Raw genomic sequence first — 115,343 nt, forward strand, 5'->3', positions numbered from 1 at the left:
CCTCAACCGTGCGCTCCATCTTGACCAATGAGAAATATAAAGGCGACGCCCTGCTCCAGAAAACGTTCACCGCTGACTTCCTAACCAAACGAATCGAAGTAAACGAGGGCGAAGTCCCGCAATACTACGTCACCGGAAACCACGAGCCGATTATTGATGCGCCCGTCTGGGATCAGGTTCAATACGAGTTGGCCACCCGCCACGCAACCAACAGCTCCAAAATCGGCCTATTTGCCAGCCGACTCAAATGCGCAGATTGCGGATCCTGGTACGGACGCAAAACCTGGGCATCCAACACTAAATACAAGCACACGATCTGGCGGTGCAACCAAAAATACGACCATCCCCGTCCCTGCCAGACCGCTACCTTGCGTGATGAGCAAATCCAGACCGCGTTCCTCGCCGCGCTAAACCAGCTGGCTGAACAATATCGCGGACAAAGCCACCTACCACAGGTCATCGACGCCATGTTTAATACAGACCAGCTCGAAGCGGAGTCCAAGCGCCTAGACGAGAAAATCCGCGCTCTTGCCAGCGAGATTGAATCATTGGTTGCAGAAAATCAGCGGGTAGCGCAAGACCAGGACCAATACCTCGCCCGCTACACCCAGCTAGAAGCGCGATACCAGAAAACCCTGGGCCGCAAACAAGCCATCGAGGCCGAGATTGCTGCCAAGAGTGCCAAGGCCACTGCGATCAAAACCGCCTACACCCAGTTGGCCGACAAGCCCATCCAGCATTTTCAACCATCCCAGTGGACAGCACTTATCGACCATGCCGTTATCGGAGCCAACGAGATCCAGTTCGTCTTCAGAATCGGCACTGAAATCACCGTGCCTATTGCTAGCAGGCTGCCAGTTTCTTCCACTTCCTGATTTTGGTGCGAAACGTCGTAAATGGCGCGACGGTGTTGATATGCACCCATTTCCACACCGGCCACGCCGACGGGGTGGAAGAAGCCCACGCACGCTGACCCGAACTAAACAATTCTGATTCGGTTAGACCGCCCACCATTTTGACTATCTCACCAAGCAGGATCTTGAACCTGTCGATCAAATCCTCAGTAGATACCTGCTCCCAGCGTTGGTAGAACGATTCATACAATCCGCCCAGTTGATTCCACTTAAAACCAGGTGCCGGAGTCACCACGTCAAGACCGGCTTGTTCGTCACGTTCCCAGCCGAGCAGTAATTCCATCCAGCCAAGCTGGTAGGCGATCATCTGCCGGGGCGTGCGGTCAACACCGTCAACCAGCCGGTCCCAACCATCGCCAGGAACGCCTACGAACTCGCCGATAAAAAGTTCGCCACGCTTAGTAATCTCTGCGGCTAGTTCATCGCCGGACGCATACGATCTCACCACACACCTCCTCGTGAAACGGCCTTAGGTTTAACGCTTCGTTAGCGCGTTAAACCCTGAATACGCATTTTACTAGGGCAAACAAGATACCCGCTAACGCAAAACCCAAACCCGCTAACGCAAGCGATTTTTCACACCCCCCTAAGCGATACTCGCTAACGCAAAAGGGTACTTATCAAATCCGACGTCTAAGTGGAGCCGGCGACGAGAATCGAACTCGCACTCTCAGCTTGGGAAGCTGATGTTCTACCACTAAACTACGCCGGCAGTTCCAGCACCAGCAGCGCGATGATTAATCGCACCGGGGCTAGATGAGCTGGAGACGAGACTTGAACTCGCAACCTACGGTTTACAAGACCGTTGCGCTACCGATTGCGCCACTCCAGCACTTGCCCACTTTTCTACCCGCGTACCCCTAGAGCCTTCTAGAGTTTTCTAGCGCCTTCTAGCGCCTTCTAGGGTCTCATAGGGCCACCGCGGACAATGGACTTTCCCAGCCTAGCAAGCCGCACCTCCGAACAGTAAAACTCGCCCCTGCTGCCCCATCCCACCTGGGGGAACGGGTACTTGTGAAAACCCCTTTACCCCGATGTACGGTGTGGGAGTGCCTAGTTTCATGTCGAGAGCATTGAGGAAGAGCTCTGACCTGCTGTTTTCCGGCAACAGAGCGACAATCGATGCTATCCGCCTAGCACCGCCGCCATCCCCTTTGGCGCCGGTGGATCTTTCCGACCCTGTAAAGATCCACGCAGTGATGGACCTCGCCAGCCGTATCGGCGACCAACTCCTCACCGCGGGCACTAGCAACTCGGATACGAAGGCCCAGATCCGAAGCGTTATGAGCGCCTACGGCCTGAACAACACGCACGTCGACATCACGTTGAACACGATCCACATCTACTCGCGCTTCAACGAAAACACGCCGCCGACAAATATGTTCCGCGTCGTGCGGCAGCTATCAACCGACTTCTCCCGAATCACGGAGGTCGACCGGCTGATCCGTTCGATCGTCGCGGGCGCCACCCCGCTAGAGATGGCGCAGAAGATCCTCTTCGACATTGAGACTTCCCTGCTGCCCTATCGCAACCGCTACGCTCTGGCGAGCTGGGGCGGGTTCGCCGCCGCCGTTGCGCTGCTTCTCGGCGGTGGTTGGGCCGTGGCGGTGGTTGCGGGTATCACCACGATCTTCACGATGTTCGCCAACGCCTGGTTGGCCTCGAAGTCTCTGCCGTTGTTCTTCCAGAACGTCCTTGGCGGCTTCGCTGCAGTGATCCCGGCGGCAGTGACCTATTCGATTGCCGATCGAATAGATTTCTACCTTCCGCCCTCGCTGATTATCGGTTCCTCAATCGTCGCGTTGCTGGCGGGGTTGACGCTGGTGCAGGCGCTGCAAGACGGCATCACTGGCGCCCCGGTGACCTCTGCGGCGCGCTTCTACGAGACCTTGCTACAGACCGGCGGCATCATCACCGGCATCGCGGCGGGTATTCAAACCATGGCCGTTATGGGCATCACGCTGCCACCGTTGGATACCTCGCACACCTCCGGTGTGTTGGGGTCCGTCACGGTCCAGATCATCTCCGGCGCTGTCGCTACCGGTTTCTTCTGTAGCGCCTGTTTCTGCGAGCGGCGCGCCACGGTGGTCGCCAGCCTGACCGCCCTGATCGCCTCTGTCGCCCTGTTCGGCGTAACGAATCTGCTGAACTGGCCTGGCACCTTCGGTGTTTCTCTGGCCGCCCTCGTCGTCGGCCTCGCCGGTGGTCTGCTCTCCCGTCGTTACATGATCCCACCGCAGATCACGGCCGCTGCGGGCATTACCCCCTTCCTGCCGGGTCTGGCGCTATACCGTGGCATGAGCTCGGTGCTGAACGATCAGTTCGTCATCGGCATGTCCAACCTTGGTCTTGCTCTCACCACCGCCACCGCTCTGGCCGCCGGCGTGGTACTCGGCGAGTGGATTGCACGCCGTATTCGTCGCCCGCGGATCCTGCACCGTTACAAGCAACTACGACGCCCCCACGTGGGTTCGCGCCGTTCGTCCCAGCCGAAGCCTCGGATGGGTACCGACGGCCGAGTTCGCCAGCCCCTGCACTGGCGTAGGCGCAGAAGGAACGTGTCGAAGAGTATGTGGCAGTTGGATAGCAAGATGCGGGCGTCCGAAAGCGAGCTACAGCAACAAGAAGACCACCCGGCAGGAACGGGCGAACAGTAAATCGCGTAAAATATCTAAAGTTGAGACTTAAGTTCCGTACGTCGACTGTGTAGAAATGGGGTCAGGCTCGTGCCTCCGAAGGTCACCGACAACCGTTCCGCCAACAATGAATCCCTGCATGCGGTGGAAGCAGAAACCGCGCAGGCAGCGCAGCGCATCGTCGCGACCTACTCCGAGGACTTCCTCGATGCCGCGACGCTGATGTGCATGCTGGGCGTGGAGCCGGAAGGACTGATCCACCGCCGAGTGGTCGCTGAGCTGGAGGAAGCTGAGCAGGAAGCAAAGAAGTCCACCCGCAAGACCACCAAGAAGGCTGCCAAGAAGTCGGCGAAGAAGAGCACCAAGAAGTCGACGGCAAAGAAGACGACGAAGAAGGCCGCTAAGAAGGCAGCCAAGAAAACGACCAAGAAGGCGGCCAAGAAGACCACTAAAAAGGCGGCAAAGAAGGCTACCAAGGCTAGCGATTAAACCGCCTACCTGCACCGACACGGGTGATACACATGCAGTCCGATTTTCTGGTTGTTGCCAATCGCCTTCCCGTCGACCGCAACGTCGATGGCTCCACCGGGGAGGTCACTTGGGTACCTTCCCCGGGCGGGCTAGTCACAGCGCTGAAGCCGGTGTTGGAATCGAATCGTGGCGCGTGGATCGGCTGGCCAGGGGCGACGGATGAGGTCGCAGCCGAGGACATGCCCGCACCGGAGGACGCCGGCATCCACATGGTTCCGGTGAACCTGGATGCGCAGGATTTCGCGCAGTTTTACGAGGGCTTTTCCAACGCCACCCTGTGGCCCCTGTACCACGACCTGATCGTGCATCCCACCTACGATAAGCGCTGGTGGGAGCGTTACCAGCAAGTCAACCAGCGCTTCGCCCAGGCAGCGGCGGACGTCGCGGCCAAGTATGCGACCGTGTGGGTGCAGGACTACCAATTGCACCTGGTTCCCGGCCAGCTGCGCGATCTGCGCGACGATGTCTGCATCGGTTTCTTCCTGCACATCCCCTTCCCCGCTCCGGAGCTTTTCCGTCAACTGCCGTGGCGCCGCCAGGTGCTGGAGGGCACGTTGGGCGCGGACGTGGTGGGCTTTCACACGCAGGATTCCGCGCGGAACTTTATGGAAGCGCTGCGGGCGATGGATTACTCGGTGCAGATCATGGACGATTCCGAATCTGCGAACTACCTGCGCGGCGCCCGGCTGCCCGAGGGCGCGCACGTGGTCGGTACCGTCGCCCTGGAATCGGGACGGCAGGTCAAGGTCGGCGTGTTCCCCATTTCTATTGACTCTGCCAAGGTCAACGCCCAAGCGAACCAGCCAACAGTGCTGGCCCAGGCTAGTGACCTGCGCGCCCGTCTAGGTAACCCGAAGGTGCTGATCGCAGGCGTGGATCGGCTGGACTACACCAAGGGCATCCAGCACCGACTAGAGGCCATTGAGTTCCTGTTGGACTCCGGCCGGCTGACCCCGGAAGACGTAGCTATGGTGCAGGTCGCCACCCCGTCGCGCGAACGCCTGGATGATTACCAGCGCACCCGCCAGCAGGTGGAGGCCATTGTCTCCCGCATCAACGGCAACCACGGCAGCCTGGGGCGCTCGCTGATCCACTACCTGCACTCCGGCCTGCCCTTCGAGCAAATCGTGGCACTATACGCCGCGGCGGACGTCATGCTGATTACCCCTTTGAAGGACGGTATGAACCTGGTGGCCAAGGAGTATGTGGCTTGCCACTCGGACGGTTCGGGCGCGCTGGTGCTCTCGGAATTCGCAGGCGCGGCCACCCAGCTGGTGCAGGCGTACCTATGCAACCCGCACGACGTGGAATCGATCGCCGATGCTCTGCAGCTGGCCATCGAGGACGACCCGGTCAACAAGGTTCGTCGCATGCGCCAGATGTGGGATCACCTGCAGGAACACGATGTGAACCGTTGGGCCAATGCCTTCCTGCAGCAACTTCGGGAGGTCGAATAATGCGCCGTACCACCAGCACTCCCCGCCGCGCTACCGTCCTCGCGCTGGCTCTCAGCGCCACCGCCCTGGCCGGCCTGACTTCCTGTTCGGACACGGAAGCACCCCTCGGCAGTTCCCAGTGGCAGATCTCCGCCATCTACGACACGCAGGCTCGCGGTGGCGTGCTGCCGGATTCCCAGCAGGGCCGTAGCTTCCTGATTTTCGGCGAGGATTCGCTGAACGGCACCAGTGGCTGCATGCACATGACCGGCAACGTGGAGTGGAAGGACGAGGGCATGCGTATCAGCGGCTTTTCCAGCTCCCGCATCGACGGCGCCCAGTGCCTGCCCGGCGACGAGGATACGGCCGACCGTTTGAAGGCCGTCCTCAACGACCAGGACCTCACCTACACCCGCCCCGCCGAAAACTCGCTGAAACTGCAGCAGTCCGCGCCGAAGGACAAGCAGGATTGGCAGTCCGTCCCTGCGGTCGAGTTCATTAGCGGTCCGAAGGAGGGCTAAGCCATGGATGGTTCGTTGCTGCCTTTTCTTTCGGACGCCGACCTCTCCGGCCTCGCCGCCACCCCAGACTTACTGGTAGCGATGGATTTTGACGGCACCCTAGCACACTTTTCGGACGAGCCAGAGGGAGTGCACGCCGTCCCCGGCGCGATAGAGGCCCTGGAGGGGCTGGCGCAGCTGCCTAACACTGTGGCGATGGTGATTTCGGGGCGCAATCTGGAACAGCTGTCGAAGGCTACGATGCTGCCCACGCACGGGCCGGTGCGCCTGGTCGGCAGCCACGGCGCGGAACCTGCCGACGGCGGCGCGACGGAATTGAGCCCAGTTCAGCGGGCCTGGCTTAACGAACTGCGAGCCCATGCGGAGGAGATCGCCACCGAACACGATGGCGCGTGGGTGGAAATCAAGCCCCTGGCGGTGGGGCTGCATACCCGCTTGGTGCCGAACAAGGAACTGGCCGGGCGGCTGAACCAGCGCTTGGCGGACGTCGCCACCACCAGCGATCTGTCCCAGGTGACGTGGGGTAAGGACATCCTGGAGGTCGCGGTGGATAAGACCACCAAGGGCTCCTATATTGAGGACTTCCGTCGCGCCTACGCGCGCGAACACGGCCGGGAGCTGCGGGTGCTCTTCGCCGGGGACGATACGACGGACGAGACGGCGCTCTCTACGCTGCACTACTCCTCCGACATGGCACCAGCCGTTGGAGCCACCGACCCCCACCTCGTAGCACCCGCTGCGAATACCCCAGACATCGGCATCCGCGTCGGCGGCGGGGAGACCTCCGCTACCCACCGTTTGGATACCCCGGAGGATGTCCGGGACTTCCTGCAGGATCTACTGCGGCGGCGCGACGGACGTTCCGCGGATTAGCTCAGTTTCCAGCAGCACGGTGGGCGTCTCCGCCCGGTGCGCGGGCTTGGCCGGGTTGTCATTCAACCGCTGCTCGATGAGTTCAGCGAGCATGTTGCCGCTCTCCAGGCCCTTGTCTTTGCTGGGTTGGCGGACGGTGGTGATGTGGGCGTCAATAGCTTCGGGAATACCGTCGAACCCCGTCACAGAGAGCTGACCTGGCACGTCGATTCCCTGCTCCGCTGCGTAACGCACCACACCGAGCGCCTGCGAGTCGGTGGTGCAGGCAACGGCGGTGAGCTCCGGGTGGGTGGAAAGTAACTCCTGGGCGGCGTCGAAGGCGGTCTGGGGGTTGTTGATGTGCCGTTCGACGATGGGGGCTTGCTCGATCCCGGCTTCCTCCAGCACGTCCAGGATTCCCAGCAGTCGCGAGCGCTGCACGTGCATGTGCGCGCCCTCGATGCGTTCGGCGGACACAGGCCCGTTGTTCGGCGTGCGATCCAGGCGGATGCACAGCACGCCGATGCGCTTGTGACCTGCGTCGACGAGGGTGCGGATGGCGGGCTTGATGGCCTCGCGGTCGTCAATTCCCACGAAAGGATCGCCGGCGCCGGCGGGTTGGTCACACACCACGGTCGGCAGTCCGCGGTTACGCACGGCGGCGAGGTACGGGTCGTCGCCCGCCACCGAGTAGACGATGAAGCCGTCGACGCTGGCCTGGTTCACCAGCTGTGCGGGGCGATCGGCGCTGGGGTTATCGTCCACGCCCGCGGGGATCAACAGCATGGAGGCATCCATCGCCCCACAGCTCACCGACACGCCAGAGACGAACTCCAGCGACGCCTGATCTTCGAACGCGTACGGCAGCTCCTCGGTCAGCAGCACGCCGATCGCCCCCGCTCGGCGCGTGCGCAGCGAACGCGCCATCGGGTCTGGCCCGGGGTAGCCGAGTTTCGCCGCGACGTGCAGGATCTTGTCCCGCAACTCGGGCGAAAGCTGATCCGGGCGGTTGTATGCGTTCGAAACTGTGGTGCGCGAAACGCCCAGTTCGGCCGCGATGGAGGCCAAGGTGCCGCGCCGTGCTGGTCTATTCATTCTTCTAAGGGTAGCCCTCAGCCCTTCTTTCTTGGGGGTTGACGCCCCCTCCCCCCGGCACTGCCCAGATCCCCGTATCTGGCTCAAGATTAATGTTGACGAGCTTTTTCGTGCCCATTAGCCTCGGAAGAATGAAGAAAATGGTTGCCAATTTCGGAGCAGTTTTGAGTATCGCAACGCTGGCGCTGGGCGTAACCGCCTGCGCGGGCGGATCCGGAGATTCCGCCGCGGATGGCGACAAGATCAAGCTGGTCGCCTCTACATCCATCTGGGGCAGCATTGCCAAAGACATCACCGAGGGGCGCGATGACGTTGAGGTGACCACCATCCTCAGCAGCAAGGACGACGACCCGCACGAGTACGAGGCCACCGCCCGCGACATCGCGGCGGTCAAAGACGCGGACATCGTAGTCGCCAACGGCGCGGGCTACGATAACTGGCTGACCGACAACGTGGAAGAGGGCACCCCGCTGGTGACGGCGCAGCCGCTGGCCGAGGGGCACGATCACGGCCACGAGGGGCACGATCACGGCCACGACGCCACCAACCCGCACGTTTGGTTCGACCTGGACGTGGTTTCCGAGTTCGAAAAGAAGCTCTCCGCCGAGCTGCACAAGCTGAACTCTGACATCCCCGAGTCCGACGACGACGTCACCAAGAAGACCGACGAGCTGAAGCAGCGCGTGGAGAAGCTGAAGGGCAAGAACGTCATCCTCACCGAATCGGTCGCCGCCGAGCTGATCGAGGATTCCAACCTGAAGGACATCACCCCGGAGGGCTTCGCCCACGCGGTGAACAGCGAGTCCGAGCCTTCCGCCGCTGACCTGGCCGCGACCCGCCAGCTGATCAAGGACAAGAAGGCCGACATCCTCATCACCAACGAGCAGTCGGAAACCCCGGCAGCTTCCCAGCTGACCGAGGCCGCCAAGGAGGCGGGCATCAAGGTCGTCAACGTCAACGAAACCCCTGATGAGGGCCAGGACTACTTCGAGTACGCCGACGCCCTGATCAAGCAGCTGGAGGACGCAACCAAGTAATGGTTCTCGCTCTCCGCAACGCGGCAGTCGAACCCCTCTGGCGCGACCTCGACCTCGAGGTCGCGCCGGGGGAGTTTTTGGCTATTTTGGGTCCCAACGGGGTGGGCAAGTCCACCCTTCTGAACGCTGCCCTCGGCACCCGCAAACTCAGCCGCGGCAGCATCGACGTAACGGACAAGCTGGGCTACATCCCACAGCAAAGGATGTTTGAACAATCCATCCCGTTGCGCGCAAGAGATCTGGTTGGCCTCGCTCTCGCAGCGGGCGTCATAAAGAACAGACGACCAAAGAAAGCACAGGTCGACGCGGCGCTGGAAGAGGTAGGCGCGACCGGCCTAGCCAATCGGCGGGTCGGCGAGCTGTCCGGTGGGCAGCAACAGCTAATCCGGCAGGCGCAGGCGATGGCGCAGGACCCGGAGCTGCTGCTGTGTGACGAGCCGCTGCTTTCCCTGGATCTACGCGCGCAGAAGCAGACCGTGGAGCTGCTGGATCGCAGGCGGCGGGAACACAACACTGCGATCGTGTTCGTCACCCACGGCATCAACCCGATCCTTAACGTGACCGACCGGGTGCTGTACCTCGCGCCACACGGCCACACGATTGGCACGGTCGCGGAGGTCATGAACAGCGAGACACTCTCCCGTCTATACCGGACGGACGTGCAGGTTGTGAACGTAGACGGAAAGCTGGTGGTCGTATGAGCAGCCAATTCCACACCGGCGACTGGTGGGAGGACACCCTCGCGCTACTCTCGGTGGACTTCGTACAGCACGCGCTGCTGGCGGCGCTGCTGCTGGGCATTGTCTCCGGCGCGATTGCGCCACTGATCGTGATGCGGAAGATGAGCTTCGCCGCGCACTCCACCGGCGAGCTGGCCCTGATGGGCGCTGCGGCCGCGTTGCTGTTCGGCTTTAGTGTGAGCTGGGGTGCGCTGATCGGCGCAGTGCTGGCCGCCGTGGCGCTGACGGCGCTGGGGCAAAGGGAGCAGGACGCCATCGTGGCGGTGGTCTTGAGCTTCGGCATGGGCCTTTCCGTACTGTTTATCTACCTGTACCCCGGTAGGTCGTCGGCGGCGTTTAGCCTGCTGACCGGCCAGATCGTGGGCGTGAGCTCTGCCTCGCTGGGCATCCTGGCGGTGCTGGCTGCGCTGGTAGTGGCGACGATGGCGCTGCTATGGCGGCCACTGCTGTTCGCCACGGTGGATCTGGTGCTGGCCGCAGCGTCAGGCGTGAAAGTGCGTGTGTTGGCGCTGGTGTTCGCCGCGCTGATCGGCGTGGTGGCCAGCCAGGGAGTGCAGATCGTCGGCGCCCTGCTGCTGATCGCACTGCTGATTACGCCGGGCGCGGCGGCGGTGAAGGTGACCAGCAACCCGGTGCTGGCCGTGGTGCTGTCGGGGACATTCTCCGTGGTGTCGGCGGTCGGCGGACTGGTGGCATCGCTGGCGCCGGGGCTGCCTGTGTCGGTGTTCGTGACCACCTTGAGCTTCGTGATCTACCTGGTCTGCCGCGGGATCGCCTGGATGCGTTCCCGGCACGTCCAGGCGGATGCGGTGCGGGCGCGGGAGTACTCCGCGACCGGCGAATCAATGTCTAAGCAGACCAGCAACGAGGCAGCTGGGCACGCCCACCACGCATAGAGCGACCGGGCGCGTAAAGCAGATAAAAATATAGCCACCTCCCCCGGAAGAGGGACAGCCGTCGGTTGGCTCGTTAAGGTAGCACTTGTGATTACCGAGACGACAGCCAATCCACAACCCACCAACCCCTGGATCGTCCCCACCACCACCGGCCTGGTCAAGGGCCATGCGGAAACCGGGGTAACCGCCTTCCGTGGAATCCCCTACGCCGAAAAACCCATCGGCGCCCGCCGCTTCCGCCGCGCTGAACCCATCGCGCCGTGGGAGGGCGTGTTCAACGCCGCTACCTCCGGTGACGCGTGTTCCCAGTACCGCCCGGCGCGTAAGTCAGCGGGCAACTGGGAAGGCACCGAGGACTGCCTGTGGCTGAACGTCGTCGTCCCCCGCCCCGCGCACTCCGCTGGCACCGATGCGCCAGCCATCGACCCGGAGGCCAACCGCCCGGTCGTGGTCTACTTCCACGGCGGGTCAAACATCCACGGCTCTGCGAACAAACCCCTGCTGTCCGGCGAGTACTTCGCCCAGGCCGTCGACTGTGTGTACGTGGCGGTGAACTACCGCGTGGGCATCTTCGGCCAGCTGGCCCTGGGCGAGGGCACTCACACGCCAGACGACATGGATACCAACCCAGGCCACTCCGACCTACTGACGGCCCTGCGTTGGATCCACGACAACGCCCGCGCCTTCGGCGGCGACCCGGACCGCATAACCATCATGGGCGAATCCAGCGGTGGCTCCATGGTCACCGGCCTGCTGGCCACCCCGTCCGCAGCGGGGCTGTTCAGCGCGGCCATCGCACAGTCCCCCGCCCCGATGATCGTCCACACCCGCGCGAATGCGAAGTATTGGACGGACTTCGCCGCCCGCTGGCTGCATCGCATGCGCGCGGAAGAGTCCCTGCCGCTGGATCAGCGCACCCCGGTTCGCCAGGCACCGCCGGAACTCAGCGACGAGGAGCTTGCAGCCGCCACCGAAGACCTGCTGACCGCCGAGCACGCAATCCTCGGCCGTCTCTCGGACGAGATGGTGCGTTTCCACGCAGACAACCCGATCTCCAAGGCCGGCCCGTTCGCTCCGGTTATCGACGGCGACCTGTTGCCGGAGCACCCGCTTTCCCCCGGCGCGATGATGGACGTGCCACTGCTGATCGGCACGAACCGCAACGAGTACGACATGATGCACCTGGAGCCGAAGCGTAGCTCCATGCAGTACACGCGCACGCGCACGTTCGCCCACGCGATTTCCGGCTCCGCCGCCCACGCCACCAACATCCTGGAGCAACACTATGGTGGCCCGAAGTCCCGCAAGTTGAAGGGGCGCTTCTTCGGCGACGCGCTGTTCACCGGCCCCTCCTGGTACCTAGCGCAGAATCACCCGAGCGACCGGGCGTGGGTCTACCGCCTGGACACCACCACCCCGTTCCTGCGCTATTCCGGCATGGGCGCGATGCACGCCCTGGATCTGCCAATCCTCTTCCAGCGCTACGACCAGGACAAAGGCCGCATTGCCGTGCTACTCGGCGGCCGCGACGAGATGCGCGCCACCACCGTCGCCATGCAGTCGCGGTGGAGGCAGTTCGTGCACTCTCACGACCCAGGTTTTGATCCCTATTCGCTGGGCTTCGCCACCCAGGTTTTCGACGCCCACTTCCCCACCGGCGAGGAAACCATCTACGACCCACAACCCGAGCTGCGGGAAGCCTGGGCGCAAGTCCAGTGGGATAAGCAGGAGGAAATGTTCGACGAGGACTAGCGCTCGACTAGAACTGGGATTGGCTACGGCTGGGACGAAGGGGCGTCACTTAACAGCGCGACGCTGACGGGCGAACTCGCTGAGCACCACGCCCGCAGCGACCGACGCATTAAGGGACTCGACCCACTTGGCCATCGGGATCGACATGATCGTGTCGCAGGTGTCCGCCACCAGGCGGGACAGACCCTTGCCCTCAGAGCCGACGACGATGACGGTCGGGGTGGTGCCGTCGTAGGTGTCGAGGGTGTGGTCGCCACCAGCATCCAGGCCCACGACCTGGTAACCAGCCTGCTGGAACTGCTTCAGAGAGCGCACCATGTTAGTGGCCTTCGCGACCGGCAGGCGGGCGGCCGTGCCCGCGGAGGTGCGCCAAGCGACGGCGGTAACGGAGGCGCTGCGGCGCTCCGGGATGATCACACCGTGACCCCCGAATGCAGCGACGGAGCGGATGACCGCACCGAGATTACGCGGGTCAGTGATGTTATCCAGCGCGACGACTAGGCCGGGCTGGGGTGCGGAGGCGGTCCGCTCGATCAGGTCCTCAACCTGCGTGTACTGGAACGGCGGGATCTGCAGGCCAATGCCCTGGTGCATTCCGTTGCCCGTCATACGGTCCAGCTCGGCACGGGAAACCTCCAGCACGGAGATACCGCGGTCGGCGCAGGTGTGGACGGCCTCGGCGAGGCGCTCGTCATTCTTGGTGCCCTCTGCAACGTACAGCGCGGTGGCGGGAACCTTGGCGTGTAGGCACTCGATCACCGGGTTGCGGCCGACCACCAGCTCCACCTGGTTATCGTCCTTTGCGAAGCGGTCGTGTGCGCCAGAGGCCCGGCGCTTGGCGGCCTGCTTGCGCTTGTAGGCGGCGTGATAGACGCGGTCCTCCGCCTTCGGCGTGGCCCCCTTACCACGCAGGCTGCGGCGCCCCTGACCGCCGGAGCCCTTGGTTGCGCCCTTCTTGTTCTTCTTGCGCACGCCTCCGCTGCGCTGGGTGTTGCCCGCCACTGTGATTGCCCCTCTTACCTGGTCGACTACGTGCGTTTGTGTATGTTACTTCCCGGCACGCAAAACTGGAACCAGGCTCACGAGAACGTGGACAGCAAAGCACCCCACCTGCTGTGAATTTGTTGCTTCCATTACCAATCTTGCCGGCAGCAGCTGAAACGAGCAATAGTTCTTCGCAGATGGGGTGGTACGATGCTTTCCTTCTAGGCAGTGATGCCGAAGTTCTTCAAAACTCCTCGCCAATCCACGGGCCCGAAGGCCAGTGCCCCCACCCCAATCACTGCCACAATGGCGGCGATCACACCGGCCGCGATGCCAAGGGACGAGCTTTTGGAACTGCCACTAGAAGAACCGGAGAACCCACTTGCGCTTCCCTGCAGTTCCTGCGGGGTTACATCTTCTATCTGCTTGCCATCGTCATAGTCCAGCAGCAGGTCAACGTCCGCGCCCTCCAGCTGCTCGCCCTCATTGTAGCGGAGTAGAGATCTCTGCAATCCGATACCGGCCGTTGTGGGACGGTTCTGGGCAACGAGATCCTTACCCGGATCAATCGGGGCTTCCAGGAGGAAGGTCACGATTACTTCATCGTCGCCGCGCTTGTCTAGCTGCGTAGGATCGTTCGCCGTGTTACCGGAAAGGGAGTAGTCCCCAATAAGCGATACCGCCTGACCTGTGACATTCAACTTCAAGTCGAAGTAAGAGACATCCAAAGCTGGCCCGCCGTTCTTACCAAGACCTTTGTATGCGGTCACATGTGCGCTGCCATCCAGGGCAATCGTGCCATTCCCCTGCGGGTCCAGCTTTGTTTCTTGGGTATTTACTGGGAACACAAACTGGTTTCCCTTAAACTCCGCGCCTCCATCGCCGATGACGGTTCCCCTGGCGATCGGCCCCTGCACATGCTTAAGGAAAGAGGTTTTGATCGGCCAGGCAAAAGCACCGTCTCCTAACACTGGGGCGGACACTTCCTCTGCCTGTGCTACAGGAACCGCCATGCCGCTTAAAACGACAGAACTCACCAGGACACTGGCCGCACAATGGCGGGATGTGAATCGGGACATAAGTGTCTCCTTTCGAGGGATGGAAAACAAAAAGATAGGTTCACGCGCAGACTCTGTATAGATCTGCGAACAACGCGGAGTTCATACCAAAAGCGGTGTTAGCTTCCCCGATCAGTTCAGTGCGCTGCCTTGCGGTGAGAGGCAGGTTATCGAGGCGCTGGCGATAATTGGTTCGGTAAGGAGGGATCTTGCCGATGGCGGAGAAGTCATAGAACTTCAATGCCTCAGGAGCGACATTGTAGAGGTCTGCTACACGTACAGCGATGACCTGACCGCCGGAAATATCCCCGAGGTAGCGGACATAGTGATGAGCGATCACTCGTACAACGTCTTGTTCTCCGAAAGAGTCGAGGCGATCTACATACCGCCGGGTGGCGGGCAGTAGTTCAAGTTGTTCGCGCCAATCGGAGCCGAGGCAATACGTCAGATCGTGTTCCAACGCAGCGCAACGTTGTAGGCGCGGATCGGCAATAGCCGACCCGATGGGAGTGCCGGAGACTCTTTCTACAGCGTTCTCTAGAGCGCTGTAGACAAACCAGAGTTGTCCCGAAAGCGCATACACCGCTTGAGCGTCAAGCTCGCCTTTGAAAAGGGTGCTCATGAACTCGGATCCTTCTGCGCGCCCGTGCGCCTCCGCAGTGGCATTGCGCAGTGCCTGAGAGATCGGCTCGGCTGTGTTAAAGCTTGTGTTTGAAAGTGTGGAGGTCGAAGCCATCACGTTATTCCTTTCGAAAGAGTTTCAAGATCCGCGTGGAATCTGGAATTTGTCGCTGAACGAGAAAAGGGAACTCGTTATTAGCGCAAGTTGTGGTGGCGTAGGAATTCATCAATCTTCTTGTGAATGCCATCGAGAGCGCCAGACACGTTGATCGCGTGGCCAATGATCGCCAGCATGCCTAGGATTCCGACCGTGCCAAGAATGTAGTTCCACACCTTTCCGAACTTGCCCAGCGAACCTTGGCCTTGCCCCTGGTCATCCGGGTTGTCTGGGTTGCTCGGGTTGTCCGGGTTGCTGGGGTTGTCCGGGTTGTCTGGGTTGCTCGGGTTGTCTGGGTTGCTCGGGTTGTCCGGGTTGTCTGGGTTGCTCGGGTTGTCTGGGTTGTCTGGGTTGCTCGGGTTGTCTGGGTTGCTCGGGTTGTCCGGGTTGTCTGGGTTGCTCGGGTTGTCTGGGTTGCTCGGGTTGTCCGGGCCGGAACCACCTTCATCATCCGGATTCGGCTCCCCTGGCGTTGCACATTTCTTCTCGGTGGTCAGAGAAACATTGATGTCATCCAGCTCTGGCTTGTAGTCCGCCGAGTAAATGCCCATGAATAGGACGTCTACACCCTCCACAATGCTCTTGTCCCCATCCGTTCCTGGCTTAGGAACGTAGGTCATGCTGCTTGCATCAAGCGTGACAGTGTCCCCGTCAACCTTCCAGTTTCCGTGCCCCTTCGAGAACACGTCCCTGCCGGAAACCTTGTTCTCTTCGATACGGTCCTCAGGCGTATACTCAGTCATGTGCTTGCCAGGCACGTAGTATCCCTCATAGCTGGCGCCGCCCTGAATACTAGCCCCCTCGGCCGTGATGTAAGGGGACTTGAAGTTCGAGTACAAAGCACCATGATGGCCTTCAAAAACGACATCGGACGGCTTGGTGCCGATCTCTGCCTTGGTTACGTTGCCCTCGGAATCGACCTCAATGCTAGATACACTTGGGTCTACCTGGAATTGGAATTGGAAGTCCTTGGACTTCTTGTTGGCAGGATCAGATTCCTTAACCTCACCCTTCGTTTCCCAGCTTCCCTGAGCGATTCTCCCCAGGATGTAGCTGCGGAAGCTCTCCTTCAATCCCCAGTTGAAGGTACCGCCAGTGATAACAGTTTTGCATTCAGGTTTAGCCTGAGACGCGCCCTCCTGTGCCGATGCAACGGGTACGGAAAGTGCAGCAGTGCCCAGGGCGAAGGACATCATAGTGCCGAGCATGGCATTTCGAGTTGACTTAATAGACATGAGAATTACTCCTGATGAATGGATCCTAGGGACTTAGCCCTAGTGAATGGGAGGGTGGATTGATATGCGGAAAGCAGTTGAGCTACTGCAGCAGGCGGATCCCTTCGCCGCGGACGGACAGAGATGTCATTATCCGCACTGCGGACAACTTCGATGGGCCAGTCATAAACGCTGGAGAGGATCTCGTCGGTATAGACCGAATCAACCGATCCATCGGCGGCAATTCGCCCATTGGATAGACAGACGATGTGATCGCAATACGCCGCAGCTGCATCGAGGTCATGCAACACAATCACCACCGCAGTTCCAACTCTGTGAGCGATCTGCTGCATCAAGCTCAAGACTTGTTCCTGATGACGGATATCCATCGCCGCGGTCGGCTCGTCTAACAACACCACCGGTGTTTGCTGGGCCAATACCCGGGACAATGCAACCCGAGCACGTTCGCCACCGGAAAGAGTGACGATGTCACGAACTGCCAACGTAGTGGAACCGGTGGCGTCCAGAGCAGCGTCAACAATGAGCTCATCCACACTGCTATCGACTGTCCCTCGCCACGGTCGCCGTCCCATCGCCACAACATCTCGAACAAGAAACTCAAACGCGACTTGGACATCTTGAAGCAACACCGCACGGCGCCGCGCCATCGTCCTTGCATCAGCCCGAGAGGGGTCTAATCCGGCGACGGAAACCACACCCTGAGTAGGTTTAATATCCCCAGACAGCGCGGCAAGCAGCGTCGACTTACCAGCACCATTCGGCCCAATGAGCCCTGTGACCTCACCGGCACGAGCGACAAAACTAATGTCACTGAGCAACCGCTTGGGGCCAACGTCGACGGTAAGGCCAGATACCTCAATGGCCCTATCGCCAATAGCCATACTGTTTGTAGTCGCATCGCTACCGTGAGCACTCATGCATGAATCCCCTTTCGCATCATTCGGCGCAGCAGAACGAAGAAAGTCGGGCCGCCGACAAGGGCAGTGAAGATGCCAATAGGCAAATCTGCGAATTCAATCAATGTGCGGGCAGCCACATCGGCCAGACCAATCAAGACCGCCCCGCCAAGCGCAGAAGCAGGGATGAGGAGATAATTCTCCGGCCCCATGACCGTTCGCAATAGGTGCGGGATAATCAGCCCTACGAAGCCGATGAGCCCAGCAAAGGCAACTGCGCCTGCAGTGAGTACGGTCGCAGCGATGATCGCAATCACTCGCAATTGACTTACATTGATCCCTGTGTGACCAGCGGCTTTCTCACCCAAAGCAAGTACGTCTAGTGCCCCACCCATCCGTAGGGCTACGGCAATTCCAACCATCGTGATCGGCAAAACCACCCAAACGTGCTTCCACTGGGCACCATTTAGGGATCCCATCTGCCAAAAGATGATCTCTTCCCGACTGGCGGTCGGAGCCAAATAGACCATGAAGGAGATAATTGCTCCACACACGGCATTAACCGCGATACCTGTGAGAACCAGATTGATAACCACAACTCGGCCTTGGCTTCGAGCTAGCTGGTAAATCAGGCCAGCGGCAACCAATGCGGAAAGAAAGGCGAAGAATGGAACGGTGAACGTGCCGAAGAAAGCAAGGTTAAAGACGATTGCCAACGCCGCACCAACCCCGGCTCCCGAGGTCACGCCGATAATCGATGGCTCGGCCAGTGGGTTGGCAAACACCGCCTGCATCAATGTTCCAGCCACACCCAAGCATGCACCGACTAGGAACCCCAGCAGGATGCGCGGCAAGCGAATATCCCACACTACGCTGGAGGCCAGACCTGAATGATGGTCTTTCCCCAGCAAGATTGAACCTAAATCCTGCAGTGGCACGTAGTACTGTCCAAGCACGATCGATAGCACCGCAGCAACAAGCATAAGCACCACAAGTGCACCGAAAATCCCTACCCGTCGGCGCGTTCGCGCCCGGAGAAACTCGTTCGTGTTAACCGTGTGGGTCATATAACGCCTTCGCTGTCCGCAAAAGTGTTTGCCCAGTCATAGGACCGAACGCCAGCGATTGACCATCTGGAATCGTGATTACGCGCCGCTTCTGCCCTGCTGTGGTTTGGGCTATGCCGGGGCGTTTGAGCAGACCTTCGATCCCTCCGGTGGATTCCAACCCGCCGGTCATCATGATGAACGCATCTGGGTTTAACCTAGCTAGCGACTCCGCATTGGCTGGTTCGATGTAGGAAAGGTTGTTCTCCGTCCCCACGTCAACCGCACCAACGCCCTCGATCAGGTCTTTGGCTCCGGTCCCTTCGCCCATAATAAAGAACACTCCACCATTTCCACGAGCATAAAGGAATGCCACCCGCATCGGTGTAGAGGGCACCATCTTCTTGATGGTCTCTTTATCCAGATCTATTTCCTCGACTGTGCGATCTGCAAGCTTTTCCGCATCCTCCGGGAGCCCCACGACAGCACCGAGCGTGGTGATGTCCTCGGCCACCGAATCGATCGTGCGGGTCGGTTCCATGACCACGGTGGTCACGCCCGCCTGACGAATCTGATCGATAGCGTCCCGTGGACCGATGGAGTGGTCCACGATGACGATATCCGGCTCCAACGACAACACGGCTTCCACGTTGATGTTGTGCCCACCCTGAGTGACCACTGGCCTGTCGGCCAAGATGTTTTCAGTAGAAGAGACCGTGCGGCCTACAATCCGGTCGGCAAGCCCCAGGCCAGTAAGGGTTTTAGTGTAAGTGCCATACAGGTCTAGAGCCAGAATCCGATCTAGCTTATTAACCTTGACATCGTGGCCGTCTGCGTCGGTCAGCTCCACCGGCAGCTTCGGGGATGGATTCTTGGTCACAGGCTCCACATCCGTGAAGTCCTTGACCTCCGAAACTCCCTCAAAGCTACGGGGGTCCTGCAGATCAGCGGCATTCTTGATGTCGTTTCGCAGAGCAGCATCAGCTTCGGATTCATAGGCGCCCTTAACGCCACACGCAGCGAGGCTGGCCGTGCAGATAAACAACACACAGGTGCGGAACGCTAACCGCACAGTTCGATTAGGAACAATGGACATTAAAACGTGCTTTCTAACTGAACAGTGTTTTGCCACCTAGTAGGCGGATTAAGACGGATTACTTACAACCAGTCGACCGATGCTTCCACCTGCGACGATGACTCCTACGATCAATCCGAGAAGGTAAGAAGTCGGATTCTCATCCTGGCCCTCAGCCGCAACAGGCTTAACCTTGAATTTGCTCGATCCGTTTTCGTACCCAGCCGATGAAGAATCGCCGTCGACGCCATTGCCGAAACCGTCCTTATTGCCGGCGAGCTTCGCGGCGGCAGCATTGTGCGCGGCAGAAGAACCACCGCCCGATCCACCCGCATTCGATCCAGATGCTGAAGTACCGCCCACTGCGTCGCAGTCACCCTGGCCACCTAGCTGGGCGCTGAAAGATATCGGCGCTAGCTGGGTTCCCGGATCGTAGAATTCAGCGAAAGCTACGGAACCATCCTGGGTCAGCGATACACTCGCCTCTCCGCTTACTGAGTTTTCCGAGACATCAAGGGAACTAAAGCTCAGGTCTCCCAGCACTGTGCGCCCGAAGTCTCGTTTCTCGCCTTCCATGTTTGAAGAACGAACATCGGCAACAAGCCTTCCTGTTCCACCGTTGAACTGGATCTCCGGATTAGCAATGTTCAGGTCGAGAATTCCGTTGTGACCGGTGAATTGCATCGCGCCACCATAGGAAATCGTTCCCTGCTGCGAAGATGTATCGACGTTGCCACCGTTGCCGGTGAACTGATACTTGCCACCGCTGTATCCGACCCCGCTCAAATCCCACTTGCCCTTAGCGATAGAGCCGGTGATGTACGACTGGAAGGATTCTTTCAGAGCCCACGATGCCTTGGCGCTTTCGACTGCCTTGACCGACGCGCAGTGCAGATCTCCACCGCCACCAGCTGCTCCGCCTGCAGCGACACCGCCACGGGTTGTTCCGCCTCCGCTGGAGGCCGACCCGCCGCCTGTTCCGCCGTTTCGCGCACCACTGTTTCCGGATCCAAGCGATGCTCCACCAGAGGCCGATCCGCCACCAGAACCGGAGTTGGAGTTGGAGCTCGTTCCGGAGGTGGAGCTAGTTCCGGAGTCGCTTCCGCTAGAAGATCCGTTCTTACCGCGCCCGCGATTGACGAAAGATTCATACTCGTCCAAGAAGGCTTGGGAGTTACCCATGAAAGTGGTCAGGGCGTTCATCGTGTCGTTCGTCTCAGACAGAATTCCCATAGCTTCCTTGTTAAAGCCGGTGAAGTTGCCATCGATCGTGGTCAGCGTGCGCTTTTCGCCCGATCCCGAGCCACTGCCCGAATCTGATCCACAGCTGCCGTCCAAAGCAACTGAGCCACTGGTTGGATCCATCGAGGTTCCCGCCTTGTAAGCGAGAAACAGCCGACTGCCACCTTGAGTAAGCGTCGTAGAACCAGAAAGGTTTACGCTCCCTGAGCCGGGGTTCACCGGGGTAGACAGGTTCACCTTGGCGATGACTTCATCGTCGCCAGTGATTTTGGCTCCCCGTTTGCTCTTATCGACCATGTCCGACTCATAGGAGACATAGTCCACCAGGATCTCGGCGGTTTTTCCTTTTGCGCGTACCTTCCAATCGGAGAGCGTCATATCTAGCAGGTCATCGCCGCCATAGTTGTGACCGTTGAAACGGAGAACTCCGTTTAGCGGAACGGTCACCGTATCGCCGTTTACCTGGGGCTTTTGGGGACTGAACTGGAAGGTGCCATTCGGGCCGGTCTTATCGCCGGTAAAGCCGATACCGTCGCCACCCCATCCGCCTTTAGCAACAGGGCCTTGGATATAGGCACGGTAGCTCTGCTTGATACCCCAATTGAATTCACAGGTTCCCGCCGCTGAGGCAACGGGAGTAGCGACCGTGGTAAATGCTACGGGAGCGAAGGCAAGTACGGAGGTGGCGGCCACGGCCGTGGATGTACGACCGAACGACCGTCGCACCGAGCCTCGACGTGATCCAAACAGTGAAAGGTGCATGCTGATCCTACTCAGAACTGAAACATCAAAAGACTTACGCAGCCTTACCTTCTACCCAGGATTTACCACTAACTTAGGATAGTGTTACCCTAATTAGGTAAGGCTCAACTTAACTGAAAGTATCATGACGTCAGCCTAAGAGACAGAAGCATCTTGTGTTTAGCTTCGTCTCCCACCCCCACCTCTCACCCCCGAGAAAGGACACGAAGGATGACCGCATACACCCCGGCCCCTCTGGCCAACCTCTACCCTGAAGTAGACCCCCACCAGGCAATTCCGCTTTCCGCGACCGAACGCTTTGCCCTAACCGTATCGATCGGCGTGATGGCATACGGCGCAGTAGTCGGCGACTTTATTATCGCCGGAGTCGGGCTGGCACTAGTCGCCATCGCATGCGTCGTATGTTCTCAGAAAACGCAGCGCCGAATCCGCTCCCAAGCCCGCGGCCGCTTCCCCAGCGAGGACTGGGTCGAATACAGAACCGCAAACAGGTTGAATCTGAACCTCTTCCTCCCCCTATGTATCGGCTCCATCGGCGCCCTGATCGTGGCCGGTTTTTGGTACATCCCGCCGGAGCACGCAACACTGGGCGGCATCATCATTGCCATCGTTTCTGCCGCCACCATTTGGTTCTTGCCAGGCCTGAACCCCATGTGGTCGAAAGACGAAGAATACTTCGTACCCGAAGAAATATATGACGACGAGGTCGAGCTTCCAGGATCAGAGTTACAGCCCGACGAGTACGTCTATGGAACTACCCCTTCAGCGACCACTTCGCGCCATCGGCTGTATCCGTAACCTCAATGCCGGCCTCGGCCAGGCGGTCGCGTACCTCGTCGGCGGTGGCCCAGTCCTTGGCCGCGCGGGCTTCGGCTCGGCGCTCCAGCTCGGCCTTGACCAGCACATCCAGGGCTCCCATCGCCACATCGGAGCCACCGGCGGCGGCCTTGGTGGATTCGAGCCAGGTATCGCTCAGCGGATCCACGCCCAGCACGGCAGCCATCGCGCGAACCTGTCCGGCGATCTGCTTGACCTGCTGCTTTACCTCGTCCGTGGGCTTAGCCTCCAGTAGCTTGTTGCCCTCGCGAACAATATCGTGGATCACGGCCAACGACTGCGGTACGGCCAGGTCGTCATCCATCTTCTCCGCGAACCGCGCCGGCACTTCGCCGACCGGCAGCGCCTGCGGGTCCACGGCGGTCTCTCCGGTGACGAACTCGATGGCGCGCACCAGGAACTTCTCGATGCGGCGGTAGCCCGCAGCGGCCTCGCCCAGCGCAGCCTCGGAGTACTCCAGCATCGAACGGTAGTGCGCGCTGCCCAGGTAGTAGCGCAGCTCAACCGGACGCACCAGCTTCAGCACATTCGGGATAGAAAGCACGTTGCCCAGGGACTTCGACATCTTCTCACCGGACATCGTCACCCAGCCGTTGTGCATCCAGTAGCGCGCGAACCCATCCCCCGCTGCCGTCGCCTGCGCGGCCTCGTTCTCGTGGTGCGGGAACTGCAGGTCCAACCCACCGCAGTGAATGTCGAACTCACTGCCCAGGTAGGTCGTGGCCATCGCGGAGCACTCGATGTGCCAACCCGGGCGGCCACGGCCCCACGGAGTATCCCAGGCCGGCTCGCCCGGCTTGGCTGCCTTCCACATGGTGAAGTCGCGCGGGTCGCGCTTGCCGGTACCCGCGGATTCACCCTGATCCATCTCATCCAGCTTCTGGCCGGACAGGAAACCGTAGTTATCGATCGTCGCGGGTTGCGCGTACACGTTGCCGTCTGCGGCGTAGCCGTGGCCGTTGTCGATGATGCGCTGCATGTACTCGATCATCTGCGGCACGTGCCCTGTGGCGCGGGGCTCGATGGAAGGTGGGGTGACGCCCAACTGGTCATAAGCCCAGTTAAACGCGCGCTCGTGCGTGGCAGCCCACTCCCACCACGGGCGGTTGTTCTCCGCGGCCTTGGTCAGGATCTTGTCGTCAATGTCGGTGACGTTCCTTACGAAAGCGACGTCCAACCCCTTGGCCTCTAGCCAGTTGCGCAGAATGTCAAAAGCAACTCCGCTACGCACATGTCCGATGTGCGGGATCGACTGCACGGTCGCTCCGCACAGATAGATCGAGGCATGGCCTTCACGGATAGGCTCAAAGTCGCGGAGCTGGCGGGCGGCAGTGTCGTAGATTCGCAAAGTCACACCACACAGTATAGGCATGCGCATCCGGCCTCTTTCCCCTGCGTGTCAGTATCGTGGAAGGCATGCACACTCAAAGCACCACGAGATTCGCCACCATCCGCCTCAACAACCGGGATGCGTGGCAGCCCATCGCCGTCACCTCCTTTTCCGCCGAAGGCGGCGAGGGCAAACTCCTTGCCGAATTCCCTTACAAGGCGCCGATCAGCAGCACGGAGCTGGATTCCCTCCCTACCGTTACCTTCACCGCCGACCAGCTGGGGCCGGTCGTGCCGAACCCCGGAAAGATTTTCTGTGTAGGCCTCAATTACCGGGAACACATCGCAGAGATGGCTCACCCGATCCCGGACCACCCCACCCTGTTCGTGAAGTACGCCTCCGCCTTGGCGGGCCCGTTCGACGAAGTCGTTGTTCCCCCAGAGCTCTCCGCGCAGGCGGACTACGAGGGCGAGCTTGCTGTCATTATGGGCGAGTCCGGCCAGATCGCGGGCTACGCCGTGATGAATGATTTCTCTCAGCGCGACTGGCAGTACCGCACCCAGCAGTGGCTGCAGGGCAAGAACCTGGACCGCTCCAGCGGATTCGGCCCATGGATGGTTCCCGCCGAACACTTCGATCCGATTGCGGAAGGGGCTGTCTTACGCACCTGGGTCAACGGCGAACTCCGCCAGGAACACAGCGTTGCCGACTTGGTGTTTAAGCCACAGGATCTGGTGGATTACATCAGCAATTTCGCCTCGTTGGCACCTGGTGACGTCATCGTGACGGGCACACCAGAGGGCGTCGGCCATGGCATGACCCCACCGCAGTACCTGGCCGATGGCGACGAGGTGCGCATCGCTATCGACGGCATCGGGGAAATCTGCAACCGCATTAACTGCTGAGCTGAGCCAAACGCGGCTCGGCCTTCTTGATGGCGCTCCGCACTGCCGCGAAAAGTAACAGGCAGATGGGAAGCGCAATCACAATCACACTGATCCTGGGCGACCAGAACAATGGCAGGTATTTGCTTGGCAATACCGATATGAGCAGGCACTGGGCTGCGGTTAGCAGAAGCAGTCCATAGAAGCTCTTTCGCAGGTCTGCCACCAAGCATGCGCCGAAAATCACCGACAGTGCAATAAGCGTGTACTGCAACATCCCTGGGTTGCCCAGGACCGCGACAACGCCGCATTCGCCCAAGCAAATCCCAAGGAAAAGCCAGTCGCAGGCCGCCCACGTGCGGCCAGTTAGTTCTTCCAGCTGGGAAAGCCGGTTATCCCAGAACATCACCGCAGAGCTAACGATAGCGATGGAGAACACGAAGTTAAACGGAACGACTCCGGACGAACTCCACGAAGCCCAGGGAATGGGGATCGTGGTCGTGCCGAACAGGACGGCGCCCACGAGGGCGAACACCTGAAGTATCACCGCGTAGGTCGCGGAATGACCGCGCCAATAGATTTGTGCTCGATGCTGGGCAGACACTATCCCTCCCAACACTCGGAGTTCGCCCGATCCAGGATGAACTTCACGTCCACTCCCTCATTCGTGCCATGCACCCCGCGCCATTGTCCGGAAGGCGTCAGGGTCGCTCGTTCCAGTTCTTCTTCCGTCAGATCGGGAAGAGACTCCGCTACGGATACGGGTTCCTGCGGAGTTCCCCAACACGATGGAGCCCCCTTAAGTGCAGGTTCGTTGCTGAGGAGTTCGACCAGGAGCGCGTGTTTTACTTCCTGTTGCTGATTCGAGTGGGCGAGCCAGATGTCGCCGTCCCGTTGCGGTTCGGCGTCAATCAACCTATAAGTATTGACGCCCAAAGATTCCCACACCTTGCGGTTTGCATCTACCTGCTCAGATGGGGTTTCGCGCCAGTAACACACCGCTCCCTCGCAGATCATATGCTCTTGGGGGCGGGGCACCGCGGAACCATAGTTTCCGTCTTGGGCGATTCCGTAGCCTAATCCACAGCTCACGCCGAGTAGAACAATGGCGGCCACGCGAAGTGGCCACGCGGACAGCCCCGGAAGCCAATTTCCATGAAAAGCCGCGGTCAACAGCAACGAGCAAACGCATATAGCCCCCAGCACCAGCGCCGAAGCCTTCCACAGAATCGGGTCCACGCTCTGTGATACTTGGCAACAAGAGCTGAACGGTTGCCCGAACATTTGTCGCCACGCCACGTTTGAGAGCGACACTGGGTAAGCGACCAGGATATAAGGAAGAAGCAAGCCGACAGCGATCGCCACAATTGCTGGTAGGTACAGCCCTAAAGTTGCCCCCAAGCTCAGCCATGCCACGCCGTGAAGAACAATAAAGACCAACCCCGTTGCAAGGGACTGTGCGGACTCTACGTAGCCGATATCCGCCAGCTGCACTGCGAGGTACGCCAACACCACTGCCACCGCGAGCAATAGCGGAAGCGCCAAGGATCTGAGCCAGACTTTAAAAACATCCTGCACAGAGCCGCGGGACTTAAAAAAGGAACGGAAGCGTGCCATCTCTTTAGCACCGATAAAGCCCAGGATTGGCCCCAGCGAATAGTAGATGGCCAAGCTGTTGGAGACTGCGTTGTCCTGCGTAGGCACCGGGTTGGCGTTGAGTGCAATGCTCAGCAAACCAAGTGCTGCAGCTGCGAGCACCAAAGCAACGTTGATCGCATTAATCCTCGACATGGCCACCGGTCCTGGAAAATGCCTCCGCAAGGTTTCTCACAGTGTCGGAATAGCGATGTGACTCCCCCGGCTCTAGCGAACCGCGCCCAACTCGCAGAAAATCGCTCATTGGCCCCTGGAACTCAACCTTTCCTTCATGCAACACGAGTACATGCTCGAACGGCTTCTCCACTTCCAAGGGCTGATGACTAGAAACCCAAAGGCCAACGCCCGCTTCCGCAATGGATCGATAGAGCCCTTGCAGATCCCGCTTCGCCAGTGGGTCGAGTGCGGCGCTGGGTTCATCCAGCAGAATGTGCTCCGCGTTAGAGTTCAGGGCTGTTGCAATTTGCACGCGAGCCTGCTGCCCACCGGACAGCTTGCTGCATTGCTTATGTGCGTGTTCCTTCAAACCTACGAATTCAATCCAATAGGCCGCGGTCCTCTTGCTCTCCGCCCAACCGGCACCATTAAGCCAGGCGACGTAGGAAACATAGTCGACAACGCGCGCACCATTGATGTTTTCGAAATGCTGCGGGACGTACACCGCTCTGCCCAACTTCGGTACAGCGCCTTCAGACGGTTTTAACTGGCCGGCAAGCAACTTCATAAGCGTAGTTTTACCGGCACCGTTGACACCCAGTATGACTGTTGGGCTAGTGGGAACCTCAAGCGAGTGGACCTCGACCCCTTCATCAGAGCGCGGGTAGCTAAAAGAAAACGAGTAGCTTTTCGACAAGAAAGTTCCAAACCTTTAATGCGCAGGGGTTCTGTTTGATGGAACAAACCTACGAGGGTGCGAAAGGATTGTCAATAACTAGTTCTGCGCCTGCCACACAACCGCCGTCGCCACGGCCGCCACGCCCTCGCCACGGCCGGTGAAGCCCATGTGATCGGTCGTGGTCGCAGAGACGGAGACCGGCGCGCCGATCAGCTCTCCCATCACCTTCTCGGCCTCCTCACGCCGGGTGCCCATCTTCGGGCGGTTCCCCACCATCTGCACCGCCGCGTTGCCGATCACGAACCCCTTAGATTCCAACAGCTCGCGGCACTCGCGCAGTAGGCGTTCGCCGGAGACGTTGTCGTATTCCTTACGCCCCACCCCGACGAAACTGCCCAGGTCACCGAGCCCGGCGGCGGAGAGAAGCGCATCCACTACCGCGTGCGCCACCACGTCGCCATCGGAGTGGCCTTCGCAGCCATCCTGCCCCTCCCACAGCAGGCAAGCCATCCAGCAGTCCTTGCCTGGCTGCACCTGGTGAGCATCCGTCGCAATGCCAACGCGGGGAATGATGTGTGGGGTATTCATGCGGTCTGCCTCTCGCCTCTGGTTACGTCCTACTTGTCTGCTGCAGGCTTTCTAACTTTCGCTGCCATTCAGAATCATCTGTGCCACGCGGTAGTCCTGGGGCGTGGTGATCTTCATAGCCAACGGGTCGGCATCCACCGCCACCACCGGGAATCCTGCCATCTCCATCAGTGAGGCATCGTCCGTCACCAGCGGCAACGGCGAAGCACCCACCCGATCCACCGCGTGCGCGGAGCTGATTTCCGTCGTGCGCAGGTACTGCTCGTTAGCCTCGATCAGCTTCTCCAGGTCAAATACCTGTGGCGTGGCAGCTGCCCGCAGGCTGGCGCGGTCGGGGGTTTGCTCCACGACTGTCTGCCCTGCGCGCGGGCCGGAGGTGGGGGCGTCAATAACTTTAATAGTGTCCACTACCGGCAACACCGGGATCGCCCCGTACCAGGAACCATCTGCGACACCACGGCGGGCGCGGTCGACGACCTCGGCGATCATGGCGGGTGGGGTAAGGCAGCGGGCGGCGTCGTGGACGGCGACGAAGCGCCCCTCGGTGGCCTCGCCCGCAGCGCTTAGCCGTCGCTGGATCGCAACCAGGCCCGCGTACACGGAGTCGAATCGCTCGCCGCCGCCAAGCTCCACGCTGACGGTCATGGGTGCCCATTCCGCGGCGTTGATGGGATCGCCGACGATGCGCTCGGCGTGGTCGCGCATGTTCTCACTGACCAGCACAATCGCTTGATCGATGCTTTGGGACGCCGCCAGGCCGTCCAGCGACCGTTCCAGCAACGACCGACCGTTGAGCTCGACGAAAGCCTTCGGGGTATCAAAGCCCAGACGGGTACCACTACCGGCGGCGGCGACGAGTGCGTAGACGTTCGCTGTCACGGCGCTGGCCTGGATTAGTCCTCGCCGTCCAGCTCGTCGTCCAGGTCGATGGAGCCACCGGACTTAGAATCCTCATCCACACCTGCGGCACGAGCCGCGGCGGCAGCCTCGCGGTGGCGCTCGATGGCGGCCTGCATGTCGGCCAGCAGCGCGTCGGTCTTGTTATCGTCCACGCCTTCAGCCAGGGCGAGCTCGCCCACGAGGATCTGGCGGGCCTTGGCCAGCATGCGCTTCTCACCCGCGGACAGGCCACGGTCCTGGTCGCGGCGCCACAAGTCGCGCACAACCTCGGCAACCTTATTCACGTCGCCACTGGTCAGGCGCTCCTGGTTCGCCTTGTAGCGGCGGGACCAGTTGCCAGCCTCTTCCACATCGGTCTCCCGCAGCACGGAGAAAACCTTGCGCAGGCCTTCTTCACCCACCACGTCACGCACGCCGACCTTCTCGGCGTTTGCGGCCGGCACGCGGACGGAAAGGTCGCCCTGGTTGATGCGCAGCACCAGGTAATCGACGGTTTCCCCCTTGAATTCCCGTTGCTCGATGCCCTCGATGACAGCGGCGCCGTGGTGCGGGTAAACGACCGTATCTCCGACTGCGAACTCCATAAGTGTTCCTCTAACGTCCTTCCGAAAGGCTGGGGCGGGATGTGATAGGCACTGGGAAAAACAAGTGCGCAAATACCCGATAGATTCTACCGCAATCGCCCGCACTACCCGCATTTGGGGCATAAAATCCCCAGCAAGCACGCACTAGGGGGCACTAATTACTACTAAAGGCCTCCTTGGCTAGGTGTACTAGGGGGCTACAGGCTAGGCTGGACACAGACGTTTTTATTCAACTGCTTTAAGACATGCCTCAGATGGAGGAACGCATCGTGAAGACCCTCAAGGCCCAGCCGCTAAAGACGACCTTTGCCCGTGGTGCGCTGGCGCTGGTCGCTGCAGGTTCCGCGCTCGCACTGTCCGCGTGTGGCGCAGGTCAGATTTCCCAGACTTCCAGCCAGGTGGCCGCCGTCAACGGTGCGCACGGCAACGCTGGCCACGCTGACGTCCAGGACGTGTCCGTGGTCGTTGGCCCGGATAACACCCTGGCACTGAAGTTCACTGTCACCAACGAGGACGAAAAGGGCAAGGCCGTCAAGGTTGAGTCCGTGAAGGTTGATGGCAAGGAGGTCTCCGGCCTGGATAAGAAGGAGATCCCGGCGGGTGGCTCCCTAGTTGCTGACGGCAAGTTTGCTCTGAAGGACGTAGAGACCAAGGGCCAGAGCCAGCTGCAGTACGCTGAAACCTCCGTCAAGGGTCTGAAGGACGTTTACGTCGGCGGCCACAAGAAGGTCACCTTCAAGCTGAACGTCGGCACCGTTGAGCTGAACGCTCCGGTAACCGCATACGTTCCGGAATCTGGCCAGCTGCACCGCGACGAGGATGGCAGCCTGACCAACAAGTAGGTCACCTAGGCGGGTCGCCCAAGCCAGGACCCGCCACAAAATCGAACATACGCCGTCGCCGGACATTGGTCGTCCGGGGCGGCGTTTATTGTTGTGCACATGGCAAGTAAGTCGAGCAAAGCAAGCCGGGTTTTCGTATGTGCCTCCTGCGATCACCAGCTGTCCAAGTGGATGGGGCGCTGCCCACAGTGCGGGGAGTGGGGGTCTCTGGAAGAACGGGACACGCGCGCCCTCGGGGCGCTGGGGATCGCCGGTGTAGCTGGTGGAACGGGTGGTTCTGGGCGCCGCGGGCGCAGGGGCGGAGGATTGGTGCCGGGGGCCAGCGCCCAGCCGGTGACCAAGGTGGACCCGACCATCGCCAAGCACCGACCGACAGGTATCGGGGAACTGGATCGGGTGCTGGGCGGCGGCATCGTGCCAGGCAGCGCTGTGCTGCTTGCGGGCGAACCGGGTGTGGGTAAATCCACCCTGCTGCTGGAGGTCGCCGCCGCGTGGGCAAAGAAAGGCCACACAGTACTGATCCTCACGGCGGAGGAATCCGTCGGACAGGTACGCCATCGCGCGGAACGCACCGGCGCGCTGCACGACAACCTCTACCTGGCCAGCGAAAATGACCTGGAAAACGGCCTGGCACAGGTAGATGCCCTCAACCCGGAGCTGATCATTGTGGATTCCCTGCAGACCATGCAGGCCACCGGGGTGGAGGGCGTGGCCGGCGGCGTGGCCCAAACTCGTGCGGTCACCAGCACGCTAACGACCCTGGCCAAGATGTCTGGCACGCCCGTCATCGCCGTGGGCCACGTGACAAAGGAGGGTACGGTCGCAGGCCCTCGCACCATCGAACACCTGGTGGATGTGGTGCTGAACTTCGAGGGCGACAAGCACTCCTCCATGCGTTTCCTGCGGGGCATCAAGAATCGCTTCGGCGCGACGGATGAGGTCGGCTGCTTCGAACAAACCGCCCACGGAATCCAGGAGGTTGCTGATCCTAGCGGGCTCTTCCTGCACCACCGGACCGAATCCGTAACTGGTACCGCGGTGACTGTGGTGATGGACGGCCGTCGAGCGATGGTTGGAGAGCTACAAACCCTGGCTCTCAACAGCGAATTTAAGAACCCTAAGCGATACATGACGGGCATGGATGCCTCGCGCGTATCGATGGTGCTGGCGGTGCTTTCGGAACGCTGCGGCCTACCCCTAGCGGATAAGGAGGTCTACGCTGCGACGGTGGGTGGGATGAAGATCCTGGAGCCCTCGGCGGATCTAGCCACGGGACTCGCTCTAGCTTCCACTGCTAAGCGCACGCCGCTCCCCCTCGGGCTGGTGGCTTTGGGTGAAGTCGGTTTGGGTGGCGAGGTGCGCCGCATTCCGCAACTCACCCAAAGGCTGGCAGAGGCCAGCCGTTTGGGCTTCCACACCGCGCTGGTGCCGAAGAACTGCCACTACGAGGCGCCGAAGGGGATGAAGGTGAAGGAGGTTTCCACGCTCTGCCAGGCCGTCAATTACTGCCTGGCCTCCGCCTAGCTACGGCGAGGCTAAACGAGAGCTACTGCAGGTTAAACGAGGCCGGCTGGGACGTATTGTCACCCACGTGGGTGTACAGCAGGTAGCTGCCCGGATCGACGGGCTGGCGAGCCTCACACTGGCCCGGCGCGGAGGTCGTGCGGGACCAACCGGCCAGTTCGTAGTTCACTGCCTCGCCAGCCTTGATCTTTACGTCCCCGGTCACCTCCGGCGCATTGCAGTCGATATCGCCCCACACGCGCTGGTAGTTGCCCATCGTGAACACTTCGAACTTCAGCGGAGCATCATCAAGGTTGATGTCGCAATCCGCGCCAGTCGGGTTCTCAATCCTGGCGTAGAAGTTCGGCTGCTGATCCGCGTTGAACGTCGTCGCCCCTGGCCGAGCGGTGACCTTCAAGTCGGCCAGGGAGCAAGAATCCTTCTTCTTGTCCTCTGACGCCTTCGCCTCCGACTCCTTACTTTCGGACGCCTTCGCCTCCGATTCACTAGGATCCGCACCCTTCGGCGGCTCTGGCGGGCTAGACATGTCCTGCTGTTCGGAAGTAGTCGTGGCAGATTCGGTAGCGGCCGTGTTCTCGGATTCCCCTCCCCCGCTGACCAGGCTGATCAAACCCCAGATCACGCCGATCACAGCGACCAGAATCACCACCGCGGCAATGCGGCGACGGATATACACTTCGCGTGGCAACGGGCGCCTGTTGTCTTCCTCAGTCACACAACCAATGCTAAATGCTGCCCACCCGCACACGGCGGATAGACACGGGTTGACCGCCTAAAATAGCCCACGAAATGGCTAGTAGATGCGCTGCGCACCCTCAACATCTAGCCCGTAACTGACCAGTGGCTCGGCCAGCCCATCGGACAGGCGGTAGCGCAGTCCAACCACGGCGCAACGCTTGTCCGCCAGGCGCGCCTGGATCTCCGGCGAACGATCCACGATGTGGTCGGCGATCTCTGCAACGTGGTTGCGTTCGAAGGCGTCACTACTTTCCATCCCGCGCTTCTTCGCCGACAGCAACGAGGGCGTAACCTTCTCCACCAACACGCGCTGGAAGCCGGATGGCATGTCCCCGCCGTGCAGCGCCCGGGAGGCCGCGGCGACCGCGCCGCACTTCTCGTGCCCCAGCACAACCACCAGCGGCACCTCCAGGGAATCAACCGCGAACTCCAGGGAGGCCAGCACGGACAGGTCGGTGATCTCCCCGGCAGTGCGGATCACGAACACATCGCCCAACCCCTGGTCAAAGAGAATCTCCACCGGCGCCCGAGAATCGGAGCACGCCAGCACCACTGCCTGTGGCTTCTGCCCTTCCTGCAGGGTGATGCGACGGCTGAGGTCCTGGTGCGGGTGGTCAGATTCACCGCGCATGAATCTGGCGTTGCCCTCGCGCAGGCTGTCCCATGCCTCCTGCGGGGTTTTGTGATGGCTCGAAGTCATGCATCCATTGTGCACCGCGCTACAGTGATTCGTGCAATGAACTCCCCACACGCTGACTCCTCGGACTCGGCAGCCGAGCTGCCCGCCAAGCTGAACAACTGGTACGCCCGGCACGCTCGCGACCTGCCGTGGCGCCACCCGGATACGAGCCCGTGGGCGATCCTGCTCAGCGAAGTGATGAGCCAGCAGACCCCAGTCGCCCGCGTGATCCCCCTTTGGACGGCCTGGCTGGAACGCTGGCCCACCCCGGCTGATCTGGCGCAGGCCCCGAAATCCGAGATCCTAAGAATGTGGGCCAACCTGGGCTATCCCCGGCGCGCTCTACGTCTGAAGGAGTGCGCGGTCGCCTGTGTGGAACGCCATGGCGGTCAGGTTCCCAGCGACATCGCCGACCTCGAAGCCCTGCCGGGGATCGGCCACTACACCGCCCGCGCCGTCGCCGCTTTTGCGTTCGGTCAGGCCGTGCCGGTCGTGGATACGAACGTCCGCCGCGTCTACCGGCGCCTTGTCGACGGCCACTACCTGCAAGGTCCCGCCCGTGCGCGCGACTTGGCGGATGTGGCATCGTTGCTGCCCCACCTGGATCCGGACCCTCGTTTGGTTCGACGCCACCTCCCCCGCCCGCCGCACTCTCAGCCCACCGACCAGCCCACCGGCCAGCCCACCGACTCGACCGCCACCGCAGATGCCGCAGAAGCCACTGATGCCGCGAATCTGATGTGCGCGGCGCTGATGGAACTCGGCGCCCTGGTGTGCACCGCGAAGAGCCCGGCGTGCGACCGCTGCCCCGTGGTGGACGACTGCGCGTGGGTGAAAGCGGGCAAGCCGCAGCCCACCGAGGAGGAAGCGGCAGCCGCTGCCCGGCGCGTGCAGAAATTCGAGGGAACCGATCGCCAGGTACGCGGAAAGATTATGGAACTATTGCGAAAAACGGGGGACGGTGGCGTCACAAAGAAAGAAATAGACCTGCTGTGGTCCGGGCAGGAACAGCGCGAGCGAGCCCTGCAATCGCTACTTAACGACGGGCTTGTGGCCCGTGACGAGGGGAAATACCACCTGCCGCACTAAGCAGCGCTACGCAAGCGGTTTTGTGCGGCTTAGGTTTCACGAGTAGATGTGCATTAGAGTGATGTGAGTTACCCAAATCACAATAGGAATGTTTTATGTCGACTCCTACCTCCTCGACTGGCAAGCGTCCGAACACGACAACCACCGTGGCGGCCGTAGGCCTGATGCTGTTTTCCATGTTCTTCGGCGCCGGCAACCTCATCTTCCCGCCCATGCTCGGTGTGGAATCCGGTGACAACTTCTCCCCCGCCATGATCGGCTTCCTCCTAACCGGAGTGCTCATGCCGGTGCTGACGGTCATCGCCATCGCAATCTCCGGTACCGGCGTGCGCGACCTGGCTTCCCGCGCCGGTGCGCTTTTCGGAATCATCTTCGCCATCGTCGCCTACCTGTCCATCGGCGCACTGTACGCCGTGCCCCGCGCCGCAGCCATCGGCTACGAACTGGGCATCGAGTCCACCTTCAACCTGACCGGCGGCTGGTGGCGCCTGGCGGGCACGTTCGCCTTCTTCCTGGTGTGCTACCTGCTGACACTCTGGCCCGGCAAGGTCGTGGACACCCTAGGCAAGGCCCTCACCCCAGTACTGCTGATCTTGCTGGCCGTGCTGGCCATCGTCGGCCTGCAGAAGCTGAACGATCCCAGCATCCCGGCGACGGAGGAGTACTCCTCCAACCCGTTGGTCAGCGGCATCTCTCAGGGCTACTTCACGATGGACTCCATCGGCGCGCTGGCGTTCGCGCTGATCGTCGTGAGCGCCTTTAGCCAGAAGGGCGAAACCGATCACAAGCGGATCGTCAAGCTCTCCGGCATTGCCGCCTTCACCGCCGGCTTCTTCCTGATGCTGGTTTACTTGGGCCTGGGTCTGGTCGGCGCTCGCATGCCGGATAAGGAAAGCTACAGCGATGGCGCTGCACTCCTAAGCTCCGCTGCACACCTGACCATGGGCAACACCGGTGAGATCGTGTTCTCGCTGATCGTTCTGCTGGCCTGCATCACCACCGTCGTTGGTCTAACCGCGGCGACGTCCACGTTCTTCCACGAGCTGGTTCCGCAGATCAGCTACCGCTGGTGGGCGACGATCCTGACGCTCGTCGGCCTGGCGATCGCCAACCTGGGGCTGGAGAAAATCCTGAGCGTATCCGGCCCGGTCATCGGTCTTATCTACCCGCCGGCGATCATACTGATCACGCTGTCCTACGTGCACCTACTGTTCCGCCAGTACAAGCTCGTGTTTTCGTACCGCATCGGGGTGGCCGTAGCCTTCGTGTTCTCCTTCGTCGACTTCCTGGCTTCGCTGAACGTTCCGGTCGAGTCGGTACAGAATGCGCTGAGCTGGATTCCGCTGATGGACGCCGGCATGGGATGGCTGCTGCCGACCGCTGTCTTTACCATCATTGGCCTAGCCATCGACCTGAGCCGCAAGGTGCCCAATGACGAGGACGAGGAAGTGGACCTCGAGGCTCTGGATCCGTTCACAGCCAATGTGGACGAAGAAGCCCCAGTTTCTCAGTCCTAACTAGCGATATCTAACACTTTTCCGGGGGAATACGTTTAGGATTTTCCTATGACGTTTCCCGTTAAGAGTTTCCACCGCTTTCGCTTCACCCGTTTCACCCGTTCCCTAGCCGCGACCTGTGCAGTTCTTCTGCCCGCGGCCGCCGTATCCGCCACGCCTGTGGCTGTAGCCGCCCCATCCCAGGGCGGCTTTTATGGTTCCGTGGAAGGTTCGCTATCCAGGGCCGCAGCCACGGGCAGTGGCAAGTCCGCCGTCGGCTCCCTGCCTAACCACGATCCGGACGGGTTCTACTCCTCCCTGCCGCTGCAGGTGAAGGGCAAGCCAGGGGAAATCTTGAAGACCGCCCGCAGCAACTTCGCACTTGGCATCCCCTTCGTCGACTGGACCAACAGTGAAGCCCAGCGCGTGGCTTATGTTTCCACCAACTCTCGCGGTGAAACCGTCCCCGTCACCGGCACCGTCCTGGTGCCCCGAGCCCCCTACACCGGCGGCGGCGAGCGTCCTTTGCTGGTCGTTGCGCCGGGCACCCAGGGCAGCGGCGATGCGTGCGCCCCGGGCAAGCTGCTGCCACTGGGGCTGGAATACGAGGCCGCCCCTGTCGCCGCCGCGCTCTCCCGCGGTTGGGCGGTGGCGCTGACGGACCTGAACGGTTTGGGCACCCCGGCCCAGCACACCTACATGAATCGCGTAGATCAGGGCAACGCCACCCTGGACATGGCTCGCGCAGCCAAGAACATGCAGCGGGTGCCGAAGTCCGCGCCGGTAGCGCTGTGGGGTTACTCGCAGGGCGGTGGATCTTCCGCCGCAGCACTCGAGCTGGCCTCGACCTACGCCCCCGAGATCAACCTGAAGACGGGCTACGCCGGCGGCGTGCCGGCCGATCTGGCCATGACTTCCACCGCCATCGACAACGGCCCACTGGCCGCTGCTTTGGGCTACACACTGAATGGCTTCCTGATCTCTAACCCAGAGATCCGCGATGCCGTCGAGTCGCGCATGAATGCCAAGGGCAAGGAATACTTGCGCAAGACCGCCAGCGAGTGCCTCCCCGAATCACTGGCGCGCCACGCCTACACCGATACGCGCACCCTGACAACGTCCGGCGAATCGCTCACGGAACTGTTGCGGCAGGAGCCTTTTAAGAAGCTTGTTGACGCCCAACGCATCGGCAACCGCCCACCCCAGGTCCCTGTGTACGTGGGGCATGGCACGAATGATGACACGATCCCCGTGGAGCAGAGCCGTCGCATGGCCCGCCAGTGGGCCGAGGGTGGCACGAAGGTGCACTACGTGGAGCACAACATCCCCCACACCGTTCCGCTGGGCGATCACATGCTGCCGATGTTTACGCACCTGCTGCCGGCGCTGGACTGGCTGGATAGTGTGCTCCACGGCCGCCCAGTGCCGTTCAACAAGGCTTAGTTAGCCTTTCTGGTTCCAATCGTCGCTGGAGTCTGCGGCGTCAAAATCCTTATCCTCCGGAACGGAGGATTCGGCGGCGACAGACACAGCCTCCTGGGCCTCGTCGGCGGCCGCGTCGTCAATGCCGACCTCCGGCAGCGGCTTGGGCTTGGTGCCGAAGACGAACTTCGCATCCTCACCCTTGGACTCGCCGTCCCAGTTCTCGACGTCGACGGTGACGATTTCGCCAGCGCCGATCTCGCCAAACAGGATCTTCTCGGACAGGTGATCCTCGATCTCCCGCTGGATGGTGCGGCGCAGCGGACGGGCACCCAGCACTGGGTCGAATCCGCGCTTGGCCAGCAGGGACTTCGCCTGCTCGGTCAGCTCCAGATCCATGTCCTTCGCCTGCAGTGCGGTACGTACGCGGCCCAGCAGCAGGTCCACCATCTGGACGATCTGCTCGCGGGTCAGCTGGTGGAAGACCACGATGTCGTCGATGCGGTTCAGGAACTCCGGGCGGAAGTGCTTCTTCAGCTCGTCGTCGACCTTCTGCTTCATCCGCTCGTACTGGGTTTCCTCGTCGGCCTCGCCGGAGCTGCTGAAGCCCATGCCCACAGCCTTCGAGATGTCTCTGGTGCCCAGGTTCGAGGTGAAGATCAGGACGGTGTTCTTGAAGTCCACCATGCGGCCCTGGCCGTCGGTCAGGCGACCGTCTTCCAGCACCTGCAGCAGGGTGTTGTAGATCTCGGTGTGGGCCTTCTCGATCTCGTCGAACAGCACCACAGAGAACGGCTTGCGGCGGACCTTCTCGGTCAGCTGGCCGCCCTCGTCGTAGCCGACGTATCCCGGAGGGGCACCGAACAGGCGGGATGCCGTGAACTTGTCGTGGAATTCGCCCATGTCGATCTGGATCAGCGCATCGTCGTCGCCGAACAGGAACTCGGCCAGCGCCTTCGACAGCTCGGTCTTACCCACGCCGGACGGGCCGGCGAAGATGAACGAACCGGACGGGCGCTTCGGGTCCTTCAGCCCAGCGCGGGTGCGGCGGATGGCGCGGGAGACAGCCTTGACGGCATCGTCCTGGCCGATGATGCGCTTGTGCAGCTCGTCTTCCATGTGTAGCAGGCGGGTGGATTCTTCCTCGGTGAGCTTGAACACGGGAATGCCGGTCCAGGTGCCCATGACCTCGGCGATCTGCTCCTCGCCGACCTCGGCGACTTCGTCCAGCTCGCCTGCGCGCCAGGCCTTTTCCTTCTCCGCGCGCTCTTCGCCCAGCTTGCGCTCGTCGTCGCGCAGGGCTGCTGCCTTCTCGAAGTCCTGGTCGTCGATGGCGGCTTCCTTCTTGCGGCGTACCTCGGCGATCTTGTCGTCGACATCCTGGATGGACTTCGGGGCGGTCATGCGCTTGATGCGCATGCGGGCGCCGGCCTCGTCGATCAGGTCCACGGCCTTATCCGGCAGGAAGCGGTCGTTGATGTAGCGATCAGCCAACTGGGCGGCGGCCTTCAGGGCACCGTCGGTAATGGATACGCGGTGGTGCGCCTCGTAGCGGTCGCGCAATCCCTTCAGGATTTCCACGGTCAGCTCGACGGAAGGCTCCGGCACCTGTACCGGCTGGAAGCGGCGCTCCAGAGCCGCGTCCTTCTCGATGTGCTTGCGGTACTCGTCTAGGGTGGTCGCACCGATGGTCTGCAGCTCGCCGCGAGCCAGCTTCGGCTTCAGGATGCTGGCAGCGTCGATCGCGCCCTCGGCGGCACCCGCACCGACCAGCGTGTGGATCTCGTCGATGAACAGGATGATGTCACCGCGCTGGTTGATCTCCTTCAGCACCTTCTTCAGGCGCTCCTCGAAGTCACCGCGGTAGCGGGAGCCCGCCACCAGGGAACCCAGGTCCAGGGAGTACAGCTGCTTATCCTTCAGCGTCTCCGGCACCTTTCCGTTGACAATGTCCAGCGCCAGGCCTTCCACCACAGCGGTTTTACCCACACCGGGCTCGCCGATAAGCACCGGGTTGTTCTTAGTGCGGCGGGACAGGACCTGCATGACGCGCTCGATTTCATTCTCGCGCCCCACAACCGGATCCAGCTTGCCATCCTTAGCGGCCTGGGTGAGGTTACGGCCGAACTGATCTAGCACCAGGGAGTTGGACTTCTGGCCAGGGCGGTTCGGTACACCTTCACCGGTGCTGCCCACGCCAGCAGCAGCGGGCTCGCCGCCGCCTTCTTCCTCGTTACCCTCGTAGCCGCTGAGCAGCTGGATCACCTGCTGGCGCACGCGGGACAGGTCAGCGCCGAGCTTGACCAGCACTTGCGCTGCCACGCCCTCACCCTCGCGGATGAGGCCCAGCAGGATGTGCTCGGTGCCGATGTACTTGTGGCCTAGCTGCAGCGCCTCGCGCAATGCGAGCTCCAGGACCTTCTTGGCCCGCGGGGTGAAGGGAATGTAGCCGCTCGGCGGGTGACCGCCGGTGCCGATGATGTCCTTGACTTCGGTACGCACGGCGTCCAGGGAGATACCCATGGATTCCAGGGCCTTCGCTGCTACGCCTTCGCCCTCCTGAATCAGGCCGAGCAGGATGTGCTCTGTGCCGATGTAGTTGTGATTCAGCGCGCGGGCTTCTTCCTGCGCCAACACAACGACGCGACGCGCGCGATCCGTGAACCTCTCGAACATGGTGTGCTCCCTTTACAAAAGATGTGGCTAGTTTCCAAAGACTTAGCTTGTGTATTCGCCAATGCTGCCCACCTTAGCCGTGAGTGCGGGCAACTCATATCGCCTTCCACACAACACTGCGTTATCGCCGCCTTATTCCGACGCCCCTTCGACCCCAAATACCCCCATATCAGCAGGTCAACAACTATTCGTGGCGGAATTTTCGACGCTGTACGCCGTCAGCGAACGCCCTTTCTGGCACGCATATAGACCGGCCATCTTTGCATAGTTATTTTTTTCAAACCGAGAACTTTTTGCTTTGCGAACATTACAGTGATGTACACCACTAAAAAGATATAAACCGCTCAAGTCGAGGCGCCACTCCGGGTTAGTTCCCCGGGCACTACCGATAGGCGCAGACCCAAACGCCAACCCAACCCAAACGCCGACCCAAGGAGAGTTACCCAGAAATGAACGCAGCTGCAGCCGCCCAGCTAACGAAGCCCTCCCTCACTGAACAGATCGGAACCGCAGGCACGCTCCTAAAGGGCACTCTGCCACTGTTCAAGTCCGGCGTTCTGGGCTCAATGAGTCCGATCGCCGCGTCCAAGGCATTAAAAGGCGTTATCCAGTGGAGCTTCCTCCCCGCCGGCCTGCTGGCCATCGGCGCTGCACGCGACCCCTACCACACCGCCATCATCGATGACGCTGGGTCGATGACCTACCAAGAGCTGCACGAACAATCCTCCACCCTGGCGCAAGCCCTGTTCCGCACCGGCGTCCGCGAACGCGATCGTATTGGCGTGCTGTGCCGCAACCACCGCGGCTTCATCCTTACCCTCTGCGCACACGGTCGGTTGGGTACAGACATTGTGCTGCTGAACACTGGGGCGTCCGCAAAACAGACCCAAGCCGTGCTACAGGAACAAAAGATCGACATCCTGTTTATCGACGAAGAGTTCCTGCCGCTACTACCGAAGGACTTCGACGCCTGCCCCGTGATCATCGCCTGGGAAGACGGCGACACGCTGGGGCTTTCCCGCGAGGCCGAGGCTGCGCTGAAGAAGCCTTCCAATATTCAGGACGCAATCGATAGCGGCGACTACGCCACCCGCAACGAAGACTGGAGCACCCTGCACGAGGTAGTGCGGACTACCCCGGAGAACCTGTCCATTCCCAGCCGCCCACGCCAAGGCCGCACCATCATCCTCACCTCCGGCACCACCGGCACACCGAAGGGCGCGCGCCGACCGGAACCGAAGACGTACATGCCGGCGTCGTCGATCATGAGCCGCATCCCGATGCGCCACCACCGCCCCTCCTTCCTCTCCGCGCCGATGTTCCACACCTGGGGATTCGCGCAGATTCAGCTGGCGCTCGCGCTGCGCAACACCATGATTATGCAGCGACGATTCTCCCCCGAAGGGGCCGTGAAGCTGATCGAGAAGAACCGCCCGTACACCATCGCTATGGTGCCGACGATGCTGCGCCGCATGCTGGAAGTCGTCCCGGAAGGATTCAACCCCGGCACGAAGATCATTGCCACCTCCGGCGAGGCGCTGCCGCCGAAGGTTGTGCGCGAGACGCAGGAGAAGTTCGGCGACGTGCTGTACAACCTGTACGGGTCGACGGAGGTCAGCTGGGCTTCCATTGCCACCCCGGAGGAGCTGCGCAAGCACATCAACACGGCAGGTAAGCCGCCTATGGCGACGACGCTGAAGATTCTGGACGAGGATGGCAAGGAGCTGCCGGACGGCGAGATTGGACGCATCTTCGTGAAGAACGACATGCTGTTCGAGGGCTACACACGCCCCGGCTCTGACAAGGAAATCATCGATGGCATGGTCGCTACCGGCGACCTGGGATACTACAACGAGGACGGGCTGCTGTTCATCTCTGGCCGCAGCGACGACATGATCGTTTCCGGTGGCGAGAACGTCTTCCCGCAGGAGACCGAGGACGTGGTGAACTCCATGGACTTCGTTGCCGAGTCCGCTGTGCGAGGCGTGGAGGATCCGGAGTTCGGCCAGGCACTGTGCGCGTGGGTCGTGCCGGAGGGCAAGAGCGCAGCCGAACTGACCGACGCCGAGAAGGCGGAATTCGAGGAGCAGGCGAAGCTTCAGGTCAAGGCTCACTTGGCTCGCCACAGTGTGCCGCGTTACTTCGTATACCTGGACAAGCTGCCCCGCAACGCGGTGGGCAAGGTGGTTCCGCGCGAGCTTCCGCAGCCCTAGTTGGGGTGAATGAGGCTGGCGCTTCGGCGGCCTGAGGGGCTGGAGCTTCGGCGGCCTGAGAGGCTGAGCCCAGCTCTCACTAAGCCCCACATGTCGTTAGAACGGGAATCTGTTACTGAACTCAATTTTCGACTAAGCAAAACCGCAGGTCAGAGCTTCGCGTAAAAAGTGGACGAGGTAGCACATGTGCAGAATTCCCGATCTAGCGACATTTGCCTTACACCACCCCCCCTTAGATCTAGAGCGCTCGCCCCATCAGTCCCCCACTTGCACACCCACACCACTTACAAGCGCCAGACGACACTAACCACCCCCTCCCGTTTCACCCTGCACTCTCCCAAAGACTGTAAATGTCGGAAAAGTTGCAAAACACTATTGGGGATGATTGTTACTAAAACAAAAGCCCTGGTCAGCGAATCGCACACCAAGGGTCAGGAATAGTAAGTCTGCAGTTTTGCAACTTTTCCGACATTTAGCATCACGTAAAGCCGGCAAGGGCTGTGGGCGTCATAAAACATGAATCACGAGAACAACACCAACCGAAACAACTTCCTCAAACAACAGCAAGGGTGACTGGCCGCAGCCAGTGCCCCACGGCGTGCGCAATAATGATTGGCATGAGCCAGATCAGCAGCACCAATAGCAACCCCAACAGCAACCCCAACCAACCCCTCCGTCCGCGCGTGCTGTCCATCGCCGGTACGGATCCGACGGGCGGGGCGGGCGCGCAGGCGGACCTGAAGTCCATCATGGCGGCGGGTGGCTACGGCATGTCCGTCATTACCGCGCTGGTCGCGCAGAATACGCAGGGTGTGCGCGAGATCCACACTCCCCCGCTGGATTTCCTCCGCGCGCAGCTCGATTCCGTCTTCGACGACGTCACCGTTGATGCTGTGAAGATCGGCATGCTCGGCGACACCCAGACCATCCAGACCGTCCGCGATTACCTGCAGAACCACCAGGTCACGACGGTGCTGGACCCGGTGGCGGTGGCTTCCTCGGGCGATCGGCTGCTCACCGCGGACGCCGAGGACGCACTGCGGGACTTCGCTGCCGCTTCTTCGGTAGTGACGCCGAACCTCCCCGAGCTCGCACTCCTGACTAAGACTGACATTGCCAGCAGCGAGCAAGATGCCGTGGACATCGCCGCGAAGTGGGCGCGGGAAACCGACACCACCGTGATCGTGAAGCTGGGGCACCTGGCTGGGCCGGAGGCCGGAAACATTGCCGTGTCCCCGAACGGGCAGACGCACAAGGTCAGCTCCCCGCGCGTGGAAACAAAAAACACCCACGGCACGGGGTGTTCTTTGTCTTCCGCACTGGCCACCAGACTGGGCGCGGGAGATTCGCTAGAGAATGCGTTGGAATGGTCCACAAAATGGCTCAACGAGGCCATCGCCAATGCCGACAAGTTGCTAGTCGGTCAAGGCCATGGCCCCGTTGATCACTCGGTGCGCCTGTTCTAGGCAGGCGCTAGTGGGCTCTTACTTGAGCTCCTTGGAGGAAAGTCCCAGCTCACGGCGGGCGACGACCAGCTGCTGGATCTGCTGGGTGCCCTCAAAGATGTCCAGGATCTTGGAGTCGCGAGCCCACTTCTCCAGCAGGTCGCGCTCGGAGTAGCCGTAGGCACCGGCCATCTCGACTGCACGCAGGGTCAGGTCGGTGGCCATGCGGCCTGCCTTCGCCTTGCACTCGGAGGCTTCCTTGCTGTTCGGCTGCTTGTTGTCAGCCATCCAGCCTGCGCGCAGGGTCATCAGGTATGCAGCTTCCCAGTCGCTCTCCAGGCGAATGTACTCGCTGGCGGCTGCGGGCTGGTTCCACGCGGGGGCGTCATAATCGATCTCTACACCTGCGTCGGTGAGGATCTCGCGCAGCTTCTCCAGGGAAGCGCGGGCAACACCAACGGCCATGGCGGCAACCATCGGGCGGGTGTTGTCGAAGGTGGCCATCACGCCGCCGAAGCCCTTCTTGGTGTCCACCTCCGGGGAGCCCAGCAGGTTCTCCTTCGGGATGCGGACGTTGTCCAGGATGAAGTGCGCGGTGTCGGAGGAGCGGATACCCAGCTTGTGCTCCAGGCGGACCAGCTCGAAGCCCGGGGTGTCGCGCGGAACGACGAAGGACTTGATGGCCGCGCGGCCTGCGGACTTGTCGACGGATGCCCAGACGACAACGTGGGTGCAGCGCTCGCCGGCGGTGACGAAGATCTTCTCACCGTTCAGGACGTACTCGTCGCCATCCAGCTTGGCGGTGGCGGCAACTGCTGCAGAGTCAGAGCCGAACTGCGGCTCGGTGATGGCCATGGCGGCCCAGATCTTGCCGAAGCGCTCGAGCTGCTCGTCGTCGGCGACGGCAGCTACGGCTGCGTTGCCTAGACCCTGGTAGGGGATGGACAGGGTGAGTCCGACGTCGCCCCAGCAGGTCTCGATGACGTTGAGGATGGAGGCCATGTTGCCGCCATTCTTGACGCCCTCAGCCTTCTTCTTTTCATCGCCGCGGCCACCGGAGGCACCAGCCATTGCCTGGCCGGCGTCTGCCATTCCCTCGACCAGGCTAGCCATGGTGTCCAGCTCAACGGGGCGCTCGTGCTCCGCGAGGTCGTACTTGCGGGAGATGGGGCGGAAGATTTCGGCGGCGGCCTGGTGCGCTTGGTTCTGGCCCGCCTTCAAACGCTTGGGGAGTTCCAGATTAATCATGATGTGGTTCCTTCAAGTTCCTTGTGCTTATTCGATATCGATTCGAATGTGTGGCGGGGGTTAAACGACGACTACGCCTTCGGCGATGCCGACGGCGCGCATGTCGCGGTACCAGCGCTCGACCGGGTGCTCCTTGGTGAAGCCGTGGCCACCGAGCAGCTGCACGCCGTCGAGACCCATGACCATGCCCTTGTCGGATGCGTAGCGGCGGGCAAGGCCAGCCTCACGGTTGAAGGACAGGCCCTGGTCCAGGCGGGATACGCCGCGCAGCAGGATCAGGCGCAGGCCGTCGAGCTCAATGCGCAGGTTGGCGACCATGAAGGCCACTGCCTGGCGGTGGGAGATCGGCTCGCCGAAAGCTTCGCGCTCGTTGACGTACTTCTTGGTGTACTCCAGGATGGCCTCACCGGTGCCGGCTGCCAGTGCAGCCCAGCCCAGGCGGGAGCGGCGGATGATCTCCGCGTAGTTTTCCTTGCGCTCGTCAGCCGGCAGATCCTTGCCACCCAGCAGCTGGCTGGCCGGAACGCGGACGTCCTTCAGCAGGACTCGACCCAGGGCGGCGCCACGCAGACCCATGGACGGGTCAGCCTCGACAACCAGGCCCTCGGTGTCGGACTCGACGATGACGAAGGTGTTCTCGCCGTCCAGGTTCACGGCGATGACGAACAGCTCGGCTTTGCCGGCGTTCGGAACCATTGTCTTCACACCGTTGATCACGATGTCGTCGCCCTCGCGGACGGCGGTGGTCTGCAGGGTGAAGGGGTCGAACAGCGGGCGGGACTCAGAGACGACCACGGCGGCGGCCGGGACGGACTCGCCTGCGAACTCCGGCAGGTAGGTCTTCTGCTGGGAGTCGTCACCGTAGTTAGTGATGACGTTGGCCACGCCGGCCGGTGCCAGGATGGCGACGGCCTGGCCCATGTCGCCGTATGCCAGAGCCTCGGCGATCAGAGCGTTGGTGGTGGCGCCGGAGGCGGAGGCAATGCCTTCGTACTCTTCCGGCAGGTTGATCAGAGCAACGCCCAGCTCAGCGGCAGCCTCCAGCAGACCTTCGGCCGGCTCGGATGCTTCGTTCTGGTCGTGGCCGGTGGGGCGCAGGCGCTCTTCTGCGAACTCGCGCACAGCAGCGACGATCATTTCCTGATCCTCGGTCGGGGTCAGGTCGAACGGCGCCTTGCCCGGTGCCGGGGTTTCGGTCGGGATCGGCTGGTTGTTCTCGTCGGTGGTCTGGTTTGCCAGACGTACCGGCTTGCCGGAGCCCTTGATCTTCTTGAACTGGCGGTTCACGGCACCCAGGGTGCGCATGCCGGTCTTGGTGGACTGGTAGGCAACGCGGTCCACCTTCTTGCTCAGACCGTACTTCTCTGCCAGGTCGGAGCCGGTGAACTTCGTCAAGACTCCCATGACGGTACCGATTGCGTCTCGCTTGATGTTGTTCAGGCCAGGAGTCGAATCGGCACGCTTGCTTCGGTCGCTCATTTCGTGCGGCCACCTTTCACTGGTTGTCAGCGCAAATTACATATCTGCATGTGCGGATAATTATGTACGTAGCATAAACCAGGATAATGGCGCGCATCACATTTTGAGACAAAACATTGGGGAAATTACACCCACACGGGCGAGCTGCACCCACGCTGCCCTACGCTCCTCCAGCGGCGGCGCCTCCCCCACTGGCGGTCCTCCACCGGCGGCGCCTCCCCCGCCGGCGGTCCCCCACCGGCGGCGCCCCGAAGGCTACGCCCCGGCGCGGCTGCCGCCTCCTCCCCCTGAGATTGCGAACTAGTTGTCGCGCTCCGGCTTCACAATCGGGAACAGCACGGTCTCGCGGATGCCCAGGCCGGTCAGAGCCATCAGCAGTCGATCGATTCCCATGCCGGTTCCTGCCGTCGGCGGCATACCCTGCTCCATGGCTGCCAGGAAATCTTCGTCCAGACGCATTGCCTCGTCGTCACCATTGGCGGCCAGGCGTGCCTGATCCTCGAAACGCTCGCGCTGAATAACCGGATCCACCAGCTCGGAGTAGCCGGTAGCCAGCTCGAAGCCGCGGACGTACAGGTCCCACTTCTCCGTCACACCTGGCTTGCTGCGGTGCTGGCGGGTCAGCGGGGAGGTCTCGACCGGGAAGTTACGCACGAAGATGGGGCCTTCCAGCTGGCCCTCGCACAGGACCTCCCAGATTTCCTCCACCAGCTTGCCGTGGCCCCAGCCACCCTTGGCGGGAACGTCCAGGCCAATAACCTTGGCGATCTCCTTCAGTTCCTCAACGGTGGAGTCGATCGTCACCTCCGGCTGGCCGGGGTACTTGCGCGCAAGTGCCTCGTTCAGCGAGGGGTACATCTCGATTTCCTTCCACTCCCCGCCGAAGTCGAACTCGGTGCCGTCGGCCAGGCGCACCTTGCCGGTACCCTCCAGGTCGGTGCCCTTGGTCAGCTGGTCCACGATGTATTGGATGGACTCGCGGGTGGTACGCGCGCAGTCGTCGTAGTCGCCCCATGCTGCATAGGTCTCCAGCATCGCAAACTCCGGGGAGTGGGACTTGTCCACGCCCTCGTTGCGGAAGTTGCGGTTGATCTCGAAGACGCGGTCGATGCCACCGACCACAGCGCGCTTCAGGAACAGCTCCGGCGCAATGCGCAGGTACAGGTCGATATCCAGGGCGTTGGAGTGGGTCACGAACGGACGGGCCGCCGCGCCACCGTGCAGGGTCTGCAGCATCGGGGTCTCGATCTCTACGAAGCCCTCGCCCTCCATGTAGTCACGCAGCGCGCGGATGACCTTCACGCGGGTCATCGCGTTCTTGCGGGCTTCCTCGCGCACGATCAGGTCGTTGTAGCGCTGGCGCACGCGGGTCTCTTCGTTCATCTCAGCGAAAGCCACCGGCAGCGGACGCAGAGACTTTGCTGCCATGACCCACTCGCTGGCCATCACGGACAGCTCGCCGCGACGGGAGGCGATCACGCGACCCGTCACGCCGATAAAGTCGCCGAGGTCCACGTCGGCCTTCCACGCAGCCAGCGCGTCCTCCCCTACCTCCGCCAGGGAAAGCATGGCCTGCAGCTGCGTGCCGTCGCCGTCCTGCAGCGTGGCGAAGCACAGCTTTCCGGTGTTACGCATGAAGATCAGGCGCCCGGTAATGCTGACGACGTCTTGGGTTTCTTCGCCTGCGGCGAGGTAAGTGACGCCCTCTGTTTCAACCGGCTGCGCCTCAGCTTCACCGTCATCCTTCTTCACGGCCCACTGTGCGCGTACCTCGGCCAGGGAGTGGGTGCGTGGCACCTCTACCGGGTAGGCGTCCTTGCCGGATTCGAGGATGCGCTGCCGCTTTTCGCGGCGGATGCGTAGCTGTTCGGGCAGGTCTTGTGCGGGGGTATTTGCTGCGTCAGTCACGCTTACAAAGCCTAGCGCATGGAACGGACAGGTAATCGATTGAGGCGTGCGAGACGCTCGAGGGTGTTAGCTTTAGGGAACATACGACGACCAATACACGAAGTACACCGGACGAAGACACGAAGACTACGGAAGCACTCAAACATGTTTAGTTCACGCCCCGCTACTTTCACCCATAAGTACGCCCGCGCCACAGCTGCCTGCTTGGCAGCGGGCTCTTTGGTTTTCGCATCCAGCTGCTCCGCTTTTCAGCGCCCGGAAGGCGCCAGCGAAGAGGTTTCCTACGGGGGCAAGAAGGAAAACTCCGGCTCCAATAACAGTTTCTCCGACGTCTCCCCAGAGATCAGCGACGACAAGCTGCGGGAAATCTTCGCGGACGGCAAGTTCAGCGACTGCAAACTCGACCAAGCTTTCTTTGACAGCGCGTACGTGGATGGCGCGAAGATGCAGCCGCTGGACTCTGCTGACGTGTACGTCAATTCAGAAACCTGCTCCGGCTATATAAAGCCGCAAATCAGTGGCGATCAGCCCGATGAGCTCAAAGAAACTTCGATCTACACTGCACTGTCCGCCACCAAGAATGGCTCCAATCTCGACGATCTTCCCAATGGGGATGCTGAACGAAAGGAGCTATCCGACGATGGTCTTCAAGGATGGAAATCTGCCGAGGTAGTAAATGCGTGCATGCTTTCCGGCCCGGAGGGAACACCGTTGGAATATGCAGAGGTTATCTCCATGTCCGGTTGTGACCCGGTCAAGCCGCTGTTGCGCTCGCTGACTAACTTGGCAAACCGTTATCAGGAACTCGAGGGCAAGGAAGCGAACATCGGTGGCTCTAACGGCCCACTGGAAATCGGCGATCGCGTAGAGATCGACCTCGTTGATGGCGGCTACCTCGAATCCCGCGACAAGGCCAAGCCTAAGGAAGAGTCGGTCACTGAAAAGGTGGGCGTCGGTAAGACAAAGATGAAGCTGATGAGCCTTGAGATTCTTACCGACAATCCGCAGGATTACGGCAAGGTTTGTGCCGAAGTGGAGTATGACTACGAAGACGAGTCGCCACTGTTCCCTCCGACCGAGATAGGTCTACAGTCCCCTGACGGCGATTACCAGCTGATGAAGGTTGCTGGTAATACGGTGACTCCTTTGTCTGATGGTAAGGGCAGCCAGCGTTTCTGCTCGGAGGTTGGGTTGCGTTATAGCAACAGCGACTTCGTGATTATCGGATCGGAGACACTCACGGCAACGGAAAAGTCCCTTGAGGAAGAGGGAATGCCGCTGTGGCGCTTCCACGTGAAGCGCAACGACGAGGGAGAATTCGAGTTCAACTAGCCTTCCGGGTGGCGCGGGTTCTTGAGCCCCGAGCCGTCCGGCACGTGAGCCGGATCGCCGCCGAGCTCCACCTGCTTGTTGTTCTCGTCCACAAAGACGACACGCGAGGTGTAGTTCTTCAGGTCTTCCTCGCTGTACTGGGCGTAGCCGATGATGATCACCAGGTCGCCGGGGCTAATCAGGCGCGCGGCAGCGCCGTTGATGCCGATCACTCCGGTGCCCCGGTCACCGGTGATGGCGTAGGTCGTCAGGCGGTTGCCGTTATCTATATCGACGATATCGATCTGCTCGCCCTCGAGGATGTCGGCAGCTTCCATCAGATCAGCGTCGATGGTGCACGAGCCGACGTAGTGCAGGTCGGCCTGGGTGACCGTCGCACGGTGGATCTTTGATTTCAGCATGGTTCGCAACACGGGTGAACACCTTACTCGGGGCTAACCAAATATGCTATTTAGCTGTTCTTTTGTGCCCGGTCACCGCGCACCGATACGGCGCCCGGGCGACGCTCAAGCAGCGCCCAAGCGCTACTGGAGCGAGCGCTTAAGCGTTCCGGTGCGCGCCGTCGCTCGGCAGTGCCACCACGAACTCGGGCTCGTTGAAGCCCTTCTCCGCGAAAGCCTCAGCCACCGCTGTGGCCGTCGCCTCCACCTGATCCTCACGCAGCAGCGCAATCGCGGAGCCGCCGAAACCACCACCGGTCATGCGCGCACCTAGCGCGCCCTGGGCCATCGCAACATCCACCGCGGTATCCAGCTCCGGAACGGTGACCTCGTAGTCATCCCGCAGGGAGGCGTGGCTGCCCTGCATCGAACGCCCGAAAGCCTCCATGTCACCGGCGCTGACCTGCTTAATCGCCTCGGCCGTGCGGGCGATCTCGCTCACCACGTGGCGCACGCGGGCGGCCACCTCTACCGGATCCACGTCGTTGGCCTTGGCCCATCCCACGGAGGCATCCTCGGCCTCCTCGGCGAAGCGCAGGCTGCTGACCCCCAGGTCGGCTGTCACTCCGTCGATCACCGCGCGTCGCGCAGCATACTGCCCGTCGTTCAGCTGGTGCGGAGCGTTCGTGTTCATTATGAGGATCGCCAGCCCCCGCCCCGCGATGTCGAAGGGCACCTGGGTGGCGCTGTCCTCGGCGAAGTCGATGGCCAGCGCGTGGCCGGCCTGGCCAAACAGCGAAATACGCTGGTCGAGGCCGCCCGTTGAGGCGCCGACGACCTCGTTCTCTGCCCTTATGGACGCCCCCATGAGCCCGTTGCGGACCGCATCATCAAGGGTCGCGCCGCCGTATAGGTCAAAGGCCGCCAGAGCCGCCGAGCATTCCAGAGCCGCGGAGCTGGACAACCCCGCGCCGACGGGAACGTCGGATTCGATGGCGAGGTTCAGGCCACCGGCGGGCATCAGCCCGGCCTCGGTTGCCGCCCAAATCGCGCCGACGGCGTAGCCCGCCCAGTTGGCGGGATTGCCGGGACCAACCTCGGCGACGGGGATCTCGAAGTGGACGATCTCCACGGGGTCGCCGAAGCGGGAGGCCACGCGATACACGCCGTCGTCGTTCTTGGCAGCAGCCACGTAGGTGCGCTGGGACAGTGCGAAGGGCAGGCTAATGCCATCGGCATAGTCGACGTGCTCGCCGATGAGGTTCACGCGCCCCGGCGCGGACCACACGCCTGCGGGTTCATAGCCGTAGACCTGCTGGAATAGGGAACGCGCATCGGCAGCACCCTGCTCCTCGGAGCGGGTCTGCAGCCACCGCGGAGTACCAGCGTTCTGTGCTGCGTTGGTTTGGCTAGTTGGCATTGTCGGCGACCTCCCGGAAGCGCTCGGCGATTCGTTCTGGGGTGGTATCGGAGATCCAGGCCTCCTGGCCCGACTCGCTACCGGCCAGGAACTTCATGCGCCCCGGAGAGCGCATCATCGAATACAGCTGCAAGTACAAGCGACCGTCCTCGCGCCCCTCCCCCACCGGCGCCTGGTTCCAGGCCGCAATATAGGGGGTGCGTTCCACCCCGTCGAAAAAGCGGTCCATTCGGCCCAGCAGATCCAGGTAGAAGCGGGTCAGCTCATCCTTCTCTTCGTCGGATAGCGCCGCGAAGTCCGGCACCGCCCGGTTGGCCATGAGGATGACCTCCACCGGCCACTTGGCTGCAGCCGGCACATAGGCTGTGAAGTGCTCGCCGGCCAAGAGTATGCGGGTGCCGGATTCTTTTTCGGCGGACAAGGTGGCGTCAAAAAGATCCTGACCAGTGCTTTCCCTAAACGCCCGAGCGCGCGCGGCTACCTCAGCGGCACGCGGCGGGAGGAAGGGATAGGAGTAAATCTGGCCGTGCGGGTGCTGCAAGGTCACGCCGATCTCCTTGCCGCGGTTTTCGAAGGGGAACACATAGCGGATGCCTTCGATGGCGGAAAGTTCAGCGGTGCGGTGGGCCCAGGCCTCGACGACAGTGCGGGCGCGCTCGTATGGCAGATCCCTAAACGAGGCGTCCACGTCCGGAGTGAAGCAGACAACCTCGCAGCGGCCGATGGCGGGCCTGCGGGGGAACAGTTCCTGGCCGTCGACGTGGGCAGCGAAATCTTCCGGCACTTCCATGTGCACTGACAGGGAGGGGAAGCGGTTTTCGAAGACCACGACGTCGTAATCGTCGGCGGGCACCTCGGTGGGCAGCTCGCCAGGCCTGGTAGGCGCCAGCGGGTTTTCGTTGGCCGGAGGCATGAACGTGCGGTTCATGCGGTGCGCGGCGTAGACATACCACTGGCCGGTCAGAGGGTCCTGCCGCATCTCGGATTCCGTGGTGGCCTGCGGCAGGTCGCGGGAATCGTGCAGCTCGCGCTGCTTCTCGCCACGGACATAAGCCGGCTCGTCGTCGAAGTACAGCAGCTCGCGGCCGTCGGCCAGCGTGGTTCGGGTTACTTTGACATCGTGCTGCACGGCGTAAATCACTTCCTTTAGTAGGGCGCCCTAGGACGCGTGAAGTAAAGCGCCCGCCTCCTTTAAGGAAAAGGGGCGGGCTCTAGCATGTAGTTCTCGAGTGTGTGTTACTCAGCTTGAACGTCTTGTGCGGCAGATTCGTCGATCTTGATGGGATCCAGTTTGGTCCACAGCAAGAAGACCGCCGCCACGGCGACCATGGCAAGCCCGCACACCAGGTTATACGTTTCATTCTTCGGCTCGCCGGTGGTCACATCCATACCCGGATCAAGCAGGAAGTAGCTGATCAAGAGCACTAGTCCGTACAGGCCCATGAGGGCGCCGATGACGTTGCGGATGTCGAAAGCGCCGGCCATGTGGGAACGCTTGGAGGTCTTAGAGACCTTTGCTTCGGTGTTGTTAGCCATTGTGTCCGTTCACTCCTTTCTGGAATCTTAACTGCGCTTAGGCGAACACGATGTTGAGGACAGTCACCAGAACCAGGCACAGAATGCCCAGCGGGACGGTGCGGCGGTACCACGGCAGGGTGGCCTCTGCGGCGTCCGTGAGGTTCTCCTTCGGGGTGACGGACTTGACGAAGCCCACCAGCTCCTCGTCCGGCTTTGGCTTAGTGACCAAGGAAACCAGGACGGAGACCACAATGTCCGTGACGAAGGCCAGGGAGGCAGCGACGAAGGCCGTGCCCTGTCCCGGCAGGTTGAAGAAGCCAGCGTCGGTGCTGCCGAAGGTCGCTACAACCCAGTAGGCAATCGCGACACCCGTACCGGAAACCAGGCCGACCCAACCTGCGGTGGGCGTCATACGCTTCCAGAACATACCCAAGATGAAGGTGGCGAACAGCGGCGCGTTGAAGAAGCCGAACAGCGTCTGCAGGTAGTCCATGACATTGCCGAAGTTGGAGGCCAACAGAGCGGTGAACACGGCAATGACGGTGGCGCCGACGGTGGCCACGCGGCCGACCTTCAGGTAGTACTCGTCGTCGCGATCCTTAACAATGTAGGACTGCCAGATGTCGAAGGAAAACACGGTGTTGAACGCCGAGATGTTCGCCGCCATACCGGCCATGAACGCAGCCAGGAGACCAGCGATAGCCACGCCCAACAGGCCGTTCGGCAGCAGATCGCGCATCAGGTACAGGATCGCATCATTCGGTTCCGCCGAACCATCCATGATCGGGGTGACCGTCGCACCGGCGACCATGCCAGGGATGACCACCAGGAAGGGGATGAACATCTTCGGGAATGCACCGATGATCGGGGTCTTACGCGCGGCGGACAGCGAGTCGGCTGCCATGGAGCGCTGCACCTCCACGAAGTTGGTGGTCCAGTAGCCGAAGGACAGCACGAAGCCCAGGCCGAAGACCAAGCCAATCGCCGAGACGATCGGGTTTTCGAAGCCCGAGATCTCGGTGCCCGGCCACGTGTGGAAGTGCGAGGAATCCGCAACCTTTTCCTGCAGGCCAGACCAACCGCCGACCTGGTGCAGGCCGATCATGGTCAGCGGCAGCAGGGCAGCAATAATCACGAAGAACTGCAGCACCTCGTTGTAGATGGCGGCGGACAGGCCACCCAAGGTGATGTAGGACAGCACGATCGCTGCGGCGACAACCAGGGTGACCCACAGCGGCCAGCCCAGCAGGGAGTTAACGACCTTAGCCAGCAGCAGCAGGTTCACGCCGGCGATCAGCAGCTGGGCGACGGCGAAGGAAATGCCGTTGACCAGGTGCGCACCGTTGCCGAAGCGGCGCTGCATGAACTCCGGCACGGAACGCACCTTGGAGCCGTAGTAGAAGGGCATCATCACGATGCCGAGGAAGACCATGGCCGGGATCGCGCCGATCCAGAAGTAGTGCATGGTCTCGAATCCGTACTGCACGCCGTTGGCCGAGTGGCCCACGATTTCAACGGCGCCCAGGTTGGCGGAGATGAAGGCCAGGCCCGTCACCCACGCGGGTAGGGAGCGGCCGGAGAGGAAGAAGTCAATTGAGCTGGACACCTTGGACTTAGCTGCCCAACCGATGCCTAGGACGAAAGCGAAGTATAGCGCGACCAGCGCGTAATCTACCCAGCTCGCGTCCAAACGTAGTCCTTCAGCTGTCATAGCTGTGAACCTCCAGGAACGTCGCGTCCCCGTCCCTGGCACCAATCATCGTTATTCTCAACTACCGGCGACGAGAACTATTGGATATTTTATACATTCCCGATTCTAACGCCGATAGGTGTGCTAAAGGAAATCTTTTTCACACGACGCAAAAGAAATCCCGCATTCGAAGCTGTACTGCTCGCCCGCATCCAGGCGAATAAGGTTTTTACCGGAGCGTAGAGCGTCCGGCGGGCACGTCATCGGCTCGACGGCTAGGGCTCGGCCCACGCCGGGGTAGCCCTCGCGGCGAGCCGGGTCGGCAGTGAACACCTGGAACCACTCAAAGCCCTCCCCCGCCCATAGGCGCACGCCCTCGCCGTCCGGGTTGATCAGGCGTGCGTCGGCATAACCGTCGGCAGCGTCAGAAGCCTTAATTGCCGAGCCAAGGCAGCCGAACGACCTATGGCCCTCCGGCATCGGGCCGAAGCAGTGGTCCAGCCACACCCCGGCCATCCGCTGGCCGGTTTCCAGATCCGGGAGCACCCAGCAAGCCGGAATCTCCGGGCCGGCGGGCAGGTTACGCACCGAGTCCAGCGGCAGGTTGGCATCGGCGGAAAGGTGTAGCACACAATCGTCCAGCGGAGCTCCCAGGGCGCTCAGGTATGGGTGCCACCCCAGTCCGAAGGGGCAGGAAGCATCGCCCGTGTTGCGGACGGCGAAGGTGGCGCGCAGCCCCTCATTCGCGTCAAGAGCCCACGTCACCCGCATGTACAGCGGCCACGGCCACCCCTGGCGCAGGCCAGTAGACAGCTCCAGGGCCACGAAGTCCTCGCCCTGGTCGGCGACGTGCCAGGCCATCTGACCCACGAATCCGTGGATCGCCGTAGCACGGGCCGGCTCCGTAATGTCCAACCGGTGCAGCACGCCGTCGTGGGCGAAGACCCCGTCGGCGGTGCGGTTCGGCCACGGCGCCAGGACGATGCCGGAGGACAATGGCGGGTAGGCACCCTCTGGGTAGGAAACCACCAGGGGCTTGCCGGAGTATTCCAGACTGCGCAGTCCACCGCCGAAGGTGGAGATGCTGGCGCGATACTCCCCCGCGGAGAGCTCCACGAAGGGGTGAGAGTGGCGCTTCAGGGTGTCTAGTTCGTCGCTCATTGTTCTACTCACCTGAGTTTTCGGGGGCTGCGCTGCCCTCACCGCCGTTGGCGCCTGCGCTGCCCTCATCCAGCCCCTTGAAGCCGGTGCCCAGCGGCACGCCCACGTTGTCGATCAGGCGCGTGGTCCCCACGCGCGCCGCCACCAGCAGACGCGCCTCGCCGTCCTCCGGGCAGTCGGAAAGGTCCGTACCGCGCAGCTCAAGATAGTCGACGTCCACGCCGGAGGCGGCGTCCAGAATAGATCCGGCGGTCTGCAGAACCGCCGCAGGGCCCTGCTCGGCGACGAAGGCACCGGCGGTCAGGGCGGCGGACAGGGTGAGGGCGAGCTCGCGCTCCTCCTCGGACAGGTAAACGTTGCGGGAGGACTTCGCCAGGCCGTCGGCCTCGCGCACGATCGGCACACCGTGGACCTGCACCTCCATGTTCAAGTCCGTAACCATCTGCTGGATCAGCAACAGCTGCTGGTAATCCTTTTCGCCGAAGAAGGCATGGTCGCAATGAGTGATGGTGAAAAGCTTGTTCACGACCGTCAGTACGCCCGCGAAGTGGGTCGGGCGGTGGGCGCCTTCCAGGATGCGGCCGGCCTCGCCCGGGTGGATCGTCGTGCGCGGACCGTTGGGGTACATCTCGCGCGGGCTGGGGGCGAAGACGGCGTCCACGCCCGCGGCCTTCAGCTTTTCCACGTCCGCATCCAGAGTGCGCGGGTAGGCATCCAGATCCTCGCCTTCCGCGAACTGCAGAGGGTTCACGAAGATACTGACCACGACCAGCGCGCCCGGGATCTGCTGCGCGGCCTGCACCAGCGACAGGTGACCTTCGTGCAGCGCGCCCATCGTGGGCACCAGCACCACGGGACGACCCGCTTTACGCATCGCGCGGGTCAGCTGCCCGATCGCCTTGATTTCGGTGAAAACCTCTGCCTGGCCAGGTGTGAACGTCATGGTTCTTACTCTAGATCTAGCAGCCTTTCGACCTCAATAGCCCCTGCCTTTAGCGCGGTGCGGCGGGCCATCGCCGTGTAGGCGGCATCGCTGGACTGGCCGTGGCCGGTGGCTTCTTCGGCCGAGTCTCCTAGCTCCCGCAGCGCGGCCAGGTGGCGCATCACTGCGGCCGCATCGTCCCGAGCAACGGGTCCGGTGAGCCCATCCATACGCTTGTCCAGCGCATTATCCACCGCGGCGTGGGCGATGCGGCGCAACAGCAGGGCACTGTCGGGGCTCTCCCCCGGCGCGTCGACCACGCGGTCAAGGATCTCCTGCGCATCTGTCAGCAAAGTCACCAGGTGGTTCGCCGCATGCGCCATGGCTGCGTGATAGGCCGCCCGGTGATGTTCCGGGATGGCCACGGGCACTCCGCCCAGGCTGGCCACCAGCGTCTGCGCCACCACGTCACCGGCCTCGGAATCGCTGGTCACGCCCCATGCGCATCCATCCAGCCGTTCGCTGTCTGCCGGCGTTCCTGTGAAGGTCATCGCTGGGTGCAGCGCCAGTGGTAGCGCGCCGGTATCGGTAATCGGCTGCAGAATATCGCAGCCGAACGCACCGGATACGTGCGCGACGATCTGCCCATCGCGCGTGTGCTGCGCCACCTTCTCGATCACATCGGGCAGCTTCGGATCCGGCACCGCCAGCACAACCAGCGCGGCCTGTGCGGTGCTGCTCAGGCTGGTCTGTGGGATGTTCGGGATTCTTTTTGACGCCAACTTTTCCGAACGTGCCGAATGCACGTACACGCCATGTACGTGATGGCCGGCGCGTCCGAAGGCCTCTGCAAGGGCCACCCCCACTGCCCCGGCAGAGATAATGCCGACGGACAGGCGCGGTTGTTGGATATCCATCCCCATTATGCGTAGGTGTCTCTGGGTAGTCGCTTTGAAAGAGCTCTTTAGGAAGGGGGTTACTTCTGGAAACGCTTCATCAGCTCGGCGACGGTGAGGCCGTCTTCCTTTTCATCGGCGCGACGGCGACCGTGGGGCGCCTCCGGCTCCCCGGCCTGCGGATCCTGACCCGCTGCCTGGGAAGCCGGGTTGGCGGTGTGGGTGCGGCCGGAGCGCACAGCCTCGGCGCTGGGCATCTGCGCGCGGCGCTTCTGGGCGGGGGCAGGCTGGGGGCTCTGTGACTCGGTGTTCTTGGCCGCTGCTCCATTGGTTCCAGCGTGCTTGGCGTCTGCATGCTTAGCCTCATTCATGGCCGTGGTATCCACAACCAGCGGCAGCTGGGAGGTTTCCTCGGAATCCTGGCCACCCCACTTCACCGCAGCGAAAGTGCCGGTGTTGAACTTCGGCTTGTTGCGGTGCTGCCCCTGGCGCGACTGTGCCTGCTGAGCCTGCTGTGCCTGTTGAGCCTGCTGTGCCTGTTGAGCCTGCTGGGCGCGCTGAGCCTGCTGTGCCTGCTGAGCCTGCTGCGCGCGAGCGTTCTGCCCGGCGCGCGCTGCCTCCTGAGTGCGCACACCCTGCTGGCTACCGTGACCACTGCCCTGCCCCAACTCGTGCACGCGCTCGGCGGTTGCGCGCACGGCGCGCTGCTCGCCTTCGTCGAAGCTCTGGCCGGTCAGCGCCGCCAGCTGCTGGCGCATGTGCGCCAACTCCGCACGTAGCTCGTCCAGGTGCTTATCGCGCTGATCCTGCGCCTGCTTCGCCTCGGCAGCGTACTTCGCCTTTGCATCCGCCTCGCGCTTGTCCAGCTGTGCGCGCTCGTGCTCCAGTTGGGACTGGTAGTAGCTCTCCTGGTTCTCCGCCTGCTCGCGTGCGAGCTTCAGCGCACCCGAGTAACGCAGAACCAGCACTACGCCGAAGAACGCCGCCCACAGTGCAGCGATCACCGCGACCTTCAGCCAGCCATCGGAATCCATGAAAAGCATCAGCACGCTAGCCAAAAGAGCCAGCACCACCAGGCCAAACATCAGGAAGCGGGAGAACCCGGAGGGTTCGTTCGCAGCAACCGGCGAGCCGTTAAAGTCCGCCCCCTGGCCTTCGTATCGATCCTCATAACCCTGGGCATCCATGTCCTGATGCCCATCGAAAGGCTGCGACTGCGGCTGGTGAGACTGCTGTGGCTTAGGAGACTGCTGGAAGCTCATGATCAACACACTACCCAACGTCAAGGCCATTAGCTGTGAATGGCGCATCCGGCGGTGGCGCTTCGCAACTGCGCTCCAGCCAGATTCCCGCCACCACGGCGGCCAAAGACCCTAAAACGCCAGAGATCACGCCCGGCAGATCAGCCTCTGCGGCCATAAGGCGCCCCGCGTTCGGCACGATGTACAACCCCGCCCCGGCGAACAGCCCGAGGAACACCGCACCAGCCCACGCAGTGGCCTGCCCCAACGCCAGCCACTGGGTTACCGTCGTCGGCTGAATCTGCGAGCGATCCATCCCCACCCCGTTGTCGCCAATCCGCTTGCGAATCACCCATCCGGCTGCCGCGCACACGATGGCGAACAGCCACAGCAGGACCGAACCGGTGGTCTTGATCGGGGGCATGCTGCCGTAGAAACTCAGCACACTCACCCACCCGATGAGGGCGCACACAACCGCTGCCGCAGCGATCGCCGAAATCTTCGTGCGCTTCAGCGGGCTCATTGGTTGCCTTCCTATCCTTCGTCCCTATCCTTCGCCAGCCGGGACGATGGCTTTCCGCTCCGCCGGATCGACCTCGTCCAGCCATTCCATGATGCCTCGTCCGCCCAAGGTACACCAGGGTTCGCGAGCCAACTGCAGGTCGCTCAGGGGCACCAACACAAATGCCCGCTCGTGAGCGTAGGGGTGCGGAATGACCAGCTCAAACCCCCACTTGCCCTGGGATTGGAGGGGCTGGGACTGGGCGTCAAAACCAAAAAGAATATCGACATCGACCGTCCGCGGGCCCCACCGGACCTCGCGCACCCGACCAGCCACGGCCTCGGCAAATTGGCAGTGGTGCAGCAGCGCCAGTGGGTCCAGCGACGTGCGCACAGCCACGACGGAATTGCGGAACTCCTGCTGCTCGACCCCACCCCACGGCGGGGTCGCGAAGATCCGCGACTTCTCCACGATCTCGATAGCCGGGTGCATGGCCAGCAGCTCGTAGGCGCGCTCGATCTGCGCGGTGGGGCTGCCGACGTCGCCCGGCATGTTCGATCCAATCCCGAGGAATACGGTGATCATCGCTTGGACCTCCTAGCCACCACGCGCACGTCGGCGAACGGGTGGGCGATCGGCGCTTCCGGCTTGTGCACTGTCACCTCGACGGCGTAGACCCCGCCGAGCTCTGCGATCTCGTCGGCGATGCGAGAGGCCAGCGTTTCGATCAGGTCGTGGCTCTGTGGCTGGCTCTGCTGGCCATGCGCACCCTGCGTGCCCTGTGCACCCTTGCCTTCGACGGCGTTGACCGCAATGTCGGCCAACTGCACGTAGTTAATCGTGTCTTCCAGCGCATCGGAATCGGCGGCGGCCCGGAAATCCGTCCACACCACCATGTCTACGATGAACTTCTGGCCTGCGTCTTTCTCCTGCGAAAACACGCCGTGGTGGCCGAATGCCTCCACGCCGATGAGCTCGATGCGGTCAGCCACGTCGTGCCCTCCAATGCTCGTCGATGTCGGGGCCGCGTCCGGTGGCCATTGCGTATGCCACGTCGACGGCAGCCCGTGTCGGAGCTACCTTATGCACCCGCACCGCCCAGGCGCCAACTGCCGCTGCCAGCGCGGAGGTAGCGGCCGTCGCATCGTCCGCCGATTCCGGGGTTCCGGGCTGGCCGTCGCTGGCCGGACGCAGCGCAGTCAGAAAGCGTTTGCGCGACGTGCCGATCAGCACCGGATACCCCATCTGCACCAGCCGTTCGGTCGCGCCAAGCAGCTGCCAGTTTTCCTGCGGGGTCTTCGCAAAACCGATGCCGGGGTCTAGGTAGATCTGTTTCTTCTGGACGCCTACCGCCTCCGCCGCCTCGATCCGCTGCTCTAGCCAGCGGATGACGTGGCCGACGATATCCTCACCGTGGTCGTGGTAGCCCTCGGCACCGGCGAACTCAGCGGCTTTTCCCTTGTTCCAATGCATGAGGATGATCGGCAGTCCGGATTCCGCAGCCAGCGGGAGCATGTCGGGGTCTGCCAGACCGCCGGAGACGTCGTTGAGATAAGTGACGCCCGCTTTCCACGCGGCCCGCGCCGTCGAAGCCCGCATCGTGTCGATGCTGGTGGCGATTCCCCGACGGGATAGCTCCTCGATGACTGGGGTGACGCGGGCGGCTTCAACGGCCGGATCCACGCGGGTCGCACCCGGGCGGGTGGATTCTCCGCCGACGTCGATGATGTCCGCACCGTCGGCGATCATGGCCTCCGCGTGGGCCAGCGCGGCTTCGGTGCTGGGGTAGGCTCCGCCGTCAGAGAAGGAATCCTCGGTGACGTTGAGGATGCCCATGACCAGCGTCCGCTGTGGCCCGGTGAGCTGTGCGTCCGTCACGGCCGGATCAGCGCCATCGCTTCTGCGCGAGAGGCCGAGTTCTTCTGGAAGCCACCGCGTACCGCTGAAGTCACCGTGTTGGCGCCGGGCTTGCGAATGCCGCGCATGGCCATGCACAGGTGCTCGGCTTCCAACACGACAATCACGGCAGAGGGATCCAGCTTCTCCACCAGCGCGTCGGCGACCTGGGAGGTCAGGCGCTCTTGAACCTGCGGACGCTTCGCCAGCCCGTCGATCAGTCGCGCCAGCTTGGACAGACCGGTGACCTTGCCGGACTCGCCTGGGATGTAGCCGATGTGCGCTTTGCCGAAGAAGGGCACCAGGTGGTGCTCGCACATGGAGTAGAAGGTGATGTCGCGGACGAGCACCAGCTCCCGGTGATCCTCGCTAAACGTCTTGTTCAGCACTTCGGTGGGGTCTTCGTACAGCCCGGAACAGGTTTCGCGGTAGGCGCGCGCTACGCGAGCCGGAGTTTCCTTCAGCCCCTCGCGGTCGGGATCCTCCCCGATGGCGAGAAGCAGTTCACGAATGGCCGCCTCTGCCCGCTCCTGGTCGAAGGAACCGGAGTCGAGCGGCTGCTGTGGGGTGTTCACTAAAAGTCTTCCTGCCTGTGCTGGCCGCCCGACTCGTTGTCGCTACGACCGCTCTTGTCTTGCTTCCAGTCTTGCTGCCAGTCCTTCTCCCAGGGGAAGGACTGTTTCGGCATCTCGCCGCGCTCGTAGCGGACCGGTGCTTGCTCTTGCGGAGCCTGCTGGCCCTGCTGATCCTGCTGGCCCTGCTGGCCCTGCTGGCCCTGCTGGCCCTGCGCCTGCTGCTTGGCCTGCTGGTAATCCGGCTTCTCATGATCGGGCAGCTGGAAGCCACGCTCCTCCTCCGGAGGCACCGGGTGACCCGGCTGTGCCTGCGGATCCGGCTGGCTGTGTCGACCAGTCTGCGGGAACTGCTGCTGTCCCTGCTGCAGGCGCTCGGCCTGGCGCTGTTCGTTCTGCGCCTTGCGCTTTTCCATACGTGCACGACGAGCGGCGGAGAAGAAGTTGGTCCTCTCCGGTGGCTCCTCGCCGCGCTCGCGGGCCAGCTCCACGGGAGTCTTCACAGGCTCGCGGTGATCGCACGGGCGATCCAGATCCTGCATCGGGAAGATATCCGATACCTCGCGGGTCTCGATGCCCTCGAAGATGGCCTCCAGATCCGGGCGCCGCAGAGTCTCCTTCTCCAGCAGCTTCGAGGCCAGGGTGTCCAGGTAATCGCGGTTCTCGCGCAATACCTCGTACGCCACCTGCTGGGCCTTGTTCATCAGCATGCGCACCTGATCATCGATCTGGTTCGCAACGTTTTGGGAAGGCTGGTTTCCGCCCTGGCCACCTCGGCCGACGAACGGGTCACCTTCGTCTTGGCCGTACTTCACGGCGCCCACGACGGGGCTCATGCCGTACTCCACCACCATCGCGCGCGCGATGTTCGTGGCCATCTCGATGTCAGCCGAAGCACCCGTGGTCGGGTTGCCGAACACCAGCTCCTCGGCGGCACGGCCACCCATGGCGAACACCAGTCGGGCGAACAGCTCGGAGCGGTTGTACATGCCCTTGTCGTCCTCGGGCGCGGTCATGGCGTGGCCGCCGGTGCGGCCGCGCGCCAGGATCGTCACCTTGTACACACGGTCGATGTCCTTCATCGCCCAGGCAGCCAGCGTGTGGCCACCCTCGTGGTAGGCGGTGACCTTCTTTTCGTGCTCCGAGATGATCTTCGAGCTGCGGCGCGGGCCACCCACTACGCGGTCGGTGGCCTCCTCCAGCGCGTCGGCGGTAATCACGTTGCCTTCCACGCGGGCGGTCAGCAGTGCGGCCTCGTTCAGTACGTTCTCCAGGTCCGCACCGGACATGCCCGCGGTGCGCTTGGCCAGTGACTTCAGGTCCACATCCTTGGCCAGTGGCTTGTTCTTGGCGTGTACGTTCAGGATCTGCTCGCGGCCTGCCAGATCCGGGTTAGTCACCGGGATCTGACGGTCGAAACGACCCGGGCGCAGCAGCGCCGGATCCAGAATGTCCGGGCGGTTGGTGGCGGCCATGAGGATCACACCGTCACGGTCGCCGAAACCATCCATCTCCACCAACAACTGGTTCAGGGTCTGCTCGCGCTCGTCGTGGCCGCCGCCCATGCCGGCGCCACGCTGGCGGCCGACCGCGTCAATCTCGTCCACGAAGATGATGCACGGCGAGTTCTCCTTCGCCTGCTTGAACAGGTCGCGCACACGGGAGGCACCCACGCCGACGAACATCTCCACGAAGTCGGAACCGGAGATCGTGAAGAACGGCACTCCGGCCTCGCCCGCCACGGCGCGGGCCAGCAGAGTCTTACCGGTACCGGGCGGACCGTACAGCAGCACGCCACGCGGAATTTTCGCACCCAGGGCCTCGTAGCGGGTGGGGTCGGTCAGGAAGTCGCGGATCTCATCCAGCTCCTCCACTGCCTCATCCGCACCGGCGACATCGTCGAAGGTGGTGTCCGGATTGTCCTTGTTCAGCTGCTTGGCGGTGGACTTGCCAAAGCCGAAGGCGCCCATGCCACTGCCACCCTGCATGCGGGACAACATGAACATCAGCAGGCCGAAGATCAGCAGCATCGGCAGCAGCATCACCAGCAGGCTGCCCAGGAAGCTATCCTCGGTGACCTTTGTGTTGAACTTCTCCGCCTCGGACTTCTTCACCGCGTCGAAGATCTCGGGTGCCGCCCGGCCGGGGTACTTCGCGATGACCTGCTCGATGTCCTTCTTGCCATCGACCTCGATCGAGCGCTTCAGCTTCAGCTGCACTTGTTGCTCACGATCGTTGATCTGAGCTTCCTTGACGTTCTTGTCATCCAGCTGCTTCATGGCTACCGAGGTCTCGACCTCGTCGTAGCCGCGGGCGTCATCAGTTAAAACACCGAACGCATAGATCGCGATGAGGATCACGGCGACAATACCCGCGATCCTCAGTACCTTCTTCTTGTCCATATTTCCTAGAGTGTTGTTGGTCTCAAATGCCGAGCGGCTCGTGCCTATGGGCTCGTACCTATGGGCAGAGGCTTGTGGGCTGGGTTTTTACTGGTAGACGCTCGGGTGCAGGGTGCCGACGTAGGGCAGGTCGCGGTAGCGCTCCGCAAAGTCCAAACCATAGCCGACGACGAACTCGTTGGGAATATCGAAACCAACGTCGGCCAGGTCGATCTGCACCTTCTGTGCGTCGGGCTTGCGCAGCAGCGTGACGACGGACAGCGACTTCGGGTTGCGGTTGCGCAAGTTCTTCAGCAGCCAGGACAGGGTCAGGCCAGAGTCGATGATGTCCTCGACAATCACAACGTTGCGCCCCTCGATGTCGCGGTCCAGGTCCTTCAGGATGCGCACCACACCGGAAGAGCTGGTGGAGTTGCCGTAGGAGCTCACTGCCATGAACTCGAGTTGCGTAGGAATGTCCAGCGCTCGCGCGAAGTCGGTGATGAAGAACACCGCACCCTTCAACACGCAGATCAGGATGAGGTCGTCCTCTTCGTCACGGAAACGATCGGCGGTCGCCTGCGCCAGCTCCTTAATACGGGCGTGCAGGGTTTCCTCGTCGATGAGGACACTTTCCAAGTCGTCGCCGTAGGGGTTTTCCGGGACATTGAAGTTCTTTTCGCTGTGCATCATCGACCTCGTCTCGTCGTGTTGTTTCGCTGTGGTTTCCGTCGGTTTTCTCCGCCGTTTATGCCTGCCTGGCATTCTAGCGCGCAGCTACTACCTGGGGACAGTCGCTAGCTGCAGATACCCGTCGCGGCGCTGCACCACTAGTCGATGCGTGCGCCGCAGGTCGGTGTTCGCCTGGGCGGTTACCTCGCCAATTGTAGGCGAGCCCTGCGGCCAGGGTACCGCCGCACCTCCCTGTCCTTTCCATGCCACGACCAGCGCGTCTATGGCGTGCAGGTGCGCGCTGGTGAGCGGTCCGGTGCGTTCGGCCAGCCATTGCTTAACGATTCTGCGCCGTAGTGCCGCTGGTTGTTGTTGAAGTTCGGCGCATTTTAATGACGCCCCCTGCTCCGCCACAGCCAGCCCCCGTGCCGCGAGCTCGTCCAGTAGCTCGACATCTTCCCGCAGCATCCGCGCGGTGCGCGCCATGTTAGAGCCGATATGTACCCCGAGTTGATCCTGCAGATATGGCAGCACCTGGGTGCGAATGCGGCTGCGCAGGTAAGCATCGCTGGAATTGTGCGGGTCCTCCCACCAGGAAAGCCCCGCGTTGAGGCATTCCGCTTCCGTATCCGCCCGCGTGCAGCGCAGTAGTGGCCGACCGAGCCAGGCCGCCCCCGCAGCCACGGCGACGTGGTCGGTGTGTACACCGCGCATCCCGGCGATGGCCTCCGCGCCGGATCCGCGGGTCAGCCCAATAAGCAGCCCTTCGGCATCGTCGTCCGCAGTATGGGCGACCAACAGAGGCCGCCCGGCGGCAGCCTTGCCCAGGGCGCGGTAGCGAGCTTCACGCGCCGGGCCTTCGCCCGCCCCTGCGACCTCAACGGTGCGGATTTCTGCTGTCGCCCCCAGCGAGCGTGCGGTGGCCGCAGCTTCCGCCGCCACCTGCACCGAGCCCGCCTGCAGCTGGTGGTCAACCACCACTGCGTGCACGGGTACTCCGCAGCGCAGCAGCCCATGGACGAGCGCCAATGAGTCCGCGCCGCCGGATAGCCCCACTACTGCCCCGGCGCGTACCTGCCCCGCCCGGGTCGCGCCTGCCCGTGCTGCGCCCACCCGTGCTGTGTCCGCTTCGCTGTTATCCAGTGCCTGCAGCCAGGCTCGGATCTGCGACTGCACACTCATTGGCTGCTACTCGGTTGGGTTGCTACTCTGCTCGGCTACTACTTTGCGGAGCGCACCGCATCGGCCAGCCGATCCAGCGCCGGGCGGGCGGCGTCCGGCGAAGAGTCGTTGGACAGGAAGGCGAAAGTGAGGGAACGCCCGGAGGAGGTCATGACGGTGCCCGCCAGAGCATTAACCCCAGACAGGGTGCCCGTCTTGGCGCGCACCCAGCCCGCAGATTCTTCCGCCCCCGAACCGGCGCCGTAGCGCTCCGCTAGGGTTCCCTCCACGCTGGAGACCGGCAGCATGTCCAGCAAAGGCCGCAGCTGCTCATTGGCCAGCAGGGCATCCAGTTCGTGGGCGGTCAGGCGGTTCTTGTCGCTCATACCTGAGTTGTCGAAAAGCACCGCGTCCTCGGTATCGATGCCGTGTTCCTTCAGCACGTCCAGAGTCGCCTTCGTGGCGCCCTCAAAAGTCTGTGGTGCGCCTTTCGCCTTAGCAATCTCCCGGCCAACGGCCTCGGCCAGCATGTTGTCGCTGTGCACCAGCATGTCGCGCAGGCGAACCTTCAGCGGTGCAGACTCGACCTGTGCAATGGGGCTTTGGTTGCTGAGATCTGGCGTCATTTCCGAAGAAACAGCGACCTCCGCATCAGCGCCGAGCGCATCGGCTAGGGCGCGCCCCACATCCTCGCCCGGGGTGTGGGAGCGGGCAGAATAGGACTCCCCAGGGTTGAGCCGGCCGGAGTCCAACATCACCGCATCGAGGTTTGCGACGTTGCCGCCATCGATATCCGCGCGATCCCACGACTTGTTGAAAAGGTCTTCGGAACGAATGGAGTTGTCCACGACAATCTTGTTGACGGACTGGCCCCCCAGCTCCTTCTTTACGTCCTCGGCCAGCGTGGCGATCGAGGCAGCGTCGTGAAAGAAGCCATTGCCGTCGCGGGAAAGAGTGACATCGCCATCGCTGCGCAGATACAGCGTGCCGGGGTCGGAAGGATCCTGCAGGACCTCGGTCTTCCACGTAGCGTCACCGTCTAGCGCCAGCAGCGCGGCAGCAGCAGTAACCAGCTTGGTGGCAGAAGCCGGGGTAAGTTTCCGGTTCTCGTCCTTGGTCCACAGCACCTCGCCGGTCTTCGCGTCGGTGACAGAGGCAGACAGCATGCCGAGCGCCGGATCCGCAGCGGCGCGGCGCACCGCGGCCTCAACATCGGGCACGTCCCCCTCAGGCGCGTGCATCACCGGGGCGGGCTGCGCGAGCTGGTCAGCGGCCTGCACCTCGTAGCGGCCATTCATCGCCCACACCAAGGCAGCCCCCACCACGGCGGCGACCACGACCACGAAGGCCAGGATGCTCCACAGCCACACTTTCAGGGACTTCTGCTTACTCACTTGCTTCACCCTAGCCGAAAAACGGCGCTCGGTTAGAATGGTGCGCATGAGTAAAAACATCGAAGTAACCATTGAAATCCCGAAGGGCTCCCGCAACAAGTACGAGGTAGACCACGAGTCCGGCAAGGTCTACCTGGACCGCTACCTGTTCACCCCGATGGCTTACCCGGCCGACTACGGCTTCATCGACCACACCCTGGGCGAGGACGGCGACCCGTTGGACGCCCTGGTGATTCTGCCGGAGCCAGTATTCCCCGGCGTGATCGTCAAGGCTCGCCCGGTTGGTGTGTTCAAGATGACCGACGAGGCCGGCGGCGACGACAAGCTGCTGTGCGTACTGGATGACGTTCGCTTCGAACAGTTCCAGGACATCGAGGACATCGACCAGTTCACCAAGAACGAGATCGAGCACTTCTTCGTCCACTACAAGGACCTGGAGCCGGGCAAGGAAGTTAACGGCTCCGGTTGGGGCAACAAGGCAGAGGCCGAGCGCATCCTGCAGGAAGCCATCGACCGCTACCAGGGCTAGTTAAAGGGCTCTTCAAAGGGCTCTTTGCCGTCGGGCGGCGATCTGGTGCACGATCTCAATAAGCGCCGCCCCGCCCGCGCCCACCGCCAACCCCACGATCATCAGGTGGCGGTTCCCTGGGTACAACATCAACAGTTCGCGTAGCGGTGGCACCAGGAAAATCACCACATATCCGCCCACGCAGCAGGCCAGCAGAAGTACCTTCCACCAGTTCAGCGGCCGCGCCACAATGCTCAGCACCCACAGGCCCATAATGATCAGCGCCAGCAGCACGGCCGTGCCTGCCTGGCGCCTTTGCATCTCCGGCACATCGGCCCCGGGGTAGATGATGATCCACATCGCCACGCAGATTCCACCTATGAGCACGCCGGAAGGCAGCGCCAGGGACAGCACCCGCTTGACGAATCCTTCGCGTGGTCGCTCCGTATTGGGAGCCAGCGACAGCACAAACGCCGGAATACCGATGGTGAACCAGCCAGTGATCGTCACGTGAATCGGCTGGAATGGGAATGAGATACCCAGCACCGCAACCACCAGCGCCAACACCACCGAGTACACCGTCTTCGTCAGGAACAGGTGTGCCACGCGCTCGATGTTTCCGATTACCCGGCGCCCCTCGGCCACCACTCGCGGCAGGGCGGAGAATTTGTTCGTCAGCAGCACCAGCTGCGCCACGCTGCGCGTCGCCGGCGCACCCGACCCCATGGCCACGCCGATGTCGGCTTTCTTCAGAGCCAGCACGTCGTTCACCCCGTCGCCGGTCATAGCTACCGTGCGGTGTTGTCGGTGCAGGGATTCCACCATCTGTTGTTTTTGCTCCGGACTTACCCGACCGAAGACGTTTGCGCGCTGGATCTCGGCGTCGAAAGCGTCATCGTCCAGATCCTTAAGAGTGCGGGCATCTACCGCCACGAGCTCCCGGTCGGTCGCTTTGCGTGCGACGGCCGCCACGGAATCCGGGTTGTCGCCGGAGATCACCTTGAGGTCGACATGCTGCTTGTCAAAGAACTCGAGAGTCTCGCGAGCATCGGAGCGCAGCTGCTGGCGCAACACCACGAGCACCGTCTCGGCCAGCTGAGGGGCGGAGTCCATTCTGAGGCTGTCGGTGTCCGCCCAGCGTTCACCACTGTCGCCGGCGACCTTGCCGAACACGAGAATGCGCAGACCTTCGTCCCCCAACTTCTTGGCTGTATCTGCGACGGGGTCTGCCTCGCGCAAGAGCACATCGGGCGCGCCCATGATCCACGCTGTGGCGTCCGACCTAGCGAACCCGGAGAATTTGTACCTCGAGTTAAACGGGATTTCTTGGCCCTGCCACTTCTCGGGTTCGACGCCCCGCGCTCGCAGCCCGGTCACGATCGAGCGAGCGGTGTCATTGAGGTCGTCCTGAGCCTCTAACATAGAGGCGAGGTGGCGAGCCCAGAGTTCCTCCGCGTCGCTGCCATCGGACCCGACAATGGAGTCCAGCTCCATCTCGTTGGTAGTGAGAGTGCCGGTTTTGTCCGTGCAGACCGTGTTGACGCGGGCCAGCCCCTCGATCGCGACGAGCTCGTTGACCAGGGCTTTGTACTTGCCGAGGCGGATCACACCGGCGGCGAAAGCGATGGAGGTCATGAGCACCAGTCCCTCCGGCACCATCGGAACGATAGCGGCGGCCATGGAAAGGATGGATTCGCGCAGGCCTGTGTCGGAGCGAACCAGTTGAGTCCAAATCGTGAGGATGCCGGTGGGGATCAACAGCCAGGTAATGACCTTGAGGATGCTGTTGATGCCATTCATGAGCACTGAATCGGTAAGCGAAAACTCGCTGGCTTGGGAGGCAAGCCGAGCGGCATAGGCCGCCTCGCCGACCTTGTCGGCACGGAAGATCGCGGTGCCCTCGTTGACGATGGAGCCCGACAGGATCTCATCACCTTCGCCCTTGCTGATGGCATCGGCCTCGCCGGTGAGCTGCGATTCATCGACGCGTACCGAACCCGATACGACGGTGCCGTCTACCACGACCTCGTCGCCGGAGCGGAGCTTGATGATGTCGCCGAGAACCACCTCGTGCTGCGGAATGGCTTTTTCCTCACCATCGCGGATGACGGTGGGTTCCGATTCGCCGACGATCCTCAGCTGGTCGAGCGTTTTCTTGGCGCGCAGCTCCTGGATCACGCCCACCGCGGAGTTGGCGATGATAAGCAAGCCGAAGGCGGCGTTGATGATCGAGCCGGTAGACAGGACGATCGCGCACAGCACGCCGAGGATGGCATTGACGCGGGTGAAGATGTTGGCGCGCAAGATCTGCGCTACACTCCGACCGGTCCCCTTGCCGTGTGTGTTGACCTGGCCGAGTTTCTTGCGTTCCGCCACCTCGGCGGCCGTGAGGCCCCGCGTGGGGACGGCATGCACCAATTCAACCTCCTTCATGGGCGACCGACTGCTACAGCCGGATGCTTATCTATTTAACTCCACGTTATTCAACTCCCCGTCTGTGGTTGCCCCCACCTTTACCTACAATGGGGCACCATGAGTGAATTCGAAACAGTACAGCCCACCGACGTTCCTGCTGGCGCGCAGCTGATCGACATCCGCGAAGTGGATGAGTACAACCAGTGGCACGCCGAAGGCGCCATCAACCTGCCTCTGTCCGAGCTGCAAGCTCGCTACGGCGAGCTGGATCTGAACGAAGACATCTACCTAATTTGCCTGTCCGGCGGTCGCTCTGCGCGTGCCTGCCAGTGGCTGGAGCAGAACGGTATCGACGCAATCAATGTTGCTAATGGCACCTCCGGCTGGCGCGACGCAGGCCTTCCCATCGTGGGGCAACCCCACAATTAGACAACCCCCATAGTCGGCGTTATATTGGTGGCATGTCCGAATCTATGCCGCTACCCGCTGACTTGTTGTCTTCGCCCTCATTCCAGCTTGAGCGCCTCCGTCGTCGCACCCGCGACTTCGTGGAGACCGCGCTCGCGGAAGCGGGCTTCAACCTGCGCGAATTCTGGGTTCTTGCCTGCCTCGTCGACGGCGACGCAGCAAGCCAGGCCACGCTAGGCGAAATCCTCGGAGTGGATCGCTCCGACATGGTGCGTCTGGTCGACTCTCTGGAAAAGCGCAGCCTCGCTAAGAGGGTCAAGGACCCCAAGGATCGCCGTCGCCAGATCATCTCGGTGACTAAGAAGGGCAACAAGGCCTACAGCAGCCTTGCCCCGCTGGTCGCAGCCGCGGAGGATAAGGCACTAGACGATTCCACCTCAAAGCAGCTGAAGCACTTGAGCAAGCTGGCCCAGGCCATCATCGCGAGCGAGGAGGCCTAGGCAAACAGTGCACATCCCTTCCCGGTACCTCCGTTCCAGTGAGGCACCGGAGCCTCGCACGCTCATCGATATTGTGCGTGCGACGGCTTCGGCATGCCCTGAAGCCCCCGCCATTGACGACGGTAAGGGGGTTATTACCTATTCCGAGCTTCTCGATGAGATCAACGAGACCGCCCAGTGGCTGCACGAGCGCGGCCTCGGGCGCGGCGACCGCATCGGCATTCGCATGCCCAGCGGTGATCGTTCGCTCTACATCGCTATTCTGTCCACCCTCGCCGTCGGTGCTGCCTATGTACCTGTGGACGCCGACGATCCAGAAGAACGCGCCTCCCTTGTCTTCGGCGAGGCCGGCGTGGCCGCAATTTACGGTGCCGATGGGCTGCGGGTAGTCGACGACAACCTGCAGGCCGGCGCTGGGGCAAGCTCCGACAAGGCTTTCGGCCCCGACCTAGAGACCGACGCGTGGATCATCTTCACCTCGGGTTCCACCGGCAAGCCCAAGGGCGTGGCCGTTACACACCGCAACGCGGCCGCTTTCGTGGACGCGGAGGCGGAGATGTTCCTGCAGGACGAGCCCCTGGCTCCGGGCGACCGCGTGCTGGCTGGCCTGTCCGTAGCCTTCGACGCTTCCTGCGAGGAAATGTGGCTGGCCTGGCGCCACGGCGCCTGTCTGGTGCCCGCCCCGCGCGCCCTGGTGCGCTCCGGCGTGGACCTGGGCCCCTGGCTGGTTTCCCGCAGCGTGACCGCCGTGTCCACCGTGCCTACCCTGGCCGGGCTGTGGCCGGACGAGGCCTTGGATGCCGTGCGCCTGTTGATCTTCGGCGGCGAGGCATGCCCGCCCGAGCTGGCCGCCCGTCTGGCCACTGATTCCCGCGAGCTGTGGAACACCTACGGTCCGACCGAGGCCACCGTCGTGGCCTGCGGCACCACCATGGATGGGGTGCGCCCGGTTTCCATCGGTACTCCCCTGCGCGGCTGGGATCTGGCAGTCGTCAATGAGAACAACCAGCCGGTGGGCTGGGGCGAGACCGGCGAGCTGATCATCGGTGGCGTCGGCCTGGCCCGCTACCTGGATCCGGAAAAGGACGCAGAAAAGTTCGCGCCCATGCCGGAGCTCGGCTGGGAGCGCGCCTACCGCTCCGGCGACCACGTACGCCTGGAGGAAGATGGCCTGTACTTCGTCGGTCGTATCGACGACCAGGTGAAGATCGGTGGGCGTCGAATAGAACTCGGCGAGGTAGACGCGGCGCTGTCCGCCCTGCCTGGCGTGCGCAGCTCCACCGTCGTGGTGCAGACCACCGGCGGCGGCGACAAGGTGCTGGTGGGCTACGTCTCTACGGAGGGCGACGCCGACAAGTTCGACCAGCAGGAGGCGCTGCAGCGACTACGCGACTCGATGCCCGCAGCAATGGTCCCACGCCTGTGCGCGCTGGACGAGCTGCCGGTAACGACCTCCGGCAAGGTGGACAAGAAGGCCCTGCCGTGGCCGCTGCCTTCCAGCGAAACCGCGGACTTTGATAACCCGACCCAGCAGTGGCTGGCGGAACTGTTCGCCGACGCGCTAGGAACGGCTGTGACCAGCCCGGATGCGGACTTCTTCAACCTCGGCGGTACCTCCCTGGGCGCGGCTACCCTGATCAGCCGCGTGCGTCAGGAAGTTCCGACCGTCAGCGTGCGCGATCTTTATGATCACTCGCGTCTGGCTGCGCTGGCCGAGCACATCGATTCCATGCGCGAAAAGACCGGCGCCAAGGACGGCGGCTCGGGCCAGGCCGCGCAGGCCAAGGACGTGAAGCCCGCGAAGCCGGTGGGCATCGGCACTCGCCTGGCACAGGCCCTGATCCAGATCCCGGCGCTCACTCTCGCGGGGGCGCAGTGGATCACGTGGATCCTGGTGTTCAACGCGATCCTGTTCCACGGTTCCTCCTGGGCGGGCGACCTGCCGTGGGTCGTTGACGTGCCGTGGGCAGTGGTCATCGCCGCGGTGATCGTCTTCGCCACTCCGCTGGGTCGCCTGCCTCTGTCCGCGCTGCTGATCCGCCTGATTACGGCGGGCATCGGCGAGGGCGACTACAAGCGCGGCGGTTCGGTCCACCTGCGTATTTGGGCGGCGGAGCGTATCGCGGATTCCTCCGGCGCACGCGATGTCTCGGGCGCCGCGTGGATCACCACGTATGCCCGCTGGCTGGGCGCGAAGGTCGGCAAGGGCGCGCAGATGCACACCCTGCCGCCGGTTACCGGCCTGCTGACCCTGGGCAAGCACTGCTCCATCGAGCAGGAAGTGGATCTTTCCGGCTACTGGTTGGAGGGCGACGTCCTGCACGTCGGCCGCATCGAGATCGGCAAGGACGCCTCCGTCGGCGCCCGCTCCACCCTGTTCCCGGGCGCCCGCATCGGCGCCCGCGCTCACATCGAGCCGGGGTCGGCCGTCACGGGAGCCAAGAAGGTCAAGGCCGGTTCCCAATGGGCCGGCTCCCCCGCCGTGAAGGTCGGCAAGGCCCGCAACCGCTTCCCGGAGCAGGCCGCCCCGCGCCGTACCATGTGGTTCTGGCTCTACGCGCTGAGCGCCATCGTGATGTCGTTGCTGCCCCTGGTTGCTTTGTTCGTCGCGGCTGCGTTCGTGCTGTGGCTCGTTCCTTCTGACGCCCCCCTGCTGGCACTTCCCATCGCCGCAGCCGGTGGCCTGGTGGCATTCGCCACGTACACAGCACTGACGTGGGTGTTCGTGCGCCTGCTGTCGGCAGGCCTGAAGCCGGGCGTGGTGGCCGTGCGCAGCCTCAGTGGCTGGCGTGTGTGGGCGATTGAACGCCTGATGGATAGCGCCCGCACGCAACTGTTCCCGATGTACGCAGCCCAGCTGACCCCGCTATGGTTCCGCAGCCTGGGCGCCAAGGTGGGCAAGGATGCGGAGATCTCGACGGCCGTGATGGTGCCGCGCTTCGCCGAGGTGCGCGAGGGAGCGTTCCTGGCGGACGACACGATGGTCGGCGGCTACGAGCTCGGCGGTGGCGGCTGGATGCTCACCGGTAATACGAAGGTGGGCAAGCGCTCCTTCCTGGGCAACTCCGGCATCGCTGGCCCGGATCGCACACTGAAGAAGAACTCTCTGGTGGCCGTGCTGTCCTCTACCCCGGAGAAGACCAAGTCTGGCAGCAACTGGCTGGGCTCCCCGCCAGAGCGCCTGCGCCGCGTGGCCGTAGAGGCCAGTGGCGAGTCCCGCACCTACAACCCGGGCTTCGGCCTGAAGGTGGCCCGTGGCTTCGTGGAGACCCTGCGTCTGCTGGCGCCGATGACCTCCGCCATGATTGCGGCGGGCGTTGTTCTGGCGCTGCAGTGGGTGCTGCTGAACCAGGGCATCTGGCAGGCCTTTGCGGTCTCCGGTCTGGTACTAGTCGGCGCGGGCTTCGTGGCCGCGGCGGTGACCGTGCTGATGAAGTGGCTGTGCGTGCAGCGCATCAAGGCCGGCGAGCACGAGCTGTGGTCAGCATTCGTGTGGCTGAACGAGCTGCAGGATCAGTTCGTGGAAACTGTGGCTGGTCCGTGGTTCCTGGCGCACACGATGGGCACTGGCAGTCTGAACATGTTCCTGCGTGCCCTGGGTGCGAAGATCGGCCGGGGCGCCTGGTTGGATTCCTACTGGCTGCCGGAGGCTGACCTGGTCAGCATTGGCCGGGGCGCCAGCGTGGGCCCGGGTTGTGTGGTGCAGACTCACTTGTTCCAGGACCGTGTGATGAGCCTGGATACCGTCACCCTGGGTGACGGTGCGACGATGGGGCCACACAGCGTGGCTCTGCCCGCCGCAGCAATCGAACGGGCAGCGACGGTCGGCCCGGCGTCCCTAGTTATGCGCGGCGACCACGTGCCCGCCGCCACGAGGTGGCAGGGCAACCCGATCGAGATCGTCGATTAGTCGCCGATCTGGTCGCGGCCGCGCTTAACGATCTTCGGATCCGGCTCGCCGACGACCTCGTGGTCCTTGTCGGCGTACTCGAACTTCGACAGGACGTAGCGCATCGCGTTGATGCGGGCGCGCTTCTTGTCGTTGGACTTGATGGTGATCCACGGGGACTCGTTGGTGTCCGTGTAGCGGAACTGCTCTTCCTTGGCGCGGGTGTAGTCATCCCACTTGTCCAGGGAGGCCAGGTCCATCGGAGAAAGCTTCCACTGGCGGACCGGATCCACCTGGCGGATGGCGAAGCGGGTGCGCTGCTCCTTCTGGGTGACGGAGAACCACAGCTTCGTCAGGGAGATGCCGGAGCCCATGATCATGTTCTCCAGCATCGGGACCTCACGCAGGAACTCTGCGTGCTGGTCGTTGGTGCAGAAGCCCATTACGCGCTCCACGCCGGAGCGGTTGTACCAGGAGCGGTCGAAGAATACGATCTCGCCGCCGCACGGGAAGTGCTGGACGTAGCGCTGGAAGTACCAGGAGGTCGACTCGCGCTCGGAGGGCTTCTCCAGAGCCACGGTGCGGGCACCACGTGGGTTCAGGTGCTCGTTGAAGCGCTTGATGGTGCCACCCTTACCGGCAGCGTCGCGCCCCTCGAAGATGATGATGTGCTTCTGGCCAGTATCCTTGGTCCAGTTCTGGAACTTCAGCAGCTCGATCTGCAGGGCACGCTTGGTGGTCTCGTACTCCTCGCGGCTCATGCGCTCGTCGTAGGGATACTGGTCGCGCCAGGTATCTACCCGGTGGCCGTCGGGAGTGATCAGTACCGGATCGTCTTCATCCGAATCGTCCACCAAGTAGCCCTCGGTAGCGGCCAGATCAACCATGTGGAATTCTTCATCGGCCATGTGCCTGGGTTCTCCTTCGCCTGAAGCTTATTAGAATCTATTAACACCATCCAGTCTAGTGCTTTCGGCGTCGCTATACAGCGTTGCTTAATAGGGCATGAAAAAACCCCGGCCGAAGCCGGGGTTTTAGCAGTTAAGCGGAAGCTTACTTAGCAGCGCCGGTCCACTTAACGATGGTCTCGATAACATCCTTCAGACCCTTGAAGATGTTGCCGAAGCCACCCAGGAAGGTGCCGACCTGGCCGAAGATAGCGGTAATCTGCTCGATCATTGTGTTCTCCTCTTAAGAGATTGGGGGCGCCAGGTTCCCTGGGCCCAAAAATTTTCTTTGGTAGTGACGCCCCCTTTAGGCCGTCTGGGGAATACACTAGCGTATCTAAGAAAAGACACAACCCCTGAGAGGAACCTTTTGTGATCCTATCCCCCGACAGAGGGTAACAGTTTCATAAAGATCCAGCTCAGGGGCTGTTTTTACACCTTGTCTACCTAGGTTAAATCTAGGCAAACTAGCTATTTTTAGCTATTTCTGAGAGGCGATTAGAAGCCTCCCATGCCGCCCATCTCGTCGGCACCCGGCATTGCTGGTGCCTCCGGCTCCGGCTTATCCGCAACGACAGCCTCGGTCGTCAGGAACAGCGCGGCGATGGAGGCAGCGTTCTGCAGAGCGGAACGGGTAACCTTCACCGGATCGGAGATACCAGCGTTCAGCAGGTCCACGTACTCGCCAGTAGCGGCGTTCAGGCCCTCACCGACCGGCAGGTTGGCAACCTTGTCGACAACCACGCCGGGCTCCAGGCCAGCGTTGTGGGCGATCTGCTTCAGCGGGGCAGCCAGGGCGGCGCGAACGATCTGCACGCCGGTAGCCTCGTCGCCCTCCAGACCCAGGTTGTCGTCCAGCACGTTGGCGGTCTGCAGCAGGGCTGCGCCGCCGCCGGCGACGATACCCTCTTCTGCAGCTGCCTTTGCGTTGCGCACGGCATCCTCGATGCGGTGCTTGCGCTCCTTCAGCTCCACCTCGGTAGCGGCGCCGACCTGCAGCACTGCAACGCCGCCGGACAGCTTAGCCAGGCGCTCCTGCAGCTTCTCTGCGTCGTAGTCAGAGTCAGCGTTCTCGATCTCCTGGCGGATCTGCTTGATGCGACCAGCCAGCTGCTCTGCGGAACCTGCGCCGTCAACGATGGTGGTGTCGTCCTTGGTCACAACGACCTTGCGGGCGGTGCCCAGCATCGGCAGGTCAGCGGTCTCCAGAGACAGGCCAACTTCCTCGGCGATAACCTGGCCACCGGTCAGGATCGCAATGTCCTGCAGCTGTGCCTTGCGGCGGTCGCCGAAGCCCGGAGCCTTCACAGCGACGGACTTGAAGGTGCCACGGATCTTGTTCACAACCAGGGTGGACAGAGCCTCGCCCTCGATGTCCTCGGCAACGATCAGCAGCGGCTTGCCGGACTGCATGACCTTCTCCAGCAGCGGCAGCAGGTCCTTCACGTTGGAGATCTTGGAGCTGACCAGCAGGATGTACGGATCCTCCAGGACAGCCTCGCCGCGCTCCACGTCGGTGGCGAAGTAGCCGGAGATGTAGCCCTTGTCGAAGCGCATACCCTCGGTGACCTCGAGGTTCACACCGAAAGCGTTGGACTCCTCGACGGTGATTACGCCGTCCTTGTTCAGCTGGCCGTCGCCGACCTTGTACATAGCCTCGGCGATCAGCTGGCCGATCTTCTCGTCAGCAGCGGAGATGCCTGCGGTAGCGGCGATCTGCTCCTGAGTCTCGATCTCCTTGGCGTGGCCCAGCAGCTCTGCCGTGACCTTCTCCACGCCAGCCTGGATGCCGCGCTTGATGCCCATCGGGTTGGAGCCAGCGGCAACGTTGCGCAGACCCTCGCGCACCAGTGCCTGTGCCAGGACGGTGGCGGTGGTAGTGCCGTCGCCAGCGACGTCGTCGGTCTTCTTGGCAACTTCCTTGACTAGCTCAGCACCGATCTTCTCGTAGGGGTCTTCCAGCTCGATTTCGCGAGCGATCGTCACACCGTCGTTGGTGATCGTCGGGGCGCCCCACTTGCGTTCCAGGACAACGTTGCGTCCCTTCGGGCCGAGGGTTACCTTGACCGCGTCTGCCAGGGTGTTCAGACCCTTTTCCAGTCCGCGGCGTGCTTCTTCGTCGAATGCAATCATCTTAGCCATGAGGCTTTTCGATCCTCCGTTAGAGTTGGCGACACATACGGTTCAGATCAAGCGCCCGCGACGGCACGGGTGAACGAATGTCGCGACATTCACCCTCACTTCATCTGACGGTTATTTTCTGGCACTCCCTTAGTTCAAGTGCTAATCCCGTTTTTAGCACTCTCCCCCATCGTCTGCAAGATGCTTGCGCGTTCCTTGCGTTACTTACGGCCGTAACACTAGTCGCGGCACTGCCACCTACGCACTGCCACCTACAAGGCCCTGTCCGGTGCGGTCGCTACAGTAGTTATCTATGAGCAATTCCAACACCTCTCAGCTAGACCTCGCCCGTGCCGCCATCGCGGAGCAAATGCCACAACTCAAGGAGGATCTCACCGCCCTCGTCTCCTTCGAGTCGGTTCACTCCACCCCGGGGCTCGAGGAAGCCAATGCCGCCGCCGCACAGTGGGTCATCGACGCATTCACCAGCGTGGGCATCCCCGTCACCGGTCATGTCACCACCGACGGCTCCACCTCCGTCATCGGCCTGCGCGAACCCGCCGAGGGCTACCCCACCATCCTGCTGTACTCCCACTTCGACGTGCAGCCCGCCGGCGACGTCAACGAGTGGACCTCCGACCCGTGGATCCTTACCGAACGCGACGGCCGCTGGTACGGCCGTGGTACCGCCGACTGCAAGGGCCACGTCGCCATGCACGTTGCGGTGCTGCGTGCTCTTTCTATTCTTTCGGACGCCCACTTCCCAGCCGCCAAAAACCTCGGCATCCGAATCGTCGTCGAGGGCTCGGAGGAGCGCGGAGGCTACGGCCTGGAGGACCTTCTGGCCGAGAAGCCGGAACTCTTCGCCGCCGACACCTTCCTCATTGCCGATTCCGGCAATGACGCTCTGGGCGAGCCAAGCCTTTGCACCGCACTGCGCGGTTCCGCGCCGGTCACGGTGCGCACCCGCACGCTGGCGCAGCCGATGCACTCCGGCCAGTTCGGCGGCTCGGCTCCGGATGCCCTCGTCGAGCTAGTACAGCTGCTGTCCACCCTCCACGACAAGGACGGCTTGGTGGCCGTTCCGGGATTGGAGCCAAAGGAGCGCTGGGGTGGCGTCGGCCCCACAGAAGAAGCATTCCGCGACAACGCCGGGGTGACCGACGGCGTGGAGCTGTACGGCACCGGCGAGTGGCAGCCGAACGACCTGACGGTAATGAATCCGTCGATCACGATCACTGGCCTGGATGCACTGTCGGTGGCGGACTCGGTGAACTCCGTTCCGGCGAACGCGGCGGCCGTCGTGAGCCTGCGCGTTCCGCCGGGACGCGATCCGCAGGAATGCCAGGATCTGCTGGTCAAGCACCTGGAAAGCCAGAAGACCAACGCGCTGGTGGAGATCGAGCGTGGCTCGCTGGCCGAAGCATTTCAGGCAGATACGTCCGGCCCTGCTCTGCAGCTGCTCGGCGAGGCGCTGGGCGAAGTGTACGGCAAGGAGACGATGGAGGTCGCCTCTGGCGGATCGATCCCACTGACGAACAAGCTGCTGTCCGCGTATCCGGAGGCAGAGCTCGCGCTGTATGGCATCGAGGAGCCGAAGTGCGCCATCCACTCGGCGGACGAGTCGGTGGATCCGGGTGAGATCGAGGCCATCGCCACGGCGGAGCTACTGTTCCTGCTGCGCACCGCGGCCGCCCACAGCTAGCACTTGGCTCTCGGTTAGTGCGCGTGCACTGCCGAGGCGTTGCCCTAGCATTGCCCAAACGCTACCCAGACGCTGCCAGACGCTGCCGAACTATTGCCTGGAACCGGCCCCTACCACCGGAAATCTCACAGAATGAGAACTAGGCAACAGTTTGAATCTCAGAGTGAGACGGATTACATTATTTAAGTAGCAGTACTTAACCAACTGCACCTTTTTAGTCAACCGCACTTTGTAAGATTCTGTTCCAGAAATTCGAGCCACTCCCATGAACGTCTCTACTTCGAACACCACGACCTTGATCCGCTTCGCAAGCTCGGACCAGGACATGGAGCTAGACGCGCCGGTGTACACCCCGCTACCCAGCGCGCGACGTTCGACTGCGAAGACGTTCAGCGAGCCGGTACACACTCGCATCGAAAAGCGCCGCAAGCGCACCCGCACCTTCGCGGAGGATCCTTTCCGCGCCCGCTTCGGGCAGCGCCTGCCGGTCGGCATGCGCCAGGAGGCGCGCGGCATGGAGTGGAAGAAGTTCATCCGCACCTACGCTCCCGCCGCGATCCGCGTGGATTACCTGAAGGCCACCCGCCGCTCGCTGGGTCGCCACGACTTCAGCATGCAGGTCAGTGGCCTGCGCGCCGATGGGCAGGCCACCCGCGTGGAGATCACCGCGATGGGCGCATCCTCTGCAATGTCGGAGGTTCTGGCTGACCACAGCTTCCCTGTGGAAGTTGTGGAGTTCCACCAGTACGACATCTTCGAGGCCACGGTGACCTTCATTTACGCGGTGCACAAGTCCAAGCGCGTGTGGGCCGTCGGCTTCGGCGCGGATCGCGATACCTCGATCGCCAACGCGCTGTGCAACGCAGCCTCCCGCCTGCACCTCTAAGCTGCACCTCTAAGCTTCGCCACGTCATGGTGGCTAGGCCGTGTAACAGCGGCTAGGCCGCGTAACTACAGCGACTTCCGCAGTCGGTCGACCGTCAGGTCGACCGCAGCGATCCACGCCTCCGGCTGAGTGAAGCCACCCTCTACCCCATCGTCACCGCGGGTACGCGTGCCCGGTTCCGGCGCCGCGCCGTATTCCCGGGCGGCGGCACGCTGCAGCGCGTAGTCCCCACCGCGGGCGATCAGCTTGCGCACATCCTGCAGCTCGGCGGCGCAGCCCAGCTCCTCCGACAGCGGGGCGAGCCTATCCACCCACGCATCCAGCTCGTCAGTGACCAGCGCCTCGTTAGTCTCCCTATCCGTGATGATCAGCGCGTCCAGGCCGTAGCGTGCCGCGCGCCATTTGTTCTCCGCAACATGCCAGGGCTGCAGGCTCGGCAGCTTGTGGCCGGCATCCAGGCGGCGCTCGAAGTACACCACCAGGCAGTGAGTGTAGGCGGCGATGGCTGCGAGCTCCCACAGCTCCATCGTGGCGTCAGCAAAACGGGTCTCCACCGTGCCGTACTTGGTGGGACGCACGTCGAAGTGCATCGAGCCGGTGTGGTTGATCACCCCGGAACGATCCTGGTCCCGGTTGAATTCCTCCCACCGCTCCCAGTCCTCGAAGTGGTAGGGCATACCCGCGGTCGGCAACTGCTGGTACAGCAGGGTGCGGTTGGAGGAATAGCCGGTATCCAGCCCCTCCCATGCGGGCGAGCTGGCGGACATGGCCAAAATGTGCGGGTAGTGCGTCATCAACGCGTTGATGATCGGCCACACCTTTTCCTTGGAGCCCACGCCCACGTGCACGTGGATTCCCCAGATCAGCATCTGGCGGCCCCAGTACTGGGTGCGCTCGATGATCTCCTGGTAGCTGCCCTTTTCGCTAAGCTTCTGGTCCCCCCAGTGTGCGAATGGGTGCGTGCCAGCGGAGAACAGGTTCACGCCGATGTCGTCCGCGCATTCCAGCAGCTGCTTGGCCTGGCCGCGCAGCTCCTCCACGGCCTCCGGGATCGTACCGTGCACGCTGGAGACCATCTCCACGGTATTCGCTAGAAACTCGCGGACGACCTTGTGGCCGGGGTGCACCTCGTCCATCCGCTCCAGCAGTTCCGCAGCACGCGGAACCAGGTCGCGGGTTTCGGGGTCAACGAGGGCGACTTCCCACTCAATACCAACAGAAGGCGCGGAACCCGGGAAGTCCATTGTGGCCCCTTAAAGATATGTAGACAGAAGTTTAAAGAACTCTTTTACTTTAACGGGGCATGTCATTTGTTGTCACAACAACGACACCCGCGGGGCGCTCCCCCTCCAGCATGGTTACACCAGTGAGGGTGCGATCGGTCACCTCATCCCGTTCGCGCGAGGAGATGCCGAGGTCCTTGGCGAGCTGCTCGGCTAGCTGACGTTCGGCGTCATTACCCTTCGAGTAGAGCACTACAGACGTCGGGAACACACCCGATTCGTCCGGGAGGTTGCCCACACCGGTCTTGCTCCACTGTTGGTCGCGCATCTTGTTAGCTACGTCGCCGGCGAGCCCTGCGATGGGACTGTTGTTGAGGACGGCCACATAGGTGTTTTCTTTATTGACGCCACCCTCCGCCGGATTAGCTTCGCCTTCCTGGCGCCCATCGGCGGAAGCATTCTCCCGGCCAGCCTGCTCGCCTTCCGGCTTCGGCTTGTCGGACTCGGGACCACCGGGGGTGCGCGAACCCTGCTCGTTCGAGGGAGCCTTACCAGGCTGGTTCTGCGCCTGGCTGGTCTGCTGGCTCTGGCTGGCCCGGTTGGATTCGTCGGAATCCTTCCCCGTCAGGGAGTAGGCAGCCCAGCCGATCAGCAGGACGGCCACAGCGATCAGAATCATGGCGAGCCCGCGGAGGGGCAAGCCGAGGTTCTCGCTATCCTCTGCGTCGTCGAGTGCATGGCGTGGTCGGTTCGAATCAGTCACGCCTCAGATTTTAACTTTCGCAACATTGGTAACAAGCCTGACACGCGCGGTCGCTCACTCTTCGTCGCGGCGGCGCAGCAACATCCGCACCAACACGGGATCGAAATCCAGCGCCTCGGGGCGCTCGATCAAACGGTTGAGCTGTTGGAAATAGCGCACCGGATCCACCCCGAACTCGCCACGGATGTGCTCGTTCTTTGCGCTGGTATCCAGCCACCAGTGGCGCTCAAACTCCAAAATGGCGATCTCTCGGTCTGACAACATGGCAATAGATTCTAGACTGTGAGTCATGACCATCATGCCTATCGTCATCTGTGGCGACCCCGTCCTCCACAACCCCACCACCAAGGTGGACCCGAGCGAGATCCCAGACCTCGCCACCCTGATCGAGGACATGTACGAAACTCTGTCCGCGGCCAATGGTGTGGGATTGGCGGCCAACCAGGTTGGCGTCAATAAAAGGTTCTTCATCTACGACTGCCCCGACACAGAGCTGGGCACAATGCGCCGCGGCTGCGTGATCAACCCGGTACTGGAAACCAGCGAGATCCCCGAATCCATGCCCGACGAGGAAGAGGACGAGGAAGGCTGCCTGTCCGTACCCGGCTACTCCTTCCCCACCGGCCGCGCCGACTGGGCGCGAGTGACCGGCCTGGACGAAAACGGTGAGGAAGTCACCGTCGAGGGCACCGGCTTCTTCGCCCGCTGCCTTCAGCACGAGGTCGGCCACCTGGACGGTTACCTCTACACCGACACCCTGATCGGCCGCTGGAAGCGCAAGTCCAAGAAGGCCATTAAGGCCGAGGGCTGGGATCACGCAGGCAACACCTGGCTGCCCGGCGTGGACGAGGATCCTTTCGGACATGAATAAGGACACGACCTTCTCCGCCGCTCACGCCGGTGCGCGGCGGGTGGAAGGCTTCGGGTTCCCGATCAGCCGCCTCACCGACCCCGTCAGCATCCGCCCGGGCGTGCGCGTGGTGGTGCGCTACCGCGTCACTGAAGACGCAGGCACCGTCACCGACGCGATCGGCGTGCTCCGCAGCGTGAACCCTTTGCAGGTCGACGACCGGATCATCCCGGACGGCAACGTGGTGGTGCTGAAGACCCTGAGCGCGAAACCCGTGCGCAACAGCGATATACGCGCGCTGGAGACCGCCAAAGCCGCAGCCTTCCCCGGCATCGATAACCAGATGATCGGCGGCTGGCTGGCGCGCGCGGGCGATGGCATCACCGAACGCAGCAACTCCGCAGTACCCATCGGTCCGAGCGCCGGGCTGCAAGAAGTTCCGCTCGCGGAATTGCAGGAGTTCTACCGCTCCCACGACCTGCCGTGCCAGCTGATGATCCCCGACCGGATCGGCCGCCCCGCCGAGCACCTGCCGGGTGAACGCGGGCCGGAGATCGTGGTGATGAGCAAAGACCTGGGTGGACAGCCAGAAAGCCAGCTGACCCCGCCACTTGCCGACGCACAGGTCGCGCTCACAGTCGACGACAGTCCGACTGCCGACTGGTTCTCCATGTACGAGTTCCGCGGCCAACCCCTGCCCAAGAAGGCCCTGGATCTGCTGAGCCAACGCATCGACGGCCAGCTAGGCTTCGCGCGCCTGACCATCGACGGGCAACTCGCAGCCATCACCCGCGCCACCATCACCGACGGCTGGCTGGGCTACTCCGCCGTGGCCGTCGCCCCGGAATACCGCCGCCAGGGACTGGGCACCCTACTGTGCCAGCACATCCTGGACTGGGGCAAGGACAACGGCGCCGACCGCGCCTACCTGGACGTTATCGATTCCAACACCGCCGGAAAGGCGCTGTACCACAAGCTGGGCTTCAGCGAACACCACCGTAGTCGCAGTCTGCGCACGCGCTAGAATGCTTAACCATGCGCATCGCCACGTGGAACATCAACTCCGTACGCACCCGCGAGGAGCGGGTGCGCGAGTTCCTGCAGCGCAGCGACGTCGACGTACTGTGCCTGCAGGAAACCAAGTGCACCGACAAGCAGTTCCCCGATTTCTCTGACACTGGCTACCAGCAGACCCACTTCGGCCTGCACAGCTTCAACGGCGTGGCCATCCTGTCGCGGGTGGGGCTGGAGGACGTGCAGACCGACTTCGGCCAGCCCGGCTTCGACAAGGATCTGGACGCTGACCAGGCCCTGGAGGCACGCGCGATTGGCGCGACCTGCGGCGGCGTGGAGATCTGGAGCCTGTACGTTCCTAACGGCCGCGAGATCGCGGATCCGCATTACTCCTACAAGCTGCGGTGGCTCGACGCCCTCGCGGCGTATGCGGCGGGCTCGGGCGTGGGGGCGTCCGAAAGAAAGAGCAGCCAGAAGTTGTGCCTGGTCGGCGACTACAACATCGCCCCGCGCGACAAGGACGTATGGGATCGCAGCTTCTTCGACGGTCGGACGCACGTGACCCCCAACGAGCGCGCCCGGCTGCGCGCCCTGGAGGATGCGGGGATGACGGCCGCGACGGACCTGATCGCCGACGAATACACCTACTGGGACTACCAGGCCATGCGCTTCCAAAAGGGCGAGGGAATGCGCATTGACCTGCAGTATTGCCGCGGGCTTACCCCGACTTCCGCGCGCGTGGATCGCGATGAGCGCAAGGGCAAGGGTGCCTCCGACCACGCTCCGGTGATCGTGGATTACAGCGTCGACGGCAACGCTGACGGCAAAGCCAACGGCGGAGTCTAAGCCATGCCGTTCCCCGATCTTTTTGGAATCTTCGGCGAGTTCACCGACGACCTGCAATGGTGGCAGGTCACGCTGGTCGTTCTGGACTACACGCTCAAGGTCTTTGCCCTGGGCTGGGTTCCTAAGGAACGACGCCCCACGTCCGCCATGGCCTGGCTGCTCGCCATCTTCCTCATTCCCTTCCTGGGCATATTCCTATTCCTGCTGATGGGCTCGCCAGCGATCAACCGGCGCCGCCACCGCATCCAGAACCAGGCCAACGAGCTGATCCGCACCATGAGCTCCGACGAGCCCGACGTGCCAGAGGGCAGCGAACTGAGCGATGAACTGCGCTCCCTGGTGCGCCTCAACCGCGAACTCACCGCGCTGCCGGCGGTGGATGGGACGATGCAGGCGCTGCATTCGGACTACGAGGAATCCATCGCCGCCATGTGCCGCGCCATCGACTCGGCGAAAGACTATGTAAACGTCGAGATTTACATCATGGCCTGGGACGATACGACCGAGCCCTTCTTCGAGGCGCTGGGGCGCGCCGCACAGCGCGGCGTGACGGTGCGCGTGCTGTGGGATCACATCGGCGCGCACAAGTACAAGGGCAACAAGAAGCTGGGCAAGAGGTTGAAGGCCATGGGCGTGGACTGGCAGGTCATGCTGCCACTGCAACCTTTCAAGTGGCGCTTCCGCCGCCCCGACCTGCGCAACCACCGCAAGCTAGTGGTCGTGGACGGGCGGGTGGCTTTCATCGGCTCGCAAAACATGATCGAGGCCCCGTACCAGAAACCGAAGAACCACAAGATCGGCCGCGAATGGGTGGACGTGATGGCGGAGCTCACCGGGCCGATCGTCAGCACCATCAACTCGGTTTTCGCCGTGGACTGGTACACCGAAACCAACGAGGAACTGGACCTGATCAACCCCACGGATGCCAAGGAGTGGCTGCATACGCACGACCAGGACACGGGCGCGGACATCATGCAGATCGTGCCCTCCGGCCCGGGATTCACCACGGAGCCGAACCTGCGACTGTTCACCTCTATCGCACACCACGCCAAGCACACGCTCAAGCTGATCAGCCCGTACTTCATCCCCGACGAGTCCCTCATGGAGGCCGTGACGACCGCCTGCTACCGCGGCGTGCGGGTGGAGCTCTACGTCTCCGAGAAGTCGGATCAGCCGATGGTGGGGCACGCGCAGGCCTCCTACTACTCGGAGCTGCTGAAGGCCGGGGTACACATGTACCTGTACCCCTACCCGAAGGTGCTGCACTCCAAGTTCGCCATCGCCGATGGCGAGGTGGCAGTGATGGGTAGCTCTAACATGGACATGCGCAGCTTCGGCCTGAACTACGAGATTTCACTGATGGTCGGCAAGGGCGAGCTTTTGAACGCACTACGTGCGCTGACGGACGACTACAAGGAGCGTTCGGCGCTGCTCACCGAAGAGCAGTGGAGCACCCGGCCGCTGTACAAGCAGTACGTGGATAACGTCGCGCGGCTCACCAGCGCGCTGCAGTAGCATTCGGCGTTCCCTTTATTGGCAAATCAGGCAATAGTGGGATCAGCGTCATATAGGGTGTTTCACAAGTTATTAATGAACGAACGCTAAAACGCCAAAAGAGAGTTTCGCCGATGACCCCGTCACCCCAGAAGCCGCCACAAACGCCTTCCCAGCCACAGGTACGCGGGCGCAAGGCACCCGAGATACTGCCGGAGATCGACGTCGCCGAGATCGCCACCGCAGTGTATGACTTTCTTTCTGCCACGCGCCGGTTGATGGAGCGCCCGAACCAGTCACTGGAGATCTCCCAGTCGGAGATCGAGGTGCTGCAGTTCATTTCCCAGCATCCGGGCTGCGGCGTTTCCGACGTTGCCCGACTGCGCTTCCTCCGCGCCTCGAACGTATCGGCCACTGTCCGGCGCCTCATCAACTCCGGTCTGGTACGCCGCCAGGCCAACCCGGAGGACAAGCGCGCCCAGGATCTTTACCTCACCGACGAGGGCGTGGACATGATGAACTCCATCACCGACGAGTGGGCGCTGATCATCACTAAGGCCACCGACCGCATGGACGCGCGCGACATCGCAAAGCTGCGCCGTGGCGTGCCCGCGCTGCGCAATCTTTCCCTGGCCGCGGAATCTCTCGTCGACGATCTACAGCGCAAGCCAGACTAATCAGTGCAAGCCGGCTTAGCCCGACATGCGAAAGCCCCACCTGGCGCGTGATAGCCGGTGGGGCGAAGGGGCGTCCTAAATAGAACGCCTTTAAGCGTCGCGCTTCTTTAGCGTGATCAGTCCAGCCACGAAGAGCACCACACACCACGCGGCGAAGTATAGGATCGAGCCGGTCTGACCCCACGGCGCATCCTCCAGGTCGTGCATGCCGGTGAACGCGTCGGCGTTCGTGAAAGGCATGTACGGCGGCAGCCAGTCGCGGACCTTCGGCACCAGTTGCACCAGCGTGCCCTCGATAACCAGGTTCCACAGCAGCAGGGCGGCAATGCCACCTGCGGTGTTGCGCACCAGGTAACCCACGCCGATGGCGGCGGCGATGGTCAGCAGCAGGAAGACCTCGGTGCGCCAGATCTGCTCCCACAGGCCGTCGGCGCCGAGGCCGGCCTTGCTCAGCAGCTCCTCGTCCTCCAGCTTCCAACCGAGCGACCAGCGTGCCAGGATCGTGCCGACGACGTTCGACACAAACGCCAGGATCGAGGCAATCAGCCCATAAACCAGGAACTTCGCGATCGGCACCTGCCAACGCGTCGGGGTGGCCAGCAGGGTGGTCTTGCTGGTGTTCGAACCGTATTCGGTGGTCACCATCATGACGGACTGGATCATCACGATCATCATGCCGAAGGTCAGGAAGCCGTTGAGGCCCATGCCAGCGTTAATGGAGCTGGCGACGGACATGTACAGCTCCGGGTCCTTCTGCGTCTCGGCGCTACTCAGCAGCGAGCCGGTCATGCCGCCGTTCAGCAGCGCGAAGCCTAGCGAGAAGAACAGGATCAGCCCGGAGGTCCACCACAGGGCCTTGGTGCTGCGGATCTTAATGAGTTCCGACTGGATCACGTTCACCATTACTTGTCCCCTTCTTTCTGCAGGCGCACGGCCTTGCCGGTTGCCTCGGCGGCCTTCCCGGTTTCTTCAGCCTTGCTGGTTGCCTCAGCCTTTTCTTGGTGACGCCCCGCCGTGGATTCCGCCTCTGGGGCTTGAGCTGCCTCTGTGGCTTGAGCCGCCTCGACGTTCGCGTGGTACTCCACGTGCTCTTGCGTCATACGCAGGTATGCGTCCTCCAGACTCGGGCGCTTCTCAGATAGCTCGCGCAGACGCAGCCCATAGCTGTAGGCCAGGGCGCCCACCCAGTCGCTTTCCTGCTGCGGAATGGTGAGTGTCGTGCGACCGTCCAGGTCCTTGCCCTCTTCGAAGCGCACCTGCTCCTCCATCAGGGCTGCCTTCATCTCATCAACGTGGTCAGTTCGGACGACGGTGGCTACCTCGGAGGTCGACTTGATGAACTCGTGGGTGCTCTGGTTGGCCACCAGCCGACCCTTGCCGATGACGATCAGGTGGTCGGCGGTCTGCGCCATCTCGCTGAGCAGGTGCGAACTGATCAGTACAGTGCGACCCTCACGGGCCAGCGCCCGAACGAAGTCACGAACCCAGCGGATGCCCTCCGGGTCCAGGCCGTTGACCGGCTCGTCGAGGATCAGGACCTCCGGGTCGCCCAGCAAGGCGCACGCCAGGCCGAGGCGCTGCCCCATGCCCAGAGAGAACTTTCCGGCCTTACGACCGGCAACGTCGCTGAGGCCCACAATACCCAGGACCTCATCCACGCGTTTCTTAGAGATGCCGTTCGCCGCGGCGACCCAGCGCAGGTGCGAAGCCGCGCTGCGGTTGGGGTGCACCCACTTCGCGTCCAGCAGGGTGCCCACCTTGGACAGCGGATGCTTGTATTCGGCGTATGCCTTGCCGTCGATTCGGGCAGTGCCCTTCGTCGGCTCATCCAAACCGACGATCATTCGCATCGTCGTAGACTTGCCGGCACCGTTGGGTCCTAAGAACCCGGTAACTATTCCGGGGGTGACCTCAAAGTTCAAATCATCGACTACCGTAGTGCCTTTATAGGCTTTGGTAAGGGAACTGACCGTAATCATGCGTTCCAGTGTGCCACACTAAGTCGACTTTGTAGACGCGAAATTACTTAGGGTGTATATACTTTGTGCTTATGCCCCCAGTGACTGCGTTCGAGGCAGACCGGTGGATGGACAGCGACGAGCACCCCACCGGTCGTGGGCGGTCGTTTAGGGGACTGATGAATCCGGCGCTGGAAGCGCCGCGCAGGTTCCTGAGATTTGCCAGGACATCCCCTGGTCTTCTCAGCATCATCTCCACCATTCTGGTCTTGGCTATCCTCGCCGCCGGCGGCGCGATGGTCTACAGCTCAGAAAATCGCCAGTCGCAGCTAAATACCCTCGTCACCCGTACCGAACCTCTGTCGGACGCAGCACAGGAGCTTTTTAACTCACTGTCCGTGGCGGATTCCGTGGCCACCACCAGCTTCCTGCGCAAGTCCACCAGCGATACGGCCACGAAGGATTACGACGCGGCCATGACCAGCGCCTCGTCAGCCATCATCCGCGCCACCAGTGGCATCGATGACATTGAGTCGCGCGAGATGGCGCTGGTGCTGCAGATTCAGAACTCTCTGCCGGATTACCTCCAGCTGATGTCCAAAGCGCAGACGCACGACCGCCTGCGCAACCCCGTCGGCGCTTCCTACCTGACTCAGGCTTCCACCCTGATGCAGAACACGATGCTGCCCGCTGCCCGGGAGCTATATTCCAGGACCTCGGAGGAAGTCTCCGCCCAGCAGGCGAAGCTATCTGCTCCCCTCTGGTTCCCCCTCTCCGGAATTGTGGCGGCGATCATCATGCTGGTCATCGCGCAATTCTGGCTCGCAGCACTGACCAACAGGCGGCTCAACATCGGATATGTAGCGGCCACCGGACTTATGTTGTTTGCACTCGTGTGGGCGTCCACAAGCGCAGCCCTGACGTGGCACGCGGGTAACCAAAACGTGCAAGGCACCGTGCGACCGCTGGAGCAGCTCACCGCAGTGCGCATCTCGGTGCAACAATCGCGCACACAGGAAGCGCTGGGGCTGATTCAGCGTGACTACGGCAAGGATCGCCAGCAGAAGTTCTCTGATTCCATGGCCGACATCGATTCGAAGCTGGAAGCACTGCGCAAGCAAGTGAGCCACCCAGAGCGCATCGATACGGCGCGCGAAGCCCTGCGCTCGTGGGACGAATCGCACGCGCGCATGGTTTCTGAACTGCAGAACGGCCGCTACACCGAAGCGCTGGCGGCCGCGCTGGACACGAAGGTGAAGAAAGACCCGAATGGCAAGGGCATCCAGGACGGCCGCGGGCCGGGTGACCCCGGCGAGGACACGTCGGACTACACGATCGTGGACGATGAAATGCAGGAACTCATCAGCAGCATCCGCGCCGAGCTGCGCGATATTCTGGTCGAAAGCCGCAGCGCCGCTGGCCGCGTGACGAACCTGGTTCTGGCCCTGACGGTCCTGTCGGCCCTGTGTGTCATCGGCGGCACGCGACCCCGACTGCAGGAGTTCCTCTAATGGCACAGCAGCACTCACGCACTTTACGTTCACGCAATCCACACAGTCCGCGGATTCAGCGCTGGTGGCCCGCTTTGTTGAAGCCGATCGCAGCAACCCTTTCTGCCGCCGCGCTTGCCGCAACCACGGCCTGCGCCATGGATAACCCCACCCTGCCCGAATGGCCGAACGCTAAGCACAACGCCAACGAAGACCTGCCCTACGGCGCGTCCTACGCCGATTCTGCCGATGTACCGGGCGATGCGGACGCCGCAGCGGATATGAACCCAGCCATCGACAACACAGGCAGTGAAGAACCCTATGGCTCTATCAAGCCGGATACCCGCAAGCCGAAGGAACGCGTGCCGGAGATTTTCCGCCGGGGTCGTCTGATCGTGGGCGTAGCCCAATCGCTGAACCGGCTGGGATTCCGCGACCCCGTCACGGGTGACGTCGCGGGCTTCGAGGTGGACTTGGCGCGGGAGATCGCCAGGGATATCTTCGGCGACCCCAACAGGATCGAGTTCCGCTACGTGGAGAGCCGCGAGCGCGCGGAAGCGCTACGGAGCGGGGACGTAGATATCGTCGTGCGGACGATGTCCCCCACCCGCTCGCGCCAGTCGAAGGTCGAGTTTTCCATTCCTTACCTGCAGGTTCATTCGCGCCTGCTGGTGCTGAGCGATTCCAAGATCGAAAGCTTCGACCAGCTGCACGACAAGACTGTGTGCGTGACGCGCGACTCGACCTCCGCCGTGCGGATCAAGCAATACGACGTGGGGAGGCTGCTGCTGGCCCAGGCATGGACTGATTGCCTCATGGCCATGCAGCGCTTCCAGACCGACGCTATCTATACGGATGACGCCATCCTCACCGGCCTGAAGGCCCAGGATCCCTACACCGCTCTGGTGGCCGAAACCTCGAATACGAACCACTACGCGGTGGCCATCGCACCCCCGGGATTCCCTCGAAAGACAACAGGCCTGGTGATGCAGGTGAACTCCACGCTCGAGAGGATTCGGCGCGACGGAACGTGGCAAGACCTGTATGACACGTGGCTGGCGGACTACCTGGGGCCGGCGTCACCACTACCGTTAAAGTACCGCGACGAAGAAGCATCGAAGGAACTCAACAAGTTAAGGCGAAAGGCGGTGGAGGAACAATGACGCAGCACGATGACGAGCAGCCGCGCGGGGGCGTGAGCGATAGTGCAGAGGGCGAGGGCGTTAGCGAGCCCGAAGTGCACACCGAGGCGGTGCCCTTCGACCCCTTCGCCGACGAGGACACCGACGAGAGCACCGAGGCTGTAATCTTCGACCCCTTCGCCGACGACGATGCCGACGAAGACACCGATGAGACCGTACGCAACACCGCCCCCGTGGGCGCGGTATCCCCGGCCAGTGCCGTGGACTCGGGAGAACGCTCCCGGATTGAGGCGCTATCGACATTCCGCAAGAGGCGTGGCACGCACCGCTCCGGCGCGTCCGTGGCCGACGGCATGGTGCAGCTGCCTTTCATCGCCCCGACGGACCCCGAAGACGCGGTGATCGACCCCACCTCGGCAATCGAAAAGGGCATTGCCCCGCCGACGTTGAAAGCAGGCGACATCATCGCAGGCCAATACGAGATTCTGGGCCCCATCGCACACGGCGGCCTGGGGTGGGTGTACATCGCGGTCGACCACAACGTCGCCGACCGCTACGTGGTGCTCAAAGGCATGATGGCCACGAAGAACGAACAGGAACGCGCCGTCGCCGAATCAGAGCGGGCATTCCTGGCGGACATTACGCACCCCGGCATCGTGAAGATCTTCAACTTCATCGACGATCCGCGCTCGCCCGGTGGGTTCATCGTGATGGAGTACGTCGGCGGCCCGTCGCTGCGCGCCCAGCGGCGCAAGCTGGCTTCCGGGCTGCTGGAGCCGGACGTGGCGATCGGCTACATCCTAGAGATCCTGCCTGCACTGGACTACCTGCACTCCCGTGGAGTGGTGTACAACGACTTGAAGCCGGACAACATCCTGATCACCGAGGATCAGGTGAAGTTGATCGACCTGGGCGCGGTGACGGGCATCGGCGCGTTCGGGCACATCTTCGGCACGAAGGGCTTCCAGCCCCCCGAGATCGCGAAGACCGGGCCGACCGTCGCCAGCGATATCTACACCGTCGGTCGCACACTGGCCGCGCTGATTGTGAATTTGCCGGTGGTCGACGGCGTGTATTCGTCACAGCTGCCCACCCCGGACGAAGTGCCGCTGTTCCGCGAATACCTTTCCCTTTACCGCTTGCTGCTGCGCGCGACAGATGAGAACCCGGACGCGCGCTTTGGCTCCGCCACCGCGATGGCAAACCAGCTGATCGGCGTGCTGCGGGAGATCCTGGCCATCCGCGACGGCCGCCACTACCCGCACCTGAACACCCGCTTCACCGCGCAGCGCAGTACCTTCGGCACGAAGCACATTGTGTTCCGCACGGACCAGCTGGTCGACGGTGTGGTGAGGTCCGCGGAGGTTTCCGTCCCCGAGGTCGTCAGCGCGTTGCCGACCCCGCTGGCCGATTCGAAGGATCCGGGCTATGGGCTGCTGTCCGCCACCAGCTTTACCGAGGCCGGCGACCTGCTGGATACCCTGCGCGCGGCCTATGCCCAGCCGGACTTGAAGCATTCCGTGGAGATTCCCCTGACGATGGTGCGTGCGCTGTTGGACGTGGGGCGTACCCGCGAGGCACAGGATCTGCTGGCCGAGCTGAAGCCGCGGCTGGAGAACGACTGGCGCTTCCAGTGGCACTCTGGGGTTGCTGCGCTGCTGACGGGGAAGTTTGCGGAGGCGCAGAAGTTCTTCAACCGGGTGCTGTACATTCTTCCCGGCGAGCCTGCGCCGAAGCTGGCCTTGGCTGCGACGGATGAGCTGTTGCTGCAGCAGCAGGGCGTGAACTCCACGAAGCTGCTGAGCGAACACATCGCCCGCGCAGCCTCTTCCCTGGCTTATGCGCAGCGGGTGCCGGTGAAGGATTACACGGGCATTCCTGGCTGGGATCACATCACGCAGGATCCCATCAGCCTGCGATTCCACGCCATGCGCTTGTACGGGTTGGTGTGGGCCACGAACCCTTCCACCGTTTCGAGCGCGTTTGGCCTGGCCAGGCAGCTGTACGCGGAGGGCATGGTCGATTCGGCCGTCGCGGCGTTGGATCGGCTGCCGCAGTCGTCGCGGCACAATCGTTTGGCGCGGTTGACTTCTATTCTGTTGCTTATTTCTGACGCCAACCGCCTCACCGAATCCCGCATCCGCCGTGCGGCTAGGCGTTTGGAAACGCTGCCGACTAACGAGCCGCGACTGTCGCAGGTTCGGATAGCCGTGCTGAGTGCGGGGCTGACGTGGCTGCGGGGTGTGGGCGACGTGCCGGATGATGGCGCTGGTGTGGTCGGCGGCGTGGTCGGCGGCGGCGTGGTCGGCGGCGGCGTGGTCGGCGGCGGCCCGGCTGGCGACTTCAACGCATCTTCCGGCACTTACGGATCCAAAGCTCCGGACAGCCTTCCCAGCCCCAGTACATCTTCCAGCGGGTCCTCCGGCGCGTCCTCCAGCGCGTCGTCCAGCGCGTCCTCCGGCGCGTCCTCCAGGACTGGCGCCTCTAAAGCCCCAGACGGCTCAAGCGGCTCCGGCGGCCCCGGCGGCTCCAGCGGCTCCGGTAAAGCGAGACGTCGAGCCGCGTCAGCGCCACTATTTGACGTGCAATTCACCGAGCGCGGACTACGCTCCGGCCTTGAAGCGAGCCTGCGCCAGCTGGCTCGCCAGGCTCCTTTCGCCCGCCACAGGTATCACTTGGTGGACATGGCCAACCGGATCCGCCCTCGAACCTGGTTCTGAGCAGGCTTTTCCCCTGCTCCGCCCCCTCCGCCCTCTCTCGTCCTGCCCGGCTTTCCCCTGCAGTCCCACCTGCCCAGCTTTCCCGGATCAAATGTCGCTAGATCGGGAATCCGCAGGCCATCTGCCAGTCAAATGTCGCTAGATCGGGAATCTGCGAAGGCCGAAAAAATTCTGTGCCCAGCTCCAAGCCCTCTACCTGCACTTTTACACTAGTGAAAACTCATTGCATTAACGTATTCTCGTTCTAACGACATTTCGGTTCCACAAGCCCCCAATCGGAACCCCAACAGCGCACATATTCTCACCCTAACGACATCCCTGCCCCGACGGGGCTAAATAACCGCCAACGCGCGAACCCTCTCCACATTTTGAGGCAATTCACCCTCCCCAAGAGTTCTACATGTCGGAAAAGTTGCAAAACGTAGAGCCAGCAAAACTTGTGCCACCGACAACAACGCTCCTACCTGCAGTTTTACATAAGTAGAAATAGTACCCAATAACGTTTTGCAGCTTTTCCGACATTTTGACCCAGCCAAGGGAGCTAAACCGGCACTACTGCTGCGCAGCCAGCTCCGTCGCCTGGCGGGCAATCGCCAGCTCCTCATTGGTGGGCACCACGAAGACCTTCACCTTGGAATCGTCAGTCGAGATCTCCCGTGCGCCGACGACCCCTTCGGAGTTTTCATTCCGCGCCTCGTCAATCTCAATGCCGAAGTTCTGCAGGTCAGCCATTGCATCGCGGCGCACCTGCACCGCGTTCTCGCCCACGCCTGCGGTGAACACAATCGCGTCCACGCCACCGAGAATCAGCATGTAAGACCCGATGAAGCGGCGAAGTGCGTGGATGTACACGTCGTAGGCCAGCTGAGCGTCCTCATCGCCATCCTCGATCATGGTCTTCAGCTCGCGGAAGTCATTCACCCCGGCCAGCCCCTTCAGGCCGGACTCGCGGTTCAGCAGTTTGTCGATCTTATCCACCGTCATGCCACCGGAGCGCGCCAGGTGGAAAATAATGCCAGGGTCAATGTCGCCGGAACGGGTGCCCATGACCAGGCCGGCGAGTGGCGTCAATCCCATCGTCGTATCAACAGCCTTCCCGCCACGAATCGCGGCGGCCGAAGCACCGTTACCCAAGTGCAGAGTGATCTGGTTGACCTCCTCGGCGGGCTTGCCCAGCAGGTCCGGCACCTTGGAGGATACGTACTCGTGGCTGGTGCCGTGGAAGCCGTAGCGGCGGATGTTGTATTCCTCGGCGACGTCCTTCTTGATGGCGTAGTTCGCGGCGTGCTCCGGCAGCGTGGAGAAGAACGCGGTATCGAACACGGCCACGTGCGGAACGTGTTCCAGCAGCGCTCGCGCGTTTTCGATGCCGTCGATGTTCGCGGGGTTGTGCAGCGGCGCGAGCGGGATCAGGTCCTTCAGCTGCTCAATCACGTCGTCGTCGATCAGTACGGGCTCTGTGAACGTTGCCCCGCCGTGGACCACGCGGTGCCCTGCTGCTACCAGGTCTAGGTCTTGGGGTCCGACGCCCAGTAGCGTCATCATGCCGAAGGCACGTTCTAGGCCAACAGAGTGGCTGAGGATAGGGCGATTGTCCTCCATCTTCGACGTTTCCGTCTGAATCTGGATGTGCCCCTTCTTCTCGCCGATTTTCTCGACAATGCCGGAGACGAACGGGTCGGCCGTCGCGTCGGCATTCGGGTCGAGAACCTGGAACTTGATGGAGCTGGAACCAGAGTTAAGGACGAGTACGTACTGGGTCATTTGTCTTCTCTCTTCTTTGTCGGGGCTGCCGCTTTGTCGGGGCTGCCGCTGGGCCGGAGCCGCCGCATAGTGCGCTTTATGAGCCTCTACTTAGCCTGGATCGCCGTGATCGCCACGGTGTTCACAATGTCCGGAACGGTCGCCCCGCGGGACAGGTCGTTCACTGGCTTGTTCAGCCCCTGCAGAATCGGCCCCACTGCCAGGGCGTCGGCGGTGCGCTGCACCGCCTTGTAGGTGATGTTTCCGCAGTTCAGGTCCGGGAACACGAACACGGTCGCCTGCCCGGCCACGTCGGAGCCCGGCAGCTTCTTCTGGCCAACGGATTCCACGACTGCGGCGTCGAACTGCAGCGGGCCGTCCAGCGGCAGATCCGGGTTATCCTCTTGGGCCTTCTTCACTGCGGCAGCAACGGCCTCGACGTCGGCACCGGCGCCTGACATGCCGGTGGAGTAGCTCAGCATCGCCACCTTCGGCTCAATGCCGAACTGGGAGGCGGTCTGCGCGGACACTGCGGCGATCTCCGCCAGCTGCTCAGGCGTGGGGTTCGGGTTCACGGCGCAGTCGCCGAATGCCCACAGCACGCCGTCCATCACCATCAGGAAGATGGAGCTGACCACCGAGGATCCCGGCGCGGTCTTAATGATCTGGAACGAGGGCTTAATGGTGTGTGCGGTCGTGTGGGCCGCGCCAGAGACCATGCCGTCGGCGATGCCCTTGTGGACCATCATCGTGGCGTAGTAGCTGATGTCTTGCATCGTCTCCCGCGCCTGCTCCAGCGTGATCCCCTTGTGCTTGCGCAGCTCGGCGAACTCGGTGGCGAACCCCTCCAACTGGCTACCCTCGGTCGGGTCAGTCAGCGTGGCTGTAGAAAGATCCAGCCCCAGCTCCTTGGCTCGGCTGGCGATCTGGTCCGGGTTGCCCAGGATGGTCAGCTTGCACACTTTGGCGCGCAGCAGCTGGTCGGCGGCGGTGAGGATGCGGTCGTCCTCGCCTTCCGGCAGCACGATGTGTGCGTTCTTTTCGCGGGCCTTGATCATCAGGTTGCGCTCGAACAGCTCCGGCCCGATCACCGGTTCCTTGGCGCCGGCCTTCGCAATGTCCTCCAGTGCGACGTGGCGGATCGCCTTCCCCTCGGCCTCGACGGCGGTGGACGATGCCGAGCCGGCCGCGGCGGTGGCGTCAATAAAAGAGATACCGGCAGGTGTGCGGTCGGAGCGGACGAGCTGCCCGGAAGCCAACTGCAGCGCCGTGGCATCGGCTGGGCTGCCCGCGACGAGGTAGTGGGAGGCTCCGGCAGCGGCGGCGAGGCGCGAATCGAAGTTGATTTCCCCGGTGCCCAGCAGCACTGCGCCTGTCGTAGGTCCAGCCGCATTGCCAGCCGCGCTGTCGGTAGCTGCTTCCGCGCCGTAGGCCGCGTCGAGGGCGGCGGCAAAGTCCGGGGCCGACGGGCGGATCGTGTCGAAGATGTCGACGGAACCTGCTTCGCCCAGTGCTTCCAGGATGTCGGAGCGCCGGGCGGCGGCGCTAGCTATCGGCGAGATAACGGCATTCGTACCAGTGGATCCAGTCCCAGTAGACACAGCTCACGTACCTTCCTCAATGGAGTTCTTTTCTCACCTCCATTGTGCCTTGGCCGCCCCGCACTGGCGAGGCGCGCGCGGAAGGTTCGCCCTCGTTTTACCCCCTGGCGCGCTCTTTTTCTCTTTCTTGTTCGCACTGTTTTTCGTATTGACGCCCACTTGCCGACCGCTCGGCGGCCACAGCATCGCTGTCAGAGGTGGATTGCTGCGAGTTTTCCGGTACATCGTCGCCGGTCAGTGAGCGTTCCAGCAGGGAGCGCTTGCGGACGACAACGAGTGCGACGATGACGGCCAGGCCGATGAGGATGACGGCGACTACGCCGAGGAAACCGAAGTAGTTCACCAGTCGGCTGGAGTTCAGCAGCATCAGCAGGGCACCGACCACTCCGCCCAGTACTTCTGGCTTCATAATGGTCACGATCCACGCGGCAATGGGGGCAGCGATGGCGCCACCGACCAGCAGGCCGACCACGGGCTGCCAGTTCTGCGAGAGCTCGGAACCCATGCCGACTACGAAGCCGGCGGAGGCGGAGACGGAAACCAGGAACTCGGCGGTGTTGACCGTGCCGATGATGCGGCGGGGCTCGGCCTTGCCCACACTCATCAGAGTGGAGGTCGTGACCGGCCCCCAGCCGCCACCACCAGAAGCATCCAGGAAGCCACCGGCCAGGCCCAGGCCTGCCAGGCCGAAACGGGAGCGGCGGGTGGTGGAGACCGGCTGGGTTTTTTCATCCTTCTTCCACGGCACGGCCACACTGCGCACCAGCACGTAGGCGCCGAGAAGCACCAGCAGGGTGGAGACGACGGGCTCAGCGGCCTTGGTGGATAGGTTGCTGAGCACATAGGCGCCCATAAAGGCACCGATGGCTCCCGGTACGCCGAGGGCGAGGACAGTCGGCCAGTGGACGTTCTTCAGCCGCCAGTGCGACAGGCCAGAAAACAGCGTGGTGCCGACCTCTGCGAGGTGGACGGCGGCGGAGGCGTGCGCGGGACCGAGGCCGGAGAAAATCAGCAGCGTTGTCGCCGTGATGCCGAATGCCATGCCTAGCGCGCCATCGACCAACTGGGCTACCACGCCAACGATGGCGAAAATCAAGATCTTCATGGGTTAGTCCTAGAGAGTTGTGTTGTGAGGGGAGCTGTTGTGAAGAGGGCTGTTGTGGGAAATCGGTTAGGGAGCTTGGCTAGGGAAGTTAGGGCAGAGCGCAACAGGCGCGGCTGATAACGACCGGAGCAACCGCGGCACCGAGGTGACGGGTACATGTCCGGCCGCTTGGCATTCGGTCTTTGGCTCTGTCCCACAGCAGCCCGGGGCTGACGAACAGCGGCACGGTGACGGTGCGTTCGTCCGCGAAGTCCAGCAGGGCGTTCGTATCCTTGCCCGGGTGCTCGCCCGTGGCAACGAAGGAGCGAGTGGTGCGCATGTTCAGTCGGGCGCCGACGCGCTCGGCGAACTCGGCTACCGCCTCGTTGGCGCCGGGCTGGCTGGAACCCACGAAATACAGCGCCAGCTTGTCGATGCTGGCACCAGCGCTCTCGGCATCTGCAGGCCCAGCGGTAATCTCAGCAAGATACTGAGCCGTAAAGTCAGCCACCAGCGCTTCCATGTCAGCACCGGTTCCCAAGCCATCGGCTAGATGCAGGGTCAGGCTGGCGGAAGAGGTGGCGTCGATAGACTCGGCAGCCTCAGCAATGGCAGCGGGGACGTCGTGACGGGCGTGAAAAGCCCTAGTGAACAGCAACGGAACCACAACCGCCTCCGAGTACCCCGCCGCGACTACGCGGTGCGCGACGGTGGCCAGGGTGGCGGGGTGGAAATCCAGGAAAGCGGCAAAGGCCGGCACCCTAGTGCTCTCGGCGATACGCTCGGCGATCTCGACGACCGCCTGGTCCGCCTGTGGGTGGCGGGATCCGTGCGCCAAGCAGATGATGGGTACCGGCCGGGTCATGTTAGTTCACCAAGCCTGCGGTCAGAGTGTCGCCGCTACCCGGGTTGACCAGCAGGAACGAGCCAACTCGGCCGCTGCGGCGGTAGGCCTCGACCGGCAGGGGCTCGGCCACCGTCACGCGCACCTCTGCGATGTCGTTGAGGGCCAGCTCGTCGGCGCTGCCGTGAGCGATCTCCTCTTCACTGCGGTTGCGACCGGAGATGTCCACGCGCCGGATGACCTCGTCCACGCGGCCCCGCACCAGGGCGGTGCCGTAGCGCACCAGCACATTGCTGCGCAGGCGCACCGGGGTCTCGGACAGGTGGAACACCGTGGCAGTGAAGGTCTGCTGTGGTTCCGGCAGGTCGTCGGCCGCGATGATGTCCCCGCGGGACAGGTCGATGTCGCGGTCCAGTCGGAGGGAAACGGACTCGCCGCGGGTGGCGGTCTGCTGCTCCCCTGCCGGACCGTCGATGCCCTCGATGATTGCCTCGCGGCCGGCGGCCAGCACCTTATCGCCGACGGACACCTTGCCCGCGGTGATGCGGCCAGCGTAGCCACGGTAGTCGGTGGCGTGGTCGCGGATGACGATCTGGATCGGGAAGCGCAGGCCGCGCTCGACGTCGACGGTGTTCTTCGCCGGCTCGGCGGTCTCCAGGATCTCCAGTACGGACGGCCCCGTGTACCACGGGGTGTTCTGGCTACGCTCGACGACGTTATCGCCCAGCAGAGCGGAGGTCGGAACCACGTCGACGTGTGCCAGTCCCAACTCGGTGACCAGTGCGTCCACATCGGCCTTGACGTCGTTAAACACCTGTTCGCTGAAATCGACCGCGTCGATCTTGTTGACGGCCACGATCACGTGGGAGATCTTCATCATCGCCGCCACGGTCAGGTGGCGACGGGTCTGCTCGATCACGCCGTTGCGGGCGTCAACAAGAACAATGACCAGCTCGGAGGTGGACAGGCCCGTGACGGTGTTGCGCGTGTACTGCACGTGCCCCGGGGTGTCGGCCAGGATGAAGCTGCGCTTGTCGGTGGCGAAGTAACGGTAGGCCACGTCGATGGTGATGCCCTGCTCGCGCTCGGCGCGCAGGCCATCGACCAGCAGGGACAGGTCGGGGTTCTCCAGGCCCTTGGCGTTGGAGACGCGCTCCACAGACTCGTACTGGTCGGCCAGGATGGACTTCGTGTCGTGCAACAATCGGCCCACGAAGGTGGACTTGCCGTCATCGACGGAGCCGGCGGTGCACAGGCGGAGGGTCGGCAGGTTGGTGGACATCAGAAGTAACCTTCCTTCTTGCGATCCTCCATGGAGGACTCACTGAGCTTGTCGTCGGCACGGGTGGCGCCGCGCTCGGTGGTGGTGGACTGGCGGATTTCGTCGATCACGTCCTCGATCGTCGTGGCGGTGGAAAGGACGGCGCCGGTGCAGCTCATGTCACCGACGGTGCGGTAGCGCACGGTCTTTTCGACCAGCTCCTCGCCTTCCTTCGGACCACCCCACTCGCCCGGGGTCAGCCACATGCCGTTGCGGTTGAATACCTCGCGCTGGTGGGAGTAGTAGATCGCCGGAACCTCAACGTTGCGGTCGCGGATGTAGTCCCACACGTCGGCCTCAGTCCAGTTAGAGATCGGGAACACGCGAATGTTCTCCCCCACCTGGTGGCGACCGTTGTACAGGCCCCACAGCTCGGGGCGCTGGCGGCGCGGGTTCCAGCCGCCGAAGCTGTCGCGCACGGAGAACACGCGCTCCTTCGCGCGCGCCTTCTCCTCGTCGCGGCGGGCACCGCCCAGCACCGCGTCGTATCCGCGGTTCTGGATGGTCTCCACCAGCGGCACGGTCTGCAGCGGGTTTCGGGTGCCGTCGGGGCGCTCCTGGACACCACCACTGTCGATCCAGTCCTGGACGGCGGCGACGTGGAGCGTCACCTTCGGATCCGCAGCGATCTTGTCGCGGAACTCGATGACCTCCGGGAAGTTGTGGCCGGTGTCCACGTGCACCAGCTCAAAGGGAACCGGTGCGGGGTGGAAGGCGCGCTTGGCCAGTTCCAGGACCACGACGGAATCCTTGCCGCCGGAAAACAGCAGCGCGGGACGCTCGAACTGGCCTGCTACCTCGCGCAGGATCTCGATTGCTTCCGCCTCGAGGCTCGCCAGGTGCGGCGAGAGGGCGGTGATGTTGTCATTGCTCATGTGTGAAGTCCGCATTCTGTCTTGTTGGAGCCGGCCCAGCGGCCGGATCGGGGGTCCTGTCCTTCGGCAACCGGCAGGGTGCATGTTTCGCAGCCGATCGACGGGTAGCCCTGCTTCGTCAGGGGGTTGATGATCAGATCGTGGTCGGCGATGTAGGCCTCCACGTCCTCGTCACTCCAGGCGACGATGGGGTTGATCTTCAGCCGACCGGTGCGGTCGACATCCAGCACCGGGGTGTTGGCGCGCAAGGCGTTGTCCACGCGGCGCACGCCAGTGATCCAGGCGTTGAAGGGGTTCAGCATCCGCGCCAGCGGCTCGACCTTGCGCATGCGGCAGCAGGCGGTGTTGTCGCGGGAGTACAGGCGCGGGCCGTAGGTCTTGTCCTGCTCTTCGCGGCTGAGCACCGGGGTGATGTTCTCCAGCGGCAGGTTGTAGCGCTGCTGGACCTTGTCGCGGGTCTCGAGCGTCTCGGCGAAGTGGTAGCCGGTATCCAGGAACACCAGCTCGGCGCGGTCGTCGGCCAGGCGCCCCTCGGCCAGCTCGGCCAAGACTGTATCCTGCATCGACATGGTCACGGCGATCTTCCCGGGCACGTGTTCGGCCACCCAGTCCATGATTTCTTCGGCGCTGGCGCCCTCTAGCTTGTCGTTCCATTCGGCGACGAGCTGCTCGTTTGCCGCTCGCTCCTCGTCGCTCAGCGGCGTGGTCTTGGTCGGCGCGCCCTTCGGACTCTCGGCGGGGTCTCGGTACTTGTCCGAATTCCCGCCGAGCAGGCCGGTCGCATCTACCAGGCTCATGAGCTCCTCTTCTCGGGGTTGTTGGGTTTGTGAAGTGTGTCTTGCAAGAACTCGGGGAAGCTTTCCCTAGACAGACCGATCAGTCTGTTTTAACCTTCACCACAATAGACCAATCTGTCCATCTTCTCAACCAAGTTCAAGATTCTTTGTGACGCCCCACCGCCGCTACCTGCGCAAAGGGCACGAAAGGTCTTTCAGGGGTGGAGGCAAAGGGCGTCAATAAAAAGTCAGTTACAACAGCTGTCCGTGGAACTTGACGGAGAAAACGCGCATACACTCGCGGCACTGCCAGGCGTTGTCGGTCTCCGCGTCGGGGAACAGGTTCTGGGACATGCAGTAGGGGCAGTTATTCACGGTGGCGCGGCGGGCATTCGGGTGGCCCGCACGGCCGCCAAGCTGCTCGTTCACGCTGGGCAAGGAATCCATATCGGGAACACTCATCGGCTACACCAGCAGCTCATCGTCGGCGCGGATAACCCAGTCGCGGAACTCCTCACCGTCAGTGCGGTGGGACTTGAAGTTCTCCACGACGCGAACCACATAGTCGCCCAGATCCTTGGAGTAGACCTGGTTGCCGCGAACCTTCTTGCCGAAGTGCGACTCCATGCCGATGGTGCCGCCGAGATGAACCTGGAAGCCCTCCACGCGCTCGCCTTCGTCAGTGGTGAGGATCTTGCCAGACAGGCCGATATCCGCCACTTGGGTACGGGCGCAGGAGTTCGGGCAGCCGTTAAGGCTGATCTTCAGCGGCACATCGAGGTCGCCCAGGCGATCCTCTAGCTCGTCAACCAGGGCGATGGCGCGCTGCTTGGTGACGACGTGGGCCAGCTTGCAGTACTCCAGGCCGGTGCAGGAGATAATGTCGCGGCGGAAGGCCGAGGGGTTGGCGGATAGGCCTAGCTCCTCCAGGTCCGCGGCGAGGGCTTCCGCAGACTCGCGCTCCAGATCCAGGAACAGCAGCTCCTTGTCCGCTGTAGTGCGAATGTTGGTAGTGCCATGCTTTTCCGCCAGGTCAGCCAGCTGCTGCAGCTGCTTGCCATCGGTGTGCCCCACCGTGGGCTTAACACCCAGGTAGAACTTCCCATCCTTCTGTTCGTGCAGGCCGACGTGGTCGCGGTAGCCGGGGTATTCCTCTGGCTCCGGACCGTCCAGCAGTGGGCGCTTGAGGTACTCGGTCTCTAGTACCTCGCGGAACTTTTCGACGCCCCAGTCGGCCACCAGGAACTTCAGGCGGGCGCGGTTGCGCATGCGGCGATAGCCATAGTCGCGGAAGATGCGGACCACGCCAGCCCAAACCTCGGGAACCTCATCGATCGGCACCCACACGCCCAGGCGCTGAGCGAGCATCGGGTTAGTAGACAGGCCGCCACCGACCCAGACGTCGAAGCCAGGGCCGTGTTCGGGGTGCTCGGAACCAATGAAGGCGAGGTCCTGGATCTCGTGGGTGACATCCTGGCGGGAGTGGCCAGAGATCGCGGACTTGAACTTGCGGGGAAGGTTGCCGAACTCAGGGTCAGGCAGCAGTTCCTTCTTAATCTTCTCGATCGCAGGGCGGCCGTCGATGATTTCATCCTTGGCGATGCCCGCCACCGGGGAACCGAGGATCACGCGTGGCACATCGCCGCAGCCAAAGAAGGAATCCAGGCCAACCTTTGCTAGCTCGTCCCAAATGGTGGGTACGTCTTCGATGCGGATCCAGTGCAGCTGCACGTTCTGGCGATCAGTGAAGTCGGCGGTGTTGCGGGCGTACTTTTCGGAAATCTCGCCGATGGCGCGCAGGCCAGCGGAGCTAACCACGCCGCCATCTAGGCGGATGCGCATCATGAAGTAGTTATCCTGCAGTTCCGCATTGGTTAGCGTGGAGGTCTTTTCGCCGTCGAGACCCTGCTTGCGCTGGGTGTACATGCCGACCCACTTGAAGCGCGGGGCGAGGTCCTCGGCGGGAATCGAGTCGAAGCCCTCCTTGGAGTAGATATCGCGAATGCGCTGCATCACGCTAATGCCAGGGTCTTCCTGCTTGACCCGCTCGTCATCATTGAGCGGCTCGCGGCCGTCAACAGCCCACTGCCCCTGGGGCTTGCGCTGCTTCTTGCGACGCGGGCGCGCTGGCTTGCTTTCAGCGTTTGGTCCGGTGGTCGATCCGGTCGTCATCTGTCTCAACCTCTGTCTAGACTGATCTGTCTGTCCACATTGCCCGGTTCAGCCTAGATGGGATCACTCACAAATTCAAGCGAATTCTTGATTTTTATAGACAGAGTTGTCTATAGTTCGGGGAGTTGCCCGCGGTGACCCCATGTAGTGACTCAGCGTGGATTTTCGCTACATTAGACTGTGTTAATTCATAAACAGTTCGAACGCTTCATGTGGTTAACGCATGTGGTTTAGGCAGCGCGACAACCATCGCGCTGCACGAGCTCACTGCACGAGTTCAACACCGCGGTTTACCCCAAGACCGAAGTACGACCCAAATAAGAAGGATTTACACCTGACATGCCCGAGAATCGCCCACTTCGCATTGCAGTCATCGGCTCCGGCCCGGCAGGCATCTACGCCTCCGACGCGCTAACGAAGTCTGAGGCCGACGTCAGCGTCGATATTTACGAGCGCATGCCGGCTCCCTTCGGCTTGATCCGCTACGGCGTCGCCCCCGACCACCCGCGCATTAAGGGCATCATCAAGTCCCTCCACAAGGTGATGGACAAGCCCGAGATCCGCCTGTTCGGCAACATCAACGTCGGCGAGGACATCACCATCGACGAGCTGAAGCAGTTCTACGACGCAGTCATCTACGCCACCGGCGCCACCGACGACCGCCCGCTGAACATCCCCGGCGGCGAGCACACCATTGGCGCTGGCGAGTTCGTCGGCTTCTACGATGCCAACCCCTTCTTCGAGGACAAGTGGGACCTGTCCGCAGACTCCGTCGCCGTCGTCGGCGTGGGTAACGTCGGCCTGGACGTCGCCCGCGTGCTGGCCAAGACCGGCGAGGAGCTGAAGGTCACCGAGATCCCGGACAACGTCTACGACTCCTTGAAGGACAACCAGGCCAAGGAGATCCACGTCTTCGGCCGCCGCGGCCCAGCACAGGCGAAGTTCACCCCGCTGGAGCTGAAGGAGCTCAACGATTCCGACACGATCGAGATCGTTATCGACCCGGAGGACATCCAGTACGACGAAGGCTCCGAGCAGGCCCGCCGGGCGTCCAAAATTCAGGACATGGTCTGCACCCGCCTGGAACAGTACGCCATCGCCGACCCGAAGGGCGCTCCCCACAAGCTGTACATCCACTTCTTTGAGTCCCCGGTTGAGGTTAAAACTGACGCCGAAGGCCGCGTCACCGCATTCGTCACCGAACGAACCGAGCTGAACGGCGACGGGTCTGTCTCTGGCACCGGCAAGCTCACCGAGTGGCCGGTCGGCGCGGTGTACCGCGCCGTGGGTTACAAGTCCGACGAGCAGCCGGGGCTGCCGTGGGATGAGCGTCAGAACGTTCTGCCGAACGTGGGTGGCCGTGTGCTGACCGAGGGACCGACCGCCGACGGCATCGCGGGCGTTCCCGGCTCCGCCGACCCGGAGGCCGAGAAGCGCGAGCGCCTGCCCGGCGTGTACACCACCGGTTGGGTCCGCCGCGGTCCGGTCGGCCTGATTGGCAACACCAAGGGCGATGCCAACGAGGCTGTCGCCAACCTGCTGGAGGACGCGTCCAACGGCATCGGCTTCAACCCGGAGAAGCCGGAGCTGGAGGCAGTCGAGGCATTCCTGGAGGAAAAGGGCATTGCCCACACCACCTGGGAAGGCTGGTACAGCTTGGACAAGCACGAGCGCGAGCTCGGCGAGGCTGAGGGCCGCGAGCGCAAGAAGGTGCGCGAGTGGGACGAGATGCTGCGCCACTCTCAGGGCAAGAACGCCTAAGACATGACCAGCACTCCCTCCTCCGCTTCCGGCTCCGGCTCCCCCTCCGTCGGCTCCGGTTCCCCTTCCGCCGCTGGAAGCTCGGCCGAGTTCCCAGCCGTCCACTTCACCGGTCGCGCGCTTCTGGCGATGCCCGCCCAGCAGCTTCACCCTCTGTACAAGCTGCGTGTAGACGTGTTCGTCCACGAACAGCAGACCCCCTTCGCGGAGATCGACGATATCGACCCGCACCCCAACACCCACCACGTGCTGGCATACATCCACCCCGGCAGCGGCCCGGAGTACCCCTTCGGCCAGCCGGATCCGGGATCTCCCCTGCGCCTGGTGGGCACGGCGCGCGTGTATGGCAAGCCGGATGACCAGCACATTGGCCGCATGTGCGTAGCCAAGGATGTGCGCGGCCGCGGCATTGCCGCCCAGATCATGGAGCAAGCCCTGGAGGTCTGCAAGGGACGCGCCGCCGCGCTCGACCCGACTACCCAGGTCGCCCGCGTTTCATTGAATGCGCAAGAGCAGGTGCAGGGCTTCTACGCAAAGTTCGGCTTTAAGCCCGTCGGTGACCCCTTCGACGAGGAGGGCATCCCCCACGTCACCATGGAGCTGGAGCTCTAGCGCGACATCCCCGCTGCGGCCTCGGCGCATTCGTCGCGCCCGCAGGTCGCGCTCGCCGGGTCCGCGGCACACCCGTCGCACAGCAGAATCTGCTCGCGGCACTGCTCGTTCACACAGTTGTGGAAGTCGTTGGTCGCGTGCCCACACGCTCGGCAGCGGCCCAGCGTAGCGGCGTCATCACTAAATTCCATGTGCATGCGCCCGTCGAAAACATACAAGGACCCCTCCCAAAGGCCCTTGTCACCGTACTTTTCTCCGTAGCGGACGATGCCACCGTCGATCTGGTAGACCTCCTCGAACCCGCGGTTCTTCATCAGCGAGCTCAGGATTTCGCAGCGGATGCCGCCCGTGCAGTACGTGACGACTGGCTTGTCCTTGAGGTCGTCGTACTTGCCGGATTCGATCTCGCTGATGAAGTCGTGGGTGGTGCGCACGTCGGGCACCACGGCGTTCTTGAACTTGCCGATCTCCGCCTCCATGGCGTTGCGCCCGTCGAAGAACACAACCTCGTCGCCGCGTTCTTCCACCAGCTTGTTCACTTCTTCCGGCTTCAGGTGCACCCCACCGCCGACCACGCCGTTTTCGTCGACCTTCAGCTCATCCGGGGCTCCGAAGGCCACGATCTCGTCGCGCGCCTTCACAGACAGGCGCGGGAAGTCGTCGGCGGAACCGGCGGACCACTTGAACTCCATCTTTTTGAACCCTGGGAATTCGCGAGTGCGGCGCACGTACTGCTTGCAGCTGGCCAGCGAGCCGCCGACGGTGCCGTTGATGCCGTGCTTGCTGATGAGGATGCGCCCCTTCAACTCCAGCTGTTCGCATAGCGCACGCTGCCACAGCATCACCGCGGTCGGGTCTTCGATCGGGGTGAAGCAGTAGTACAGCAGGATTCGGGTTTCGTTGAGGTCAGTTGCGCTATGTCCCATACCTGGGATCTTAGGTCTACTGCCCGTCTTCTGCGAAAACCGTGGGGCGCACCTTGATGTATCCGGCGGCCTCTTCGGCGCGCTGCCGTGCCTGGTTGATGTCCTCGGCGGTGGCAACGGTCACGCCCATGCGCCGTCGCGTGAGCGCTCGGGGCTTGCCGAACAGGTAGACGTTTGTTTCTTCTACTGCCATTGCCTTATTGACGCCCACGTATTCGATATCGCCGTCTGCCCTATCCTCGCAGCGGATGACGGCGGAGGCTCCCGGGGAGATCAGGGTGGTGTCGATCGGCAGCCCCAGGATGGCGCGCGCGTGGAGGTCGAACTCCGAGAACCGCTGGGTGCCGAGCGTGACCATGCCCGTGTCGTGCGGGCGGGGGCTGACCTCGGAGAAGTAGACGTCGTCGCCCTTGACGAACAGTTCCACGCCGAACACGCCGCGGCCTCCCAGGGCAGTGGCGATGCGGGCGGCGATGCTGCGTGCGGTATCCAGGGCATCCTCTGACATGTGCGCGGGTTGCCAGGATTCCACGTAGTCGCCGCGGTCCTGGCGGTGGCCGATGGGCTCGCAGAACCAGGTGGCTTCTCGGCCGGTGGCGGGGTCGATGGAGCGCACGGCGAGGATGGTGACCTCGTAGTCGAAGGGGATGTACTGTTCCACCATCACGCGCTGGACGTTGAAGCGCGAGTTCTTCATCGCTTCGTTCCAGGCAGCTTCCAGTTCGTCGGCTCCTCCGACGTAGCTTTGGCCAGCCCCGGAGCTGCCCATCACCGGCTTGACCACGCATGGGTAGCCGATCTCTTCGGCAGCGCGGGTCATTTCTTCGGGGGTGGAGGCGAATCGGAAGGCGCTGTTCGGCAGGCCCAGCTTGTCGTGGGCGAAGGTGCGAATGCCTTCGCGGTTCATGGTCAGCCGGTTGGCCAGGGCGGTCGGCACGACGGAGGCTACTCCTTCGGCCTCGATTTCCTGCAGCACGTCGGCGGGCAGGGATTCGACGTCGGGGACGATGAAGTGTGGGCGAACCTCCTGCACGAGGCGTCGGATGGATTCCCCGTCATAGATGTCCAACACGTGTGCTTTGTTGGCCACGTGGTGGGCGGGGGCGCCAACGTAGCGGTCGGCGGCGTGGACCTCCACGCCCAGGCGCTGCAGGGCGATCGCTAGCTCCCGTCCTAGCTCGCTGGCGCCGAGGAGTAGAACCTTCAGTGCGGTGGGGGTCAATGGGGTGCCAATGGCCTCGGGAGTGTACATAGTCACTCACCTTACTTATTTCGGTATCCCTTTCGCATCCAACGCGGTGCACTGGCTTGTCGCTTTCGCCTCTCAGTGGAAAGATCGCAGTCATGAGCACCTCTCAGCCCAACACTCCCCTGTCCTGTTCCCGTCGCTCCTTCCTGCGCGGAGTGGCAGTCGCCACCGCCACCACCGCCTCCGGAGCGCTGCTGGCCGCCTGCGCCGGCGAAGAGGTCGTGGCGAAGGCAGATGCCGCTGACCTGGAGGTCGGCGGGGCAACGATCCTGGACGGCTGGGTGCTTTCCCGTCCGGGTGAAAACGAGTACAAGGCGTTTTCCACCAGCTGCCCGCACGCGGGCGGCACGATCAATTCCATCGAGAAGGCCGGGGACGTCACCGTGGCGGTCTGCCCGAAGCACGGGTCCAAGTTCGACGTGGCTACTGGCGACGTGGTGGAAGGTCCCTCCCGCGATCCGATGAGCCCGGCCAAGAAGGTGGAGCGCAACGGCGACTCCATCGAGATCACCAACTAAGGCACCACGCTCAGTCGCCGAACTAGCGCGCCATGTCGATCCGCTGATCACTGACCTGCGCGGCGTAGCGGGCGTCGTGACAGGTCCACAGCACTGTCGGCGCGGCGGGACTCTGCGGGCTCGCCGGGCTCTGCGGGCTCGCGGGGCTCGGCCGGCCCCGCCCGATCAGCCGCGCATACTCGCCGTCGACATAGCGGCGCAGCAGCTCCGCCAGCTCGCCATAGCCCGGCGTGTCCAACCCCACCGTCGGCTCATCCAGCATCACCATGTCGGCACCGCGCACCATCGCGGCCGCGACCAGCACGATCCGCCGTTTCGCCGCGGGCACGTCCAGCGGGTGCGTGTCCGCCCACTGCCCCAGTCCGGCAAAATCGATCACCGCAGTGGCCAGCTCCTCCCCCGCCCCGATGGCCAGTTCCTCGGCGACTGTGCGGGCGGTTATCGCCTGGTCCATCTGCGTCGGTGCCCAGCCCTTCGATCCCTCGGCCTGCAGGGTGCCGCGGTACTTCAGCAGCCCCAGCGCCCCCAGGAAAAGGGTCGTCTTGCCGCACCCGTTCGGCCCGGCCAGGTGCACTATCTGCCCTGCGGGTACCTCCAGGTTTATGGGTCCGACGCCACCTCGGCGGAAAACCACCCCCCGCGCCAGCAGGGCCGTCCCCGCGCTCCCCTGAGTTGCAGCCTGCGAGGCCACCGAACCGGCCGAAGGCTTCGGCGCAGGGGAAGGTTCCAGGGCGCCGTCGGCTAGTAGTCGCTGGTGCGAGGGGGCGTCATCACTCAAGGCCGAACCCGAACGATCGTAAACGGTGACGGGACCGGGGAAGTCCGCGATGGCGCGGCGCAGCGTCTCCACGGCGGTGGCGTCCAAACCGTCGAGGGGGCAATCGAGCACCAACGCTTCAGGCCGGGCCAGCAGAGCGGCGGCGATAGCTACGCGGCGGGTCTGGCCGGTGGATAAGGTGGCGGGGTTCTGCTCTGCCTGGCCCTCCAGACCCCACAGGCGCAGCGCGGCCGCCACGCGATCCTGCATCTCTGCCTGCGGCACGCCGCGCTGTTCCATGGGGAAGGCGAGCTCTTCGGCGACCGTGTTGCGCAGCAGGGAAATGTGCGCGCTGGCCTCGTTGCCAACCCACGCAGCGCCCGTCTTTTCAGCGTGTGCCCAGGCGTGTTCGGACAGCCCGGCGCCGCTGTCTCCCCAGATGTAGGTACTCAAAGGCATTGTTCGGGTGGGTCTTTCTAGTCGCTTGGCTCATGCGGGTGCTTAGTGGTGCTGGTGCTTGCTTGTGCTTCTAGCACTGCTAGTGCACTGCCCACCAGCATCCCACCACCAAGGCGGCGATAGCCAACAGGCGGACTGCCCAGTCCACTGCGGTATCTGGGACGGGGCGCAGCACGGTGCGCGGGCCGGGCTCGCCGATCCCGGTGCGCTGCAGCGGGCGGGCGCGGGTGGCGGCATCGTCCACCATGCCGACGATCAGCGGCAACACCATGCGACACTTCGCCCGCACGGTCGTCACGTCCACTCCCCGGGAGGCGCGGACCTGCTGAATCGTCTGCCAACGGGCGCGGGCCAGCGGCAGCAGCCGGGCGGTCGCGCCAATGACGTACACCAGCTTGGCAGGCAGGCGGGGCTGCACGGTGCGCATCAGCTGGTCGAGGTTCACGAAGCTGCCGATGGTCAGGCCGATCGTGGTGGCAGCTAGGAAGCGGCTGCCCAGGGACAGGGCAATCTGCAGCCCGTCGCGGGTGATGATCCACCAGCCGGGCTCCTGGCCAAAGGGGGCATACATCAAACCAAAGCCCACGAAGGCCGGCAGCCCTAAGAGGTTGGCTGCAAGGAAGGGACGACGGGGCGTCGAAAAGAAAAGAGCCACAACGGCACACAGAACCCACGCGATAGCGGACACGGCGAGGCTATCGGCGACGAGGACGAAGATCACCCCGCTGATGGCGAGGGTCAGGTAAGTCAGTGGGTTCATGTGGAAATGGGGCTAGTCCGCCGTCGGGGCGAAAGTGCGGCGAGTGCGCTGGGGCAGCGCACGAATGACCAGGTAGATGACGGTGAACACGATCAGCTTATCAACAGGGTCGGACGTCCAGGACTGCAGGAACACGGCCGTCATCGGGTCGAAGCCCAGGGAGCGGTAGGCAGTGACCAGCAGACCCGTGCCCGTGCCCGCGGTGCCGCCGAAGATGAAGGAGGCGATGGGGGCGGACAGCAGGGCCGTCAGGAAGCCGACGACCAGGGCGGACAGGGCGATCTTCCAATACGCTCCGGTCCACCAGTTGCGCAGCAGGCCGGCGCAGACTCCGACGAAGGCATAAGCGGCAGCGAAGCCTACAACGGTGGGGTTAAACGTGCCCCACACCAGGGCGGACAGCACGCCGGTCACCAGGCCCGCCCAGGGGCCAGCCAGGGCACCGACCAGCACCGTGCCGATCGAATCTAGGTACAGCGGCAGCGGCAGACCCATGTTGCCGATGACGTGCCCCAGCACCACGTTGATCGCCAGCGCGACCGGCAGCAGCGCCAGGGTGCGCACGGGCAGGCGGGGGATCACGGCGATGAGCGCCAAGATGGCGGGGACGACGAAGCCGACGAGGGCGATGGTGGAGCTCTTGGAATCGGCGAGGGACTCGTAGTTCGAGTCGCTGGGCTGCCAAATGACGAGGGTCAGCCAGGTTGCGACAATGATAATCGCGGCTAGACCGAGCAGTACGTAACTTGCTGTGCGTGACAGGGGGCGCATGGGGGGAATCCTCTACGTCGATGGCCTGTGCGCAACGTCTATGTCACCTCGACGTTTCGCCCATGTGGCCAGTGGTTTTGATGTTTGTTTAATGCTTACAGATGGCGGCTTGGTTACACAAATCGGGCGCCTCACAGGTGACCAATTTTCGTGATCTAGTTGACAGACTAAGCTGTCTATTCTTAAATGGTTGAGCAAGCGACCCGCGCACCGCGGCGGCTACTACAGCCTGCCGCACAACCGCGCCTTCTGGAGCCCCGGGAAAGGCAGCACCGCGTGGGAACCGCACTGGCTTACCCCTTCGGAGGTAGCCGCGAACTGGAAAACAGAAGTGCAGACTACACAAGCACAAGCACAAGCACAGAAAGACAGGACAGACGATGACTTTCAACGCAACCGTCGCCGGGGTACCGCGCATCGGGCCCGACCGCGAGCTCAAGAAGGCTCTAGAGGGCTACTGGCGCGATAACTCCACCGGCCGCAACCTAGCGACCACCGCAACTCGCCTGGTCAACGACTACACCGACGAGCTGCTAGCCGCTGGCCTGGATTCCGCCGCGTTCTCTGGCCGCTCCTTCTACGACGCTGTGCTGGATACCACCGCCCTGCTAGGCCTGCTGCCCGAGCGCGTTGCCGACATCGCCGACCACGACAACGACGGCCTGCCGCGCTTCATCGACCGCTACTTCGCCGCCGCCCGCGGCACCAAGGACCTGCCGGCCTCCGCAATGACGAAGTGGTTCGACACGAACTACCACTATATCGTCCCGGAGCTGGCCAAGGATTCCCGCGTAGAGCTGGACGATTCCGCATTCCTCGAAGACATCCGCGACCAGGTCACCCGCGCCGGCGAGGCCGTCCGCCCCGTGCTGGTTGGCCCGCTGACGTACCTGGCGCTGTCTCGTACCGTCGATGGTTCTGATGCCTTCACTCACCTCGAGGAGATTTTTGACGCCTACTCCCGCCTGCTCAAGCGCATCGCAGACCGCGGCGTGAAGTGGGTACAGTTCGATGAGTCGATCCTGGTCACCGACTTCGCCTACGCTGATGCGGCCGCCAACGAGGATCTGCTGAAGCGCACCCGCGCTGGCTACGAGAAGCTGGCTGAGGTGGCAGGTGCTGGTGCTGAGGGCGTCCAGCTCCTTATCCAGACCTACTTCGGCGACGGCAACGCAGCGATCGAGCTGCTGAGCGGCTCCGGTGTGGCTGCCTTCGGCGTGGACCTGGTGACCGGTGGCGCTGCCGCTGCCGAGCTGCCCGCCTGGACGGGCAAGGAGCTGCTGGCAGCCGGTGTTGTGGATGGCCACAACGTCTGGCGCACCGACCTGGACGCAGCGCTGAAGACCCTGCAGGGGCTGAAGGAGCGCGGTCCGGTTGCCGTCTCCACGAGCTGCTCCCTGCTGCACGTGCCTTACTCCCTGGAGCGCGAGCAGAACCTGAATGCCGAGGTGCAGAAGTGGCTGGCCTTCGGGTCCGAGAAGATCCGCGAGGTCGCAGCCCTGTCCCGCACCCTGCGCGGCGAGCAGACCGAAGCCGACGAACAGCTGTTCGCCGAGACCCGCGCGGCCATCGAGGACCGCAAGAACTCCACCCTGACCCACAACGCAGCCGTGCGTGAGCGCCAGGATGCCGTGACCGACGCTGACCGTCGCCGCGATTCCATCGAGGCCCGCCGTGAGGCTCAGAAGGCAGAGCTGAACCTGCCGCCGCTGCCGACCACCACCATCGGCTCCTTCCCGCAGACCACGGAGATCCGCCAGGCGCGCGCGAAGCACCGCAAGGGTGAGATCGACGACGCCGCCTACACCCAGGCGATGAAGGACGAGGTCGCGGACGTTATCAAGCGCCAAGAAGAGCTGGGCCTGGACGTGCTAGTGCACGGCGAGCCGGAGCGCAACGACATGGTGCAGTACTTCTCCGAGCAGCTGGATGGCTACCTGTCCACCGAGTACGCGTGGGTGCAGTCCTACGGCTCCCGCTGTGTGCGCCCGCCGATCATCTTCGGTGACGTTTCCCGTCCGCACGCTATGACTGTCGACTGGTACAAGGTTGCCGCCGACCTGACCGACAAGCCGGTCAAGGGCATGCTGACCGGCCCGGTGACCATGCTGGCCTGGTCCTTCGTGCGCGACGATCAGCCGCTGGGCGAGACCGCCGACCAGGTTGCGCTGGCACTGCGCGACGAGATTGACGATCTGATCGCCGCTGGCGCCCGCGTGGTGCAGGTGGACGAGCCCGCCATCCGCGAACTGCTGCCGCTGCGCAAGGAGCAGCAGCCGGACTACCTGGAATGGGCGGTTGGCTCCTTCCGCCTGGCTACCTCTGGCGCGGAGAACAAGGTTCAGATCCACACGCACATGTGCTACTCCGAGTTCAACGAGCTGATCGACACGGTCTCTAACCTGGACGCCGACGTGACCTCCATCGAGGCCGCCCGCAACGGCATGCAGGTTCTGGCCGCGCTGAAGGACGAGGGCTACGAGCTGGGAGTTGGCCCGGGCGTGTGGGACATCCACTCCCCGCGCGTGCCGAAGCAGGAGGAGGTCGACGACCTGCTGACC

102 protein-coding genes and 2 tRNA genes (1 of these 104 running past the window's edge) are annotated in these 115,343 nt (G+C 62.7%); 38 read left to right on the forward strand and 66 right to left on the reverse strand.

Annotated elements, in window-relative coordinates:
* Positions 1-875: recombinase zinc beta ribbon domain-containing protein (locus L8U58_RS04835; RefSeq protein WP_269954812.1), on the forward strand; the 875-nt coding region annotated here is incomplete at its 5' end.
* Here L8U58_RS04835 and L8U58_RS04840 read toward each other — a convergent pair.
* The 3 genes from L8U58_RS04840 to L8U58_RS04850 form a co-directional block, all read right to left on the reverse strand.
* Positions 844-1,362, reverse strand: coding sequence for a ClbS/DfsB family four-helix bundle protein (locus L8U58_RS04840; protein WP_011273047.1), 519 nt, complete (start codon positions 1,360-1,362; stop codon positions 844-846). The genes L8U58_RS04835 and L8U58_RS04840 overlap by 32 nt on opposite strands.
* 190 nt (positions 1,363-1,552) lie before the next feature.
* Positions 1,553-1,626 (reverse strand) — tRNA-Gly (locus tag L8U58_RS04845).
* A 47-nt stretch (positions 1,627-1,673) separates the two neighbouring features.
* Positions 1,674-1,746 (reverse strand) — tRNA-Thr (locus L8U58_RS04850).
* Positions 1,747-1,975: 229 nt separating this feature from the next.
* Here L8U58_RS04850 and thrE point away from each other — a divergent pair.
* The 5 genes from thrE to otsB all read left to right on the forward strand — a co-directional run bounded on the left by thrE (position 1,976) and on the right by otsB (position 6,911).
* Entirely contained in the window at positions 1,976-3,571 is a 1,596-nt protein-coding gene (thrE, locus tag L8U58_RS04855; RefSeq protein WP_141746998.1) for a threonine/serine exporter ThrE, read from the forward strand.
* Positions 3,572-3,640: 69 nt separating this feature from the next.
* Entirely contained in the window at positions 3,641-4,039 is a 399-nt protein-coding gene (locus L8U58_RS04860; RefSeq protein WP_269954813.1) for a hypothetical protein, read from the forward strand.
* Between the two features lie 32 nt (positions 4,040-4,071).
* Complete coding sequence (locus L8U58_RS04865) at positions 4,072-5,538, forward strand: alpha,alpha-trehalose-phosphate synthase (UDP-forming) (protein WP_269954814.1); 1,467 nt, start codon at positions 4,072-4,074, stop codon at positions 5,536-5,538.
* Complete coding sequence (locus tag L8U58_RS04870) at positions 5,538-6,038, forward strand: META domain-containing protein (protein ID WP_034969871.1); 501 nt, start codon at positions 5,538-5,540, stop codon at positions 6,036-6,038. Before L8U58_RS04865 ends, L8U58_RS04870 begins: the two co-directional genes overlap by 1 nt.
* 3 nt (positions 6,039-6,041) lie before the next feature.
* Entirely contained in the window at positions 6,042-6,911 is an 870-nt protein-coding gene (gene otsB / locus L8U58_RS04875; protein ID WP_034981819.1) for a trehalose-phosphatase, read from the forward strand.
* Here the strand turns inward: otsB and L8U58_RS04880 are convergent.
* Positions 6,876-7,985, reverse strand: a complete 1,110-nt coding sequence (locus L8U58_RS04880; RefSeq protein WP_034981818.1) for a LacI family DNA-binding transcriptional regulator — start codon at positions 7,983-7,985, stop codon at positions 6,876-6,878. The genes otsB and L8U58_RS04880 overlap by 36 nt on opposite strands.
* Before the next feature lie 140 nt (positions 7,986-8,125).
* Between L8U58_RS04880 and L8U58_RS04885 the strand changes: the two genes are divergently transcribed.
* The 4 genes from L8U58_RS04885 (at position 8,126) to L8U58_RS04900 (ending at position 12,410) form a co-directional block, all read left to right on the forward strand.
* A complete protein-coding gene (locus tag L8U58_RS04885; RefSeq protein WP_269954815.1) occupies positions 8,126-9,022 on the forward strand; it encodes a metal ABC transporter solute-binding protein, Zn/Mn family in 897 nt (298 codons plus the stop codon).
* Positions 9,022-9,723: a metal ABC transporter ATP-binding protein gene (locus L8U58_RS04890; protein WP_034981814.1), complete on the forward strand. Its 702-nt coding sequence runs from the start codon at positions 9,022-9,024 to the stop codon at positions 9,721-9,723. The genes L8U58_RS04885 and L8U58_RS04890 overlap by 1 nt, the downstream gene beginning before the upstream one ends.
* On the forward strand, positions 9,720-10,658 hold the full coding sequence (locus L8U58_RS04895; RefSeq protein ID WP_269954816.1) for a metal ABC transporter permease: 939 nt from the start codon (positions 9,720-9,722) through the stop codon (positions 10,656-10,658). The genes L8U58_RS04890 and L8U58_RS04895 overlap by 4 nt, the downstream gene beginning before the upstream one ends.
* Before the next feature lie 87 nt (positions 10,659-10,745).
* On the forward strand, positions 10,746-12,410 hold the full coding sequence (locus L8U58_RS04900) for a carboxylesterase/lipase family protein (protein ID WP_269954817.1): 1,665 nt from the start codon (positions 10,746-10,748) through the stop codon (positions 12,408-12,410).
* Positions 12,411-12,455: 45 nt separating this feature from the next.
* Here the strand turns inward: L8U58_RS04900 and rlmB are convergent, their stop codons facing one another.
* The 8 genes from rlmB to L8U58_RS04940 all read right to left on the reverse strand — a co-directional run bounded on the left by rlmB (position 12,456) and on the right by L8U58_RS04940 (position 21,486).
* Complete coding sequence (gene rlmB, locus L8U58_RS04905) at positions 12,456-13,412, reverse strand: 23S rRNA (guanosine(2251)-2'-O)-methyltransferase RlmB (RefSeq protein ID WP_269954818.1); 957 nt, start codon at positions 13,410-13,412, stop codon at positions 12,456-12,458.
* A gap of 203 nt (positions 13,413-13,615) precedes the next feature.
* Entirely contained in the window at positions 13,616-14,473 is an 858-nt protein-coding gene (locus L8U58_RS04910; protein WP_269954819.1) for an HtaA domain-containing protein, read from the reverse strand.
* A 40-nt stretch (positions 14,474-14,513) separates the two neighbouring features.
* Entirely contained in the window at positions 14,514-15,188 is a 675-nt protein-coding gene (locus L8U58_RS04915) for a biliverdin-producing heme oxygenase (RefSeq protein ID WP_034974929.1), read from the reverse strand.
* Between the two features lie 80 nt (positions 15,189-15,268).
* Positions 15,269-16,465 (reverse strand): HtaA domain-containing protein, encoded by a 1,197-nt coding sequence (locus L8U58_RS04920; protein ID WP_269954820.1) that lies wholly within the window; start codon positions 16,463-16,465, stop codon positions 15,269-15,271.
* 5 nt (positions 16,466-16,470) lie between these two features.
* Positions 16,471-17,346 carry a heme ABC transporter ATP-binding protein gene (locus L8U58_RS04925; RefSeq protein WP_035007594.1) on the reverse strand — a complete coding sequence of 292 codons (876 nt, stop codon included), beginning with the start codon at positions 17,344-17,346 and terminating at the stop codon, positions 16,471-16,473.
* Between the two features lie 32 nt (positions 17,347-17,378).
* Positions 17,379-18,428, reverse strand: coding sequence for a FecCD family ABC transporter permease (locus L8U58_RS04930; protein ID WP_034974928.1), 1,050 nt, complete (start codon positions 18,426-18,428; stop codon positions 17,379-17,381).
* Positions 18,412-19,503, reverse strand: coding sequence for a heme/hemin ABC transporter substrate-binding protein (locus L8U58_RS04935; RefSeq protein WP_035007512.1), 1,092 nt, complete (start codon positions 19,501-19,503; stop codon positions 18,412-18,414). The genes L8U58_RS04930 and L8U58_RS04935 overlap by 17 nt, the downstream gene beginning before the upstream one ends.
* Positions 19,504-19,551: 48 nt before the next feature.
* Positions 19,552-21,486 carry an HtaA domain-containing protein gene (locus L8U58_RS04940; protein WP_080716680.1) on the reverse strand — a complete coding sequence of 645 codons (1,935 nt, stop codon included), beginning with the start codon at positions 21,484-21,486 and terminating at the stop codon, positions 19,552-19,554.
* 210 nt (positions 21,487-21,696) lie between these two features.
* On the opposite strand from L8U58_RS04940, the gene L8U58_RS04945 reads away from it, so the two are divergent.
* Positions 21,697-22,284 carry a hypothetical protein gene (locus tag L8U58_RS04945; protein WP_034969824.1) on the forward strand — a complete coding sequence of 196 codons (588 nt, stop codon included), beginning with the start codon at positions 21,697-21,699 and terminating at the stop codon, positions 22,282-22,284.
* Here the strand turns inward: L8U58_RS04945 and cysS are convergent.
* A complete protein-coding gene (gene cysS / locus L8U58_RS04950) occupies positions 22,241-23,677 on the reverse strand; it encodes a cysteine--tRNA ligase (RefSeq protein ID WP_210382690.1) in 1,437 nt (478 codons plus the stop codon). The genes L8U58_RS04945 and cysS overlap by 44 nt on opposite strands.
* A 62-nt stretch (positions 23,678-23,739) precedes the next feature.
* Between cysS and L8U58_RS04955 the strand changes: the two genes are divergently transcribed.
* Positions 23,740-24,558: a fumarylacetoacetate hydrolase family protein gene (locus tag L8U58_RS04955; protein WP_070550651.1), complete on the forward strand. Its 819-nt coding sequence runs from the start codon at positions 23,740-23,742 to the stop codon at positions 24,556-24,558.
* Here the strand turns inward: L8U58_RS04955 and L8U58_RS04960 are convergent.
* The 6 genes from L8U58_RS04960 to L8U58_RS04985 form a co-directional block, all read right to left on the reverse strand.
* The gene (locus L8U58_RS04960; protein WP_269954821.1) at positions 24,548-25,141 is read right to left on the reverse strand and encodes a hypothetical protein; all 594 of its coding nucleotides are present in this window, start codon (positions 25,139-25,141) and stop codon (positions 24,548-24,550) included. The two genes, L8U58_RS04955 and L8U58_RS04960, sit on opposite strands and share 11 nt — an antisense overlap.
* Positions 25,141-26,328: a hypothetical protein gene (locus L8U58_RS04965; protein ID WP_034969815.1), complete on the reverse strand. Its 1,188-nt coding sequence runs from the start codon at positions 26,326-26,328 to the stop codon at positions 25,141-25,143. The genes L8U58_RS04960 and L8U58_RS04965 overlap by 1 nt, the downstream gene beginning before the upstream one ends.
* Entirely contained in the window at positions 26,315-27,046 is a 732-nt protein-coding gene (locus tag L8U58_RS04970; RefSeq protein WP_035002660.1) for an ATP-binding cassette domain-containing protein, read from the reverse strand. The genes L8U58_RS04965 and L8U58_RS04970 overlap by 14 nt, the downstream gene beginning before the upstream one ends.
* 78 nt (positions 27,047-27,124) lie before the next feature.
* Positions 27,125-27,616: a 2-C-methyl-D-erythritol 2,4-cyclodiphosphate synthase gene (gene ispF / locus L8U58_RS04975; RefSeq protein WP_034965389.1), complete on the reverse strand. Its 492-nt coding sequence runs from the start codon at positions 27,614-27,616 to the stop codon at positions 27,125-27,127.
* A 51-nt stretch (positions 27,617-27,667) separates the two neighbouring features.
* Complete coding sequence (locus tag L8U58_RS04980; protein WP_035007514.1) at positions 27,668-28,495, reverse strand: 2-C-methyl-D-erythritol 4-phosphate cytidylyltransferase; 828 nt, start codon at positions 28,493-28,495, stop codon at positions 27,668-27,670.
* A 14-nt stretch (positions 28,496-28,509) separates the two neighbouring features.
* Complete coding sequence (locus L8U58_RS04985) at positions 28,510-29,100, reverse strand: CarD family transcriptional regulator (protein ID WP_035007515.1); 591 nt, start codon at positions 29,098-29,100, stop codon at positions 28,510-28,512.
* A gap of 254 nt (positions 29,101-29,354) precedes the next feature.
* Between L8U58_RS04985 and L8U58_RS04990 the strand changes: the two genes are divergently transcribed.
* Together L8U58_RS04990 and radA are read left to right on the forward strand one after the other, a co-directional pair.
* Positions 29,355-29,942 (forward strand): hypothetical protein, encoded by a 588-nt coding sequence (locus tag L8U58_RS04990; protein ID WP_269954822.1) that lies wholly within the window; start codon positions 29,355-29,357, stop codon positions 29,940-29,942.
* A gap of 99 nt (positions 29,943-30,041) precedes the next feature.
* A complete protein-coding gene (radA, locus tag L8U58_RS04995; RefSeq protein ID WP_034992439.1) occupies positions 30,042-31,466 on the forward strand; it encodes a DNA repair protein RadA in 1,425 nt (474 codons plus the stop codon).
* 22 nt (positions 31,467-31,488) lie between these two features.
* On the opposite strand, the gene L8U58_RS05000 is transcribed toward radA, so the two are convergent.
* Together L8U58_RS05000 and L8U58_RS05005 are read right to left on the reverse strand one after the other, a co-directional pair.
* A complete protein-coding gene (locus L8U58_RS05000) occupies positions 31,489-32,181 on the reverse strand; it encodes a hypothetical protein (protein WP_034974918.1) in 693 nt (230 codons plus the stop codon).
* Positions 32,182-32,259: 78 nt separating this feature from the next.
* A complete protein-coding gene (locus L8U58_RS05005) occupies positions 32,260-32,904 on the reverse strand; it encodes a carbonic anhydrase (RefSeq protein WP_269954823.1) in 645 nt (214 codons plus the stop codon).
* Between the two features lie 36 nt (positions 32,905-32,940).
* Here L8U58_RS05005 and L8U58_RS05010 point away from each other — a divergent pair, with 36 nt between their 5' ends.
* The 3 genes from L8U58_RS05010 (at position 32,941) to L8U58_RS05020 (ending at position 36,911) form a co-directional block, all read left to right on the forward strand.
* Positions 32,941-33,972: an HhH-GPD family protein gene (locus tag L8U58_RS05010; RefSeq protein ID WP_269954824.1), complete on the forward strand. Its 1,032-nt coding sequence runs from the start codon at positions 32,941-32,943 to the stop codon at positions 33,970-33,972.
* Between the two features lie 95 nt (positions 33,973-34,067).
* Entirely contained in the window at positions 34,068-35,489 is a 1,422-nt protein-coding gene (gene brnQ, locus L8U58_RS05015; RefSeq protein ID WP_269954825.1) for a branched-chain amino acid transport system II carrier protein, read from the forward strand.
* A 48-nt stretch (positions 35,490-35,537) separates the two neighbouring features.
* Positions 35,538-36,911, forward strand: a complete 1,374-nt coding sequence (locus tag L8U58_RS05020; RefSeq protein ID WP_269954826.1) for a lipase family protein — start codon at positions 35,538-35,540, stop codon at positions 36,909-36,911.
* Here the strand turns inward: L8U58_RS05020 and L8U58_RS05025 are convergent, their stop codons facing one another.
* The gene (locus tag L8U58_RS05025) at positions 36,912-39,566 is read right to left on the reverse strand and encodes an ATP-dependent Clp protease ATP-binding subunit (protein ID WP_269954827.1); all 2,655 of its coding nucleotides are present in this window, start codon (positions 39,564-39,566) and stop codon (positions 36,912-36,914) included.
* Between the two features lie 449 nt (positions 39,567-40,015).
* Here L8U58_RS05025 and L8U58_RS05030 point away from each other — a divergent pair, with 449 nt between their 5' ends.
* Entirely contained in the window at positions 40,016-41,779 is a 1,764-nt protein-coding gene (locus tag L8U58_RS05030; protein WP_035002669.1) for an AMP-binding protein, read from the forward strand.
* 617 nt (positions 41,780-42,396) lie between these two features.
* Entirely contained in the window at positions 42,397-43,245 is an 849-nt protein-coding gene (gene thiD / locus L8U58_RS05035) for a bifunctional hydroxymethylpyrimidine kinase/phosphomethylpyrimidine kinase (RefSeq protein WP_269954828.1), read from the forward strand.
* Between the two features lie 18 nt (positions 43,246-43,263).
* Here thiD and L8U58_RS05040 read toward each other — a convergent pair whose 3' ends face one another.
* From L8U58_RS05040 to lysS, 3 genes are all read right to left on the reverse strand, one after another.
* Positions 43,264-44,472, reverse strand: a complete 1,209-nt coding sequence (locus L8U58_RS05040; protein ID WP_034974913.1) for an acyl-CoA dehydrogenase family protein — start codon at positions 44,470-44,472, stop codon at positions 43,264-43,266.
* Between the two features lie 60 nt (positions 44,473-44,532).
* On the reverse strand, positions 44,533-45,951 hold the full coding sequence (locus L8U58_RS05045) for an acyl-CoA dehydrogenase family protein (protein WP_034971779.1): 1,419 nt from the start codon (positions 45,949-45,951) through the stop codon (positions 44,533-44,535).
* 300 nt (positions 45,952-46,251) lie between these two features.
* Complete coding sequence (gene lysS / locus L8U58_RS05050; protein ID WP_269954829.1) at positions 46,252-47,859, reverse strand: lysine--tRNA ligase; 1,608 nt, start codon at positions 47,857-47,859, stop codon at positions 46,252-46,254.
* 144 nt (positions 47,860-48,003) lie between these two features.
* Here lysS and L8U58_RS05055 point away from each other — a divergent pair, with 144 nt between their 5' ends.
* Positions 48,004-49,191: a hypothetical protein gene (locus L8U58_RS05055; protein WP_034981790.1), complete on the forward strand. Its 1,188-nt coding sequence runs from the start codon at positions 48,004-48,006 to the stop codon at positions 49,189-49,191.
* Here L8U58_RS05055 and panD read toward each other — a convergent pair.
* The 18 genes from panD to dacB form a co-directional block, all read right to left on the reverse strand.
* The gene (panD, locus tag L8U58_RS05060; protein ID WP_034969122.1) at positions 49,188-49,604 is read right to left on the reverse strand and encodes an aspartate 1-decarboxylase; all 417 of its coding nucleotides are present in this window, start codon (positions 49,602-49,604) and stop codon (positions 49,188-49,190) included. The two genes, L8U58_RS05055 and panD, sit on opposite strands and share 4 nt — an antisense overlap.
* Positions 49,605-49,731: 127 nt before the next feature.
* Positions 49,732-50,991 (reverse strand): galactokinase, encoded by a 1,260-nt coding sequence (gene galK, locus L8U58_RS05065; RefSeq protein WP_269954830.1) that lies wholly within the window; start codon positions 50,989-50,991, stop codon positions 49,732-49,734.
* Positions 50,981-52,132, reverse strand: coding sequence for a galactose-1-phosphate uridylyltransferase (gene galT, locus L8U58_RS05070; protein ID WP_269954831.1), 1,152 nt, complete (start codon positions 52,130-52,132; stop codon positions 50,981-50,983). The genes galK and galT overlap by 11 nt, the downstream gene beginning before the upstream one ends.
* Before the next feature lie 95 nt (positions 52,133-52,227).
* A complete protein-coding gene (locus tag L8U58_RS05075; RefSeq protein ID WP_269954832.1) occupies positions 52,228-52,527 on the reverse strand; it encodes a hypothetical protein in 300 nt (99 codons plus the stop codon).
* 37 nt (positions 52,528-52,564) lie between these two features.
* A complete protein-coding gene (locus L8U58_RS05080) occupies positions 52,565-54,220 on the reverse strand; it encodes a sodium:solute symporter family protein (RefSeq protein ID WP_034969128.1) in 1,656 nt (551 codons plus the stop codon).
* Between the two features lie 123 nt (positions 54,221-54,343).
* Complete coding sequence (locus L8U58_RS05085; protein ID WP_269954833.1) at positions 54,344-55,360, reverse strand: aldose 1-epimerase family protein; 1,017 nt, start codon at positions 55,358-55,360, stop codon at positions 54,344-54,346.
* Positions 55,361-55,364: 4 nt separating this feature from the next.
* Positions 55,365-56,303, reverse strand: a complete 939-nt coding sequence (panC, locus tag L8U58_RS05090; RefSeq protein ID WP_034992460.1) for a pantoate--beta-alanine ligase — start codon at positions 56,301-56,303, stop codon at positions 55,365-55,367.
* A gap of 5 nt (positions 56,304-56,308) precedes the next feature.
* The gene (locus L8U58_RS05095; RefSeq protein ID WP_034974907.1) at positions 56,309-57,205 is read right to left on the reverse strand and encodes a Rossmann-like and DUF2520 domain-containing protein; all 897 of its coding nucleotides are present in this window, start codon (positions 57,203-57,205) and stop codon (positions 56,309-56,311) included.
* Positions 57,206-57,258: 53 nt separating this feature from the next.
* Complete coding sequence (locus L8U58_RS05100) at positions 57,259-58,440, reverse strand: DUF6779 domain-containing protein (RefSeq protein ID WP_269954834.1); 1,182 nt, start codon at positions 58,438-58,440, stop codon at positions 57,259-57,261.
* A 10-nt stretch (positions 58,441-58,450) separates the two neighbouring features.
* Positions 58,451-58,942: a DUF3180 domain-containing protein gene (locus L8U58_RS05105; protein WP_269954835.1), complete on the reverse strand. Its 492-nt coding sequence runs from the start codon at positions 58,940-58,942 to the stop codon at positions 58,451-58,453.
* 24 nt (positions 58,943-58,966) lie between these two features.
* The gene (folK, locus tag L8U58_RS05110; RefSeq protein WP_034969137.1) at positions 58,967-59,506 is read right to left on the reverse strand and encodes a 2-amino-4-hydroxy-6-hydroxymethyldihydropteridine diphosphokinase; all 540 of its coding nucleotides are present in this window, start codon (positions 59,504-59,506) and stop codon (positions 58,967-58,969) included.
* Positions 59,503-59,913, reverse strand: coding sequence for a dihydroneopterin aldolase (locus tag L8U58_RS05115; RefSeq protein ID WP_035002682.1), 411 nt, complete (start codon positions 59,911-59,913; stop codon positions 59,503-59,505). The genes folK and L8U58_RS05115 overlap by 4 nt, the downstream gene beginning before the upstream one ends.
* A complete protein-coding gene (gene folP / locus L8U58_RS05120; protein ID WP_051892211.1) occupies positions 59,906-60,757 on the reverse strand; it encodes a dihydropteroate synthase in 852 nt (283 codons plus the stop codon). The genes L8U58_RS05115 and folP overlap by 8 nt, the downstream gene beginning before the upstream one ends.
* A 38-nt stretch (positions 60,758-60,795) precedes the next feature.
* Positions 60,796-61,392, reverse strand: a complete 597-nt coding sequence (folE, locus tag L8U58_RS05125; protein WP_034981775.1) for a GTP cyclohydrolase I FolE — start codon at positions 61,390-61,392, stop codon at positions 60,796-60,798.
* Complete coding sequence (gene ftsH / locus L8U58_RS05130; protein WP_269954836.1) at positions 61,392-63,791, reverse strand: ATP-dependent zinc metalloprotease FtsH; 2,400 nt, start codon at positions 63,789-63,791, stop codon at positions 61,392-61,394. The genes folE and ftsH overlap by 1 nt, the downstream gene beginning before the upstream one ends.
* Positions 63,792-63,878: 87 nt before the next feature.
* Positions 63,879-64,460, reverse strand: a complete 582-nt coding sequence (gene hpt, locus L8U58_RS05135; protein ID WP_034969460.1) for a hypoxanthine phosphoribosyltransferase — start codon at positions 64,458-64,460, stop codon at positions 63,879-63,881.
* A 90-nt stretch (positions 64,461-64,550) separates the two neighbouring features.
* Positions 64,551-65,624: a tRNA lysidine(34) synthetase TilS gene (tilS, locus tag L8U58_RS05140; protein ID WP_269954837.1), complete on the reverse strand. Its 1,074-nt coding sequence runs from the start codon at positions 65,622-65,624 to the stop codon at positions 64,551-64,553.
* Positions 65,625-65,662: 38 nt separating this feature from the next.
* A complete protein-coding gene (gene dacB / locus L8U58_RS05145; protein WP_269954838.1) occupies positions 65,663-66,997 on the reverse strand; it encodes a D-alanyl-D-alanine carboxypeptidase/D-alanyl-D-alanine endopeptidase in 1,335 nt (444 codons plus the stop codon).
* A 46-nt stretch (positions 66,998-67,043) separates the two neighbouring features.
* Here dacB and L8U58_RS05150 point away from each other — a divergent pair, with 46 nt between their 5' ends.
* The gene (locus L8U58_RS05150) at positions 67,044-67,526 is read left to right on the forward strand and encodes an inorganic diphosphatase (protein ID WP_034969150.1); all 483 of its coding nucleotides are present in this window, start codon (positions 67,044-67,046) and stop codon (positions 67,524-67,526) included.
* Positions 67,527-67,538: 12 nt separating this feature from the next.
* Here L8U58_RS05150 and L8U58_RS05155 read toward each other — a convergent pair whose 3' ends face one another.
* Entirely contained in the window at positions 67,539-69,938 is a 2,400-nt protein-coding gene (locus tag L8U58_RS05155; RefSeq protein WP_269954839.1) for an HAD-IC family P-type ATPase, read from the reverse strand.
* 99 nt (positions 69,939-70,037) lie between these two features.
* Here L8U58_RS05155 and L8U58_RS05160 point away from each other — a divergent pair, with 99 nt between their 5' ends.
* The 3 genes from L8U58_RS05160 to L8U58_RS05170 are packed head-to-tail and all read left to right on the forward strand — an operon-like array spanning position 70,038 to position 74,738.
* Complete coding sequence (locus L8U58_RS05160) at positions 70,038-70,349, forward strand: rhodanese-like domain-containing protein (protein ID WP_034974896.1); 312 nt, start codon at positions 70,038-70,040, stop codon at positions 70,347-70,349.
* Between the two features lie 32 nt (positions 70,350-70,381).
* Positions 70,382-70,828, forward strand: a complete 447-nt coding sequence (locus L8U58_RS05165) for a MarR family winged helix-turn-helix transcriptional regulator (RefSeq protein ID WP_034992478.1) — start codon at positions 70,382-70,384, stop codon at positions 70,826-70,828.
* A gap of 7 nt (positions 70,829-70,835) precedes the next feature.
* A complete protein-coding gene (locus L8U58_RS05170; RefSeq protein WP_269954840.1) occupies positions 70,836-74,738 on the forward strand; it encodes a Pls/PosA family non-ribosomal peptide synthetase in 3,903 nt (1,300 codons plus the stop codon).
* On the opposite strand, the gene ppk2 is transcribed toward L8U58_RS05170, so the two are convergent.
* From ppk2 to groL, 3 genes are all read right to left on the reverse strand, one after another.
* Positions 74,735-75,625, reverse strand: a complete 891-nt coding sequence (gene ppk2, locus L8U58_RS05175) for a polyphosphate kinase 2 (RefSeq protein WP_034969158.1) — start codon at positions 75,623-75,625, stop codon at positions 74,735-74,737. The genes L8U58_RS05170 and ppk2 overlap by 4 nt on opposite strands.
* A gap of 145 nt (positions 75,626-75,770) precedes the next feature.
* Complete coding sequence (locus L8U58_RS05180) at positions 75,771-75,896, reverse strand: PorACj family cell wall channel-forming small protein (RefSeq protein WP_269954841.1); 126 nt, start codon at positions 75,894-75,896, stop codon at positions 75,771-75,773.
* A gap of 266 nt (positions 75,897-76,162) precedes the next feature.
* A complete protein-coding gene (gene groL, locus L8U58_RS05185) occupies positions 76,163-77,806 on the reverse strand; it encodes a chaperonin GroEL (RefSeq protein WP_034981764.1) in 1,644 nt (547 codons plus the stop codon).
* Positions 77,807-78,098: 292 nt separating this feature from the next.
* On the opposite strand from groL, the gene L8U58_RS05190 reads away from it, so the two are divergent.
* Together L8U58_RS05190 and L8U58_RS05195 are read left to right on the forward strand one after the other, a co-directional pair.
* Positions 78,099-79,490: a dipeptidase gene (locus L8U58_RS05190; RefSeq protein ID WP_269954842.1), complete on the forward strand. Its 1,392-nt coding sequence runs from the start codon at positions 78,099-78,101 to the stop codon at positions 79,488-79,490.
* 265 nt (positions 79,491-79,755) lie between these two features.
* Positions 79,756-80,376 carry a hypothetical protein gene (locus tag L8U58_RS05195; protein ID WP_034974890.1) on the forward strand — a complete coding sequence of 207 codons (621 nt, stop codon included), beginning with the start codon at positions 79,756-79,758 and terminating at the stop codon, positions 80,374-80,376.
* A gap of 65 nt (positions 80,377-80,441) precedes the next feature.
* On the opposite strand, the gene L8U58_RS05200 is transcribed toward L8U58_RS05195, so the two are convergent.
* From L8U58_RS05200 to L8U58_RS05210, 3 genes are read right to left on the reverse strand one after another with little or no spacing between them, the layout of a single operon-like run.
* Complete coding sequence (locus tag L8U58_RS05200; RefSeq protein WP_035007535.1) at positions 80,442-81,620, reverse strand: glutamate--cysteine ligase; 1,179 nt, start codon at positions 81,618-81,620, stop codon at positions 80,442-80,444.
* 49 nt (positions 81,621-81,669) lie between these two features.
* Positions 81,670-82,362, reverse strand: coding sequence for a LytR C-terminal domain-containing protein (locus L8U58_RS05205; RefSeq protein ID WP_269954843.1), 693 nt, complete (start codon positions 82,360-82,362; stop codon positions 81,670-81,672).
* A gap of 54 nt (positions 82,363-82,416) precedes the next feature.
* Complete coding sequence (locus L8U58_RS05210; protein WP_034971735.1) at positions 82,417-82,626, reverse strand: DUF3263 domain-containing protein; 210 nt, start codon at positions 82,624-82,626, stop codon at positions 82,417-82,419.
* A gap of 25 nt (positions 82,627-82,651) precedes the next feature.
* On the opposite strand from L8U58_RS05210, the gene L8U58_RS05215 reads away from it, so the two are divergent.
* From L8U58_RS05215 to L8U58_RS05235, 5 genes are all read left to right on the forward strand, one after another.
* The gene (locus tag L8U58_RS05215) at positions 82,652-83,233 is read left to right on the forward strand and encodes a peptide deformylase (RefSeq protein ID WP_034969180.1); all 582 of its coding nucleotides are present in this window, start codon (positions 82,652-82,654) and stop codon (positions 83,231-83,233) included.
* Positions 83,226-84,236, forward strand: a complete 1,011-nt coding sequence (locus tag L8U58_RS05220; RefSeq protein WP_269954844.1) for an N-acetylglutamate synthase, CG3035 family — start codon at positions 83,226-83,228, stop codon at positions 84,234-84,236. Before L8U58_RS05215 ends, L8U58_RS05220 begins: the two co-directional genes overlap by 8 nt.
* Positions 84,237-84,247: 11 nt before the next feature.
* On the forward strand, positions 84,248-85,072 hold the full coding sequence (locus L8U58_RS05225) for an exodeoxyribonuclease III (protein WP_269954845.1): 825 nt from the start codon (positions 84,248-84,250) through the stop codon (positions 85,070-85,072).
* A gap of 3 nt (positions 85,073-85,075) precedes the next feature.
* Positions 85,076-86,587 carry a cardiolipin synthase gene (gene cls / locus L8U58_RS05230; RefSeq protein ID WP_269954846.1) on the forward strand — a complete coding sequence of 504 codons (1,512 nt, stop codon included), beginning with the start codon at positions 85,076-85,078 and terminating at the stop codon, positions 86,585-86,587.
* 113 nt (positions 86,588-86,700) lie between these two features.
* Entirely contained in the window at positions 86,701-87,243 is a 543-nt protein-coding gene (locus tag L8U58_RS05235) for a MarR family winged helix-turn-helix transcriptional regulator (protein WP_034969194.1), read from the forward strand.
* A gap of 90 nt (positions 87,244-87,333) precedes the next feature.
* Here L8U58_RS05235 and L8U58_RS05240 read toward each other — a convergent pair whose 3' ends face one another.
* On the reverse strand, positions 87,334-88,146 hold the full coding sequence (locus L8U58_RS05240) for an ABC transporter permease (protein WP_269954847.1): 813 nt from the start codon (positions 88,144-88,146) through the stop codon (positions 87,334-87,336).
* Entirely contained in the window at positions 88,146-89,222 is a 1,077-nt protein-coding gene (locus L8U58_RS05245; protein ID WP_269954848.1) for an ABC transporter ATP-binding protein, read from the reverse strand. The genes L8U58_RS05240 and L8U58_RS05245 overlap by 1 nt, the downstream gene beginning before the upstream one ends.
* Positions 89,223-89,293: 71 nt before the next feature.
* On the opposite strand from L8U58_RS05245, the gene L8U58_RS05250 reads away from it, so the two are divergent.
* Genes L8U58_RS05250 through L8U58_RS05260 form a run of 3 tightly spaced genes read left to right on the forward strand, consistent with a single transcriptional unit; the run spans position 89,294 to position 94,553 of the window.
* The gene (locus L8U58_RS05250) at positions 89,294-90,712 is read left to right on the forward strand and encodes a hypothetical protein (RefSeq protein WP_269954849.1); all 1,419 of its coding nucleotides are present in this window, start codon (positions 89,294-89,296) and stop codon (positions 90,710-90,712) included.
* Positions 90,712-91,854, forward strand: coding sequence for a transporter substrate-binding domain-containing protein (locus tag L8U58_RS05255; RefSeq protein WP_080716679.1), 1,143 nt, complete (start codon positions 90,712-90,714; stop codon positions 91,852-91,854). The genes L8U58_RS05250 and L8U58_RS05255 overlap by 1 nt, the downstream gene beginning before the upstream one ends.
* The gene (locus L8U58_RS05260) at positions 91,851-94,553 is read left to right on the forward strand and encodes a serine/threonine protein kinase (protein ID WP_269954850.1); all 2,703 of its coding nucleotides are present in this window, start codon (positions 91,851-91,853) and stop codon (positions 94,551-94,553) included. Before L8U58_RS05255 ends, L8U58_RS05260 begins: the two co-directional genes overlap by 4 nt.
* Before the next feature lie 552 nt (positions 94,554-95,105).
* Here L8U58_RS05260 and L8U58_RS05265 read toward each other — a convergent pair.
* The 9 genes from L8U58_RS05265 to L8U58_RS05305 all read right to left on the reverse strand — a co-directional run bounded on the left by L8U58_RS05265 (position 95,106) and on the right by L8U58_RS05305 (position 104,969).
* Complete coding sequence (locus tag L8U58_RS05265) at positions 95,106-96,317, reverse strand: acetate kinase (RefSeq protein WP_269954851.1); 1,212 nt, start codon at positions 96,315-96,317, stop codon at positions 95,106-95,108.
* Positions 96,318-96,403: 86 nt separating this feature from the next.
* Complete coding sequence (gene pta, locus L8U58_RS05270) at positions 96,404-97,897, reverse strand: phosphate acetyltransferase (protein WP_420839835.1); 1,494 nt, start codon at positions 97,895-97,897, stop codon at positions 96,404-96,406.
* 97 nt (positions 97,898-97,994) lie between these two features.
* Positions 97,995-99,002 (reverse strand): sulfite exporter TauE/SafE family protein, encoded by a 1,008-nt coding sequence (locus tag L8U58_RS05275; protein ID WP_034969216.1) that lies wholly within the window; start codon positions 99,000-99,002, stop codon positions 97,995-97,997.
* An 88-nt stretch (positions 99,003-99,090) separates the two neighbouring features.
* Complete coding sequence (locus tag L8U58_RS05280; protein ID WP_269954852.1) at positions 99,091-99,846, reverse strand: sirohydrochlorin chelatase; 756 nt, start codon at positions 99,844-99,846, stop codon at positions 99,091-99,093.
* Between the two features lies 1 nt (position 99,847).
* Positions 99,848-101,107: a sulfate adenylyltransferase subunit 1 gene (locus tag L8U58_RS05285; protein WP_269954853.1), complete on the reverse strand. Its 1,260-nt coding sequence runs from the start codon at positions 101,105-101,107 to the stop codon at positions 99,848-99,850.
* Positions 101,107-102,021, reverse strand: a complete 915-nt coding sequence (cysD, locus tag L8U58_RS05290; protein ID WP_269954854.1) for a sulfate adenylyltransferase subunit CysD — start codon at positions 102,019-102,021, stop codon at positions 101,107-101,109. The genes L8U58_RS05285 and cysD overlap by 1 nt, the downstream gene beginning before the upstream one ends.
* Entirely contained in the window at positions 102,018-102,818 is an 801-nt protein-coding gene (locus tag L8U58_RS05295) for a phosphoadenylyl-sulfate reductase (RefSeq protein ID WP_269954855.1), read from the reverse strand. Before L8U58_RS05295 ends, cysD begins: the two co-directional genes overlap by 4 nt.
* Before the next feature lie 231 nt (positions 102,819-103,049).
* The gene (locus L8U58_RS05300; RefSeq protein ID WP_034971702.1) at positions 103,050-103,259 is read right to left on the reverse strand and encodes a hypothetical protein; all 210 of its coding nucleotides are present in this window, start codon (positions 103,257-103,259) and stop codon (positions 103,050-103,052) included.
* A 3-nt stretch (positions 103,260-103,262) separates the two neighbouring features.
* Positions 103,263-104,969 carry a nitrite/sulfite reductase gene (locus tag L8U58_RS05305; protein ID WP_035002707.1) on the reverse strand — a complete coding sequence of 569 codons (1,707 nt, stop codon included), beginning with the start codon at positions 104,967-104,969 and terminating at the stop codon, positions 103,263-103,265.
* A gap of 339 nt (positions 104,970-105,308) precedes the next feature.
* On the opposite strand from L8U58_RS05305, the gene L8U58_RS05310 reads away from it, so the two are divergent.
* Together L8U58_RS05310 and L8U58_RS05315 are read left to right on the forward strand one after the other, a co-directional pair.
* Positions 105,309-106,730 carry an FAD-dependent oxidoreductase gene (locus L8U58_RS05310; protein ID WP_034969236.1) on the forward strand — a complete coding sequence of 474 codons (1,422 nt, stop codon included), beginning with the start codon at positions 105,309-105,311 and terminating at the stop codon, positions 106,728-106,730.
* 3 nt (positions 106,731-106,733) lie between these two features.
* The gene (locus L8U58_RS05315; protein ID WP_070550612.1) at positions 106,734-107,342 is read left to right on the forward strand and encodes a GNAT family N-acetyltransferase; all 609 of its coding nucleotides are present in this window, start codon (positions 106,734-106,736) and stop codon (positions 107,340-107,342) included.
* On the opposite strand, the gene trhO is transcribed toward L8U58_RS05315, so the two are convergent.
* On the reverse strand, positions 107,339-108,268 hold the full coding sequence (gene trhO / locus L8U58_RS05320; RefSeq protein ID WP_070550613.1) for an oxygen-dependent tRNA uridine(34) hydroxylase TrhO: 930 nt from the start codon (positions 108,266-108,268) through the stop codon (positions 107,339-107,341). The genes L8U58_RS05315 and trhO overlap by 4 nt on opposite strands.
* A 16-nt stretch (positions 108,269-108,284) precedes the next feature.
* Entirely contained in the window at positions 108,285-109,520 is a 1,236-nt protein-coding gene (gene purT, locus L8U58_RS05325; protein WP_269954883.1) for a formate-dependent phosphoribosylglycinamide formyltransferase, read from the reverse strand.
* Positions 109,521-109,612: 92 nt separating this feature from the next.
* On the opposite strand from purT, the gene L8U58_RS05330 reads away from it, so the two are divergent.
* A complete protein-coding gene (locus tag L8U58_RS05330) occupies positions 109,613-110,035 on the forward strand; it encodes a Rieske (2Fe-2S) protein (protein ID WP_034981718.1) in 423 nt (140 codons plus the stop codon).
* A 22-nt stretch (positions 110,036-110,057) separates the two neighbouring features.
* Here the strand turns inward: L8U58_RS05330 and L8U58_RS05335 are convergent, their stop codons facing one another.
* The 3 genes from L8U58_RS05335 to L8U58_RS05345 all read right to left on the reverse strand — a co-directional run bounded on the left by L8U58_RS05335 (position 110,058) and on the right by L8U58_RS05345 (position 112,773).
* Positions 110,058-111,251 carry an ATP-binding cassette domain-containing protein gene (locus L8U58_RS05335; RefSeq protein WP_269954856.1) on the reverse strand — a complete coding sequence of 398 codons (1,194 nt, stop codon included), beginning with the start codon at positions 111,249-111,251 and terminating at the stop codon, positions 110,058-110,060.
* A 79-nt stretch (positions 111,252-111,330) separates the two neighbouring features.
* Positions 111,331-112,011 carry an energy-coupling factor transporter transmembrane component T family protein gene (locus L8U58_RS05340; protein ID WP_034969255.1) on the reverse strand — a complete coding sequence of 227 codons (681 nt, stop codon included), beginning with the start codon at positions 112,009-112,011 and terminating at the stop codon, positions 111,331-111,333.
* A gap of 12 nt (positions 112,012-112,023) precedes the next feature.
* Complete coding sequence (locus L8U58_RS05345; RefSeq protein WP_187401908.1) at positions 112,024-112,773, reverse strand: ECF transporter S component; 750 nt, start codon at positions 112,771-112,773, stop codon at positions 112,024-112,026.
* A 389-nt stretch (positions 112,774-113,162) separates the two neighbouring features.
* Between L8U58_RS05345 and metE the strand changes: the two genes are divergently transcribed.
* Positions 113,163-115,343 carry the 5' portion of a 5-methyltetrahydropteroyltriglutamate--homocysteine S-methyltransferase gene (gene metE / locus L8U58_RS05350; protein ID WP_269954857.1) on the forward strand. The gene runs 138 nt beyond the window's last position, so the window shows 2,181 of its 2,319 coding nt (coding positions 1-2,181); it begins with the start codon at positions 113,163-113,165; its stop codon lies beyond the right edge, outside the window.

The sequence above is a fragment of the Corynebacterium macclintockiae genome (genome assembly GCF_027570165.1).
Classification (GTDB): domain Bacteria; phylum Actinomycetota; class Actinomycetes; order Mycobacteriales; family Mycobacteriaceae; genus Corynebacterium; species Corynebacterium macclintockiae.

Bases quoted from the DNA above. Each gene is read 5' to 3' on its own strand.
- L8U58_RS05200 (WP_035007535.1), bottom strand. From the start codon at position 81,620: ATGGACTTCCCGGGTTCCGCGCCTTCTGTTGGTATTGAGTGGGAAGTC.
- L8U58_RS05235 (WP_034969194.1), top strand. From the start codon at position 86,701: ATGACCCCGTCACCCCAGAAGCCGCCACAAACGCCTTCCCAGCCACAG.
- L8U58_RS05250 (WP_269954849.1), top strand. From the start codon at position 89,294: ATGCCCCCAGTGACTGCGTTCGAGGCAGACCGGTGGATGGACAGCGAC.
- L8U58_RS04935 (WP_035007512.1), bottom strand. From the start codon at position 19,503: ATGTCCATTGTTCCTAATCGAACTGTGCGGTTAGCGTTCCGCACCTGT.
- L8U58_RS05210 (WP_034971735.1), bottom strand. From the start codon at position 82,626: ATGTTGTCAGACCGAGAGATCGCCATTTTGGAGTTTGAGCGCCACTGG.
- L8U58_RS05105 (WP_269954835.1), bottom strand. From the start codon at position 58,942: ATGAGCCCGCTGAAGCGCACGAAGATTTCGGCGATCGCTGCGGCAGCG.
- L8U58_RS05180 (WP_269954841.1), bottom strand. From the start codon at position 75,896: ATGATCGAGCAGATTACCGCTATCTTCGGCCAGGTCGGCACCTTCCTG.
- groL (WP_034981764.1), bottom strand. From the start codon at position 77,806: ATGGCTAAGATGATTGCATTCGACGAAGAAGCACGCCGCGGACTGGAA.
- L8U58_RS04930 (WP_034974928.1), bottom strand. From the start codon at position 18,428: ATGACCCACACGGTTAACACGAACGAGTTTCTCCGGGCGCGAACGCGC.
- L8U58_RS05245 (WP_269954848.1), bottom strand. From the start codon at position 89,222: ATGATTACGGTCAGTTCCCTTACCAAAGCCTATAAAGGCACTACGGTA.
- L8U58_RS05255 (WP_080716679.1), top strand. From the start codon at position 90,712: ATGGCACAGCAGCACTCACGCACTTTACGTTCACGCAATCCACACAGT.
- L8U58_RS05305 (WP_035002707.1), bottom strand. From the start codon at position 104,969: ATGACGACCGGATCGACCACCGGACCAAACGCTGAAAGCAAGCCAGCG.
- L8U58_RS04890 (WP_034981814.1), top strand. From the start codon at position 9,022: ATGGTTCTCGCTCTCCGCAACGCGGCAGTCGAACCCCTCTGGCGCGAC.
- L8U58_RS04940 (WP_080716680.1), bottom strand. From the start codon at position 21,486: ATGCACCTTTCACTGTTTGGATCACGTCGAGGCTCGGTGCGACGGTCG.
- L8U58_RS05310 (WP_034969236.1), top strand. From the start codon at position 105,309: ATGCCCGAGAATCGCCCACTTCGCATTGCAGTCATCGGCTCCGGCCCG.
- L8U58_RS05225 (WP_269954845.1), top strand. From the start codon at position 84,248: ATGCGCATCGCCACGTGGAACATCAACTCCGTACGCACCCGCGAGGAG.
- L8U58_RS04865 (WP_269954814.1), top strand. From the start codon at position 4,072: ATGCAGTCCGATTTTCTGGTTGTTGCCAATCGCCTTCCCGTCGACCGC.
- L8U58_RS05295 (WP_269954855.1), bottom strand. From the start codon at position 102,818: ATGAGCCTGGTAGATGCGACCGGCCTGCTCGGCGGGAATTCGGACAAG.
- L8U58_RS05315 (WP_070550612.1), top strand. From the start codon at position 106,734: ATGACCAGCACTCCCTCCTCCGCTTCCGGCTCCGGCTCCCCCTCCGTC.
- L8U58_RS05280 (WP_269954852.1), bottom strand. From the start codon at position 99,846: ATGACCCGGCCGGTACCCATCATCTGCTTGGCGCACGGATCCCGCCAC.
- L8U58_RS05300 (WP_034971702.1), bottom strand. From the start codon at position 103,259: ATGAGTGTTCCCGATATGGATTCCTTGCCCAGCGTGAACGAGCAGCTT.
- L8U58_RS05155 (WP_269954839.1), bottom strand. From the start codon at position 69,938: ATGAAGGAGGTTGAATTGGTGCATGCCGTCCCCACGCGGGGCCTCACG.
- L8U58_RS04880 (WP_034981818.1), bottom strand. From the start codon at position 7,985: ATGAATAGACCAGCACGGCGCGGCACCTTGGCCTCCATCGCGGCCGAA.
- thiD (WP_269954828.1), top strand. From the start codon at position 42,397: ATGAGCCAGATCAGCAGCACCAATAGCAACCCCAACAGCAACCCCAAC.
- trhO (WP_070550613.1), bottom strand. From the start codon at position 108,268: ATGGGACATAGCGCAACTGACCTCAACGAAACCCGAATCCTGCTGTAC.
- L8U58_RS05265 (WP_269954851.1), bottom strand. From the start codon at position 96,317: ATGACCCAGTACGTACTCGTCCTTAACTCTGGTTCCAGCTCCATCAAG.
- L8U58_RS05030 (WP_035002669.1), top strand. From the start codon at position 40,016: ATGAACGCAGCTGCAGCCGCCCAGCTAACGAAGCCCTCCCTCACTGAA.
- ftsH (WP_269954836.1), bottom strand. From the start codon at position 63,791: ATGGACAAGAAGAAGGTACTGAGGATCGCGGGTATTGTCGCCGTGATC.
- panC (WP_034992460.1), bottom strand. From the start codon at position 56,303: ATGACGTTCACACCTGGCCAGGCAGAGGTTTTCACCGAAATCAAGGCG.
- L8U58_RS05215 (WP_034969180.1), top strand. From the start codon at position 82,652: ATGACCATCATGCCTATCGTCATCTGTGGCGACCCCGTCCTCCACAAC.
- L8U58_RS05075 (WP_269954832.1), bottom strand. From the start codon at position 52,527: ATGGCTAACAACACCGAAGCAAAGGTCTCTAAGACCTCCAAGCGTTCC.
- galK (WP_269954830.1), bottom strand. From the start codon at position 50,991: ATGCCAACTAGCCAAACCAACGCAGCACAGAACGCTGGTACTCCGCGG.
- folP (WP_051892211.1), bottom strand. From the start codon at position 60,757: ATGGGCATCCTCAACGTCACCGAGGATTCCTTCTCTGACGGCGGAGCC.
- cysD (WP_269954854.1), bottom strand. From the start codon at position 102,021: ATGAGCAATGACAACATCACCGCCCTCTCGCCGCACCTGGCGAGCCTC.
- radA (WP_034992439.1), top strand. From the start codon at position 30,042: ATGGCAAGTAAGTCGAGCAAAGCAAGCCGGGTTTTCGTATGTGCCTCC.
- L8U58_RS05335 (WP_269954856.1), bottom strand. From the start codon at position 111,251: ATGCCTTTGAGTACCTACATCTGGGGAGACAGCGGCGCCGGGCTGTCC.
- L8U58_RS05020 (WP_269954826.1), top strand. From the start codon at position 35,538: ATGACGTTTCCCGTTAAGAGTTTCCACCGCTTTCGCTTCACCCGTTTC.
- thrE (WP_141746998.1), top strand. From the start codon at position 1,976: ATGTCGAGAGCATTGAGGAAGAGCTCTGACCTGCTGTTTTCCGGCAAC.
- tilS (WP_269954837.1), bottom strand. From the start codon at position 65,624: ATGAGTGTGCAGTCGCAGATCCGAGCCTGGCTGCAGGCACTGGATAAC.
- L8U58_RS05260 (WP_269954850.1), top strand. From the start codon at position 91,851: ATGACGCAGCACGATGACGAGCAGCCGCGCGGGGGCGTGAGCGATAGT.
- L8U58_RS05150 (WP_034969150.1), top strand. From the start codon at position 67,044: ATGAGTAAAAACATCGAAGTAACCATTGAAATCCCGAAGGGCTCCCGC.
- otsB (WP_034981819.1), top strand. From the start codon at position 6,042: ATGGATGGTTCGTTGCTGCCTTTTCTTTCGGACGCCGACCTCTCCGGC.
- L8U58_RS05095 (WP_034974907.1), bottom strand. From the start codon at position 57,205: ATGGGGATGGATATCCAACAACCGCGCCTGTCCGTCGGCATTATCTCT.
- L8U58_RS05085 (WP_269954833.1), bottom strand. From the start codon at position 55,360: ATGAGCGACGAACTAGACACCCTGAAGCGCCACTCTCACCCCTTCGTG.
- L8U58_RS05055 (WP_034981790.1), top strand. From the start codon at position 48,004: ATGTTTAGTTCACGCCCCGCTACTTTCACCCATAAGTACGCCCGCGCC.
- L8U58_RS04915 (WP_034974929.1), bottom strand. From the start codon at position 15,188: ATGGCTTCGACCTCCACACTTTCAAACACAAGCTTTAACACAGCCGAG.
- L8U58_RS04945 (WP_034969824.1), top strand. From the start codon at position 21,697: ATGACCGCATACACCCCGGCCCCTCTGGCCAACCTCTACCCTGAAGTA.
- L8U58_RS05240 (WP_269954847.1), bottom strand. From the start codon at position 88,146: ATGGTGAACGTGATCCAGTCGGAACTCATTAAGATCCGCAGCACCAAG.
- L8U58_RS05165 (WP_034992478.1), top strand. From the start codon at position 70,382: ATGTCCGAATCTATGCCGCTACCCGCTGACTTGTTGTCTTCGCCCTCA.
- L8U58_RS04885 (WP_269954815.1), top strand. From the start codon at position 8,126: ATGGTTGCCAATTTCGGAGCAGTTTTGAGTATCGCAACGCTGGCGCTG.
- L8U58_RS05080 (WP_034969128.1), bottom strand. From the start codon at position 54,220: ATGACAGCTGAAGGACTACGTTTGGACGCGAGCTGGGTAGATTACGCG.
- folK (WP_034969137.1), bottom strand. From the start codon at position 59,506: ATGATCACCGTATTCCTCGGGATTGGATCGAACATGCCGGGCGACGTC.
- L8U58_RS04920 (WP_269954820.1), bottom strand. From the start codon at position 16,465: ATGTCTATTAAGTCAACTCGAAATGCCATGCTCGGCACTATGATGTCC.
- ispF (WP_034965389.1), bottom strand. From the start codon at position 27,616: ATGAATACCCCACACATCATTCCCCGCGTTGGCATTGCGACGGATGCT.
- L8U58_RS05340 (WP_034969255.1), bottom strand. From the start codon at position 112,011: ATGAACCCACTGACTTACCTGACCCTCGCCATCAGCGGGGTGATCTTC.
- L8U58_RS04910 (WP_269954819.1), bottom strand. From the start codon at position 14,473: ATGTCCCGATTCACATCCCGCCATTGTGCGGCCAGTGTCCTGGTGAGT.
- L8U58_RS05330 (WP_034981718.1), top strand. From the start codon at position 109,613: ATGAGCACCTCTCAGCCCAACACTCCCCTGTCCTGTTCCCGTCGCTCC.
- cls (WP_269954846.1), top strand. From the start codon at position 85,076: ATGCCGTTCCCCGATCTTTTTGGAATCTTCGGCGAGTTCACCGACGAC.
- L8U58_RS05160 (WP_034974896.1), top strand. From the start codon at position 70,038: ATGAGTGAATTCGAAACAGTACAGCCCACCGACGTTCCTGCTGGCGCG.
- L8U58_RS04955 (WP_070550651.1), top strand. From the start codon at position 23,740: ATGCACACTCAAAGCACCACGAGATTCGCCACCATCCGCCTCAACAAC.
- L8U58_RS04925 (WP_035007594.1), bottom strand. From the start codon at position 17,346: ATGGCTATTGGCGATAGGGCCATTGAGGTATCTGGCCTTACCGTCGAC.
- L8U58_RS04895 (WP_269954816.1), top strand. From the start codon at position 9,720: ATGAGCAGCCAATTCCACACCGGCGACTGGTGGGAGGACACCCTCGCG.
- ppk2 (WP_034969158.1), bottom strand. From the start codon at position 75,625: ATGGCCGATGAAGAATTCCACATGGTTGATCTGGCCGCTACCGAGGGC.
- L8U58_RS05275 (WP_034969216.1), bottom strand. From the start codon at position 99,002: ATGAAGATCTTGATTTTCGCCATCGTTGGCGTGGTAGCCCAGTTGGTC.
- L8U58_RS04870 (WP_034969871.1), top strand. From the start codon at position 5,538: ATGCGCCGTACCACCAGCACTCCCCGCCGCGCTACCGTCCTCGCGCTG.
- L8U58_RS05045 (WP_034971779.1), bottom strand. From the start codon at position 45,951: ATGAGCGACCGAAGCAAGCGTGCCGATTCGACTCCTGGCCTGAACAAC.
- L8U58_RS04985 (WP_035007515.1), bottom strand. From the start codon at position 29,100: ATGGAGTTCGCAGTCGGAGATACGGTCGTTTACCCGCACCACGGCGCC.
- brnQ (WP_269954825.1), top strand. From the start codon at position 34,068: ATGTCGACTCCTACCTCCTCGACTGGCAAGCGTCCGAACACGACAACC.
- L8U58_RS04965 (WP_034969815.1), bottom strand. From the start codon at position 26,328: ATGTCGAGGATTAATGCGATCAACGTTGCTTTGGTGCTCGCAGCTGCA.
- hpt (WP_034969460.1), bottom strand. From the start codon at position 64,460: ATGCACAGCGAAAAGAACTTCAATGTCCCGGAAAACCCCTACGGCGAC.
- L8U58_RS05010 (WP_269954824.1), top strand. From the start codon at position 32,941: ATGAACTCCCCACACGCTGACTCCTCGGACTCGGCAGCCGAGCTGCCC.
- L8U58_RS05195 (WP_034974890.1), top strand. From the start codon at position 79,756: ATGAACGTCTCTACTTCGAACACCACGACCTTGATCCGCTTCGCAAGC.
- L8U58_RS05005 (WP_269954823.1), bottom strand. From the start codon at position 32,904: ATGACTTCGAGCCATCACAAAACCCCGCAGGAGGCATGGGACAGCCTG.
- L8U58_RS05190 (WP_269954842.1), top strand. From the start codon at position 78,099: ATGAGCAATTCCAACACCTCTCAGCTAGACCTCGCCCGTGCCGCCATC.
- L8U58_RS05220 (WP_269954844.1), top strand. From the start codon at position 83,226: ATGAATAAGGACACGACCTTCTCCGCCGCTCACGCCGGTGCGCGGCGG.
- L8U58_RS05040 (WP_034974913.1), bottom strand. From the start codon at position 44,472: ATGATTAATCTGGAACTCCCCAAGCGTTTGAAGGCGGGCCAGAACCAA.
- L8U58_RS05285 (WP_269954853.1), bottom strand. From the start codon at position 101,107: ATGTCCACCAACCTGCCGACCCTCCGCCTGTGCACCGCCGGCTCCGTC.
- L8U58_RS05025 (WP_269954827.1), bottom strand. From the start codon at position 39,566: ATGTTCGAGAGGTTCACGGATCGCGCGCGTCGCGTCGTTGTGTTGGCG.
- L8U58_RS04990 (WP_269954822.1), top strand. From the start codon at position 29,355: ATGGAGGAACGCATCGTGAAGACCCTCAAGGCCCAGCCGCTAAAGACG.
- L8U58_RS05100 (WP_269954834.1), bottom strand. From the start codon at position 58,440: ATGAGCTTCCAGCAGTCTCCTAAGCCACAGCAGTCTCACCAGCCGCAG.
- purT (WP_269954883.1), bottom strand. From the start codon at position 109,520: ATGTACACTCCCGAGGCCATTGGCACCCCATTGACCCCCACCGCACTG.